Annotated in this window: 92 protein-coding genes (1 of these 92 cut by a window edge); 41 read left to right on the plus strand and 51 right to left on the minus strand. The window is 69.5% G+C overall.

The window, feature by feature from the left end; translation table 11 throughout:
* Positions 1 to 1,210, minus strand: partial view of an MATE family efflux transporter gene (locus RI211_RS16515; RefSeq protein ID WP_259952644.1) — the 5' portion only. The gene continues 263 nt to the left of window position 1, outside the view; 1,210 of the gene's 1,473 nt are visible here — the first part of the coding sequence; its start codon is at positions 1,208 to 1,210; the stop codon falls past the left edge of the window.
* A 176-nt stretch (positions 1,211 to 1,386) separates the two neighbouring features.
* Here RI211_RS16515 and cycA point away from each other — a divergent pair, with 176 nt between their 5' ends.
* The gene (gene cycA / locus RI211_RS16520) at positions 1,387 to 2,850 is read left to right on the plus strand and encodes a D-serine/D-alanine/glycine transporter (RefSeq protein WP_259952645.1); all 1,464 of its coding nucleotides are present in this window, start codon (positions 1,387 to 1,389) and stop codon (positions 2,848 to 2,850) included.
* A gap of 4 nt (positions 2,851 to 2,854) precedes the next feature.
* Here cycA and RI211_RS16525 read toward each other — a convergent pair whose 3' ends face one another.
* From RI211_RS16525 to RI211_RS16535, 3 genes are all read right to left on the minus strand, one after another.
* The gene (locus tag RI211_RS16525) at positions 2,855 to 3,307 is read right to left on the minus strand and encodes a DUF2871 domain-containing protein (protein ID WP_187662717.1); all 453 of its coding nucleotides are present in this window, start codon (positions 3,305 to 3,307) and stop codon (positions 2,855 to 2,857) included.
* A gap of 78 nt (positions 3,308 to 3,385) precedes the next feature.
* Positions 3,386 to 4,009: a response regulator gene (locus RI211_RS16530; protein WP_315636717.1), complete on the minus strand. Its 624-nt coding sequence runs from the start codon at positions 4,007 to 4,009 to the stop codon at positions 3,386 to 3,388.
* On the minus strand, positions 4,006 to 5,250 hold the full coding sequence (locus RI211_RS16535; protein ID WP_315636718.1) for a sensor histidine kinase: 1,245 nt from the start codon (positions 5,248 to 5,250) through the stop codon (positions 4,006 to 4,008). The genes RI211_RS16530 and RI211_RS16535 overlap by 4 nt, the downstream gene beginning before the upstream one ends.
* Before the next feature lie 133 nt (positions 5,251 to 5,383).
* On the opposite strand from RI211_RS16535, the gene RI211_RS16540 reads away from it, so the two are divergent.
* The 5 genes from RI211_RS16540 to RI211_RS16560 all read left to right on the plus strand — a co-directional run bounded on the left by RI211_RS16540 (position 5,384) and on the right by RI211_RS16560 (position 9,959).
* The gene (locus tag RI211_RS16540; RefSeq protein WP_315636719.1) at positions 5,384 to 6,037 is read left to right on the plus strand and encodes an IMPACT family protein; all 654 of its coding nucleotides are present in this window, start codon (positions 5,384 to 5,386) and stop codon (positions 6,035 to 6,037) included.
* A 64-nt stretch (positions 6,038 to 6,101) separates the two neighbouring features.
* Positions 6,102 to 7,019, plus strand: a complete 918-nt coding sequence (locus RI211_RS16545) for a J domain-containing protein (protein WP_315636720.1) — start codon at positions 6,102 to 6,104, stop codon at positions 7,017 to 7,019.
* Positions 7,020 to 7,088: 69 nt separating this feature from the next.
* Positions 7,089 to 7,508 carry a Fur family transcriptional regulator gene (locus tag RI211_RS16550; RefSeq protein ID WP_187662721.1) on the plus strand — a complete coding sequence of 140 codons (420 nt, stop codon included), beginning with the start codon at positions 7,089 to 7,091 and terminating at the stop codon, positions 7,506 to 7,508.
* Positions 7,509 to 7,572: 64 nt separating this feature from the next.
* Positions 7,573 to 9,042: a catalase gene (locus RI211_RS16555; protein WP_315636721.1), complete on the plus strand. Its 1,470-nt coding sequence runs from the start codon at positions 7,573 to 7,575 to the stop codon at positions 9,040 to 9,042.
* 116 nt (positions 9,043 to 9,158) lie between these two features.
* Positions 9,159 to 9,959: an alpha/beta fold hydrolase gene (locus RI211_RS16560; RefSeq protein ID WP_315636722.1), complete on the plus strand. Its 801-nt coding sequence runs from the start codon at positions 9,159 to 9,161 to the stop codon at positions 9,957 to 9,959.
* Positions 9,960 to 10,046: 87 nt separating this feature from the next.
* Here the strand turns inward: RI211_RS16560 and msrA are convergent, their stop codons facing one another.
* Positions 10,047 to 10,589, minus strand: a complete 543-nt coding sequence (gene msrA / locus RI211_RS16565; RefSeq protein ID WP_315636723.1) for a peptide-methionine (S)-S-oxide reductase MsrA — start codon at positions 10,587 to 10,589, stop codon at positions 10,047 to 10,049.
* Positions 10,586 to 11,053, minus strand: coding sequence for a peptide-methionine (R)-S-oxide reductase MsrB (gene msrB, locus RI211_RS16570; RefSeq protein WP_102209798.1), 468 nt, complete (start codon positions 11,051 to 11,053; stop codon positions 10,586 to 10,588). Before msrB ends, msrA begins: the two co-directional genes overlap by 4 nt.
* A gap of 152 nt (positions 11,054 to 11,205) precedes the next feature.
* Here msrB and RI211_RS16575 point away from each other — a divergent pair, with 152 nt between their 5' ends.
* The 4 genes from RI211_RS16575 to RI211_RS16590 all read left to right on the plus strand — a co-directional run bounded on the left by RI211_RS16575 (position 11,206) and on the right by RI211_RS16590 (position 14,801).
* A complete protein-coding gene (locus RI211_RS16575) occupies positions 11,206 to 12,123 on the plus strand; it encodes a DUF808 domain-containing protein (protein ID WP_315636724.1) in 918 nt (305 codons plus the stop codon).
* 2 nt (positions 12,124 to 12,125) lie between these two features.
* Positions 12,126 to 12,653, plus strand: coding sequence for a GNAT family N-acetyltransferase (locus tag RI211_RS16580; RefSeq protein WP_268776902.1), 528 nt, complete (start codon positions 12,126 to 12,128; stop codon positions 12,651 to 12,653).
* 2 nt (positions 12,654 to 12,655) lie between these two features.
* Positions 12,656 to 13,363, plus strand: a complete 708-nt coding sequence (gene pnuC, locus RI211_RS16585; protein ID WP_315636725.1) for a nicotinamide riboside transporter PnuC — start codon at positions 12,656 to 12,658, stop codon at positions 13,361 to 13,363.
* 73 nt (positions 13,364 to 13,436) lie between these two features.
* Positions 13,437 to 14,801, plus strand: coding sequence for an LLM class flavin-dependent oxidoreductase (locus RI211_RS16590; RefSeq protein WP_280567700.1), 1,365 nt, complete (start codon positions 13,437 to 13,439; stop codon positions 14,799 to 14,801).
* Positions 14,802 to 14,867: 66 nt separating this feature from the next.
* On the opposite strand, the gene RI211_RS16595 is transcribed toward RI211_RS16590, so the two are convergent.
* Both RI211_RS16595 and RI211_RS16600 read right to left on the minus strand, forming a co-directional pair.
* Positions 14,868 to 15,044, minus strand: coding sequence for a hypothetical protein (locus RI211_RS16595; RefSeq protein ID WP_025102796.1), 177 nt, complete (start codon positions 15,042 to 15,044; stop codon positions 14,868 to 14,870).
* 9 nt (positions 15,045 to 15,053) lie between these two features.
* On the minus strand, positions 15,054 to 15,419 hold the full coding sequence (locus RI211_RS16600; RefSeq protein WP_259952669.1) for a DUF4406 domain-containing protein: 366 nt from the start codon (positions 15,417 to 15,419) through the stop codon (positions 15,054 to 15,056).
* 54 nt (positions 15,420 to 15,473) lie between these two features.
* Between RI211_RS16600 and RI211_RS16605 the strand changes: the two genes are divergently transcribed.
* Positions 15,474 to 16,223, plus strand: coding sequence for a DeoR/GlpR family DNA-binding transcription regulator (locus RI211_RS16605; RefSeq protein ID WP_292795795.1), 750 nt, complete (start codon positions 15,474 to 15,476; stop codon positions 16,221 to 16,223).
* On the opposite strand, the gene RI211_RS16610 is transcribed toward RI211_RS16605, so the two are convergent.
* Positions 16,156 to 16,953: a MerR family transcriptional regulator gene (locus RI211_RS16610; protein WP_259952672.1), complete on the minus strand. Its 798-nt coding sequence runs from the start codon at positions 16,951 to 16,953 to the stop codon at positions 16,156 to 16,158. The two genes, RI211_RS16605 and RI211_RS16610, sit on opposite strands and share 68 nt — an antisense overlap.
* A gap of 61 nt (positions 16,954 to 17,014) precedes the next feature.
* Here RI211_RS16610 and RI211_RS16615 point away from each other — a divergent pair, with 61 nt between their 5' ends.
* From RI211_RS16615 to RI211_RS16640, 6 genes are all read left to right on the plus strand, one after another.
* Positions 17,015 to 17,473: a DUF6194 family protein gene (locus RI211_RS16615; RefSeq protein WP_315636727.1), complete on the plus strand. Its 459-nt coding sequence runs from the start codon at positions 17,015 to 17,017 to the stop codon at positions 17,471 to 17,473.
* Between the two features lie 23 nt (positions 17,474 to 17,496).
* Positions 17,497 to 18,021, plus strand: coding sequence for a putative immunity protein (locus tag RI211_RS16620; protein ID WP_259952676.1), 525 nt, complete (start codon positions 17,497 to 17,499; stop codon positions 18,019 to 18,021).
* A gap of 119 nt (positions 18,022 to 18,140) precedes the next feature.
* Positions 18,141 to 18,818: a response regulator transcription factor gene (locus RI211_RS16625; protein WP_259952678.1), complete on the plus strand. Its 678-nt coding sequence runs from the start codon at positions 18,141 to 18,143 to the stop codon at positions 18,816 to 18,818.
* The gene (locus RI211_RS16630) at positions 18,811 to 20,136 is read left to right on the plus strand and encodes a sensor histidine kinase (protein WP_315636729.1); all 1,326 of its coding nucleotides are present in this window, start codon (positions 18,811 to 18,813) and stop codon (positions 20,134 to 20,136) included. Before RI211_RS16625 ends, RI211_RS16630 begins: the two co-directional genes overlap by 8 nt.
* 167 nt (positions 20,137 to 20,303) lie before the next feature.
* Positions 20,304 to 21,203 (plus strand): hypothetical protein, encoded by a 900-nt coding sequence (locus RI211_RS16635; RefSeq protein ID WP_315636730.1) that lies wholly within the window; start codon positions 20,304 to 20,306, stop codon positions 21,201 to 21,203.
* A gap of 28 nt (positions 21,204 to 21,231) precedes the next feature.
* On the plus strand, positions 21,232 to 21,459 hold the full coding sequence (locus tag RI211_RS16640; protein ID WP_187662734.1) for an RNA-binding S4 domain-containing protein: 228 nt from the start codon (positions 21,232 to 21,234) through the stop codon (positions 21,457 to 21,459).
* Here RI211_RS16640 and RI211_RS16645 read toward each other — a convergent pair.
* Complete coding sequence (locus tag RI211_RS16645; RefSeq protein ID WP_315636732.1) at positions 21,399 to 22,391, minus strand: DMT family transporter; 993 nt, start codon at positions 22,389 to 22,391, stop codon at positions 21,399 to 21,401. The genes RI211_RS16640 and RI211_RS16645 overlap by 61 nt on opposite strands.
* Positions 22,392 to 22,423: 32 nt before the next feature.
* On the opposite strand from RI211_RS16645, the gene RI211_RS16650 reads away from it, so the two are divergent.
* Positions 22,424 to 23,029 (plus strand): TetR/AcrR family transcriptional regulator, encoded by a 606-nt coding sequence (locus tag RI211_RS16650; protein ID WP_315636733.1) that lies wholly within the window; start codon positions 22,424 to 22,426, stop codon positions 23,027 to 23,029.
* On the opposite strand, the gene RI211_RS16655 is transcribed toward RI211_RS16650, so the two are convergent.
* Positions 23,026 to 23,502 carry a hypothetical protein gene (locus RI211_RS16655; RefSeq protein WP_315636734.1) on the minus strand — a complete coding sequence of 159 codons (477 nt, stop codon included), beginning with the start codon at positions 23,500 to 23,502 and terminating at the stop codon, positions 23,026 to 23,028. The genes RI211_RS16650 and RI211_RS16655 overlap by 4 nt on opposite strands.
* 91 nt (positions 23,503 to 23,593) lie before the next feature.
* Between RI211_RS16655 and RI211_RS16660 the strand changes: the two genes are divergently transcribed.
* On the plus strand, positions 23,594 to 24,226 hold the full coding sequence (locus RI211_RS16660; RefSeq protein ID WP_315636735.1) for a winged helix-turn-helix transcriptional regulator: 633 nt from the start codon (positions 23,594 to 23,596) through the stop codon (positions 24,224 to 24,226).
* Between the two features lie 9 nt (positions 24,227 to 24,235).
* Here RI211_RS16660 and dnaB read toward each other — a convergent pair whose 3' ends face one another.
* Positions 24,236 to 25,609, minus strand: a complete 1,374-nt coding sequence (gene dnaB / locus RI211_RS16665; protein WP_315636736.1) for a replicative DNA helicase — start codon at positions 25,607 to 25,609, stop codon at positions 24,236 to 24,238.
* A 517-nt stretch (positions 25,610 to 26,126) separates the two neighbouring features.
* On the opposite strand from dnaB, the gene RI211_RS16670 reads away from it, so the two are divergent.
* The 4 genes from RI211_RS16670 (at position 26,127) to RI211_RS16685 (ending at position 32,856) form a co-directional block, all read left to right on the plus strand.
* Positions 26,127 to 27,191 (plus strand): hypothetical protein, encoded by a 1,065-nt coding sequence (locus RI211_RS16670; RefSeq protein WP_315636737.1) that lies wholly within the window; start codon positions 26,127 to 26,129, stop codon positions 27,189 to 27,191.
* 102 nt (positions 27,192 to 27,293) lie between these two features.
* Complete coding sequence (locus RI211_RS16675) at positions 27,294 to 29,153, plus strand: beta strand repeat-containing protein (RefSeq protein ID WP_315714426.1); 1,860 nt, start codon at positions 27,294 to 27,296, stop codon at positions 29,151 to 29,153.
* Between the two features lie 716 nt (positions 29,154 to 29,869).
* Positions 29,870 to 32,530, plus strand: coding sequence for a hypothetical protein (locus RI211_RS16680; protein ID WP_315636739.1), 2,661 nt, complete (start codon positions 29,870 to 29,872; stop codon positions 32,528 to 32,530).
* Positions 32,531 to 32,556: 26 nt separating this feature from the next.
* Positions 32,557 to 32,856, plus strand: coding sequence for an immunity protein CdiI family protein (locus tag RI211_RS16685; protein ID WP_144881674.1), 300 nt, complete (start codon positions 32,557 to 32,559; stop codon positions 32,854 to 32,856).
* 349 nt (positions 32,857 to 33,205) lie between these two features.
* Here the strand turns inward: RI211_RS16685 and RI211_RS16690 are convergent, their stop codons facing one another.
* Together RI211_RS16690 and RI211_RS16695 are read right to left on the minus strand one after the other, a co-directional pair.
* The gene (locus RI211_RS16690; RefSeq protein ID WP_217583550.1) at positions 33,206 to 33,571 is read right to left on the minus strand and encodes a cupin domain-containing protein; all 366 of its coding nucleotides are present in this window, start codon (positions 33,569 to 33,571) and stop codon (positions 33,206 to 33,208) included.
* Positions 33,572 to 33,587: 16 nt separating this feature from the next.
* Entirely contained in the window at positions 33,588 to 35,714 is a 2,127-nt protein-coding gene (locus RI211_RS16695) for a CapA family protein (RefSeq protein ID WP_315636740.1), read from the minus strand.
* Between the two features lie 87 nt (positions 35,715 to 35,801).
* Here RI211_RS16695 and RI211_RS16700 point away from each other — a divergent pair, with 87 nt between their 5' ends.
* A complete protein-coding gene (locus RI211_RS16700; RefSeq protein WP_315636741.1) occupies positions 35,802 to 37,487 on the plus strand; it encodes a trypsin-like serine protease in 1,686 nt (561 codons plus the stop codon).
* A gap of 80 nt (positions 37,488 to 37,567) precedes the next feature.
* Here RI211_RS16700 and rplI read toward each other — a convergent pair whose 3' ends face one another.
* From rplI to rpsF, 4 genes are all read right to left on the minus strand, one after another.
* Positions 37,568 to 38,020 (minus strand): 50S ribosomal protein L9, encoded by a 453-nt coding sequence (gene rplI, locus RI211_RS16705; RefSeq protein ID WP_187662744.1) that lies wholly within the window; start codon positions 38,018 to 38,020, stop codon positions 37,568 to 37,570.
* An 11-nt stretch (positions 38,021 to 38,031) separates the two neighbouring features.
* Positions 38,032 to 38,286 (minus strand): 30S ribosomal protein S18, encoded by a 255-nt coding sequence (rpsR, locus tag RI211_RS16710; protein ID WP_017829850.1) that lies wholly within the window; start codon positions 38,284 to 38,286, stop codon positions 38,032 to 38,034.
* A gap of 71 nt (positions 38,287 to 38,357) precedes the next feature.
* Entirely contained in the window at positions 38,358 to 38,861 is a 504-nt protein-coding gene (locus tag RI211_RS16715; protein WP_025102815.1) for a single-stranded DNA-binding protein, read from the minus strand.
* A 5-nt stretch (positions 38,862 to 38,866) separates the two neighbouring features.
* On the minus strand, positions 38,867 to 39,235 hold the full coding sequence (rpsF, locus tag RI211_RS16720; protein WP_021201450.1) for a 30S ribosomal protein S6: 369 nt from the start codon (positions 39,233 to 39,235) through the stop codon (positions 38,867 to 38,869).
* A gap of 226 nt (positions 39,236 to 39,461) precedes the next feature.
* Here rpsF and RI211_RS16725 point away from each other — a divergent pair, with 226 nt between their 5' ends.
* Together RI211_RS16725 and RI211_RS16730 are read left to right on the plus strand one after the other, a co-directional pair.
* Positions 39,462 to 40,166 carry a hypothetical protein gene (locus RI211_RS16725; RefSeq protein ID WP_315636742.1) on the plus strand — a complete coding sequence of 235 codons (705 nt, stop codon included), beginning with the start codon at positions 39,462 to 39,464 and terminating at the stop codon, positions 40,164 to 40,166.
* Positions 40,167 to 40,255: 89 nt separating this feature from the next.
* A complete protein-coding gene (locus RI211_RS16730; RefSeq protein ID WP_315636743.1) occupies positions 40,256 to 40,504 on the plus strand; it encodes a DUF2283 domain-containing protein in 249 nt (82 codons plus the stop codon).
* A gap of 22 nt (positions 40,505 to 40,526) precedes the next feature.
* On the opposite strand, the gene RI211_RS16735 is transcribed toward RI211_RS16730, so the two are convergent.
* The 5 genes from RI211_RS16735 to RI211_RS16755 are packed head-to-tail and all read right to left on the minus strand — an operon-like array spanning position 40,527 to position 45,735.
* Complete coding sequence (locus RI211_RS16735; RefSeq protein ID WP_259952709.1) at positions 40,527 to 41,366, minus strand: ABC transporter ATP-binding protein; 840 nt, start codon at positions 41,364 to 41,366, stop codon at positions 40,527 to 40,529.
* Positions 41,359 to 42,174: an ABC transporter ATP-binding protein gene (locus RI211_RS16740; protein WP_187662748.1), complete on the minus strand. Its 816-nt coding sequence runs from the start codon at positions 42,172 to 42,174 to the stop codon at positions 41,359 to 41,361. The genes RI211_RS16735 and RI211_RS16740 overlap by 8 nt, the downstream gene beginning before the upstream one ends.
* Entirely contained in the window at positions 42,171 to 43,082 is a 912-nt protein-coding gene (locus RI211_RS16745; protein ID WP_187662749.1) for an ABC transporter permease, read from the minus strand. The genes RI211_RS16740 and RI211_RS16745 overlap by 4 nt, the downstream gene beginning before the upstream one ends.
* On the minus strand, positions 43,079 to 44,140 hold the full coding sequence (locus RI211_RS16750) for an ABC transporter permease (protein ID WP_187662750.1): 1,062 nt from the start codon (positions 44,138 to 44,140) through the stop codon (positions 43,079 to 43,081). Before RI211_RS16750 ends, RI211_RS16745 begins: the two co-directional genes overlap by 4 nt.
* A gap of 11 nt (positions 44,141 to 44,151) precedes the next feature.
* Entirely contained in the window at positions 44,152 to 45,735 is a 1,584-nt protein-coding gene (locus RI211_RS16755) for an ABC transporter substrate-binding protein (RefSeq protein WP_259953775.1), read from the minus strand.
* Positions 45,736 to 45,886: 151 nt separating this feature from the next.
* On the opposite strand from RI211_RS16755, the gene RI211_RS16760 reads away from it, so the two are divergent.
* A complete protein-coding gene (locus RI211_RS16760; RefSeq protein WP_315636744.1) occupies positions 45,887 to 46,474 on the plus strand; it encodes an Lrp/AsnC family transcriptional regulator in 588 nt (195 codons plus the stop codon).
* A gap of 2 nt (positions 46,475 to 46,476) precedes the next feature.
* Here the strand turns inward: RI211_RS16760 and RI211_RS16765 are convergent, their stop codons facing one another.
* Positions 46,477 to 46,836 carry an avidin-fold protein gene (locus RI211_RS16765; protein ID WP_231729533.1) on the minus strand — a complete coding sequence of 120 codons (360 nt, stop codon included), beginning with the start codon at positions 46,834 to 46,836 and terminating at the stop codon, positions 46,477 to 46,479.
* A 65-nt stretch (positions 46,837 to 46,901) separates the two neighbouring features.
* Between RI211_RS16765 and RI211_RS16770 the strand changes: the two genes are divergently transcribed.
* Both RI211_RS16770 and RI211_RS16775 read left to right on the plus strand, forming a co-directional pair.
* The gene (locus tag RI211_RS16770; RefSeq protein ID WP_315636745.1) at positions 46,902 to 47,807 is read left to right on the plus strand and encodes a hypothetical protein; all 906 of its coding nucleotides are present in this window, start codon (positions 46,902 to 46,904) and stop codon (positions 47,805 to 47,807) included.
* Positions 47,804 to 48,892 carry a hypothetical protein gene (locus RI211_RS16775; RefSeq protein WP_315636746.1) on the plus strand — a complete coding sequence of 363 codons (1,089 nt, stop codon included), beginning with the start codon at positions 47,804 to 47,806 and terminating at the stop codon, positions 48,890 to 48,892. Before RI211_RS16770 ends, RI211_RS16775 begins: the two co-directional genes overlap by 4 nt.
* 224 nt (positions 48,893 to 49,116) lie before the next feature.
* Here RI211_RS16775 and RI211_RS16780 read toward each other — a convergent pair whose 3' ends face one another.
* Positions 49,117 to 50,427 carry a glycosyltransferase gene (locus RI211_RS16780; RefSeq protein ID WP_315636747.1) on the minus strand — a complete coding sequence of 437 codons (1,311 nt, stop codon included), beginning with the start codon at positions 50,425 to 50,427 and terminating at the stop codon, positions 49,117 to 49,119.
* 63 nt (positions 50,428 to 50,490) lie between these two features.
* Between RI211_RS16780 and RI211_RS16785 the strand changes: the two genes are divergently transcribed.
* Entirely contained in the window at positions 50,491 to 51,129 is a 639-nt protein-coding gene (locus tag RI211_RS16785; RefSeq protein ID WP_315636748.1) for a TetR/AcrR family transcriptional regulator, read from the plus strand.
* 61 nt (positions 51,130 to 51,190) lie between these two features.
* On the plus strand, positions 51,191 to 51,613 hold the full coding sequence (locus RI211_RS16790; protein ID WP_315636749.1) for a hypothetical protein: 423 nt from the start codon (positions 51,191 to 51,193) through the stop codon (positions 51,611 to 51,613).
* A gap of 31 nt (positions 51,614 to 51,644) precedes the next feature.
* On the opposite strand, the gene RI211_RS16795 is transcribed toward RI211_RS16790, so the two are convergent.
* From RI211_RS16795 to RI211_RS16835, 9 genes are all read right to left on the minus strand, one after another.
* The gene (locus RI211_RS16795) at positions 51,645 to 52,049 is read right to left on the minus strand and encodes an arsenate reductase ArsC (RefSeq protein WP_315636750.1); all 405 of its coding nucleotides are present in this window, start codon (positions 52,047 to 52,049) and stop codon (positions 51,645 to 51,647) included.
* An 89-nt stretch (positions 52,050 to 52,138) separates the two neighbouring features.
* On the minus strand, positions 52,139 to 52,888 hold the full coding sequence (locus RI211_RS16800) for a hypothetical protein (RefSeq protein WP_315636751.1): 750 nt from the start codon (positions 52,886 to 52,888) through the stop codon (positions 52,139 to 52,141).
* A gap of 9 nt (positions 52,889 to 52,897) precedes the next feature.
* Positions 52,898 to 53,674, minus strand: coding sequence for a hypothetical protein (locus RI211_RS16805; protein WP_315636752.1), 777 nt, complete (start codon positions 53,672 to 53,674; stop codon positions 52,898 to 52,900).
* A 43-nt stretch (positions 53,675 to 53,717) separates the two neighbouring features.
* Positions 53,718 to 54,029, minus strand: coding sequence for a hypothetical protein (locus tag RI211_RS16810; protein ID WP_315636753.1), 312 nt, complete (start codon positions 54,027 to 54,029; stop codon positions 53,718 to 53,720).
* Positions 54,030 to 54,067: 38 nt separating this feature from the next.
* Positions 54,068 to 54,721: a hypothetical protein gene (locus RI211_RS16815; RefSeq protein WP_315636754.1), complete on the minus strand. Its 654-nt coding sequence runs from the start codon at positions 54,719 to 54,721 to the stop codon at positions 54,068 to 54,070.
* Positions 54,721 to 55,044: a WXG100 family type VII secretion target gene (locus tag RI211_RS16820; RefSeq protein WP_315714435.1), complete on the minus strand. Its 324-nt coding sequence runs from the start codon at positions 55,042 to 55,044 to the stop codon at positions 54,721 to 54,723. The genes RI211_RS16815 and RI211_RS16820 overlap by 1 nt, the downstream gene beginning before the upstream one ends.
* A 96-nt stretch (positions 55,045 to 55,140) precedes the next feature.
* Entirely contained in the window at positions 55,141 to 55,530 is a 390-nt protein-coding gene (locus tag RI211_RS16825; protein ID WP_315636756.1) for a DUF779 domain-containing protein, read from the minus strand.
* A 72-nt stretch (positions 55,531 to 55,602) separates the two neighbouring features.
* Positions 55,603 to 57,153 (minus strand): acetaldehyde dehydrogenase ExaC, encoded by a 1,551-nt coding sequence (gene exaC / locus RI211_RS16830; protein ID WP_315636757.1) that lies wholly within the window; start codon positions 57,151 to 57,153, stop codon positions 55,603 to 55,605.
* Between the two features lie 170 nt (positions 57,154 to 57,323).
* A complete protein-coding gene (locus tag RI211_RS16835) occupies positions 57,324 to 58,646 on the minus strand; it encodes a GAF domain-containing protein (RefSeq protein WP_259953759.1) in 1,323 nt (440 codons plus the stop codon).
* A gap of 206 nt (positions 58,647 to 58,852) precedes the next feature.
* On the opposite strand from RI211_RS16835, the gene RI211_RS16840 reads away from it, so the two are divergent.
* Genes RI211_RS16840 through treZ form a run of 4 tightly spaced genes read left to right on the plus strand, consistent with a single transcriptional unit; the run spans position 58,853 to position 65,398 of the window.
* Positions 58,853 to 59,137 carry a hypothetical protein gene (locus RI211_RS16840; RefSeq protein WP_060922071.1) on the plus strand — a complete coding sequence of 95 codons (285 nt, stop codon included), beginning with the start codon at positions 58,853 to 58,855 and terminating at the stop codon, positions 59,135 to 59,137.
* Positions 59,134 to 61,314: a glycogen debranching protein GlgX gene (glgX, locus tag RI211_RS16845; RefSeq protein ID WP_315636758.1), complete on the plus strand. Its 2,181-nt coding sequence runs from the start codon at positions 59,134 to 59,136 to the stop codon at positions 61,312 to 61,314. Before RI211_RS16840 ends, glgX begins: the two co-directional genes overlap by 4 nt.
* The gene (treY, locus tag RI211_RS16850) at positions 61,311 to 63,659 is read left to right on the plus strand and encodes a malto-oligosyltrehalose synthase (RefSeq protein ID WP_315636760.1); all 2,349 of its coding nucleotides are present in this window, start codon (positions 61,311 to 61,313) and stop codon (positions 63,657 to 63,659) included. The genes glgX and treY overlap by 4 nt, the downstream gene beginning before the upstream one ends.
* Positions 63,656 to 65,398: a malto-oligosyltrehalose trehalohydrolase gene (treZ, locus tag RI211_RS16855; protein ID WP_315636761.1), complete on the plus strand. Its 1,743-nt coding sequence runs from the start codon at positions 63,656 to 63,658 to the stop codon at positions 65,396 to 65,398. The genes treY and treZ overlap by 4 nt, the downstream gene beginning before the upstream one ends.
* Positions 65,399 to 65,486: 88 nt before the next feature.
* Here the strand turns inward: treZ and RI211_RS16860 are convergent, their stop codons facing one another.
* Entirely contained in the window at positions 65,487 to 66,914 is a 1,428-nt protein-coding gene (locus tag RI211_RS16860; RefSeq protein WP_315636762.1) for a CCA tRNA nucleotidyltransferase, read from the minus strand.
* A gap of 142 nt (positions 66,915 to 67,056) precedes the next feature.
* On the opposite strand from RI211_RS16860, the gene RI211_RS16865 reads away from it, so the two are divergent.
* Together RI211_RS16865 and RI211_RS16870 are read left to right on the plus strand one after the other, a co-directional pair.
* A complete protein-coding gene (locus RI211_RS16865; RefSeq protein WP_315636763.1) occupies positions 67,057 to 69,618 on the plus strand; it encodes a fibronectin type III domain-containing protein in 2,562 nt (853 codons plus the stop codon).
* 125 nt (positions 69,619 to 69,743) lie between these two features.
* Positions 69,744 to 70,400: a hypothetical protein gene (locus tag RI211_RS16870; protein ID WP_315636765.1), complete on the plus strand. Its 657-nt coding sequence runs from the start codon at positions 69,744 to 69,746 to the stop codon at positions 70,398 to 70,400.
* A 129-nt stretch (positions 70,401 to 70,529) separates the two neighbouring features.
* Here the strand turns inward: RI211_RS16870 and RI211_RS16875 are convergent, their stop codons facing one another.
* The 5 genes from RI211_RS16875 to RI211_RS16895 all read right to left on the minus strand — a co-directional run bounded on the left by RI211_RS16875 (position 70,530) and on the right by RI211_RS16895 (position 75,362).
* Positions 70,530 to 71,378 carry a PrsW family glutamic-type intramembrane protease gene (locus RI211_RS16875; RefSeq protein WP_315636766.1) on the minus strand — a complete coding sequence of 283 codons (849 nt, stop codon included), beginning with the start codon at positions 71,376 to 71,378 and terminating at the stop codon, positions 70,530 to 70,532.
* A 124-nt stretch (positions 71,379 to 71,502) separates the two neighbouring features.
* The gene (locus tag RI211_RS16880; protein ID WP_315636767.1) at positions 71,503 to 72,153 is read right to left on the minus strand and encodes a dihydrofolate reductase family protein; all 651 of its coding nucleotides are present in this window, start codon (positions 72,151 to 72,153) and stop codon (positions 71,503 to 71,505) included.
* 107 nt (positions 72,154 to 72,260) lie between these two features.
* Positions 72,261 to 72,731: a GNAT family N-acetyltransferase gene (locus tag RI211_RS16885; RefSeq protein ID WP_315636768.1), complete on the minus strand. Its 471-nt coding sequence runs from the start codon at positions 72,729 to 72,731 to the stop codon at positions 72,261 to 72,263.
* Positions 72,732 to 72,766: 35 nt separating this feature from the next.
* Positions 72,767 to 73,825 carry an LLM class flavin-dependent oxidoreductase gene (locus tag RI211_RS16890; RefSeq protein WP_315636769.1) on the minus strand — a complete coding sequence of 353 codons (1,059 nt, stop codon included), beginning with the start codon at positions 73,823 to 73,825 and terminating at the stop codon, positions 72,767 to 72,769.
* A 28-nt stretch (positions 73,826 to 73,853) separates the two neighbouring features.
* Positions 73,854 to 75,362 carry a DUF7059 domain-containing protein gene (locus tag RI211_RS16895; RefSeq protein ID WP_396654921.1) on the minus strand — a complete coding sequence of 503 codons (1,509 nt, stop codon included), beginning with the start codon at positions 75,360 to 75,362 and terminating at the stop codon, positions 73,854 to 73,856.
* Between the two features lie 96 nt (positions 75,363 to 75,458).
* Between RI211_RS16895 and RI211_RS16900 the strand changes: the two genes are divergently transcribed.
* The 4 genes from RI211_RS16900 to trxA all read left to right on the plus strand — a co-directional run bounded on the left by RI211_RS16900 (position 75,459) and on the right by trxA (position 80,709).
* Positions 75,459 to 77,654, plus strand: a complete 2,196-nt coding sequence (locus RI211_RS16900) for a DUF6049 family protein (RefSeq protein WP_315636771.1) — start codon at positions 75,459 to 75,461, stop codon at positions 77,652 to 77,654.
* Complete coding sequence (gene murJ, locus RI211_RS16905) at positions 77,647 to 79,263, plus strand: murein biosynthesis integral membrane protein MurJ (protein ID WP_315636772.1); 1,617 nt, start codon at positions 77,647 to 77,649, stop codon at positions 79,261 to 79,263. Before RI211_RS16900 ends, murJ begins: the two co-directional genes overlap by 8 nt.
* Positions 79,264 to 79,342: 79 nt before the next feature.
* Positions 79,343 to 80,317: a thioredoxin-disulfide reductase gene (trxB, locus tag RI211_RS16910; protein ID WP_187662777.1), complete on the plus strand. Its 975-nt coding sequence runs from the start codon at positions 79,343 to 79,345 to the stop codon at positions 80,315 to 80,317.
* Between the two features lie 68 nt (positions 80,318 to 80,385).
* Entirely contained in the window at positions 80,386 to 80,709 is a 324-nt protein-coding gene (trxA, locus tag RI211_RS16915; protein WP_025102859.1) for a thioredoxin, read from the plus strand.
* A 72-nt stretch (positions 80,710 to 80,781) separates the two neighbouring features.
* On the opposite strand, the gene RI211_RS16920 is transcribed toward trxA, so the two are convergent.
* From RI211_RS16920 to rpmH, 11 genes are all read right to left on the minus strand, one after another.
* Complete coding sequence (locus RI211_RS16920) at positions 80,782 to 81,306, minus strand: GrpB family protein (RefSeq protein ID WP_315636774.1); 525 nt, start codon at positions 81,304 to 81,306, stop codon at positions 80,782 to 80,784.
* Between the two features lie 6 nt (positions 81,307 to 81,312).
* The gene (locus RI211_RS16925) at positions 81,313 to 81,648 is read right to left on the minus strand and encodes a hypothetical protein (RefSeq protein ID WP_025102860.1); all 336 of its coding nucleotides are present in this window, start codon (positions 81,646 to 81,648) and stop codon (positions 81,313 to 81,315) included.
* Positions 81,649 to 81,657: 9 nt separating this feature from the next.
* Positions 81,658 to 83,106: a sugar porter family MFS transporter gene (locus tag RI211_RS16930; RefSeq protein WP_187662780.1), complete on the minus strand. Its 1,449-nt coding sequence runs from the start codon at positions 83,104 to 83,106 to the stop codon at positions 81,658 to 81,660.
* Between the two features lie 61 nt (positions 83,107 to 83,167).
* Entirely contained in the window at positions 83,168 to 84,142 is a 975-nt protein-coding gene (locus tag RI211_RS16935) for a ParB/RepB/Spo0J family partition protein (protein ID WP_187662781.1), read from the minus strand.
* Positions 84,142 to 85,014, minus strand: a complete 873-nt coding sequence (locus tag RI211_RS16940) for a ParA family protein (protein ID WP_315636775.1) — start codon at positions 85,012 to 85,014, stop codon at positions 84,142 to 84,144. Before RI211_RS16940 ends, RI211_RS16935 begins: the two co-directional genes overlap by 1 nt.
* Positions 85,015 to 88,222: 3,208 nt before the next feature.
* Positions 88,223 to 88,870 carry a 16S rRNA (guanine(527)-N(7))-methyltransferase RsmG gene (gene rsmG, locus RI211_RS16945; RefSeq protein ID WP_315636776.1) on the minus strand — a complete coding sequence of 216 codons (648 nt, stop codon included), beginning with the start codon at positions 88,868 to 88,870 and terminating at the stop codon, positions 88,223 to 88,225.
* 24 nt (positions 88,871 to 88,894) lie between these two features.
* The gene (locus tag RI211_RS16950; RefSeq protein ID WP_187662783.1) at positions 88,895 to 89,386 is read right to left on the minus strand and encodes a Jag family protein; all 492 of its coding nucleotides are present in this window, start codon (positions 89,384 to 89,386) and stop codon (positions 88,895 to 88,897) included.
* A complete protein-coding gene (yidC, locus tag RI211_RS16955; RefSeq protein WP_315636777.1) occupies positions 89,383 to 90,453 on the minus strand; it encodes a membrane protein insertase YidC in 1,071 nt (356 codons plus the stop codon). Before yidC ends, RI211_RS16950 begins: the two co-directional genes overlap by 4 nt.
* A gap of 3 nt (positions 90,454 to 90,456) precedes the next feature.
* Complete coding sequence (gene yidD / locus RI211_RS16960) at positions 90,457 to 90,807, minus strand: membrane protein insertion efficiency factor YidD (RefSeq protein ID WP_187662785.1); 351 nt, start codon at positions 90,805 to 90,807, stop codon at positions 90,457 to 90,459.
* Entirely contained in the window at positions 90,804 to 91,154 is a 351-nt protein-coding gene (gene rnpA / locus RI211_RS16965; RefSeq protein ID WP_187662786.1) for a ribonuclease P protein component, read from the minus strand. The genes yidD and rnpA overlap by 4 nt, the downstream gene beginning before the upstream one ends.
* 6 nt (positions 91,155 to 91,160) lie before the next feature.
* Positions 91,161 to 91,298, minus strand: a complete 138-nt coding sequence (rpmH, locus tag RI211_RS16970) for a 50S ribosomal protein L34 (RefSeq protein WP_022879826.1) — start codon at positions 91,296 to 91,298, stop codon at positions 91,161 to 91,163.
* Positions 91,299 to 91,612: the final 314 nt, after the last annotated feature.

The raw sequence follows: 91,612 nt of genomic DNA on the forward strand, positions 1-91,612 counted from the left end.
CCACTGCGGCGACGACGCGCATCACGAGCTCGATCACGCCGGTGACGGTCGGCACCAGCGTGTGGCCGAGCCCCTGGAGTGCGCCGCGGAGCACGAAGAGCATGCCGAGCGCCCAGTAGCCGCAGCCGTTGATGATGAGCATGCGGTGCGCCATGGCGACGACGTCGTCCGAACCGTCACCGACGAACAGCCGGACCATCGGCGCGCCGAACGCGATGAGCAGCCCGCCGAGGACGATCGCCGCGGCGACCGCCATCCAGGTGGCCTCGACCACGCCGCGCCGGATGCGGTCGGGGCGACGGCCGCCGTGGTTCTGCGCCGCGTACATCGACACGGCGAGCCCGAGCGAGGAGAGCAGGGCGACCGCCAGGCTGTCGACCCGCGACGCCGTCGTGTACGCGGCGACGGCGTCAGCTCCGAGCGTGTTGAGGGCGACCTGCACCGTGAGGGTCCCGATCGCGATGATCGAGGCCTGGAAGCCCATGGGGAGGCCGAGGCGCAGGTGGTCGGCGATGTCCGTGCGGGAGATGCGCCAGTCCGAACGACGCAGGTGCAGCATGGGCAGCCGCCGGCGCACGAACTCCAGGCAGAGGATCACCGACACGGCCTGTGCGACGACGGTCGCGAGCGCGGCCCCGGCGACGCCCCACTCCAGCGGACCGACCATGAGCACGACGAGGCCGACGTTGAGCGCGCAGGAGACCGTGAGGAACACCAGCGGGGTCTTCGAGTCGCCGATGGCGCGGATGATGGCGGAGAGGTAGTTGAAGAACATCGTCGCGCCCGCGCCGAGGAAGCTGATCTGCGTGAACACCGTCGCCTCGGCCATGAGCTCGGGCGGCGTCTGCAGCAGCGTCAGGATCGGCCCCGCGATGAGCGGCGCGACCACCGTGAGGACCACGCTCGTGATGCCGCTGAGGAGCACACCCGTCGCGACCGAGCGGCGCACGGCGGCGTCGTCGCGCGCACCGAAGGCCTGGGCGATGGGGATCGCGAAACCGCTCGTCAGACCCCAGGCGAAGCCGAGGAGGAGGAAGAGCAGGCTGCCCGTCGCGCCGACGGCGGCGAGCGACTGGACGCCGAGGTGTCGTCCGACGACGATCGCGTCGGCGAACTGATAGAGCTGCTGCACGACGTTGCCGAGCAGGAGCGGGATCGAGAAGGCGAGGATGACGCGCCACGGACGGCCCGTGGTGAGGGTGGTGGCCATGAAGGAAGGGGCTCGCAGGGAAGGAGGGATGGATCGGGGGTGCGCTTAGTTTATCGAATCGTTTCGGGCGAAGGGAACACGCGAATGCCGAAATGCCGGTCCACGCCCGTCGATTTCGGCCTGGCACATCCCGGTGGTTACTCTGCATCAGTCGACGACGACCGGAGGAGAAGAGCGTGACGAAGCAAGACACGGGGGCCATCCGCCAGGGGCAGACCGGAGCCGGAGGCGAGGAGCACCTGCGGCGCGCGCTCAGCAATCGGCATATCCAGCTGCTCGCGATCGGCGGGGCGATCGGCACGGGCCTGTTCATGGGCAGCGGCAAGACGATCTCGGTCGCCGGCCCCTCCGTGATCTTCGTCTACATGATCATCGGGTTCATGCTGTTCTTCGTCATGCGGGCGATGGGCGAGCTGCTGCTGTCGAACCTCAAGTACAAGTCGTTCAGCGACTTCGCGAGCGACCTCCTCGGCCCCTGGGCGGGCTTCTTCACCGGCTGGACGTACTGGTTCTGCTGGGTGGTCACGGGCGTGGCCGACGTGATCGCGATCGCCGGGTACACCGACGCCCTGATCCCCGGCGTCCCGCTGTGGATCCCGGGTCTCCTCGTGGTCGTGATCCTCCTGGCGCTCAATCTGCCCACCGTCGCCGCCTTCGGCGAGATGGAGTTCTGGTTCGCACTCATCAAGATCGTCGCGATCGTGGCGCTCATCGTCACCGGTCTCGTCATGATCCTCACCGGCTTCTCCCACGACGCCGGCACCGCGAGCTTCTCGAACCTGTGGGAGCACGGCGGCATGTTCCCGCACGGCTTCCTCGGATTCGTCGCCGGCTTCCAGATCGCGGTGTTCGCGTTCGTCGGGATCGAGCTCGTCGGCACCGCCGCCGCGGAGACCAAGGACCCGGAGCGCAACCTCCCGAAGGCCATCAACGCCATCCCGATCCGGGTCCTGCTGTTCTACGTGGGCGCGCTCATCATCCTCATGGCCGTCACGCCGTGGACCGAGTACGTCGCCGGTGAGAGCCCCTTCATCGCGATGTTCGCCCTCGCCGGACTCGGCATCGCCGCCACCGTCGTCAACCTCGTGGTGCTCACCTCGGCGATGTCCAGCGCGAACTCCGGCATCTACTCCACGTCGCGCATGGTGTTCGGCCTGGCGCAGGACGGCGACGCCCCCCGGTTCTTCGGCCGGCTCTCCAAGCGCCGCGTGCCGCAGAACGCGCTGTTCCTGTCCTGCATCCTGCTGCTGTCCGGCGTCGTGCTGCTCTACGCGGGCAAGGACATCGGCACGGCGTTCGAGATGGTCACCACCGTGTCGGCCGTGTGCTTCATGTTCGTGTGGACGATCTTCCTCTGCAGCTACCTCGTGTACCGGCGCCGGCGTCCGGAGAAGGCGGCGACCTCGGCGTTCAAGATGCCGGGCGGCGTGTTCATGGTGTTCGTCGTGCTCGCGTTCTTCCTGTTCATCCTCTGGGCGCTGACCACCCAGCCGGACACCCTGATCGCGCTGCTCGTGACGCCGATCTGGTTCGCGATCCTCATCGTGGCGTGGCTGTTCGTCCGGAAGTCGCCGCACCACCTGGAGCGTCACGCCGCGCACATCGCCTACCTGCGCGACGACACGATCCCGGCCGACTGAGGCGTCAGGCCACCGACTCGAGGGTCGCGGGCCCGGTGGCCGCGACCTTCGGCGCGAAGACACGAGGGCGGAGCGCGAGGAACAGCAGCACCATGCCGGCGGCGAGCAGCATGTGCCCGACGCCCGCGATGCCGGCGATCATCTTCGTGGAGTCCTGCCCGAGCACCGTGAGGCAGCCGTGCCAGACGAGCATCGCGGAGGTCAGCACGAGACCGGCGGTGTAGGTCCAGAAGAACCAGCCGAACAGGCGGCTCTCGGAGAGCGCGAATGCCTTCTCCAAGAGCATCACCACGAGGAAGACGACGAAGCCCAGCACGAGCAGATGCGTGTGCACGAGTCCGAGCTGCGTCGGCGCCCCCTCGGGGAAGCCGTTGATCTTGGTGAACTCGCGGTAGAAGAGTCCGGAGGCGACGCCCACCAGCATGGAGGCGAACGCGGCGGTGAAGAGCCTGCGCATGGGAGTCCTTTCTGTCTGCCTCCAGCCTCGCCGGGGAGCCGTCGCCGCGGATCCATCGAACGGTGGAGACCGCGGGCGTCAGAGCAGACCGGACTCCCTGGCGATCGCGACGGCCTTCGCGCGGCTGTCGGCCCCGAGCTTCTCGAAGACGTGGACGAGGTGGGTCTTCACCGTCGCCTCCGTGACGAACAGCGCCTTCGAGATCTCCCGGTTGGAGGCCCCGGTGTCGAGCAGCCGCAGCACGTCGAGCTCGCGCCCCGTGAGCTGCACCCGCGGGGCGCGGAGGGCGCGGCCGACGCGCGCCGTGAGCTCCGGCGTCAGCGCCTGCCCGCCCGACGCGGCCTGTCGCACGGCACGGACGATGTCCTCCGGGTCGATGTCCTTGAGCAGATACCCCGCCGCCCCCGCCTCGATCGCGCCGAGGATCTGGGCGTCGCGGTCGAACGTCGTGAGGATGAGCACCGCCGGCGCCGGGTCGAGCGCCCGGAGCGCCGCCGTCGTCTGCACGCCGTCCATCCCCGCCCCCAGACGCAGATCGCAGAGCACGACGTCGGGACGGAGGTGCCGGGCGAGCATGACCGCCTCCTCCCCCGACGCCGCCTCACCCACGACCTCGGCGTCGTCGCGGCGGTCGAACAGCGAACGCACGCCGGCCCGCACGATCGGGTGGTCGTCGACGAGGAGGATCCGCACCGGGGTCACGACCGTCCTCCGAGCGGCAGGTGGGCGGAGAGCGCGGTGCCGTCGCCGGGGGCGCTCTCCACGTCGAGACCGCCGCCGAGCTCGCGCAGTCGGGCGCGCATCGCCCGCAGACCGTAGCCGCCGCCGGGCCCCGCCGACTCCAGCCGGGACGGATCGAAGCCGCGGCCGTCGTCGACCACGTCCAGCCGCACGGCGTCGCCGGCGTCCGCGAGGGTCACCACCACCCGGGTCGCGGCGGCATGGCTGCGCACGTTGGCGAGTGCGGACTGCGCCGTCCGCAGCAGGGCGACCTCGGCGTCGAGGCCGAGTGCGGGGAGTTCCTCGTCGGCGTGGAGGGTGGCCGCGATCCCGGTCTCGGCGCTCAGGCGCTCGAGCATCCGGGCGAGGGCGTCGCTCAACGCGGAACCGTCGAGCTCGGCGGGCATGAGGTCGTCCACGATGCGCCGGGCGTCGGCGAGCCCTTCCGCGGCGAGCGCCCCGATCTGCCCGAGCGCCTGCTCCCGACCGTCCTCGTGCTCGGCCGCCGACCGCGCCAGCAGGACGATGGACGACAGGCTCTGGGCGACCGTGTCGTGGATGTCGCGGGACACCCTGGTGCGCTCGGCGGCGGCGCCGGACTCCCGCTGGGTCCGGGCGAGCTCGTCCTGGAGGGCCGCCATCTCCTGCTGCGTCGCGACGAGGGAGGCGATGAGCCGCCGCCGCTCGCGCCCGTCGCGGACCAGTTCCAGGTAGCCGCGGGAGATCCCGAGGGCGAAGATGCCGCCCACGAGCGGTCCGATGACGTTCGCGTACGTGGTCGTTCCGGTGTGCAGCAGCGGCGCGACGACGACCACGGCGAGGATGAGGATGCTGAGCGGTACGGCCCATCGCAGCCGGAGCAGGAAGCCGGCGAGCAGCCACAGCGAGAACGCGAGCCAGACGAATTCCGGCGACAGCGCCACCGCCCCCAGCCAGATGGCCGTGAGCCCCAGCAGCCAGCCGGCGGCGAGCGCGCGGTCGTCCGTGCGGGAGGAGAGCAGGAGTCCGCCGCCGTACCAGCCGAGGAAGGCGAGGGCGGTCGCGAGCAGCCACGGCACCGGGATCCCGTCGGCGAGGGAGCGCACGACGCCGACGACGGTGAGCACGACCGTGATGACGGCCTGCCCGATGCGCAGCGACGTGACCAGGCGTCCCCAGGAGCGCGTGCGTGCTCCCGTCCGCCCTCCGGGGAGGTCGGGCTCGGCGGTGTCTCCGGTCGGCATGCTGACATTCTCGTCCGCCGGGCCGCGGTCCGCCTCCATCGTTCGGTCGAGCCGCTTCGAATCGCCCGATTGGCGGCATCCGGCCCCGATCTGGGACCAATCGGGCGATTCGAACGGAGGTATCGTGGGGCCGATGTCGACACCGCACCCGTTCCCGGCGACGATCGCGGCGGCCGTCGACCACGAGCTCGTCATCCGGAAGTCGCGCTTCCTCACGCACGTCGCACCGGTGTCGACGGTGGCTGAGGCGGAGGCCGTCATCGCGGCGATCCGGAAGCGCGCCTGGGACGCGAACCACAACTGCACCGCGATGGTGACCGGCCTGCACGGGGATCAGGCGCGCTCCTCGGATGACGGCGAGCCTTCCGGCACAGCCGGCGTCCCGATGCTCGAGGTCCTCCGGCGGCGCGGCCTCACGGACGTCGTGGCGGTGGTGACCCGGTACTTCGGCGGGGTGAAGCTCGGGGCGGGCGGCCTCATCCGCGCCTACTCCACGGCCGTGTCCGAGACGCTCGATCGTGCTTCGCTCGTCCGTCGCGAGGCGCTCACCCAGGCGACCGTCGAGGTCCCGCACGCCGAGGCCGGCCGCTACGACAACCTGCTCCGCGACTGGGCGGCGTCCCACGGGGCCACGCTCGGCACGCCGACCTACGGGGCCTCCGCGCAGCTCGAGCTGTGGGTGCCCGCCCCCGCGCTTCCGCGCCTGACCGCCGACCTCGCCGCCGCGTCCGGGGGCGCCGTGGCCCCGGTCGCCGGGATCGAGCGGATCGTCGACGTCGCGGACTGAGGCTCCCGGCGGCCGCACACCGTCCGCCGGATATCCTGGACGCCGCGGTCGCGGAAGGAGAGCGATGTTCGACAGTCCGCTCTCGGCCTCGCCGTACGAGATCCTCGGCGTGGATCCGGCCGTCGACGACGCCGAGCTCCGGCGGGCGTATCGGCTGCGGCTGCGGCAGACCCACCCCGACACCGGCGGCGACGCGGCCGTGTTCATCCAGGTCCAGCGCGCCTGGGAGCTCATCGGCACTGCGGAGGACCGTGCCGCGTACGACCGCCGCGCGGGCCTGACCGACGACGGCGGCGAGTGGAGCGGCTGGCGCCCCCAGACCGTGCGCACCGACACCCGGCCGCGCGCCCGCTCCTACGGACACCCCGGGGGCTGGCGGCGAGAGCGCTACCTCTCCCTCATCCGCGAGTGGGCGGGGCACGGGGTCGAGGTCCCCGATCCGTATGCCCCGGCTCTGGTCCGTGCCGCCCCGCGCGAACTCCGGCGGCTGCTCGCCGATGCGCTCGCGGAGGAGGCCACGGCCCGCACGGTCTCCGACCTCGGCATGGGCTTCACGGTCTGGCACGACGTCGCCGCCGGGCAGACCCCGGAGGACAAGCTCGACCACGTCGTGCTCAGCCCCTCCGGCCTCTACGGCATCATGTCCGAGGACTTCGGCGGGGTCGTGGGCTTCCGCCGCGGGGAGATCACCGGTCCGAGCCTCGGCACCCGCGCGCCCGTCACAGCCGCCCTCGCCCGGATGCGCGCGGTGGCGAAGGCCGCGAAGGTGAAGTTCGGCGGCGCGATCGTGGTGCTCCCCGACGACGACCTCGCCCAGGCCGTCACGCCGCTCGGCAGCAGTCGCGGCGTCCCGGTCGTGGTGGTCCGACGCAGCGCGCTGGCGATGGTGCTGCGGCAGGGCGTCCCCGGGGCGCGGGCCATCGGGGGCAACGAGCTGTTCGATGTCCGCACCCGTCTCCAGCAGACGGTCCGCTTCGTCTGAAGGCCGCGACGCGCCCGGCATCCCGGCATGCTCTTTTGAATCACTCAAAACACGTGTAGAGTCGGAGGCATGGAGACGGAACTCGACTCGGCGTTGCGCGACGCCGGGCTGCGTGCGACTGCGGGCCGCGTCGCCGTCCTCGAGGCTCTCGGCTCCATGGCCCACACGGATGCGGAGCGGGTCTACCGCGCCGTGTCCGACGTGCTTCCGACCACGTCGATCCAGTCGGTGCACAACATCCTCGCGGACCTGACGACGGCGGGCCTCATCCGCCGGATCGAACCGGCAGGATCCGCGGCGCTGTACGAACGGCGCATCGACGACAACCACCACCACATCGTCTGCACCTCCTGCGGTGCGGTCGGCGATGTGGACTGCGTCGTCGGCGAGGCGCCGTGTCTCACCCCGTCCTCGACGGGGGGCTTCACCGTGCAGACAGCTGAAGTCACCTTCTGGGGCCTCTGCCCCAGCTGCCAGAACGCCGCGTAGGCGCATCCACCGATCCCCTCCCCGAGGGTCCGTTCGGCATGTCCGCGCGGAGAAGGAGAAGACCATGACCAACCCCACCGATGCGGGCCGTCCGGCCACGACGACGCAGGCCGGAGCGCCGATCGCGAGCGACACCCATTCGCTGACCGTGGGCCCCGACGGCCCCACCGCGCTGCACGACCACTACCTGGTCGAGAAGCTCGCCTCCTTCAACCGCGAGCGCGTGCCGGAGCGCAACCCGCACGCCAAGGGCGGCGGCGCGTTCGGCGAGTTCGTCGTCACCGAGGACGTCTCGAAGTACACCCGTGCGGCCGTGTTCCAGCCGGGCGCCACCTCGGAGACCCTCCTCCGCTTCTCCTCCGTCGCCGGTGAGCAGGGCTCGCCCGACACCTGGCGCGACGTGCGCGGGTTCTCGCTGCGCTTCTACACGACCGAGGGCAACCTCGACATCGTCGGCAACAACACCCCGACGTTCTTCCTCCGCGACGCCATCAAGTTCCCGGACTTCATCCACTCGCAGAAGCGCCTCGGCGACTCTGGTCTGCGCGACGCGGACATGCAGTGGGACTTCTGGACCCTCTCGCCCGAGAGCGCGCACCAGGTCACCTACCTCATGGGCGAGCGCGGACTCCCCCGCAGCTGGCGTCACATGAACGGCTACGGCTCGCACACCTACTCCTGGATCAACGCCGAGGGCGAGGTGTTCTGGGTCAAGTACCACTTCATCTCCCACCAGGGCGTCGAGGCGATGAGCCCGGAGGAGGCCGAGCAGCTGGCCGGTTCCGACGCGGACCACTACCGTCGCGACCTGTTCCAGTCGATCGACGGCGGCGACTTCCCGAAGTGGGACCTGTACGTGCAGATCATGCCGTACGACGAGGCGAAGGACTACCGCTTCAACCCGTTCGACCTCACCAAGACGATCTCGAAGAAGGACTACCCGCGCATCAAGGTCGGCACGCTGACCCTGAACCGCAACCCGGAGAACTTCTTCGCGCAGATCGAGCAGGCCGGCTTCGCGCCCGGGAACCAGGTGCCCGGTACCGGCATCTCCCCCGACAAGATGCTCATGGGCCGGATGTTCGCCTACCCGGACGCCCAGCGTCACCGCATCGGCGCGAACTACAACCAGCTGCCGGTGAACCAGCCGCACGCCGCCGAGACCCGCAACTACCAGCACGAGGGCTCGATGCGGTACCAGTACAACGACGCCGCGCACCGCACGTACCAGCCGAACTCCTTCGGGACCCCCGGTGGCCCCGAGGCCGACCCGGCCAAGGGCATCGAGGTGAACTGGTCGGCGGACGGCGACCTCACCCGCTCCGCCGCGACGCTGCACGCCGAGGACGACGACTTCGGTCAGGCCGGCACGCTGTACCGCGAGGTCTTCGACGGCCCGCAGCGCGCCCGCTTCCTGGAGGTGCTGACCGGTCAGGGCCGTTCGATCACGGTCGACGCCATCCGCGAGCGCTTCTTCCAGTACTGGACGAACGTCGACGCCGAGCTCGGCGCCGCTCTCCGCGACCGCGTCTGACCCGAGACCCCGGGTTCTCCTCGAAACCCCCTCCCCGCGACACTGCGGGGAGGGGGTTTCGGCGTGTAACCGGGGTCTCGGCGTCACGGAAGGGGGAGTGGGGGGAGGATGGTGGGGTGGCTGTTTCCCTCTCCGACCTCACCGAGATGCCCGCCCCGCAGCATGTCTACGCGGCGGACGGCACACGACTGGCGACGTACACGTGGGGGGAGCTCGACGCCCCCGTCGTGGTGACCGTGCACGGCTTCGCCTCCGGCGCCCGCGACAACTGGGTGCTCACGGGCTGGGTGCGCGAGCTGACCAGGGCCGGGTACCGCGTGCTCGCACTCGACCAGCGCGGCCACGGGCAGAGCGACAAGCCGCATGAGTCCGACGCCTACGCCATCCGCAACCTCGTGACCGACGTCGAGACCGTCATGGACACATACCTCGTCGACGACGCGTTCTACCTCGGCTACTCGCTCGGCGCGCGGGTGGGGTGGGAAGTGGCCCGTGAGCTCCCGCATCGGATCGGCCGGGCGGTCCTGGGCGGTGTTCCCGACGGCATCCCCCTCGCCCGCCTCGACCTCGATCAGGTGCGCGCGTACATCGCGGACGGCACCCCGGTGGAGGACCGCACGACGCAGAACTACATCGCCCTGACCGAGCGCGTGCCGGGGAACGATCTGCGTGCGCTCGTCGCGCTGGCCGAGGGGCTGCGGGGCTCCGGCACGATCGACCCCGATCCCGCGGACGCCCCGGTCGTGCCGCTGCTGTTCGCGACGGGATCGAAGGACGCGATCATCGAGGGCTCCCGGGCACTGGCCGCGGCGGCTCCCGATGCCCGTTTCGTCGAGCTCCCGAACCGCCACCACTTCAACGCCCCCGGCTCCCGCGACTTCAAGGAGGCCGCGCTCGCGTTCTTCGCCGAGTCCTGAGCCCGCCGAGACCCCGTCTTCGCGCCGAGACCCCCTCCCGCACGCGTGTGCAGGAGGGGGTCTCGGCGCGAGCGCGGGGTCTCGGGATCAGGCGGTGGCGTCCTCGCGCTTCGGGAGGACCCAGCCGGCGCGGGGGAAGTGGCACGTGTAGCCGTTCGGGTACTTGATCAGGTAGTCCTGGTGCTCGGGCTCGGCCTCCCAGAACGGACCGGCGGGCTCGATCGTCGTGACGGCCTTCGCCGGCCACAGGCCGGAGGCGTCGACATCGGCGATCGTGTCCCGGGCGACCTGCTCCTGCTCGGGGGTGAGCGGGAAGATCGCCGACCGGTAGCTCGACCCGATGTCGTTGCCCTGACGGTTCAACGTCGACGGGTCGTGGATCTGGAAGAAGAACGCCAGGATGTCGCGATAGGTCGTCACACTCGGGTCGAACACGATCTCCACGGCCTCCGCGTGACCGGGGTGGTTCCGATAGGTCGCGTGGTCGTTCTCCCCGCCCGTGTAACCCACACGAGTGTCGATGACACCGGGCTGGCGGCGGATGAGGTCTTCCATGCCCCAGAAGCAGCCGCCCGCGAGGACGGCCGTCTCGGTCCCGGGGGTGCGGGTGATGGTTCCGGTGTCGGTCATGACTGCTCCTCAGAGGTGTGGGTGGTGAAGAGGGGGCTGTAGCGACCGTACCCCTCCTTCTCGAGATCCTCCGCCGGGATGAAGCGGAGGGCCGCCGAGTTCATGCAGTAGCGGAGGCCGCCCTCGGCGCGGGGTCCGTCGTCGAAGACGTGTCCCAGGTGGCTGTCGGCTCCGGAGGACCGCGCCTCGGTGCGGGTCATCCACAGCGTGCGGTCGGTCTTCGTGGTCACGGCGTCGGCGTCGATCGGGCGCGTGAAGCTCGGCCAGCCGGTGCCGCTGTCGTACTTGTCCCGCGAGGAGAACAGCGGCTGGCCGGAGACGACGTCGACGTAGATGCCGTCGTCGTGGGTGTTCCAGTAGGCGTTGCGGAAGGGCGGCTCGGTGGCGTCCTGCTGCGTGACCTCGTACTGCAGGTTCGTGAGACCGCTGACGGCCTCGGGGGTCCTGCCGTAGTCGTTCGACATGAGTGGCTCCTTGTCCGACGCCGCTGGCTGCGGCGTCATAGAGGAGAACCACGCGGGCGCGGCTTTTGGTCCCGCGGGGCTGGGAGCGGGCTGGGAGTTTTCCCACTCGATAGAGTTGCCTCCGCACCACACACCACCCGAGGGGAACTGCCATGTCCGTTGGACTGCTCGCCGTCGTCGACGACATCCTGAGCGCCGCGATGAAGGCGTCGGCGAAGGCTGCGGGAGTCGTCATCGACGACGCCGCCGTGACGCCGCAGTACGTGCAGGGCATCACGCCGGCCCGCGAACTCCCCGTGGTCGGCAAGATCGCCCTCGGGTCGCTGGTGAACAAGTTCGTCATCATCATCCCCATCGCACTGCTGCTCACCGCCTTCGCGCCATGGGTACTGCCCTATCTGCTGATCCTCGGCGGCTCGTACCTGTGCTTCGAGGGGGCGGAGAAGGTGCTCGAGTGGTTCGGGGTGCAGCACGGTCACGCGGACGAGGGCGCCCGCGACGAGAGGAAGCTCGTGCTCGGCGCCGTCCGCACCGACCTCATCCTCTCGACCGAGATCATGCTCATCTCCCTCGCCAGCCTCGACAAGGGACTCGGCATCTGGTCCACCCTGGCGATCCTCGCGGTGATCGCGCTGGTCATGACCGTCGCGGTGTACGGCGCCGTGGCGCTCCTGGTGAAGATCGACGACATCGGCCTGAAGATGGCGAAGAACCCCGTGCAGCGCGTGCGGCACGCCGGCACGCGTATCGTCCGGTCGATGCCCGCGGTCTTCCGCTTCATCAGCGTGCTCGGCACCGTCGCGATGCTCTGGGTCGGCGGGCACCTCGTCCTCATCAACCTCGGCGAGGTCGGGCTGCACGCGCCGGCCGACGTGCTCCATGCGGTCGAGCACGCGCTGGAGCCCCTCGGCGGCTTCGTGGTCTGGGTGGTCGACACCATCATCTCCGCCATCGCCGGTCTCATCTGGGGTCTCGTGATCGTCGGCGCCGTCCTCGGCATCGCGAAGGTCTTCGGCAAGAAGCCGAGCTTCCACGAGGGCGAGGCCTCCCCCGCCGACATCCACGTCTGACGATGACCGCCGTGCACCTCAGGGCCGCCGAGAGCGACGACCTCGACACGATCACCGAGATCCACAACCACGCCGTCGTGCACACGACCGCGATCTGGAACGAGGTGGCGGTGGATCGCGCCGACCGGGAAGCCTGGCTCGCCGACCGGACCGCGCGCGGCTACCCCGTGATCGTCGCCGCCGACGACAGCGGGGTCGTGGGCTATGCGTCCTACGCCCAGTGGCGCCCGCACAGCGGCTACCGCCTGACCGTCGAGCACTCCGTCTACGTGCGCGGCGATCAGCGCGGGCGCGGCATCGGCACGCTCCTCATGACTGAGCTCATCGCCCGGGCTCGGGCAGCCGGGATGCACGTGATGATCGGCGGGGTGGAGAGCGGCAACACCGCCTCCATCGCCCTGCACGAGCGCCTCGGGTTCCGGGAGGTGGGCCGCATGCCGCAGGTCGGTGCGAAGTTCGGCCGCTGGCTCGACCTCAGCATGCTGCAGCTCGTGCTCGACGACCGCCCCACCCCCGACGCGGCGCTCTAGCGATGGGCTTCCTGCAGTGGCTCGTCGACGCCTTCTCCTCGTCCTGGGTGCTGCCGGGAGGCCAGACCCTCCTGGTGCGTGAGGTCGTCGGGAACGCGTTCGGACTCGCGAGCGCCCTCGGGGGCATGCGGCGCAAGGTCTGGGCGTGGCCGGTCGGCATCGTCGGCAACGTCCTGCTGCTGACGGTGTTCCTCGGTTCCGCGCTGAGCCCCGACCCGTCGCTCCCGCATCTCCTCGGTCAGGCCGGGCGGCAGATCATGTTCATCGCCGTCGCGATCTACGGCTGGATCCGCTGGCGGAATGCCGACGGCGGTCGCATCGTGCCGCGGTGGGCGCCGACCGGTGCCCGCGTCGGTCTGGTCGTGGTCCTCGTCTTCGGAACCGTGGCGCTCACCCCCCTGTTCCGCGCCCTCGGTTCGTGGGAACCGGTCTGGGCCGACGCCTGGACCTTCGTCGGGTCACTGCTCGCGACGTACGGCATGGCCAAGGGCTGGACCGAGTTCTGGCTCATCTGGATCGCCGTGGACGTGGTGGGGGTGCCGCTGCTGTTCAGCTCCGGCTACTACGCGACCGGCCTCATGTACGTGTTCTACGGCGTCTTCACCGCGATCGGGTTCGTGATCTGGTGGCGGGCGCAACGGCAGGCTGCCCGTCCGATCGAGATCCTCCCGCCCGACCCGAGCCCCCGCCGTCCGGACGACGAGGCCTGACCGGCGTCGCGATTGTTTCGGTGCGTGTCGCCGTCGCTCGCCCCGATGCCGCCCGGTCCCGTTTCATGGGGGCATGACCCGGCAGATCCGTTTCAACGCCTTCGACATGAACTGCGTCGCCCATCAGTCGTCCGGCCTGTGGCGGCATCCCGACGACCGGTCGCGCCAGTACAACACGATCTCGTACTGGACCGACCTGGCGAAGCTGCTGGAGAGCGCGACCTTCGACGGCATCTTCATCGCCGACGTCCTGGGCACCTACGACGTCTACGGCGGCACGAACGAGGCCGCCATCCGCAACGGCGCCCAGGTGCCGGTGAACGACCCGATCCTCCTGGTCAGCGCGATGGCCGCGGTGACCGAGCATCTGGGATTCGGCGTCACCGCCGGCACGGCCTTCGAGCACCCCTACCCGTTCGCGCGGCGTCTGAGCACTCTGGACCACCTCACCCAGGGCCGCGTCGGCTGGAACGTCGTGACCGGCTATCTGCCCAGCGCCGCCCGGAACATGGGGCAGGAGGACCAGCTCGCGCATGACGACCGCTACGACCACGCGGACGAGTACGTCGAGGTGCTCTACAAGCTCTGGGAGGGGTCGTGGGAGGACGACGCCGTGGTGGAGGACCGCGAGCGCGGCATCTTCACAGACCCGTCGAAGGTGCACCCGATCCGGCACGAGGGGAAGCACTTCTCCGTGCCCGGCATCCACATCTCGGAGCCGTCGCCGCAGCGCACTCCGGTGATCTACCAGGCCGGAGCCAGCCCGCGCGGAGTGCGGTTCGCGGCGGAGAACGCCGAGGCCATCTTCGTCGCGGCGCCGTCGAAGGAGGTGCTCGCCGGCACCGTGAAGCGGATCCGCGACGCTCTCGAGGCGGCGGGGCGTGACCGGTACGACGCCCGGATCTACACCCTGCTCACTGTCATCACCGCCGCGACGAGCGAGGAGGCGGCCGCGAAGCACGCCGAGTATCTCTCCTACGCGAGCCCGGAGGGGGCGCTCACCTTCATGTCGGGGTGGATGGGCGTCGACCTGTCGCAGTACGCCGAGGACGAGCCGGTGGGGAACGTCGAGTCGAACGCGATCCAGTCGGTGCTGCAGCACCTGAAGGAGGAGGCCGACCTCGGGCGCGAGTGGACGGTGGGCGACTTCGGTCGCCACAACGCGATCGGCGGGCTCGGCCCGACGATCGTCGGCTCCGGGGTCGAGATCGCCGACGAGCTGCAGTCGTGGGTCGAGGAGACCGACATCGACGGCTTCAATCTCGCGTACGCCGTCACCCCCGGCACCTGGCAGGACGTCATCGAGCACGTCATCCCGGTGCTGCGCGAGCGCGGCGCGTACCCCGAGGAGTACGTGCCCGGCACGCTCCGCCACAAGCTGCACGGCCGCGGCGACCGGGTCCAGCCCACGCACCGCGCCGCCCAGTACCGCCTCTGACCCCGTTCGAATCGCCCGCTGTGCTGCAAATCCGGTTTGGCGCAAAGTGGGCGATTCGAAGGCAGGTCAGTCGGCGTCGCGGGTGAAGAGGCTCCGCAGCACGAGGAAGACCACCACGGCGACGACCGCGACGATGGCGAGCTTCGCGATGAACCAGAGCACCGAGAACAGCGCGCTGACGATCCACCACGCGATCACGACGGCGAGGATGACGCCGAGGACGGTCCAGATGTTCTTGGTCATGCCTCCAGCCTACGGAGTCGCGGCGGCCGGGATCTCCTCCAGCGACCGGTAGACGGGCAGTCCGCGCTCGTGGGCGATGGCGACATCCTGGTCCGCGCCCGTCGAAGCCCCCGGAAGGCGCAGCACCGCATCGCAGTGCTGGAGGAGGCGGTGCGCGGTCTCGTACATCACGTCACCGGTCTCCACTTCGGCCGCGTCGAGGGTGCGGAGGATGGGCAGAGCGGCCCACTCCCCGATCATCGGCACATGGCCGAGGCGGAAGATCGGACCGGACGCCTCCTCCAGACGCGCGAGATTGCGGGCGATCAGGGTGGGGTCGCCGTTGGTGCCGGAACGGTAGGGGCCGGCGATCAGGATCAGGAGTGGCTTCATCATGGAGATGACTGTAGTCTGAATCATGCATAAACGTGCAACTTCGTGAGGAAACGTATGCTCGCTGCTCAGCGCAAAGACCACCTGCTCGCCGTGCTCGCCCGTGAGGGACGGGTCGTGGCGAAGGCTGCGGCCGATGACCTCGGAGTATCGGAAGACGCCATCCGCCGCGACCTCCGCGAGCTCGCCGAGGAGGGCAGGCTCCAGCGCGTGTACGGCGGCGCGCTGCCCATCGCCGCGGCCGATCGCCCGGTGCGCGAGCGCCATGACCTGGCGACCGAGAGCAAGGAGCGGGTCGCCCGCCAGGCCGTCACGACCATCCGGCCCGGATCGACGATCGTGCTGGATGCCGGAACCACCACGCTCGCGATGGCGCGACTGCTGCCCTCCGGCACCGGCGTCACGGTCATCACCCCGAGTCCCGCCATCGCCCTGGCCGTCGCCGAGCACTCGGATGCGCGCGTGATCATGATCGGCGGCGAGCTCGCCCGGCACTCTCTCGTCGCCGGAGGGGGACTCGCGATGGAGGCGATCCAGCACCTCGCTGCCGACGTGTTCTTCGTCGGGGTCACGGGTGTCGACCCGCGTCACGGCCTCACGACGGGCGAGCTCGACGATGCCGTCACCAAGCGGGCGATCGCCTCCCGATGTGCCGCGACGATCGTGCTCGCGAGCGACGAGAAGATCGGCGCCGCCTCGCGCTACCCGGTGCTGCCGTTCGAGGCGGTCGCCGCGGTCATCACCGACCCCCTCGACGAGAATCCGCTGATCCCCGAGGTCCTGGCGCAGATCCCGGCGGGGGCGTGAGCGAGGATCCCTCCTCCGCGAGGCGTTCCGCGAGCAGGGCGTGCAGGTGACCTGCCGCCGCGAGGAGCGCCACGCTACGGCGCGTGAGGTCAGCCAGCCGCTCCGCGAGGATGCGCTGCACGTCTTCGGTGTCACCATGCGCGCGCACCTCGTCGATGATCCGGGATACCGCGGGGATGCCGTAGCCGCCCGAGCGCAGGGCGGCGGCGATCCGCGCCTCGGTGATCGCCAGGGAGTCATAGGAGCGGACCGATCCCGCGCGACGAAGGGGGCGCACGAGCCCTTCTCGCTCCCAGTGCCGAAGTGCGGAGGAACGGACGCCGAGCGCCTGGGCGAGTTCGCCGATGGCCATCGCATCGTCCTCGACGAACGGATCGTCGGCCTCCGCCACGGCGTCCTCGAGTCCGCGCAGGGCCGCGCGCACCCGTGAGCGATCGAGGGCGACGTCCGCGTGCAGGGCGTCGATCCGCTCCGCCGCGTGCTCGACCGATCCGCCGATGAGAGCGGGCATCAGTCGACGCGCGGGCACCGGACCGAGCGCCGCCGCCAACGCGCGATAGGCACGCAGCGCCAGGGCATGCGGCGTCCGATACCGCCGGTACCCGTTCGCGCCGCGCTCCGCGGCGGGGAGGACGCCGAGGCGCTCGAGGTCGCGCACCTGCTGCGTCGAGTAGTCGACCAGCCGGCCGAGCGCCGCCGTCGTCATCACCTGCTCTTGAGGGTTCTGCACACTCCTCCTCGTCTTTCCGGTCCTTGAGTCCACATAAGCACGTCAGCCTCAGCATTGAAGGATGGAAATGCAGGAGATCATCGCAGAGATCCGTTCGTTCGACGGCGTGCTCGTCATCGCCCCGGAGGCGGGCAGCGACTTCCCCGAACTGTCATGGGGAGACGCGTACTTCTACCACGCGCCCGACGGCCGCATGCCCGAGCGCACTCAGCCGTACGGGACGATCATCACGAAGGACTATCCCGACGACACGTCCTCCGCGCTGGACGCTCCAGGGCGCTTCCGGGTGAACATCCACGTCGGACGCGAGCGCGCGGAGTCGATCATCGCGGCGGCGTCTCTCACAGGCGACGACACCGACCCGACGGCGGTCGACGTCTTCCGCCCTCACCCCCTGTACGGCACCGCCGGCTGGGTGTGCGTCATCGACCCCGCAGAGGCGACGGAGGGTGCCGTGCTCGCCCTTCTCCGCGAGGCGCACGAGGCGGCACGTGCGCGCACCGGACGACGGGCGCGATGAGTCCCGTGTCGACTCCTCAGGGCATGACCGAGTCCGACCGTCGGATCGTCGCGGTGTGGGCGGCCGACTGCGCCGACCGCGTGCTGCCGCTGTTCGAGAGGGAGGCCCCGGACGACGTACGTGCGCGTGATGCCATCGCCAGGACGCGCGCCTTCGCCCGTGGCGAGCTCGCGGCTGCGGGCGAGATCCGTCGTCGCTTCGTCGCGGGCAGGGCTGCCCGCAGCGCCGTGACACCTGCCGGCACCGCGGCCGCTCGCTCCGCGGCACAGGCCGCCGGGGTCGCGCACATGGGTGCGCATGCTCTCGGGGCAGCCGCCTACGCCGCGCGAGCTGTCGAGCTGGCACACCCGGACGCCCCCGACGTCCGCGTCGCAGAGGTGCGCTGGCAACTCGCGCACCTCTCCCCCGAGGCCGCTGCGGCCCTGCGCACCCTCCCGCCCCTGGGCACCGACCCCGCCGGCCCGCTCGGCCCCGGGCTCCTCTCCTCCGGCCCCCTCGGCGAGGTGATCCGCGACCTGCAGGCACACCTCTCGTCCGCCGTCGATTGAGTCCCTCTTCGAATCGCGCAACTGGCTGTATCTGAGCCGCAGATGGAACCAGTTGCGCGATTCGAAAGCGGCCCGACGGCTTCAGCCCCGATTCAGCGTCGACCCGCCACACTGGGGGGATGCGGATCCTGGTGGTGGACGACGAGGTGCGTCTGGCCGAAGGCGTGCGCCGCGGACTCGAGGCGGAGGGCTTCGCGGTCGACGTCGCCCACAACGGCGTCGACGGCCTGTGGCGGGCCCGCGAGACCCGGTACGACGCCATCGTGCTCGACCTGATGATGCCCGGCATGAGCGGGTGGAAGGTCTGCGAGGCCCTGCGCGCCGAGGAGAACTGGACCCCCGTGCTGATGCTCACCGCCAAGGACGGCGAGTGGGATCAGGTGGAGGCGCTGGAGAGCGGCGCCGACGACTACGTCACCAAGCCCTTCTCGTTCGCGATCCTCGTGGCCCGACTTCGGGCACTCCTGCGCCGCGGCGCCGTGGCGCGACCGACGATCCTCGAGGCCGGCGACCTGCGACTGGATCCCGCGGGACACCACGTCTGGCGCGGCGAGACCCCGATCACCCTGACGGCCCGCGAGTTCGCTGTGCTCGAGCACCTGATGCGGCACCGGGGGCAGGTGCTGTCGAAGCGCGACCTGCTGGCCGGCGTCTGGGACGACGACTTCGACGGCGACCCGAACATCGTCGAGGTCTACGTCGGCCACCTCCGCCGCAAAGTCGACAAGCCGTTCGGGCGCGAGGCGATCGAGACCATCCGCGGTGCGGGCTACCGGCTGGCGGCGAACGGTGGCTAGGCGGCTCTGGCGGTCGGTCCGCGGCCGGACGACGCTCGGCGCCACCCTGGTCGTCGCGGTCGCGCTGCTCCTCGGTGCCTTCTCCTTCTACGGGGTGCTGAGCGCGAGCATCCACGGCAGCACCGAACGCGCGGCGGAGCAGCGGCTGGAGGAGCTCGTCAGCCGGTTCGACGGTCCGGGCCGACGCGGCCCCGACCAGCTCGACGACGACCTCGTGCAGCTGCTCGGACGAGACGGGTCGGTGCGGGCGTCCAGCGAGGAGGCTGCCGATGCGCTCGGCGCCACCCCGCTGCCCGTGGACGACGATCCGCAGGTGGTCCGCATCGACGGGGAACCCATGCTCGTGGTGTCCGACGACGTGGAGGGCGACCAGACCCTCGTGCTCGCGGTGCCGATGGACGAGGACGCGGAGACCCTGGCCACCGTGGCGACGCTGCTCGTGATCGCCGTCCCCGCGCTGCTGTTGCTCGTGGCCGTCACGACCTGGCTCGTCACGGGGCGCGCGCTGCGCCCGGTCACCCGCATCCGCCAGGAGGTCGAGGGCATCACCGCCGAGCGCCTCGATCACCGGGTGCCGGTTCCCGACACGGCGGATGAGATCCACTCCCTCGCCGTGACGATGAACGGGATGCTCGACCGGCTCGACGCGGCGGCGACCGCGCAGCGCCGCTTCGTCTCCGACGCCTCGCACGAACTGCGGTCTCCCCTGGCGACGATCCGTCAGCACGCGGAGCTCGCCCAGGCGCACCCGGAGGTGACGAGCATCGACGAGCTCGCCGAGGTGGTGGCCGAGGAGGGGCTGCGGCTGCAGGGCATCGTGGAGTCGCTGCTGCTCCTCGCCCGCCTCGACGAGGGTGTCACCGGGAGCACCGAACCGGTCGACCTGGACGACCTGGCCCTCGCGGAGGTGCGTCGGCTGCGGGCTGCCGGGCTCGACGTCGACGGGTCCGGCATCCGCGCGGCCCGCACTGCCGGCGATCCCCGCCTGCTGGGCCAGCTGCTGCGGAACCTCGCGGACAACGCCGCCCGGCACAGCAACGGCCGCGTGGCGATCGGGGTGGAGTCACGGCCGCCGCACGTCGTCCTCACGGTCGAAGATGACGGCGCCGGCATCCCGCCGGAGGAGCGGGACCGCATCTTCGAGCGCTTCGTCCGGCTCGACGAGGCCCGCAGCCGCGACGCGGGAGGCAGCGGGCTCGGTCTCGCGATCGCCCAGGGCATCGCCACCGCCGCCCACGGCGCGATCGCGGTGGACGCCTCCCGGTGGGGCGGCGCCCGCTTCACCGTCACCCTCCCCTCGGCCGGCCCTCTCTCCTGACCCCGCCCCCGGGCACAGCTTCGGAGATCCCCCACGACACCCCGGCCATGCCCCCCCGAGCGGCGTGTCGTCGCCGAGCTCCGAAATCGTGCCCGGGATATCGGTTCCTGAACGGGGCTTCAGGAGGCTTCAGGGTGGCTTCAGCGGCGTCGGGAGACCATCGAGACATGAACGACAAGACTCCTGCTTCCGACCAGAACCCCACGCCGGACGAGAACCGCGCCTCCGGACCGGACTCGGCATCCGCCGTCCCGAACGCGGGCCAGGACCACACCGCCGGACAGGGCTCCCCCGCCGGCCCCGGCACGAACGCGAACGCCGACGACCCGACGGTGCCGGTCGCGCCGACCAGCGATCCTGCCGCGACGCCGAACGGCGCGCCGGAGGCACCGGCCGCCGCAGCGACCCCCGCCACGCCCGGACGCAAGCGTGCACTCCTGATCGGCGGCGGGATCGCGGCCGCGGTGCTGCTCGCCGGCGGAGGCGTGGCAGTGGGTGCCGCGATCGGCGACGAGTTCGGTGACGACGACGACCGTCCCGCTATGGAGGGCCCCCGACACGAGGGCGACCACGGCCCGCGCGGAGACCACCGCGGCGACGACGACGCGCGCCCGAGCGGAGACCGGGGCGACCGCGGCCCGGTGACCGGCATCGGCACCGACGACGTCGACGAGCTCCTCGCGATCGCCGCCGCCGCCCAGGACGCCGCGGAGGGCGAGGTCACCTCGATCGACGCGAAGCGCGACGGGACGTGGGAGGTGCAGCTCACCACGTCCGCTGGGGACGAGACCGAGGTGCGCGTCGACGACGAGCTCGCCGCGACCGTGGTGTCGACAGACGCTGCGGACGGCGACGACCAGGGTCCGACTCTCACGCTCGACGAGGAGACCATCCGCACGCTCGTCGATGCCGCTCTCGCCGAGGCCGAGGGGATGATCACCGACCTCGACGTGGACTCCGACGACGTGAGCCCCTACGACGCCTCCGTCCTGACGACGGACAACCGCTCGATCGACATCTCCTTCGATGCCTCGTTCGCGGTCGTGGGCACCGACGTCGACGAGTGACGGTCGGCCCGACGGCTAGCATGCAAGGATGACGAACTCCGATCCGATCGACGAGGTCTCCATCGGCGGCGAGGTCATCCGCCTCGGGCAGTTCCTCAAGTTCGCGGGCCTGCTCGATTCGGGCGGCGACGCGAAAGAGGTCATCATCGACGGCTACGTCACCGTGAACGGCGACGTGGACCGGCGCCGCGGGCGTCAGCTCCGCGATGGCGATGTGGTGACCTTCGAGGGCCGGGCGGTCCGCGTCCGGCCCTGACCCGGCGTCGCGGAGCCTTCCGCCGCCTCCGGGCCGCGGTTCCGTGCCTCGCTCACGAGCACCATGGTCACCCCGGCGCCGCACAGCGCGAACCCGCCGACCGTGATCGCCGTGAGGGGTTCACCGAGCAGCAGCGCCCCGCCGATCGCGGTCGCCGGGGCGACGAGGAAGAGCAGCGCCTGCAGTGCGGTGATGCCGACCCGGCGCAGCAGCCACCAGTAGAGGCCATAGGCGCCGAGCGTGGGGAAGACCGCGGTCAGGACCACGGCGATCCAGAACGACGGTCGCGCCGGCGGCACGAGTGCCCCGGCGAGCGCGGCGATGACGAGGAGCAGCACGGCGGTCACGCTCACGTGGATGGTCAGGGTCAGCAGAACCCCCGTGCGCACGGCCGTCCGCCGCTGCACCAGCGTGCCGATCACGAGGCAGACCATCGCCGCCGCCGGAAGCAGGTAGGCGACGAGCGGCGCGGAGCCGGCACCGAACTGCGACTGCACGACGAGCAGCACCCCCACCGCCCCGATCACCAGCCCCGCCACCTGGGCGCCGCGCACGCGGAGGCCCAGCACCGGCCCGACCAGCACGGCGACGAGCAGCGGCTGGACCGCGTCGATCAGCGCGACGGTGCCGGTGGCGATCCCCGTCGCGACGGCGGCGTACACAGCAGCGCAATATCCGAACTGGGCGAGCGCGCCGATGACCGCCTGGATGCCGAATTCCCGCGCGGTCATCCCCTTCGTCGCTCCGGACATCGCGGCGAGGACCACGAGCAGGACGGCGAGCGGCGTGAACCGCCAGACCAGGAGCGTCAGCGGGTCGACGTCCGCGGTGGCGACCGCGGGGATGAGGAATCCCGAGCTCCACGTGAGGACGAAGGCCACCGCCGCACCCACGGTCACGACCCGAGAGAGTATACCGATCTGTTTACTCATTCCCTCACTATACAGGTTGGTATACTCGCCGCATGTCGACAACCGTGCCGGAGCTCCCGCCGCTGACCCCCGGGGCGCGCCGCGTGCTCGACGCCGCCTCCGACCTCTTCTACGAACGCGGCATCCACGCCGTCGGGGTCGACACCATCGCCGCCGCCGCCGGGGTGACGAAGAAGACTCTCTACGACCGCTTCGGATCGAAGGAAGCGCTCGTCGTGTCCTACCTGCAGCACCGGGACGCCCGCTGGCGCGATCACGTCGCGGTTCACCTCACACGGGTCCCGGAGCCGGGGCCCGCCCGCGTGCTCGCGATCTTCGATGCGGCCATCTCCTGGGTGCCGGACCACAGCACCAAGGGATGCAGCGCCATCAACGCGCGCGCCGAGATCGACGGCCCCGGGGACGCCCCACTGGTGCTCGCCGAGGCCCGTCGCGAGAAGGAGTGGCTGCTCGCGGTCTTCGCGGAGCTCTGCGGTGAGGCCGGGTTCCACGACCCGGACCGGCTCGCCGAGACGCTCATGCTCCTCTATGAAGGCGCGATCGTCACCGTCGGCATGGGGACGTTCGCGGAGCCGTTCGCGACCGCTCGGGACAGCGCGCGCCGACTGCTGGAGTCCGCTGCGTCCGACGCGTCCTAGACGTCGGTCGTCGAAGAGGACGCGCGCGGCGGGAGCACCGCCCGCACCGTGACCACGAGGAACGCCACGAGCAGCACCACCATCGTCACGTCCGCGACGATGTAGGCGTAGTGCGCGCCATCGGTTCCCGGCACCTCCCGCCCTGCGATCACTAGGTCGCTCCGCCGGTTGAGGATCGGGCGGATGACGACCACCTCGACGAGGAACACCAGCCACAGCCCGCCGAGCAGCAGAGCCGAGGAACGCCCGGCACGGGCACGGACGCTGACCGCCGTCAGCACGAGGAGCACCGCTCCCGCGAGGACGTTGAGGGCGGTGAACACGAGACGACCGATGCCGAGCCCTAGGGGGATCGTGATTCCGGGAGCCAGGAACTTCAGCGGCGCCTCCAGGAACGAGATCGCGACGATCGCCCCGAGCAGGAAAGCCGGCAGCAGCAGGCGCAGCGCCGTCACCGTGCGTCCACCCGTCATGGCCTCAGGCTAACCGGCCGGTCCGCACCCCCAGCGGCGGGTGACCGTGGAAATCAGCGCCTCACTCCGCGTTCAGGGGATAATGGGTAACATGCCACGTCCCACCGACGCCTATCGCGGGCTCATGCAGAGCAGTCGGCTGCGGGTCCTCGCCGCCTTGATGGACACTCCGGGAATCGGCCTCGCCGAGCTCTCCCTCCGCATGGGCCTCCACGTGAACACGCTGCGCGACCACCTGCGCGTGCTCGAGGGTGAGGGTCTCGCCCGGTCCGAGGTCGAGCACACCGGTCGGCGCGGAAGACCGCGGCTGCGCTTCTCCCCCGTGCTGCCCAGCGAGCCGAACGAGATCGAGGAACGGCGGGTCCAGGAGGCGATCCGTCACGGCGACCTCATGCGCGCGGTGCTCCCGGCGACGCGATCCGGGCTCCCGGAGGCCGCGACGCATCAGCTCGACGCGCTGTTCCACCACCTCGACGACGTGGGCCTGCAGCCGGACATCGACGAGAAGGCGATGACCGTCGACCTCTCCCCCTGCCGCTTCCACACACTGCTGACCGATGACCAGACGGTGGTCTGCCGGGTGCACGAGGAACTCATGAAGTCGGTGCTGGCGAGAGCGGGCGGCCCCGTGGAGATCGAACGCGTGATCCCGTTCACCAGTGCGCACTCCTGCCACGTCCGGCTCAGCCTCCGCGAGGAGTCGGTGTCCGACGCGGGACGATGACGCCGGACTTCAGTTGAAGTCGCCACCCGGCGCCATGTCGGCGAACCGGGAGTAGTGCCCCTGGAAGGCGACGGTGATCGTCGCGGTCGGACCGTTACGGTGCTTGGCCACGATGAGGTCGGCCTCGCCGGGACGGACGTCCTTGTCGTAGACCGAGTCGCGGTGCAGGAGGATGACCATGTCGGCGTCCTGCTCGATCGATCCGGACTCTCGCAGGTCACTGATGGCGGGCTTCTTGTCCTGTCGCTGCTCGGGACCACGGTTCAGCTGCGACAGCGCGATGACCGGCACCTGCAGCTCCTTGGCGATGAGCTTGAGGCTTCGCGAGAACTCCGAGACCTCCTGCTGACGGGACTCGACGCGCTTGCCGGAGGTCATGAGCTGGAGGTAGTCGATGATGACCATCCGCAGACCGGCGCGCTGCTTCAGCCGCCGGCACTTCGCCCGGATCTCGACGAGCGTCATGTTCGGGCTGTCGTCGATGTAGAGCGGGGCGTCGTTGATGCGGCCGCGGGTGGCGGCGACCGTCGTCCAGTCCCGCGGGTCGAGCGTTCCCTTGCGCATGTTCTGCAGCGGGATCGCCCCCTCCGCGCTGAGCAGACGCATCGCGATCTCGCTCTTTCCCATCTCGAGGGAGAAGAAGATCGAGGGGAAGTCGTGCCCGATCGAAGCCGCACGGGCGAAGTCGAGGGCGAGCGTGGACTTACCCATCGCGGGTCGCGCGGCGACGACGATCATCTGGCCGCCGTGCAGGCCGTTGGTGAGCTCGTCGAGTTCGCGGAAGCCGGTGGGGATGCCGGTCATGGAGCCGTCGCGGCCGTTGGCGGCCTCGATCTCCTCGACGGCGGCGTCGACCGCGACCGTGAGCGGCACGTAGTCCTCGGCCGTCTCCGAGCCGGTGACCGAGTAGATCTCCGCCTGCGCGTTGTTGACGATGTCGGCCGCGTCGCCCTGGCCGTCGTAGCCGAGCTGGACGATGCGCGTCCCGGCGTCGACGAGGCGGCGGAGGATCGCTCGCTCGGAGACGATGCCCGCGTAGTAGCCGGCGTTGGCCGCGGTCGGGACGATCGACGTAAGGGTGTGCAGGTAGTCCGCGCCGCCCGCCTTGTTCAGCTCACCGGTCTTGATGAGCTCGTCGGTGACAGCGACGACGTCGGTCGGCTCACCGTGGGAGTAGAGGGAGAGGATGGCCTCGAAGATGAGCTCGTGCTTCGGGATGTAGAAGTCGGCGCCCTTGAGCGTCTCGATCACATCGGCGACGGCGTCCTTCGACAGGAGCATGCCGCCCAGGGCGCTCTGCTCGGCGAGGAGGTCGTGCGGAGGGGTGCGCTCGGGCGGACGCTGCCCTCCCAGGCGCTCCGCGGAGATGTCGGCGATCGACACTGTGTTCCCTTCGATGCGACGGTTCTGAGGCGGGCCCCGCGCTCGCATCCGCGGATGCCGGCGCGGGGGACCGCGGCCGCGCGGCGGCCATCCCCAGACAAGCAGGTGCCCCCGACATTCGGTCGCTCGACCACGCTATGAGCGGTCTCCACACGGTGCAACACGGCCTGTGGATAACCATGTGGACAGCGTGCGGACAATCTCGGAGTGTCTGTGCAGAACGGGTGTGGATAACCCGGTGGACGGTGTGAAAAGCGAAGTTTTTTCTGCCAGCCGACCAGGCATAAATCGTTTCCCCAGCCTGTGGATGAAAACGAGTTTAAATTGCGCGTTGAAGGTTTCCCCTCCGGAGGGGGCATGTGTAGAACCTGGGGAAAGTCAAGCCGGAAATCCGCCGGGCGCGTCACGATCTGACACGAGACGAATCGGATGTAAACGCCCCTGGACAGAGAGGGGGTGCGCGAGTATTCTCCCTCCCATCGACACACCCGTAGACCTTTCGGAGGGGGAGGACCACGTGGACGCTCGGACCACCCGACGCGGCGTACCCCACGCCGTCCTCTGGGGTGGCGTCGGCGTGCTCGCCTGGGCGGCCCTGACCGTCCTCACCGGTGGGGGCTCCGCGCATGCGGCCGAGGAGCCGAAGGGTCCGCTCGACGGCCTCACCTCCGTCGTGTCGGAGACGGTCACCGCCGTGACGAAGCCGGTCGTGAACAACGTCGTGGCTCCGGTGGTGAAGCAGGTGGCGACGCCGGTGGTCCAGGAGGTCGTGGCCCCCGTCGTGCACGAGGTCGTCGCTCCCGTCGTGACCCACACCGTCGCTCCTGTGCAGGAGGCGGCTCCCGCCATCGTCGAGACGGTGACCGAGACGGTAACGCAGGTCCCCGTCGTCGGAGACACCGCGGCCCCGGTGCTCGAGGCGGTCGCCGAGACCACCGAGACGGTCGTCGAGCCCGTGACCGACGTGCTCGGCTCTGCACCGGTCTCGCAGATCACCGCGCCCGTGCTCGACCTCGTCGGCGGCCTTCCGCTGGTCGGCGGCATCGTCGTGGACTCCGGCGCCATCGACCTGGTCGAGAACGTCGTCGGTGTCGTCGACGGCACGACCAGCCTGATCGGCGGCGTCGTCGAAGAGACCGTTCCGCCGGTCGTCGAGGTGCTCACGCCACATGAGCCGGCTGCACCGCAGACCCCGGAGGGCTCCGTCCCCATGGGCGTCCCCCCTGTGCGCGAGGACATCGCCGCGCTTCCCGAGCCTGCTCCCGCACCGTCGGCCTCGCCGAGCACGGGCCAGGACTCTGTGCTCCGCACCGTGGCTTCCTTCGCAGGTCCGGTCTCCGCACCCGACTCCTCGGACGCCGGTGCCGGTGACACCGCTCCGGTGCCGTTCGGTGCTCCTCCGGCCGCTCCGACCGCCCCCGCCTCTTCCTCCGCCACCTCGGCCGGAGGTTCCGCCAGCGCCCCCGCTCGCCTCAGCGAGATCGGCGCAACCCCGCTCCGTGCCTGGGAGCGGGCCGCCGGCGCACGGGACGACGCCCTTCCGGGCGCACCCGTCGCCGACACCGACGTCTCGCCTGACTGACGGACTGTCGCGTCATCCCACCGGGATGACAGATGCCGTGCTGCGCGCGCACTTCCTCGCGCGCATCCCATCAGACAGACCAGTCACGTCAGGAGAACCATCATGCGTACCTACGCGAAGCGCGTCCTCTGGGGCACGCTCATCGCCGGCGGGATCACCCTGCTCGGCGCGACGGCCGCCAATGCGGCCGAGACATCCGGAGACGACGGCTTCCTCTCCGGCACCCAGGCAGTAGCGCCCATCACCGCCCCGATCACGGTCGTCGACAACGCGATCTCCGTGCTCGGCGACGCGGCATCCACCGCGCCGGCTCCGGCCCCGGCTCCCGCCCCTGCTCCGGCTCCCGCACCGGCGTCCGCCCCCGCTCCGCAGACGAGCGGCGAGGAGGGCACCGCATCCGGCACCCAAGCCGTGGTGACCGTGAACCTCCCCGTCACGGTGACGGACAACGCGATCAGCCTCACCGAAGACTCCACGACCAGCACCCCGGCCGCCGCTCCTCCCCAGAGCGCGGCTCCCCAGGCCCCTGACGCGGCCGGGGTGCTCTCCCTCGACACGGACGGCCTGGATGGCGTGCTCTCGGGCACGCAGGCTCTGGTGGCGGTCAACGCCCCGGTGACCGTGTCCGACAACGCCATCTCGCTGCTCGGTGACTCCGAGTCGGCCGCTGAGGGAGAGAGCGCCGCAGCACCGGCGCCTGCCCCGGCGACCGGGTCGAGCACCTCGGGCGAGGACGGCACCGCGAGCGGCACCCAGGTCGTCGCCCCGGTGACGGCCCCCGTCACGGTGAGCGGCAACGCCATCTCGCTCCTCGGCGACAGCGAGGCCACCGGCACCTCCGGCGGCACCGCGGCCCCGACCGCACCCGCGGCCGGCGGGAGCACCACCGGCGGTGACGACAGCATCCTCGGGGGCACGCAGGCCGTGGCACCCGTGACGGCGCCTGTCACCGTCGGCGGCAACGCCATCTCGCTCCTCGGCGACAGCGAGGCCACCGGCACCTCCGGCGGCACCAGCCCGGCACCGGCTGCGCCCGCGGCCGGGTCGAGCACCTCGGGCGAGGACGGCACCGCGAGCGGCACCCAGGTCGTCGCCCCGGTGACGGCCCCCGTCACCGTCGGCGGCAACGCCATCTCGCTCCTCGGCGACAGCGAGGCCACCGGCACCACCGGCGGCGCCACGGCCCCGACCGCACCCGCGACCGGAGGCAGCACCACCGGCGGTGACGACAGCATCCTCGGCGGCACCCAGATGGTCGCGCCCGTGACCGCCCCCATCGGCGTCACCGGCAACGCCATCTCCGTCACCGACGACGCCACCGTCACCGGCACCACCGGCGGCGCCACGTCCCCGACCGCACCCGCGACCGGAGGAAGCACCACCGGCGGCGACGACAGCACCCTCGGCGGCACCCAGGTGGTCGCACCCGTGACCGCCCCCATCGGCGTCACCGGCAACGCCATCTCCGTCACCGACGACGCCACCGTCACCGGCACCACCGGCGGCACTACGTCCCCGAACGCACCCGCGACCGGAGGCAGCACCACCGGCGGCGACGACAGCATCCTCGGCGGGACTCAGCTGGAGCTCCCGGTGACGCTTCCCATCACGATCGGCGGGAACGCGATCTCCGTCGTCGGCGAGAGCACGGTGACCGATCCCGGCACGAACCCCGGAACGGACCCGGGCACGGATCCGGGCACCGATCCCGGAACGGACCCCGGCACCGACCCCGGCACCGACCCGGGCACCGACCCCGGAACCGACCCCGGAGCGAACCCGGGGACGACGCCGAGCACCGGAGCCGGCATGACCAGCATGCCGTGGGCTGCGGGTGCCGCCGCGACGGGTGAGGCCACCGGCCTCGCGATGACCGGTGGCGCCTCGGCCCCGTGGCTGTGGGCCCTCGCCGCTCTCCTGCTGCTGGGAGGTGCGGGCCTGCTGCGCCGTCACGCGGCGTAGGCGCTGAGCCCCGGCGGTGGCGATGTCCTCGGGGGAGGAGACTCGCCCCCGCCGGTGCGCGGCAGCGTCCGCCCGTGCGGTGCAGCCCTCGCTGCGCTTCCTCTGCCGAGCGTGACCGCCGCGCAAACGGCGGATGCCCCGTGGTCCCCCCACCGCGGGGCATCCGTGCGCCCGTTCGACGAGGCGCAGCTTCGTCAGGTCGTCCTCGATGAAACGCCGATAGCAGCCGCTATCCGCCCGGCACCTACGTCCGTCTAGTCCGGCTTCTCCTCCACGAGTCGATACTCGATACCCAGGACGTCATCCGGGTCATGGAAACGGATGGCGCCAGAGCGGAACGGAACGACGATCCCGCTCGGCTCGACACTCCACTCCCCATCCGAGGCTTCTTCAAAATCGAGGTGGGTTCTTCAAGCTCTTCCTAGGAGAGCCCCGATGACGCGCGGGTCCTCGGAGTCCCATCCATTACTGAGAACCTTGTATACCCCGCAGCGACTGTCGACGCCGTCAACAGGCTGACGGCCGTTGAACGTTCGACGCCGTCTATTGCGTTGCTCGTTGGCGCCTCGATAGCATTCGGTAGCCCGGCGGGTGTCGCCGGTCTCATCGTCTGATGAGTCCGCGAACCGTTTCGCAGACCCCTGTCTGTCGAAGGAGCTCTGGTGAGTTCTACGCGTGTAATCGTGTCCTCCCTAGTTCTCTCGAGCGTTCTCCTGGTGAGTGCGATCGTTCCGTTCGAGTCGGCGGCTGCTCAGGTGCCCGCGGACAGCACGAGCACTCCCGCACCCGAGGATCCGCCGGTACCTGCGGTCGAGAATGTTGACCGCAATGACCTTGATGTGGTGTCACGTTCGGAGTTCGAGACCCGCTATGTCGATAGCGCTGGGAGTGAGGTGGCTCAGTTCTCCGTCGACCCTCTCAACGTGCGCGTCGACGGAAAGTGGGTTGATGTGGACCCGAGCTTGTCTGGGGATAACGATGGGTGGACTGTCGAACAGCACCCGCTTGCCCCCGAGTTCGCTCCCACAGCCGACGGCCAGAACACGGTCACCGTGACACGTGACGGCCACGAGGTCGCCATGTCTCTCGTCGGAGCAGACGAGGGTTCCCCCGAGGCGCCGGTGTGGCCGTCGGACGACTTCAGCTCCCTCGCTTATCGTGATGTGCTTCCCTATGCTGACCTTGAGTACACAATCACTCCCGGGTCCGTGAAAGAAGCACTGGTGCTCCACGCCGCGCCCGCTGCAGGTAAGCACTCGTGGACCTGGCGCATCGACCCAGGAAACTTGACGCCCGCACTGACCGAAGAGGATGTTCTCGAGTTCGTGGACGCTGATGGGGCGGTCGTGATGTCCAGCCCGACGCCCATCGCCTGGGACTCCGCCTCCGACGGCACTGCAACCCCTCGCGAGGAAGTCGTCTTGGATGCCGCGCTGCTGCGCAGCTCGAACGAGAACTGGTTCTACCGCGTCTCCATCGAGGAGTCCTGGATACAGGATGCCGACCGGGTGTTCCCCGTCTACATCGATCCCGAAGTGGTGGGCACGATCGCGAACCAGAACTCGTACAAGTCCGACGGCGGTCAGTATCTCGGCCAGCAGCACATCGGAAACACAAAACAGCCTGAGGGCGACCGCTACTGGCGTGCCGTCGTCAACTTCGCAGGCGGCGCCTCCGTCGGAAAGTTCATCGAAGCATCAGACCTCGGCATCACCTACGCCGGAGTTGGGTCTACCGCCACCCACTCCGGCAATGTGCGCGTTGGCACAGCGTGGGAGTATGGCGGGTACAGCACCCTGCTCGATTCCTATTCCCTGGGCGCCGGGACGACACAGACCAACGGAACTACGTTTCCCACCTACATCGCCAGCCGCTTCGGCAAGGTGTCAGCCACCAACGTGGCCTTCATGATCAGCGGCGCCGAGGGCACCGTCTATAGTCACAAACGCGTCACCACCGACCTCTGGGTCAAGTATCACGCCCACGTCAACCCCACATTCGTGACCGGCACAGGCGGGTCGCCCACAAACGGCGCCACCGGTGTGACGCTGACCCCCACCTTCAGATCCACAGCAACTGCCGTCACCGGTTCCAGCTTGCGATACTCCTACCGGATTTTCACCGACCCTAACGGAACACCCTTCTACACATCACCGGAAACGACCTCGGCTGTTCATCGGGTTCCCGATGGGACGCTGAAGCCCGGTACGAAGTACTACTGGCGCGCCTACGTGCGCGACGCGGGTTGGGATGGCCACCTCGGACAATCCACTCTCCGCTCCACCGGTGCGTGGAGCTTCACCACCACACCCATGCCGGCCATGGACGAGGGGCGAGAACTTCATGAGCAGGCTGGCGACCTCTACCCAGTGCCCGCGACCGTGATCTCCGCCGGGGAAGCCGTCACGGTTCCGGTTGAAGGGCTGTACGGGATGCCGTCGTTTGCGGACGGGCTCGATGCCGTGGTCGCCAACGTGAGCATCCGTAGCACCACCACACAAGGCGCTTCGATCCGCGCGTGGCCGAGCGATCTGGACGAACCCGACGCGACCATGCTCGAGAGCGCGTCAACCCACTGGAACTCCATGTTCACACCCATAATGGTCGGCAGCGACGGCACCATACAGGTCCGGAACCTTTCCGCCTCTCCCATGGAACTCAAGCTCTACATGCTCGGATACGCCACGGTGCCCTCACGCATACTCCCCGCTGATGAGACTGAGGAATCCGAGCACATCGAGCCCATCGACGACAGCCAAGACGAACTCCTGGAAGGAGATCCCGACGGAACCGAGCCGGAAGCACCCCCGGAAACCCTCGTCATCGAGAACGAGACGGGAGAGTTCCTCGTCACCACGGAAGAACTCACCCCCGCCGATGCACAAGAGGTGACAGAAGGCGGCGGGGGCATTACAACGTTCGGTTTCATCCCCCCGAAATCGCCCGCACCCACTAACTGGCGCGGCTGCGGCCTCTTCGACAAGAACGAGCAATACGTCAAAAGCTACGATCGCAAGCGACTGAGGAACAGTTTCTCTGGTTCCGTCGCGACCCTCCGGTGCGGAACGGCCAGGGACTATGGCTTTCGGCATGTTCAGGCGCGCCATCAAGGGGAGTGGACCAACGTTGGCGGACGGGTGGGGGTGCAGTGGCGCGACATGGCCGACTGGTCCATCGCCTGGATGCTCTACGACCCCGACCGAGTCGTCGCCAGCGGTCCCAACTTCTGTTACTCCCGGACAGTTTTCGTCTACAACAAGAAGACTGGGCAGAAGGTCTATCAGACTAATGTCCGGCTGTTCCTCGGAAAAACAGGTCAGAGAATCATCACCGCGAACCCTGGTCGACAGTGCTCAGGAATCAACTTGGTCCGCTAGTAGCCCGCCAACGAAAGGACACCAAGATGTCTCGACGCCTTCTGCGCCTATCGCCGGACTACGGAAACATCCTCCCCGTTTGGGAGGAGACACCAGGTCTCGAGGCAGGTGACCTCGATCCCGAAGATTCAGGGCTCTCGGATGGTCTCGTACAGGAGCTCCTCGCATGGAACACCCGTTGGGAAGAGTTTCTGTACTCGAGCATGCCAGAAGACGAGTTGGAGAAACACCGCGACGCATGGGAGAGAGAAGGCCGCAGCCTCGCCAAACGCATCGAACTCGAACTCGGCCGCGAGATCGACGTACACGTCACCTATAAGCCTTGAGCTCGCGATACTGCTCACGGGCGCGCGGCGGGGGTCGGTCCGCCTGGCCGCGCAACCCTGGATGCCATCAATCGCAACGTCCAAGGCGATCTGTTGCTGCAAGTCAGAGCCGCCGGGGCACCAACCGCGACCCTACCGATACTCGGGATCGCCGCCTGGTGGTCGAGGACTGACTCAATGGACGATCCTCGCCCCCGCCGGTGCGCGGCAGCGTCCGCCCGTGCGGTGCAGCCCTCGCTGCGCTTCCTCTGCCGAGCGTGACCGCCGCGCAAACGGCGGATGCCCCGTGGTCCCCCCACCGCGGGGCATCCGTGCGCCCGTTCTGCGGACGCACGGGACGTGATGGGGCTTAGCCGAGCTCCTGGAGATCCGCCGTCATGTCGCCGCCTGCGTCTCCGGTGTTGACCGTGCCCTTCGGCTCGAAGAGGATCGCATGCACCTCTTCCTCGGCTTTCGGGCAGTGCTCGACGCCCCGGGGCACCACGAACACGTCGTTCGGGTTCAGGATGACGTCGCGGTCGCGGAGCTGGATCGTCAGGCGTCCGCTCACCACGAAGAACAGCTCGTCGGTCTCGGGATGCGTGTGCCAGACGAACTCGCCCTGCAGCTTCACGACCTTGACGTCGTAGTCGTTGACGCTCGTCAGCCGGTGCGGCTGCCAATGCTCGTGGATGGTGGACAGGGCCTCGTGCACATTGCGAACGTCGTCCGTCATGGCCAGCAGCCTATCCTCACGGCACGACGATCGAGCCGTCGGCCTCGATGACGGCGGCAGTGCCGGGGAAGTCCCGCCTCCCCCGCTCGTCCATCAGCGCGGCCGCGCGACCGGTCGGATCGGGCGACGGGGCGCCACCTTCGGCCTCGAGGCGGATGGAGCGGACCTGTCCGCCGAGAAAGGTGCCGTCCGCACGGAGCTGGACCGACAGGTAGGCGCCGAAGCGGGTCTCCTCCTCGGCTCCGAAGACGCCCCCTCCCGCGAAGTTGCCCAGGCTGTACGCGATGAGCCGGCCCCGATAGAACTCCGCACCTCGGAGGACGTGCGGGCCGTGCCCGACCACCAGATCAGCTCCGGCGTCGACGGCCGCATGCGCGAACGCCTGCGGATCGCCCCGGTTCTCCCCGAAGCTGTGCTCGGTCCCCCCGGTGATCGCGTCGGCCTCCGGTCCCTCGGCACCCATGTGCGCGTGGACGACGACGAGATCGGCCTGCTCCGCCGCCGCGCGCACCACCTGACCGACGTGACGGAGGTCGGTGACCCGGTTGAATCCCCCGTACGGCGCGAAGCCGACCAGGGCCACGGTGGTCTCCCCCACCCTCGTCACGACGACCTCGTTCCGGTCCCCGACGGCGTCCATGCCCTCCGCGCGCAGAACGGCCCTCGTCTCGTCGACGCCCTCCCGGCCGAAGTCGTGACTGTGGTTGTTCGCCTGATTGAGCACGTCGAAGCCGCGCAGCGCCGCAGCGGCATCCGGCTCGCTGCGGAACGCGAGGCAGTGGTCGCTCCCGCCGCACTTGTCGACGCCGGTGTCCGCCGCGATCACCTGCTCCAGGTTGCCGGTGACGATGTCCTCGGTGAACCACGGGCGCACGGCGTCGAAGGTCGATCGTCCGCGATCCACCGGGATCCCGCGCGACGCGTCGTACAGCAGGATGTCGCCGACGGCGCCGATGCTGACCTCGCCCTCGTTGGTGGCGGCGCGGTCGGCGGTCGCGGCCCGCCGGGCGGGAATCGCCGCTGCCGCGCTGACGGCGAGGCCGACCCCCAGCAGTGCCAGCACCGCGACCGGGGTCCGCCAGGGGACTCTGCGAGGCGCGCCGTCGACCGCGGCCCGCCGACGAGGCAGATCCCACAGCCAGGCGAGTCCATCGCGAGCGGTGAGGCGATCGAGGCCGATGCACGCGGCGACGAGAGCTGCCGTCAGCACGACCGGGAGCAGGACGGCCGCGAGCAGCTGCACCGCCTGCCCCGCGTCGGACAGCACTCCCACGAGCGCGGCGTCGGCGAGCGCGAGCAGCGGCATGTGCAGGAGGTAGATCGGCAGGGTCCGGACGCCGAGCGCCTGCAGGCCCCGCCCGACCAGAGGGAGGCCCGCGAGGATCGGGGCGACGGCGAGTCCCATCGCCACCCCGAGGACGGACACCGCCGGCCACACCCCGGGAACGGTCTCCGTACCCGTCACGCGCATGACGGCGTAGGCGGCGAGGTACCCGACGGTCAGGGCCCCGGCGAGTGCGGGTCGCGGACGAGCGGTGAAGCGACGGATGCGCGGCGCGAGGTACGCACCTCCGAGGAAGAAGAAGAGGTTGTAGAGGAGCGATCCGCGGTTGCTCACCACATCGACCAACCCGGCGGCCACCGCCACCGAGAGGACTCCGGAACCCGCCAGCATCACGCCGCGCGGCAGTCGCTGCAGACCCTTGGCGACGACGAAGTACAGCGCGAGCGCGTAGAGGTACCAGGTGTTCGGCGGGCTGATCGTCACCCCCTCCACGAACGCGGAGACACTCCGCGGTATGAACGTCGGGAAGTCGGGGAGCGCCCACATCGCGGCGGCATGGATGAGGCTCCACAGCAGATAGAGGTAGAGGAAGCGGGCCACGCGCGGACGGAGCACGGCCGCCCACGGTCGAGCCAACGCTGCGGAGGCGAAATATCCGGACAGGAACAGGAACAGCGGCATGAGGAACGGCCAGATGAGGTCGCTCGCGAGACCCCAGGCTCCGGGAAGGGGGATGCCGAGCCGCCAGTCGACCTGCAGGTAGGTCTTCAGCACGACGTGCCAGAACACCACGAGGACGATCAGCAGCCCCTTCGCGGCATCGCCCCAGGGCGCGCGCGATGTCGTCGCTGCGGTCATGACACCAGCCCACCCCACCGGATGTTGCGAGAGCGTATGCGAATCCGCCGACACTTCCGAAACGGTCGTGTCCGTACGGTCCTTCGCATGACACGCATCAGATACCTCGTCGCCGGCGTCCTCGCCGCTCTCCTCGTCCTCGCCGGCGCCGCGCCCGCACTCGCGATCAGTGACGGCAGCGACGCGACGGAGAGCTATCCCTTCATGGGCGCCTACAAGCCGGGCTTCCCAACGCCGCCCGGCGCGGGAGGGAACGGCTGCGGCGTCACCCTCATCGATCCGCACTGGGGGCTCACCGCCTCGCACTGTCGCAAGAACAACTTCGCCCAGGTCGGCTTGCCGATCGGCTGGACGGTGCAGTTCGGCTCGGCCGACGTCACCCGCGGCGGAGAGGTGGCGACGGTCAGCCGGTTCTTCCAGCTCCCGAAGTCCCGGGAGGGCTTCTTCGGCAAGGACCTCATGCTCCTGCGGTTCGACGAGGCTGTGGACCAGACGCCGATCCCCGTCGCCGGAGCCTCCCCTGCGGTGGGGACGAACGGACGGATCCTCGGCTGGGGGAACACGGCGGCGACATCGCCCGCGGTCTACCCGTCGATGTTGCAGGAGGCCGACGTCGACGTCCTCGATCCGAAGACGTGCCCGAACGCCTCCGACGGGGAGCTCTGCGTGGGCGGCGGCGTGGCGAAGGCCGGCAATGCCGACTCCGGCGGCCCCCTCCTGGTCCGTGAAGGGGCGGGGTGGGCGCTGGCCGGCGTGCTCAGCGGACCGGAGCAGGACAACGACAAGGCGGCAGGGCTCTACACGGACGTCACTCGGCACGCGGAGTGGATCCGCACGATCATGCGGGACCACGCCACCATCCCGGACGACGAGGTCGACCTCGGACTGGGAGGCTACCCGGCGCTGGGCGAATGCGAGTCGTCGCTCGTGATGGCTGCGAACTCCCGCCGTGACGACCCGGCACTCCTGCTGACGAACGGTCACTGCATTCCGGCCGTGGAACAGACTCGGGATATCCCGCGGCGCGGCGAGTTCCTCCAGAACCGTCCGGCGGACGGCGAGGTGTCCTTCGCGGACGCGCAGGGGTACGGACTCACGACTGCGGGCCTCGACCGTCTCCTCTTCGGCACGATGACGGGCACCGATGCCGCCGTGTACCGCCTGGATGCCTCCTTCGCCGAGCTCGAAGCGCGCGGCGCGACCGTCCTCCGTCTCGCCGCGGCATCGCCCAGGGTCGGCGACAGCGTCCGCCTGATGACCACCGAACCCCTGACCTGCACCATCGAGGCCATCGTCCCCACCCTGCGCGAAGAGGGCTATGAACTGCACGATTCGCTGCGGATGGCGACGGAGAAGACGTGCGAGACGTACCCGGGAACGTCGGGTGCCGCGCTCGTCGCGGGCGACGGGAAGACGGTCGTCGGCATCAACAGCTCCCACAACGACGGCGGCGAGGCGTGCGCGGAGGACAACCCCTGCGAGGTCTCGGCGGACGGGACGACATCGGTCCGCCCCGGGCAGGCCTACGGGCAGCAGGTCACCGGTCTCAACGACTGCATCGCGGCCGGGTCGGTGTTCGACGCGGACGCCCCGGGATGCACCCTCACCGCCGCGGCCGACGACGCCGCGCCGCTGAACGTCCCACTCCTCGTCGGCGGCGCGGTGTTCACCCTGGGCATCGCCGCGTTCGTGTGGGCGCTCATCGCGCACCGGCGGCGGAGGAACCGGCTCACTGAGCCGGCGTCCGTGTCGGAGAGCGACGCCCTCGTCTGACCCGCGTCCGGATGCACGAACGCCCCCTGTCCCGGAGGACAGGGGGCGTTCTGTTCGACAGGCAGGGCCCGTCGGGTGCCTTACTTGGCGGCGACGACCTGCAGCGTGATGACGGCAGTGACGTCCTCGTGCAGACGCACGGTCGCCTCGTGCTCACCGGTCGCCTTGATGGGCGAGGTGATGTGCACCTTGCGCTTGTCGATCGAGCCGAGGCCCGCAGCCGTGACGGCCTCTGCGACGTCGGCGGTCTTCACCGAGCCGAACAGACGGCCTTCCTTGCCGGCCTTCACCGCGAGACGCACCTTGGTGCCCTCGAGGGTGTTCTTCAGGGCCACAGCCTCGTCGCGGTCGTGGATCGCGCGAGCCTGACGCGCGGCCTGGATCGATGCGACCTGCTTTTCGCCACCGCGGGTCCACGCCGTAGCGAAGCCCTGCGGGATGAGGAAGTTGCGGGCGTACCCGTTCTTGACCTCGACCACGTCACCGGCGCTACCGAGCCCGGCGACCTCGTTCGTGAGAATCAGCTTTGCCATCTCGATACCCCTTACCGGCCGGCGCCAGCGTAGGGCAGGAGCGCCATTTCGCGCGCGTTCTTGATCGCCGTGGCGATCAGACGCTGCTCCTGCACCGAGACACCGGTGATACGACGGGCGCGGATCTTGCCGCGCTCCGAGACGAACTTGCGAAGGGTGGCGACATCCTTGTAATCGATGACACCGACCCGGATGGACTTCGCGGGAGCGGTGGGCTTGCCACCCTTCCGCGGCTTGCGGCGGTCGCCGCTCGACTTTCCAGCCATAGTTTTTCCTTAGTGATGAGCGGGGTGCGGCCCTTCGACAAGCTCAGGGACCCACCCGTGAAGAAGTGTTTTCAGAAGGGGGTGTCGTCGCCGAAGCTGCCCGGAGTGCTCCAGGCGTCGGCGCTGGTCGACGAGCCGGGCGTGGACCACGGCTCCTCCGACACCTGCTGCTGCTGCGCGGGACGGGACTGTCCCCCGCCGCCACCGCCCGAGGCCGCACGGGTGACCTGCGCGGTCGCGTACCGCAGCGAGGGGCCGATCTCGTCGACCTCCAGCTCGATCGCGGTGCGCTGGTTGCCCTCGCGGTCCTGGTAGGAACGCTGGCGCAGGCGACCCTGCGCGATCACGCGCATGCCCTTGGTGAGCGAGCCCGCCACGTGCTCGGCGAACTCACGCCACACCGAGGCGCGGAGGAACAGCGCTTCGCCGTCCTTCCACTCGTTCGCGGCACGGTCGAAGTTGCGAGGCGTCGATGCGATGGTGAAGTTCGCCACCGGCAGCCCGTTCTGCGTGTAGCGCAGCTCGGGGTCGGCGGTGAGGTTGCCCACCACGGTGATGACGGTTTCGCCGGCCATGAGACTTAGGCCTTCGCAGCCTTGGCGGCCTTGCGGGCAGCCTTCTCTTCGGAGCGCTTGGCCTCGGAAGCGATCATCGCCTGAGCCTCTTCAGCGCGGAGCACCTTGGTGCGCATGATCTGCTCGTTCAGCTTGAGCTGACGATCGAGCTCCTGCGTGGCGGCGCTGGTCGCGGTGAAGTTGACGACGGCGTAGATGCCCTCGGTCTTCTTCTGGATCTCGTAGGCGAGACGGCGCTTGCCCCAGATGTCGACGTTCTCGATAGAGCCACCATCGTTGGTGATGACCTTCAGGAACTTGTCGAGCGTCGGGGCGACCTGGCGCTCGTCGATCTCGGGGGTCAGAATGACCATGAGTTCGTACTGGTGCGTCACTTACCCACCTCCTTCGGACTAGAACGGCTCTCGGGGCTTTCCCGGGAGCAGGAGGGTGTGTGCACGTGCCCGCCCGTGGAATCCCGAATGGACGCCGCAAGGCAGACAACCTCGACAGTCTAGCGGAGTTTCCTCGGAACCGCCTCCCGCACATCCGCTCGGTCCTTGGCATGCTGGAGGGCGTGCCTGGTGACGGTCATCGGCACGTGACCTGGAGGGGGGCGCCATGCGCGTCAACAAGTGGGGGGTCGGCGTCGTGCTCGCCGCCGCCGTCATGCTCACCGGATGCTCGGCGGGAGCGTCGGACAAGCCGGCCGAGTCGAAGCCGAGCGGGGCCGCGTCGCAGGAGGCCGAAGCGCCGTCCACCGACTGCCCCGAGCTCACCGACGGCGCCACCGTCGACGGCTCTGCCCTCGGCGCCTGCATCGCCGAGGCCATGACCGACACTGCCGGCTACGCCGCCAAGACCGTCGTGATGGGCATGGAGTCCACCACGCGCTTCAACCCGTCCGAGAAGGCGCTGGAGTCGCTCTCCCCGATGGGCTCGATCGTCGCGATCGGCGACGACGTCTGGGTGAAGTCGCCGTCGAGCGACTGGCAGACCGCCGACCCGTCGTCGAGCGACCCGATCATCGCGGGCCTCAGCACCACCGCGAAGGACGTCACCGCGATGGACCCCGCCGAGACGGCGAAGGCCATCACGGGTGACTTCACCGTGACCGGCACCGGCGAGCGCCTCGGCCAGAAGGTCTACCTCGTCAGCGGCACCGTCGAGCAGGCGGGCACGCCCGTCGAGGTCGTGTTCGAGGTCACCGAGGACTACGTCAACCTCGCCTCGACCAGCTCCGCGACCGTCCAGGGGCAGTCGGTCGACGTCGCGCTCGAGATCACCGAGTGGGACGTGAAGCAGGACATCGTCGCGCCGCTCTGATCGCACGAGACACGCGAAGGGCCGGGGTGCATGCTCCGGCCCTTCGCCGTCACCAGGACCGGTGGCGGAGGAACGAGCGGAGGCCGTTGATGCACCTCAGATATGACCCCGAAGCGGATGCTGCGTACCTCCCGGTCGGACGTGAGCTCCACGCGGGCGAATCCGCCGCGCAGGTACCGGAGATACGCAACCCGCGCGGCGCCGGGGAGATCATCCTCGATTTCGACGCCGACGGGCACCTTCTCGGCGTCGAGATCCTTCAGGCGTCGAAGCTCCTCCGGGCCGAAGACCTCGATCGGGCCCGACGCATCTCGAACGAGTCTCCTGACGGAGCATGACGGCAGCTCGCCGTGCCCGGCCTCAGTAGGCGACGGGAGGCACCTCGGCCCAGACCGCGCGGTCGTCGGCGGAGGGGGCATCGGGGATGCGGCCGGTGCCGTCGGGCTCCGGGATCGCGGCGAGCAGCGCCTGCGTGTAGGGGTGCCGCGGCGCCGCCCAGAGTTCAGCGGTCGGCCCTGATTCGAGCACCCTCCCGCCGAACATCACGAACGTGCGGTCGGCGATGCGGCGCACGACGGCGAGGTCGTGGGAGATGAAGAGCATCCCGGCGCCGGACTCGGCCACGAGGTCGCGCATGAGCCCCGCGACACTCGTCTGGGTGGACGCGTCGAGCGCGGAGATCGGCTCATCGGCGACGAGCAGCGAGGGCCGCGCGGCGAGCGCTCGGGCGATCGCGATGCGCTGCTTCTGGCCGCCGGAGAACTGATGCGGGAAGCGGGTGCGCACCTCAGCGGGCAGTCCGACCCGCTCCAGCCACTCCTCCACGGTGGAGCCGGCGGCACCGCGCGCGCGGGCGGTCGCGATGCCGTCGGAGATCTGGTCGCCGATCCGCCGGCGCGGGTTCAGCGAGGTCGCCGGGTCCTGGAAGACCATCTGGATGCCCGTGAGCGCCGTGTCACGACGACGGATCCCCAGCGGCGCGACGGGGGCTCCGCGGAACGACACCGTCCCGCCGGCGGTCTTCTCGATGCCGACGACAGCGCGGGCCAGGCTCGACTTGCCGCTGCCGGACTCGCCCACGAGGGCGACCGTCTCTCCCGCCGCGACACTCAGCGAGACGCCGTTCACCGCGATCACGGGCGGGGTGCCCGGATACCGCACCACCACGTCGCGCGCGTCGAGGACGCTGACCTCACTCATCCGCGGCCTCCTCCGGGCTCTCATCGATGCGCGACCCCGGCAGGGCCGCGAGCAGCATGCGCGTGTACTCGTGCTGCGGGGCGCGGAACAGCGTCTCCCGGTCGGCGAGCTCCACGATGCGACCGTCCTTCATGACGGCGACCGTGTCGGCGATCGCGCTCATCACGCCCAGGTCGTGGGTCACGAGCAGGACGGCGAGGTTCCGCTCGATCGCGAGGTCGCGCAGCAGCTTCAGGATGCCGGCCTGCACCGTCACGTCGAGGGCGGTCGTCGGCTCGTCCGCGAGCAGCACCTCCGGATCGCACGCGAGGGCGCACGCGATCGCGATGCGCTGCCGCTGCCCGCCGGAGAACTGGTGCGGATACCGCTTCAACGCCTCGGCCGGATTCGGCACCTGCACGGTCTGGAGCAGCTCCACCGCCCGCTCGCGCGCAGCGGCGCCCTTGAGCCCGAGATGCACGCGCATGTGATCGGTGAGCTGCCGACCGACCGGAAGCTGCGGGTGCAGCGAGGCCGACGGATCCTGGAAGACCATCGCGATGCGCTTCCCGCGGATGCGGTTGAGCCCCCGGCGGTTGCGACCGACGAGCTCCTCCCCCGCGAGCAGGATCGAGCCGCCGGTCTTCGCCTGTCGCGGCAGCAGGCCGAGCACGGCGAGGGAGGTGAGCGTCTTGCCGGAGCCGGACTCCCCCGCGAGGCCGTGGATGCGCCCCGGTTCGAGTTCCAGGGACACGCCCTTGACCAGCGGACGGCCGATGTCGATCGTGAGGTCGCGGATGCTCAGCGTCGCCGTGCTGTGCGCGGTCATGCGGGCACCCCCGTCGCGGAAGCCGTGTGCTCCGCCTGCTTCTCGTGGGCGATCTCGGCGGTCGGGTCGAGCACGTCGCGCATCGCGTCTCCGAGGAAGTTGAACGCGAGCACCACCGTGAGGATCGCGAGACCGGGGAAGACTCCGAGCCACCAGGCGTCGAAGTTCTGCATCGCACCGGAGATCATGGAGCCCCACTCCGCCGTCGGCGGCTGCGCCCCCAGGCCGAGGAAGGAGAGGCCGGAGAGCAGCAGGATCGCCGCGCCGATGTCGAGTGTCGCGAGCACCAGGACCGGGCCGGCGATGTTCGGGAGGATGTCGACGAACAGGGTGCGCACCGGCGAGTGTCCGAGCAGGCGGCCCGCGATCACGTAGTTCTGTCCGCGGAGACCGAGCACGATGCTGCGGGTGACGCGGGCGTACTGCGGCCACGAGACCACGATCGCGGCGATGACGGCGTTGAACAGCGAGGGGCCGAGCGAGGCCGCGACCACCATCGCGAGGATCACGGTCGGGAACGCCATGAAGAGGTCGGTGATGCGCATGAGCGTCTCGTCGACCGCGCGCCCGAAGTAGCCGGCGACCGCGCCCACGAGCGTCCCGATGATCAGGGCGGCGATCACGAGCATGAGCGCGAGCGGCAGGCTCACCGTCGCGCCCGTCATCAACCGGGAGAAGATGTCGCGGCCGTTGCCGTCGGTACCGAGGATCGTGTCGATGCCCGGCGCCTGCAGACGAGGGAGCACCTGCGCGTTCGGCGGATACGGCACCCACCACTGCGCGGTGAAGGCGACGATGATCCACGCCCCGGCGATGACGGTGCCGATGATGCCGAGCGGGGTGCGCCAGGCACGCGGCCAGCGGAAGCGGAAGCGTCCGGCGGGGGTCGCTGCGGCGATGCGGCTCATGCGATCCTCACTCTCGGGTCGAGCACGCCGTAGAGCAGGTCCACGATGAAGTTGATGAGGAGGTAGATGACACCGACCACAAGACCGACACCCATGATGCCGGGCAGGTCGAGATTGGCGGCGGAGTTGTAGGCGTACGTGCCCAGCCCCGGCCAGGCGAACACCGACTCGACGAGCACCGTTCCGGAGAGCAGGGCTCCGAAGGCCACGCCGACCACCGTCAGGATCGGCAGCGAGGCGCCCCGGAGCACGTAGTCGAGGATGACGCGCATGGCCGGCAGGCCCTTGGCACGGGCTGCGCGCACGTAGTCGCTGCCGAGGACCTCGAGCACCGAGGTGCGGATGAAGCGGGTCAGCAGACCGATGGTCACGAGCGAGAGCACCATGACCGGCAGCGCGAGGTGCGCGAGGGCGTCGAAGAAGCCCACCGCGTCGCCGTTGAGGAGGTAGTCGACCGTGTAGAGCCCGGTCACGCGCGGCGGCGGGGTGATCGACGGCGAGATGCGTCCGGAGCCCGGCGCGATGCGCAGCTCCAGGAAGAACACGTAGAAGCTGACCAGCGCGAGCCAGAAGGTCGGGACGCTGAGCCCGACGAGCGTGACGACGCGGATGACCTGGTCGGTGACGAGTCCGCGACGGTAGGCCGCGAGCGTGCCGAGCACGATGCTGACCGCGAGGCTGACGATGATCGCGCTGATCGCGATCTCGATCGTCGCGGGCACGGCGGTGGCGAGGTCGCTGGTGACCGGGCGTCCGGTCACCAGCGACGTGCCGAGGTCCCCGCGGAGCAGGTTCCCCATATAGATGAAGTACTGCACGAACAGTGGCTGGTCGAGACCGTTCGCCGTGATGAACGCCTCGCGCGTCGCGGGGTTCTGCGACGCGCCCTCGCCGAGCGCGGCCGAGACCGGGTCTCCCGGCACCAGGTTGGTGAGCGCGAACGTGACGATGGTCACGCCCACCAACAGGAGCAGGGAGGTCCCGGCCCGCCGCAGCAGGTACCCGACGAGAGGCGAGCGGCGCCGCTGCGCCTGCCTCTGCACGGCCACTGTCGTCATGAGTCGTCCGATCAGCCGGCGGGCGTGATCTCGGCGATGTCCATCTCCCACACGGAGTTGTAGACGGCGCCGGACACGCTGGAGGCGGAGGAGATGTTGCGACCGGGGACGATCAGCGGCACGAACGGGCCCTCGGCCTGCATGGCCTCGGCGAACTCCGTGAAGGCCTCGGTGCGCTGCTCGGCGTCGGTCGCGGCGGCCGCACCGGCGGCGATGCCCGCGATCTCCGGGTTCGCCTCGGCCGCCCAGCCGGCGCGGAGGCCGACCTTCAGACCGGGCGCGAAGGGCAGGAAGTTCGCGGAGTCGGCGTAGTCCGGACCCCAGAACCAGAGGCCGAAGCCCTCGGTGCCGTTGACGTACGCGTCGAGCTCGGTCGCGAACGGTGCAGGAGCGAGGTCGACGGCGATGCCGGCGTCCTCGAGCTGCGCCTGGATGCGCTCTGCGAGCGGCGTGAACTCCACGCCGCCGACCGGGTAGTCGTTCGGGAACTGGAGCTTGAGGGTCTGACCGGTGTAGCCGGCCTCCTCCAGCGCGGCCTTCGCCTTGTCGAGGTCCTGCTCCACGCCGCTGTCGAGGGCACCCTCGAACCCGGGCGGGATGACGCCGGTCGCCTGCACGGCACCCGCGCCCGCGAGCTCGAGCAGCGCGTCGTAGTCGAGCGCGTAGCGGATGGCCTCCGCGATCTTCACGTTCGCGAGGTCACCGCCGGCCTCGCCCTGGTTGAGCAGCAGGAAGATGGTCTGACCGGAAGGGACCGAGTCGACGCTGATGTCGTCGCCGAGGCCCGCGACCTGGTCGCCGTTGAGGTCCATCGCGACCATCGAGTCGCCGCCCTTGAGGTTGGCGAGCTGGGTCGCGCTCTCCGAGACGTTGCGCACGACGACGCGGCTGTAGGCCGACTCCTCGTCGCCGTTGTACTCGTCGTTGCGGGTGAGGACGACCTGCGAGCTGAGGTCGAGCGTGTCCAGCACGAAGGGGCCGGATCCGGCGGACTCGCCGTCGAGGAAGCCCTGGGCGCTGTCGGAGCCGTCGGTGGTCCCGCCGTTCTCCATGACGACGTCGGCGTTGACGATGCCGAGCGCGGGGTTCGCGAGGATCGCGGGGAGCTGCAGCAGCGGGGTCTCCGAGGTGAACCGGATGGTCTTGTCGTCGACCTCCTCGATCGTGAGGCCGCCGAGCAGGAAGTTGGGCTTGGCGTCTGCCATCCCCTGGATGCGCTGCAGCGAGAACACGACGTCCTTCGCCTCGATGGGCGAGCCGTCGGAGAACACGCGGTCGCCGTCGAGCGTGAAGGTGAACTCGGTCGCCTCGTCGTTCTGCTCCCACGACGCGAGGCCGGGGACCGGAGTGGAGACGTCGGAGCCCTCGAAGTCGACGAGGGTCTCGTACAGCGCCTTCGCGATCATGTTGCCGGTCGGGTCGTAGGTGTGACCGGGGTCGGTCGTCTCGATCGAGAACGCGGTGTCGATGACGAGGGAGTCGGAGCCCTGGGACGACTCGGAGTTGTTCGCCGAGTTCCCTCCCGAGCAACCTGCGAGCGCCAGGAGCGCGACGGCTCCGAGCGCGATGACCGGCGTGATACGGCGTGACGACATCAGGGCCTCCAAGGGCGAGGAGTACATTCGGGTCCGGTCGCCACCGATGTGGACGACCGGGGATCAGATTCGCATCATATGCGACGATGTGTCCAGCAAGTGCGCGTCACACAGGCACGCATTGTCGAGAACCTCGGATGTGGGGAGCAATATGTCCAGCAAGGACGCGGATCCGTCGAAGCAATCTGGACGAAGTGCCGCCCCTTTGGATGAGACGGCGTACAGAATCCTCGATGTGCTGCGCGATAACGGTCGCGTCTCGATCGCCGCGCTGGCCGAGAAGGTCGGCATCTCGCGGGCCAGTGCGTACACGCGGGTCGAGTCGCTCGTGCACGACGGCGTCATCACGGGGTTCAGCGCGCGCGTGGATCAGGCGAAGGCCGGGCTGTCGATCGGGGCGCTCGTCTTCGTCACGGTGATGCCGCAGGCCTGGACCTCGTTCCGGGAGCGCATCATCGAGATGCCGGACGTGGAATGGTGCGCGATCACGACCGGGGAGCACGACGCGATGCTGCTCATCCGCGCCGTCGACGTGAGCGGCGTGCACGAGTTCTCGACGGGGGTCATCGCGCAGCTTCCGGAGGTGCGGACCGTGGTCAGCGTCGTCGTGCTCGACGAGGTGATCCGGCGGCCCTACCTGCTGCCCGGCGACCTGCCGGAGCGGCAGACCGAGGTCCCGTTGGGGATGACCCGGTGGACGCCGGCCTCCCCCGGTCGGGATGCGCTCCCGCCGCGCTGAGGTCAGGCGGCCGGGATCTCCTCGACGACACTGAGCTGCGGGAGTCCGTGCATCTCGTAGTGCTCGACCAGACGGATGCGGCCGTCGTCGGTGAGCTCCAGCTCGCTCTCGCCGTCCCCGGTGACGACGGTGCCGTCGGCCTTGAGCACGTGGACGAACGAGACCCAGATCGTGTCGCCGGTACGCGTGCCCACGAACTTCCCGAAGGTGACCGTGTCGCCCTCGTAGCCGCCCCAGATCGCGCCGTCGCGTTCGAAGTACTCGAAGACGCTGGGGGCGTCGGGGTCGACGGCGGAGGTCGTGGACGAGACCATGCGGAAGCGTCGGCCGTCGAGGGAAGGGAGGGTCGCGGTGGCAGTCACCCCTCGATTATGGGGGATCCACGGCCGCGGCTCGCGTCGTCGGACACGGCCGGTACCGTGGTCGCATGGAGTGGATCGCAGACCCCGGCGTCGGCGCGTGGCTGCGCGAGACCCTCGACGACGGCCTCGGCAGCATGCACACGGTGGCCCCCCGCGGCTTCCCGGCATACGCCCGGATCTTCCATCCCGCCACCGCGCGGGAGACTCCCACGGCGGTCGACTCGGACGTGCGCGTCAGCTGGACGCAGACCGCCGCCGCCTTCGGCACGACGATGCACGCGGAGGCGCAGTGGCACCGGATCGTGCGGACTCCCGTCGACGCCGATTGGCGGACCCGCATCGCTCCGGACGGCCGCGAGTTCACGGCGCCGCTGGAGGGTGCGCTCGACAGCGACCTCGTGTCGATCCTGGCCGGGCACCTCGCCGCCCACACCGCTACCCCGGACGACGGGGTCGTCGCGCTCTGGGACGGGTTCGGCGCCCTCGTCGGGTTCTTCGGCGACGGCCCGTCCCGCGCGTTCCTCACGTTCAGCGACGACCCGAACCATCAGGCGATGCTCGACCAGAGCATCCACGACCCGTTCAACAACGTCTTCCGGAAGCCCACCTGGCAGGACGGCATCCTCTCGCGGGAGATCTCCGAAGGGCCGCGGCTGCAGCTCCCCGGGCGCGACTACGTGCTGTTCTCCGGCGGCGCCAGGGACTTCATCGATCCGGCCTGGGTGCTCGGCGCGCCGTGGCGCGATCGTGTCGGCGAGGAACACGGCTTCCCGCCCGCCGCCCAGAGCCCGAATATCCTCTGGCCCGCCGATCACGCGTGGGTGATGGTCTCGGAGATCGACTACGACTCCACGATCGTCGCGGGCTCGCCCGACCTCGTCCGCGCGATCTGCACGGACGAACGTCTGGAGGCGAAGGCGCTTCGCGAGGGCGCCGACCTCACCTGGGACGCCGACGAGGTCAACCGATGACGTCTCCGCAGGCGTCGGCGTCGTTCGACGCGCGTCCCCTCACCGATCCGGTCGACCCGGCCGCCGTCCGCGCCTTCACGGCGGAGCTCCGGTCCCGGCGGACGACCGGCATGGCGGTGTCGTCGATCATCGCCGTCGTAGCCGTGGCGATCGCCGGAGTCGTGCTGCTCCCGATCCTCGCCTCCGTGGTGGTGGCGCTGGCAGCGGGCAGTCAGTCCCCCGCCTCCGCGGCGATCCCGCTCGTCCTCCTGCTCCTGGTGGCGGCGGGGGTGGGTGTGCTCATCTGGATGGGCGTCCGCAACGCGCGGACCGCCCGGTACCGCCTGCACCGGTTCGCCCAGGCCAACGGCATGACGTACGAGCCCCGCGTGGACGATCCGCCGCTGCCCGGAATGATCTTCCACCTCGGCCGTTCGCGCCTGGCCACCGACCTCGTCCGCGGAACCCACCCGCGGTTCGTGGAGTTCGGCAACTACCAGTACACGGTGCAGTCCGGGAAGAACTCGACGACGTATCGCTGGGGCTACGTCGCCGTGAAGCTGGACGTGCCCCTGCCGAACATCGTGCTCGACGCGAAGGGCAACAACGGCTTCGGTTCCAACCTGCCGGCATCGTTCCAGCGGGCGCAGCGTCTGTCGCTCGAGGGCGACTTCGATCAGCACTTCACCCTCTACTGCCCCGAAGGCTACGAGCAGGACGCGCTCTACCTCTTCACGCCCGACATCATGGCGCGCTTCATCGACAACGCCGCGCAGCTCGACGTCGAGATCGTCGACGACTGGCTGTTCCTCTACACGCCCCGCCGGGCCTCCACACTCGATCCGGAGACGTGGGCCTGGCTGTTCGGAACGGTGGGCGCGTTGCTGACCAAGCTCGACCAGTGGGCGCGGTGGCGCGACGACCGCCTCGCTGCCGCGGCGGCGCCCGGGGGCCACGCTCTCCCGTTCGCTCCGCCGGCCGGGATGATCACCCCACCGCCGGGGGTCGCGCCGCAGGGTCGGCGCCTCAAGCGCACGGGCACGTGGGTGCCGATCCTCGTGGTGATCGGCTTCGCAGTCTTCTGGATGCTCAGCCGCTGGAACTGACGACGAGTCCGATGTGGGGGTGGGTGTCGTTCTGGGGAACCGACGCCCACCCCATCCCCCCTCGGGATCGAAAGGAATTCGACGTTCCCTCCGCATTGACGGTTCGACCGTCCCGCCCGTGGTCAGCTGGGGACTGACGCTGCGTGGCGATACCCGGATGGTATACCGGCGGACGTTGCACCCGGTTGCGTTCATGCGCGGGAATGCACTTTCCCGCGCGGCAGTCAGCGGTGCATCGCGCTGTCTGGTGCGGCCCGAGTGGCCTCCCCCGCCAGGACCGCGTCGAGCGTCTGCCAGGCGTCCGCAGCGCGCATCGCCTCTCCGACCTGCCGTGCGCGGTCCCGGAAAGTCGGCTCGACGAGCACCCTGCGCACAGCTTCGGCCACCTGTCCCGGCTTCGGCGCGTTCGTCCGGAGGTTGATGCCCACGCCGGTCCACCCGACTCGGGCGGAGACCTCGACCTTGTCCTCCGTCTGACCCGCGACCACCAGCGGGACGCCCTGGGCCAGGGCCTGCTGCACCCCGCCGAAGCCGCCGTTGGTGACGAACACGTCGATCTCCGGCAGCAGCCGGTCGTAGGGCAAGTACTCGGCGACCCGGACGTTCGCCGGCAGCTCCGCCGGGAGCGCGTCGACAGGACGGCCGCCGGTGGATACCACCACGAGGGCGTCGGTCGCGGCGAGCCCGGCGATCGTGGGAAGCACGAGCTGACCGAAGTCCGCGTTGGCGATGGTGCCCTGACTGACGTGGATCACGGGCCGCCGACCGTCCAGGTCGGACCACCAGTCCGGCAGCGGTGCCGTCGACGGCGCGGCCGGAAGGGGCCCGGCGAAATGCACGGACGCCGGGAGGTCGGACCGTGGGTATTCGAACGCGGAAACCGAGAACTGCACGTACGCGTCGGCGCGGCCCGCCCAGTCGAGCACGAATCCGCCGAGATCGCGGCCGACGGCCTCGCGCGCCATGGCATCGGCCTCCTTCTGCACGCCCCCGAAGATCACGCGCTCCGCCACCAGACGCAGGAAGGCGTTGCGCACGCGTCCGAACGGCCCGCGCATCGGCGTGACTCCGAGCCCGAACGGGGCCGTGTCGACGCTGCGGGCGCCGAGCGGGAAGATCCCGAGGACCACGACCGGGGGCCGCTCGGCCTTCGGCAACCGCTGCAGCAGCGCCGCACCGACGAACAGCGGTTCGGCGAGGACCGCGTCGATGCGGTTCCGCGCCAGCTCGACGCGCACGGCCTCGAGCTGAGCCCGACCCGGGCGGATGAAGAGAGTGCTCATATCGAAACGGAGCGCGGCCGCCCCGGTGAGACCTTCGCGCTCGGGGAACGCGCCGTTCGCGTCGTCGAGATCGACGTCGGCCTCCGCGGGCAGCGGGCGGAACAGCGCACCGGCCGCTGTCACCCGCTCCTCGTAGCGGCTGCTCGTGAGGAAGAGGACCTCGTGCCCGCCCGCGGCCAGGTGCCTGGCGACCTGCAGCAGCGGGAGCACGTGCCCGTGAGCGGGAGTGCAGGTGAGGAGGTAACGGGACATGGCGGCTCTCTCGATAGGGTTGGTTGTACCGTTGAAGTATTCATCACCCTTTGAGGAAAGTCAATGACGTCGAGTGTACGCCCCTACCGCTCCGCCCTGCGGACCCGCCAGGCCGAGGAGACCCGTGCGCGCATCGTCGCGGCGGCCGCCCGCCTGTTCGCCGCGCAGGGATACCAGGCGACGACGATCTCCGCGATCGCCAAGGAGGCCGGGGTGTCCGCGGAGACGGTGAAGACCACGGCGGCGAAGGCGGAACTGCTCATCGCCGCCTTCGAGGTCACCTTCTCCGGCTCGGAAGCCGCCGAGACCCTCGCCGACACCGAGGCCGGTTCGGGACTGACGGCCCTGCCCGACGACGTCTTCCTGGACGCCGTCATCACACGGATCGGCGCCGCGAACGAGCGCGGGCATGCGCTCTGGACGGTCCTCCTGGGCGCGGCGCTCTCCGATCCGGTCGTCGACGCCGCCCTCCAACGCATCCTCGCGAACCGGGCGGCGGACTACCGGGGGTTCGCGGCGGAACTCCAGCGCCGGGGCATCGTCGCCTCGGACCGCGACGGCGACACCCTCGCCGACGTGCTGTCGTTCCTGCTCTCACCGGAGAGCCACCAGCAGCTCGTCGTGCAGTCCGGGTGGTCGCCGGATCGCTACCGCTCCTGGCTGCGGAGCGCTGTGCTCGCCGCGGCCTCTCCGACGGCGTGACGACGAGGTCGGCGAGGAGATTCGTAGACCGATTCCTCAACCAACGTGTAACGTGCTACCCATGCGCATCAAGACACCGACCGCCAAGGTCGGGTATCTGCTCATCGTCATCGTCGGGATCATGCTCACCGTCGTACCGCTCACGGTCCTCAGGTTCGAACTCGGATTCGTGTGGGCGACCGTGGTTATCGTGGCGGCCGTCGTCGTGGCGGCACGAACGTTCCGTGGCCCCGGAGAGTCGGACGCCCCACGCCCCTGGATGACCAGCACACGAGGGAGCGGAATCCTCCTCAGCGCAATGTTCTTGATCCAAGGGATCATGGCCTCCTTCGGAGCATTCGCTTCACCGAGTCCGGTGCTGGCCGTGATCGGTGGTCTGGTGGCGCTCGCCGTGGCAGCTCTCTACCTGAACTCCGCAGTCCGGGTCCAGAGCACTCGGGTGCCGTCGCTGCCAGAGAGCTCCAGGCCGAAGCTCTCCCCCTGACAGCTGCTCGACGGGGTCGGCTGAGCGCCGGTCAGAGCAGCTCGGCCACGAGGGTCTCGATGCGGCCGCGGATGTCGTCGCGGATCGGCCGGACGGCGTCGATCCCCTGGCCGGCGGGGTCGTCGAGCTCCCAGTCCTCGTAGCGCGTGCCGGGGAAGAACGGGCACGCGTCACCGCAGCCCATCGTGATCACGACGTCCGACGCCTGCACGGCCTCGGTCGTGAGCACCTTCGGCTGCTCGGCCGTGATGTCGATGCCGAGCTCCCCCATCGCCGCCACCGCGACGGGGTTGATCTCCGCGGCGGGCATCGACCCGGCGGAGCGCACCTCGATGCGGTCACCGGCGAGGTGCCGGAGGAAGCCGGCGGCCATCTGCGAGCGCCCGGCGTTGTGCACGCAGACGAAGAGGACAGAGGGTCGGTGTGGTGCGTTCACGATGGGGCCAGCGTATCCCGTTCAAGTCGCGTGAATGGCTGCATCTCCGGCTGAAATGGGACCAATCGGGCGATTCGAAGGCCGTGGGGTCAGTACCCGTGGGCGGCGGCGAAGTCGCGCAGGACACCGTCGGTGCCGTCGCCGCCGAGGAAGGTCGAGGTCTGCAGGGTCACCGTGTCGGTGAAGCCGTCGGGGCCGGGCACGGTGATCTCCAGCGGGTATGTGCCGCCGAACGCCGGGATCCGCGGCACCTCGCCACCCTCCGCGAGTGCTCGCGCCTCGAGGAACGCCGCACTGACGTCGACCCCGAGGATGCGGTACACCGTGTCGGCCGGAAGCAGTTCGACCCCGGTCGCGTCCAGGCCGAAGTCGTCGGAGGTCACGATGGCGTAGTCGTCCGCGCCCCCCTCGCCCTGGCTGGTCCGTCGGAGCTCGACCGTGTCGGTGTGCTCGGTACCCGCCATCTCGTAGGTGACGGTCGCGGTGCCTGTCTCCCCGGCGTCCGACACCGTGATGTCGTCGACGGAGAGGATCTTCGGCCGATCCTCGATCTGGTTGTAGACGCCGCTGGGGGTGAGCAGCAGTGCCAGCGGCTGCGCGAGGTCCACGGTGGGAGAGAGCTCCTCGGCCGCACCCTTCTCGTCCCCCGCGGCGAGGAGCGCGAAGAAGGACTGCACCGAGGACCGGACACCGTCCTCCGCAGAGAAGAGCTCGGAATCGGTCGACGACGGAGACGGGGACGGCGGGGACGCGGCCGTGCAACCACCCAGCACGAGGGCGAGCCCGAGGGCCGGGGCGAGGGCGATCGGGAGGCGTCTCCGCAGAGACCGTGGTGACATCATGGCGCCTCAGATCGTGGCGGTGGGCCAGGCGCCACTCGGGAACCCGGTCAGGTTGCCCATGTCCTGCTTGAGCTGGTCGGAGAGATCCTTCGATGCCGTGAAGTTCTTTCCCAGCTGCTCACCCAGGTCGACGGCGACCCTGGCCAGGTTGGTGCAGACGGTGGTGATCTTGGGAACCGCGTCGAGCCACTCCAGGGGGTCGGCGGTGACGAAGTTCGACGCCGCATCCACCTGATCGAGCAGATAGGTGAGCAGTCGGGCCCCGAATTCAATCCAGGCATCCAGGATCTTCTTCGCGTAGTCGGCGAGGAAGTTCATCATCGAGTCCGTGTAGCCGGCGAGGGTGTCGATGGCCATCAGCTGGCGGGCCGCGAGGTCCGAGTAGCCGTCGCCCGTGGATCCCTTCCACGAGGTATCGGCCTTGAGATAGCTGTCGGTGATCGTGGTCTTGGACGACGTCACCTTCCGCTTGACCTCGAGCCAGTCATCGCGCTTGGCGTACATGGCGAACGGGTTGCCGGGGCTCAGATACTCCGCCATGGTCTCCATGAACGCGGTGAACTGCTCGACCGCCTCGTTGAGCTTCTTGACGACCTCCTCCATGGCCCTTTTGAAGAAGTCCATGAACCTGTCCCAGAGGTTCATGTCGTCTTTCCGGGAGTTGTAGGCGTTCGCACAGTCGTTGAGCCCGACCCTCGCCTCTTCGATACCGTCCCTGATGTTCGTGACCAGGGTCGTGAACGATCCCTCGTCGGTCGGCGTGGCGAATGCTCCTACCATCATCGTGTCCTCTCCGGTATGTCGCCGGCAGTTGTGAGCGTCGGGGTCAGCCCTGGTCCAGCAGCCACTGCGAGTAGCCGTCGGCTTCCTCGTAGCGCCTCTTGGTGTCGAGCAGCTTGTCCGAGATCTCGGTGAAGACCGTCGGCGCGCGATCGGCAAGACCCTGGATGGTCGCGTGGGCCTCGTTGTAGTTGTCCTCGGCGCCGAGCATGTGGCCGACGCCGTCCATCTGATACCTGGCCAGACGGCACCCCGCGACGAGGGTCTTCGCCGCGGTGAACGTCTCGGCGAGGTCGCTCCATGCCAACGCGTCGGCGCGCAGATCCTCCAGCGCGGCTTCGTAGTCTTCGTAGCTCATCGTGCAGCTCTCCGTCTTTCGCTGTGTTCCGTGGGCGATCAGCGGGCGGCGCGTACCGAGCGCACGACCCCGGCGAGATCGGGAAGGTCCCTGAGAACGGATGCTCTCCGCTCACCCAACCAGCCCCTCGCTCGCGTGAACAGCTCGATGATCTCCTCGGCCATGGCGTGCTCGGAGACCAGCTGCACGTTGGTCGGATCGATCGCGAGCGCCCTCGGCGCGCCGCCGACGAGCTCCATGCTCACGTTCCCTGACGGACTGCGCAGCACCGTGGACTCGGTCGTCGCGGACCTCACGGCCTCCCGGTACAGCTTGAGCTCGGAGAATGCCGAGAGCAGGTTGCCGAGCTCCGCTCGCAGGGACGACATGTCGAGGGAATCCGCGTCCGGTGAAGGGATCGGCGACACAGGGGGCTCATCGGGTGCCGTGAGGACGAGACCCTCGTGCTCGAGCTCGGCGATCGTATTCTGCCTGGCGGCCGCGCTGGCCTGACGGAGACGGAGGACGACCGGACCCAACTCCGGCGGGGAGATCCGGCGCCACCACGCCGGAGCGAGACGGAGCGTGCGAAGCACTCCCTCCGCATCGACGGATGCGCTGACGGTGTCGCTGTCGTCGGACACCAGCCAGATGCTCGGATCCTCTTCGACGAGAGCGGCCAGACGCCCCTGCACGGTCTCCTGTTCGGGCATCACTCGCTCCACATCCGGCGCACCGACTGCTCGGCGCTCGTGAACGTCTCGTTGGAGAGCTGGGTGTTGTCGCGTACGCGCCGGAGCTCGGCGCGCATCTCCTCCATGCTGCGGTTCCAGTCGGTCTGCGCACGGAAATATGCGCGCTGGGCTTCACCGCTCCACTGTCCGGACAGCACGTCGAGCGACGCGGTCAGCTCCGACAGGATCCGCTCGATCTCGTTCACCCCGCGGGTCATCCCGCTCACGGCGACGTCGATCTGCGTCCCGCCGATCTTGATGTCTCCGCCCATCGCCCGCTTCCCCCTCAGCGTCGTTGCCACCCCCCTCCGGGGCACGACCCCGACTCTACGGGAGGGCGTCGGCGTAGTTCAAACATCACACGCAGATCTCTGCGGTGAACCGTCGGCACCGCAGCCTCACCGCAGGCCGAGACGCGTCAGCTCCCTCTCGTCGAGCATCCGTGAACGGATGAGGAAGCGCATCCCGGTGGGACCCTCGACGCTGAACCCGGCCCCGCGTCCCGGCACGACATCGATCGTGAGGTGCGTGAACTTCCAGTACTCGAACTGCGCCGACGACATGAAGACCTCGACGGGGTCGTCGAGCCCGACGTCGAGGGAGCCGAGGAGGACGTCGCCGGGGCCGGTGAGGAACATCCCGACCGGATAGCACATGGGCGCGGAGCCGTCGCAGCATCCGCCGGACTGGTGGAACATGAGCCGGCCGTGCTCCGCCGTGAGCTCGCGGACGAGGGCGGCCGCGGCGGAGGTCACGGCGACGCGGGCGGGGGTGGTCGAGTCGGCCATGAGGGTCCTTCCGGGGCAACGGGTGTCGCGCGAAGAAGAGAGCTCTCCGCGCGACACCCGTGAGGGTGCGGATCAGAAGAAGCCCATCGGGCCCTCCGCGTACGAGACGAGGAGGTTCTTCGTCTGCTGGTAGTGGTCGAGCATCATCTTGTGGTTCTCGCGGCCCACCCCCGACTGCTTGTACCCGCCGAACGCGGCATGCGCCGGGTACTGGTGGTAGGTGTTCGTCCACACGCGACCCGCCTCGATCGCCCGGCCCGCGCGGTACGCGGTGTCGCCGCTGCGGCTCCAGACACCGGCCCCCAACCCGTACAGGGTGTCGTTCGCGATCGAGATCGCGTCGTCGAAGTCGTCGAACGAGGTGACCGAGAGCACCGGACCGAAGATCTCCTCCTGGAAGATCCGCATGTCGTTCGTCCCCTCGAACACGGTCGGCTGCACGTAGAAGCCCTCGCTGAGGTCGCCGCCGAGGTCGGCACGCTCGCCTCCCGTGAGCAGTCGGGCCCCGCCCTGCTTCCCGATGTCGATGTAGCTGAGGATCTTCTCCAGCTGATCGTTCGAGGCCTGCGCGCCGATCATGGTCGCGGGGTCGAGCGGATCGCCCTGCACGACCTTCTCCACACGCTCGAGGCCGTCGGCGAGGAAGCCGTCGTAGATCGAGCGCTGGATGAGGGCGCGCGACGGGCAGGTGCAGACCTCGCCCTGGTTGAGCGCGAACATCGTGAAGCCTTCGAGCGCCTTGTCGTAGAACGGGTCGCTCGTGGAGCGGGCGACGTCCTCGAAGAAGACGTTCGGGCTCTTGCCGCCGAGCTCCAGGGTGACCGGGATGAGGTTCTGCGAGGCGTACTGCATGATGAGGCGGCCGGTCGTGGTCTCGCCGGTGAAGGCGACCTTGCGGATGCGCTTGTGCTGCGCGAGCGGCGCGCCGGCCTCGATCCCGAAGCCGTTCACGATGTTCACGACCCCGGCCGGCAGCAGGTCGCCGATGATGTCGAACAGGAACAGGATCGACGCGGGGGTCTGCTCCGCGGGCTTGATGACGATGCAGTTGCCCGCGGCGAGCGCCGGCGCCAGCTTCCACACGGCCATGAGGATCGGGAAGTTCCAGGGGATGATCTGCCCGACCACGCCGAGCGGCTCATGGAAGTGGTACGCGACGGTGTTCTCGTCGAGCTGGCTGATGCCGCCCTCCTGCGCGCGGAGCACCCCCGCGAAGTAGCGGAAGTGGTCGATCGCGAGCGGGATGTCGGCGGCGAGGGTCTCCCGCACGGGCTTGCCGTTCTCCCACGTCTCCGCGACCGCGATCTCCTCGAGGTGCTGCTCCATCCGGTCGGCGATGCGGTTCAGGATCACGGAGCGCTCCGCGGGGCTGGTCTTGCCCCAGGCGCCGAAGGCCTTCCAGGCGACGTCGACGGCGCGGTCGATGTCCTCGACGGTGCCGCGGCCGACCTCGGTGAAGGGCTTGCCGTTGACGGGACTGATGTTCTCGAAGTACTGGCCCTTGGCGGGCTCGACGAACTCGCCGCCGATGTAGTGACCGTAGCGGGGCCGGTAGTTCGCGACCGCTCCGGGCTGTCCTGGGGCGGCGTAGGCGAGGGACACGTCTTCTTCGACGATGGTCATGGGGTCTCCTTCGACGGGGGCGCCGCGGCGTCGATGCCGCGGTGTTGCCTCGACGCTAGGCCGCTCCCCGTTGCACTCCCGGTGCGCAACGTTGCACGCGGTTGCACCCCGTTCGAATCGCCCACCTGGCTGCATCCGCGGCCGAAATGGCACCAATCGGGCGATTCGAATCAGCCGAGGCGCTCGATCCGCGTCACGAGACCGGCACGACGCGGCGAGCGCGCCGGCAGCATCTCCAACGCGAGCCGCAGCACCTCCGCGTCCTCGCTCCCCTCGGGGGTGTCCGCATAGGCGAGCAGCACGTCCAGACTCGCCCCCGACAGCATCACCTCCCGCAGCGCCGCACGGACCGAATCGCGGAACTCCTCGACGCCGGGCGAAGTCGAATCCGGCAGCACCGGCCCACGGTAGGCCGTCAGCGCGACCCGGTGGGCGCCGCGATCCAGGAGGGATAGCACGTCCTGAGCATCGGTCTCCAGCGGCACCGGAAGGCGATAGGGGCGGGACTCCGGCACGAGATCCGGGGCCGCCCGCTCCAGGACCTTGCGCAGGCGCACCATCTCCGGCCGCAGGGTGTCCGGCGAGACCCCGGGACCGTAGACGAGCTCCGCGAGCCGGTCGGCGGAGAGGCCCTGGCGGTGCACGGCCAGCATCAGGAGGATGGCCGCGTGCCGCGCGCTGAGTTCGGTGACGGCCTCCTCGTGTGCCGATGCGGTCTCCAACCGGGCACGGTCGCGTCCGAGCACCTGCAGTCGCGCGCGAGCGAGGGGTTCCGGCGGGGTCCTGCCCGGCAGTCGTCGAGCCGGAGGCTCCGCTCGTCGCTGCAGCCGCGCCACGAGGAGCTCGGACTCGACCGCCCGCGCCGTCGCGTCGACGAGCAGTCGCGCCTGCGGGGTCACCACTTCGGGTCCGCCGGTGATGTCGATCACGCCGAGGACCCGCTGCGTCTCCGGGTCGCGCACGGGCGCCGCACTGCACGACCACGGGTGCACCAGGCGGTTGTAGTGCTCGGCCCCACGGATCTGCACCGACCGCTCCAGGGCGAGCGCCGTGCCCGGGGCGCTCGTGCCGACGGCGTCCTCCGCCCAGTTCGCGCCGGCCACGAACCCCATGCCCTCGGTGAGGGACCGGAGCTGCGCATCGCCCTCGATCCACAGCAGGCGCCCTGCCTGATCTCCGACGGCGATCACGACCCCCGAGTCCTCGGAGTCGCCGGGAAGCAGCAGCGCGCGGATCATCTCCATCGCGGAGGCGAGCGGGTGAGTCAGACGATAGGCGTCGAGCTCGTCCTCGAACAGGTCGAGCGGTGGCAGCGCCTCCGGGCCGACACGGCGGCGCCAGGACCGCTCCCACGACTCCCGCACGAGCGGCCGCACCTCGCGGAGGCGGTGGTCGTCGAGATTGCCGGCGATGAGCTCCTCGTGCGCACGCTCGACGAGGAGGCGAGACGCCGTCGGCGACGCCTCCCGCGGATCGTGCCACGTCGCAGACACGCGTTCTCCGTTTCTGGAGTCGAGAGCGTGCCCTCAGTGTACGAGCAGGATCGACCGGGCGGAACAGCGGCCGCGGCAGTGGTCAGGGCAACAGGGAGTGATCCCGCCGTCATCGGGTGCGTAGCCGGTCGAGGCCCGGATGGCAATACCGTTCTCGAATCCGTTCCCGGTTCCTATCGTGGTCCCATCACGAGTCAGGAGGCGCCATGAACGTCCACACCCCCACCAGCACTGGCTCCTCGCAGCGCGCCGACGCGGCCCACCCCGCCGCGACCGAGCCGGCCTGCGAGCGGATCGACTTCGACCGGTACGTCGTCGCGCACGACGCCCCCGTCGGATACATCGAGGTCGTACCGCCGCTCTACGTCTGCTACCTCGGACACCCGTATCCTCGGGCTGTGGAGATCGCTCAGGTGTACGACTACGACCATGCCGTCAGCATCGTCAGTGCCATGGCCGCGGGTTCGCGCGACCACGCCCTCGCCGGATGAGCGGCGAGGTCTGGCCCGGGTCCGCGTACCCGCTGGGGGCCACCTTCGACGGTCAGGGTACCAACTTCGCCCTCTTCAGCGAGGGCGCGGAGCGCGTGGAACTCTGCCTCTTCGACGCGGACGGCACGGAGACACGAGTGCCGCTCACCGAGGTCGACGCGTTCGTCTGGCACGGCTACCTGCCCACGGTGCAGCCGGGGCAACGCTATGGCTACCGTGTGCACGGTCCGTACGATCCCGCGCAGGGACAGCGCTTCAACCCGAACAAGCTGCTCCTCGACCCGTACGCGAAGGCCGTCGCCGGTGAGATCGACTGGGGCCAGTCCCTCTTCGGCTACGACTTCGGCGACCCCGACTCCCGCAACGACGACGACTCCGCAAGCGCGATGGCGAAGGGCGTGGTCGTCAGCCCGTTCTTCGAGTGGGGCGGCGACCGTCCGCTGAAGACCCCGTATGCGGAGACGGTCATCTACGAGGCCCATGTGAAGGGGCTCACCCAGCGGCACCCCGAGGTCCCGGAGGAGCTGCGCGGCACCTACGCCGGCATCGCGCATCCGGCGGTCATCGAGCATCTCCAGCGCCTCGGCGTCACGGCCCTGGAGCTGATGCCGGTGCATCAATTCGTCAACGACTCGGTGCTGCAGGACAAGGGCCTGTCGAACTACTGGGGCTACAACACCCTCGGATTCTTCGCCCCGCACAACGCCTATGCCGCCGGCGGCCAGGACGGCCAGCAGGTGCAGGAGTTCCGCGCCATGGTGCGCGCCCTCCACGAGGCCGGCATCGAGGTCATCCTCGACGTCGTCTACAACCACACCGCTGAGGGCAACCACCTCGGGCCGACGCTCTCCATGCGCGGGATCGACAACGAGGCGTACTACCGGCTCGAAGAGGACAAGCGGTACTACACGGACTACACCGGCACGGGCAACAGCCTGAACGCGGGCAACCCGCACGCGCTCCAGTTGCTCATGGACTCGCTGCGCTACTGGGTGACCGAGATGCACGTCGACGGTTTCCGCTTCGACCTCGCGGCGACCCTCGCCCGCGAGTTCTACGACGTCGACCGCCTCGCAGCCTTCTTCGAGCTCGTGCAGCAGGATCCGATCGTCTCGCAGGTGAAGCTCATCGCCGAGCCGTGGGATATCGGCCCCGGCGGCTATCAGGTCGGGAACTTCCCGCCGCAGTGGACGGAGTGGAACGGCAAGTACCGCGACACCGTGCGGGACTTCTGGCGCGGTGAGCCGCAGGCGCTCGGCGAGTTCGCCTCCCGCCTCACCGGGTCCGCCGACCTGTACGAGCACTCCGGCCGACGTCCGGTCGCCTCCATCAACTTCGTCACCGCCCACGACGGCTTCACGCTGCGGGACCTCGTGTCGTACAACGAGAAGCACAACGAGGACAACGGCGAGGACAACAACGACGGCGAATCCCACAACCGCTCCGACAACATGGGCGCCGAGGGGCCGACCGACGACATCGACATCAACCGGCGGCGCGCGCGTCAGCAGCGGAACTTCCTGGCGACGCTGCTGCTCTCGCAGGGCGTGCCGATGATCTCCCACGGCGACGAACTCGGTCGCACGCAGCACGGCAACAACAACGGCTACGCGCAGGACAACGAGCTCACGTGGATCGACTGGGAGGCGGCCGACCTACCGCTCGTGGAGTTCACGGCGGCGATCGCGCGGCTCCGGCACGAGCACCCGACCTTCCGCCGCAGCCGCTTCTTCGACGGACGCCCGGTCGCAGACGAGGACGAGGACGGCGAGCGCATCCCCGACGTCGTGTGGCTGCGCCCGGACGGTGCCCGCATGACGCCGGAGGACTGGGACTCGGGCTTCGGACGCTCCGTGGGCATGTTCCTGAACGGCCGCGGCATCCGCGAGAACGACCGCCGCGGACGCCCCGTGGAGGACGTGAACTTCCTCGTCTACTTCAACAGCGGCGACGAGCCCGTCGACCTCGCCCTGCCGGACGACCGGCACGGCGCGGAATGGCTCGTCTCCGTGGACACCGCCGGCGAACTCGGTGACCGGAAGCTCCGGGCGCGGGACAGCGTGCCGCTCGAGGGCAAGGCCATGCTCGTGCTGCAGGAACTCGACGGCGAGCCCGTCGACACGGATGACTCCGTCGATGCCTCGCTCCGCGCGCAGAGCGAGCAGGCTGCGTCATGACCGACAGACCGGTCTCGACGTATCGCCTGCAGATCAGCGAGGAGTTCCCCCTGGACGCGGCCGCGGGGGTGACCGGATACGTCGCCGAGCTCGGCGCCTCGTGGGCCTACCTGTCACCGTTGCTGGCGGCGACCCGCGGCTCGAACCACGGCTACGACGTCGTGGACCACGGCCGCATCGATCCCGACCGCGGCGGCGCGGAGGGGCTCGTCCGCTTCGCGGCGGCCGCCCGGGCGGCAGGCCTCGGCATCCTCGTCGACATCGTGCCCAACCACGTGGGGGTGGCCGTGCCGCGGCAGAACCCGTGGTGGTGGGAGGTGCTGCGGCTGGGCCGGAAGACCCGTCATGCGGCGGCGTTCGACATCGACTGGGCAGCGGGCGGCGGGCGTCTCCTGCTGCCGCTGCTGGGCGCGAGCCCGGACGAGGTCGTCGCGAACGGCGAGCTCGTGGTCGACACCACGCCGGCCGCCGACGCGCCGGACGGCGTTCTGCGCTACTTCGAGCATGAGCTGCCCCTCGCCCCCGGCACCGCGGCACTGGCGGACGATCTCCCGGCGCTCCTGGGCGCCCAGAACTACGAGCTGCGGTTCTGGCAGGACCAGAACACCGACCTCACCTACCGCCGGTTCTTCGCCGTCTCCGAACTCGCCGGCATCCGGGTCGAACGGCCCGAGGTGTTCGCCGAGTCGCACCGGGAGATCCTGCGCTGGATCCGGGAGGGTCTCGCGGACGGTCTGCGGGTGGATCACCCGGACGGCCTCGTCGACCCCGGCGCGTACCTGGAGCAGCTCGCCGACGCGACCGGACGCGCGTACACGCTCGTCGAGAAGATCCTGGAGCCGGGCGAGGCCCTGCCGGCCTGGTGGCGGACCGACGGCACCACCGGATACGACGCGCTGGCCGAGCTCGACCGCCTGTTCGTCGACGCGGAGGGCGTCGCGGCGCTCGACCGGCTGGATGCCAGGCTCCGCGCGGAGACCGGACTCCCGGACGCGCTCCCCTGGCACGACCTCATCCACGACACGAAGCGGATGATCGCGGACACTCTCCTGGCCGCCGAGGTGCGCCGACTGGTGCGTACGCTCCCCCACGGGATCGTGCACGCCGACGACGCGCTGGCCGAGCTCCTCGCCTGCTTCCCCGTGTATCGTTCCTACCTCCCGGAGGGCCGCGAGCACCTGCGCGCCGCCTTCGCGGAGGCACGGCGGCGACGTCCCGACCTCGCGACCGCGTTCACAGCGCTGGAGCCGCTGCTGAACGATCCGCGCCTCGAGGTCGCGCAGCGATTCCCCCAGGTGAGCGGCGCCGTGATGGCGAAGGGTGTGGAGGACACCGCGTTCTACCGGTTCACCCGCCTCGGAACACTGACCGAGGTCGGCGCCGACCCGTCGATCCCCGCCCTGTCGGTCGAGGAGTTCCACGACGCGCAGCGGGCACGACTGGCGGCGTGGCCGCACTCGATGACGACGCTCTCCACGCACGACACGAAGCGCTCGGAGGACGTGCGCGCGCGCCTGTCGGTGCTCTCGGAGATCCCGGAGCGCTGGGCCGAGGTGCTGGCCGAGCTGCGCGCCGTGGCGACCACCGGGCACGGCCCGCTCGACGCGCTGATCTGGCAGGCCGCGGTCGGCGCCTGGCCGCTGCCCTCCGACCGGCTGCTCGCCTACGCCACCAAGGCCGCGCGTGAGGCCGCGGAGGGGACGACCTGGCAGCATCCGGATGCGGAGTTCGAAGAGGGCCTGGCCGCGATCGCCCGATCCGTCGAGGGGGAGGCCGCCCCGATCCTCGACCGTTTCGTGGCCGAGATCCTCGACGCGGGTCGCTCCAACTCCCTCTCCGCCAAGCTGCTGCAGCTCACCGGCCCCGGCGTTCCTGACGTCTACCAGGGCACCGAGCTGTGGGACCTCTCGCTCGTCGACCCCGACAACCGTCGACCCATCGACTTCACTCTGCGCGCCCGGATGCTGCGGGAGCTCGACGCGGACCACGCCCGCGGTGTGGTCCCCCCGATCGACGACTCCGGTGCCGCGAAGCTGCTGGTGACCTCGCGGGCACTGCGACTGCGGCGGGACAATCCGGAGCTGTTCCGCTTCTACCGGCCGGCCGTCGTCGAAGGTGAGGCCGCAGACCACGCGATCGCCGTGCACCGCGGCGGCGCGACCGCCGTGGCCACACGGCTGCCGGTCGCGCTGGCGCGCCGCGGGGGCTGGGGCGACACGGTCATGATGCGCCCCGAGCTGCCGGGGACCGACCTCCTCACCGGCCGGCGGATCCCGCCCGGGCCCGTGCGACTGGCGGAACTCCTCGACACCTACCCGGTCGCGCTGATCGAGTTGGCTCGATGATCGAGGTGTGGGCGCCGCGGGCGTCGCGCGTGCGGGTACGACGCCTCGACGACGCGGGCACCACCGTGGAGGAGCGCGCACTCACGGCGGGGGCAGAGGGGCGCTGGACCACCGATCTGGTCCTCGCGGACGGGGAGCGCTACGGCTTCCTGCTGGACGACGGCGACGACCTCCGCCCTGACCCTCGCTCGCGGCGGCAGCCGGACGGCGTGCACGGGGCCTCGGCGGCGTTCGACCCCGCAGCCTTCGCCTGGACCGACGCCTCCTGGACCGGACGGCAGCTCGCGGGCGGGCTGATCTACGAGCTGCACCTCGGCACGTTCACGCCGGAGGGCACTCTCGACGCGGCGAGCGGTCGCCTGGCGCATCTCGTCGACCTCGGCGTCACGCATGTCGAGCTGCTGCCCGTGAACGGCTTCAACGGCCGCTGGAACTGGGGATACGACGGCGTGCTCTGGTACGTGGTGCAGGAGGAGTACGGCGGCCCCGCGGCCTATCAGCGCTTCGTCGACGCCGCCCACGCGCACGGGCTCGCGGTCGTGCAGGACGTCGTCTACAACCACCTCGGCCCGAGCGGCAACTACCTCCCCCTCTTCGGCCCGTACCTGCGCGAGGGCGAGAGCACCACCTGGGGCGACTCGGTGAACCTCGACGAGGACGCCGTGCGGGAGTACATCCTCGACAACGCCCTGATGTGGCTGCGCGACTTCCACGTCGACGGACTCCGGCTCGATGCCGTGCACGCCCTCCACGACCGGCGGCCGGTGCACCTGCTGCGGGAGCTCGCCGAACGCGTGGACGCCCTCTCCGCGCAGCAGAACCGGCCGCTGAGCCTCATCGCGGAGTCAGACCTCAACGATCCGACGCTCATCCTGCCGCGGGAAGCCGGGGGCTACGGGCTCACGGCGCAGTGGTCCGACGACTGGCACCACGCCGTGCACGTCGCGCTCACCGGAGAGACCGCCGGGTACTACACGGACTTCGCCGCAGACGAGGCGGTGGCCAAGGTGACGGAGGGCGGCTTCTTCCACGACGGCACCTTCTCGTCCTTCCGCGACCGTCCGCACGGCGCCTCGATCCCGGCCGAGGTGCCGAGCTGGCGGCTGGTGACCTTCGCGCAGGACCACGATCAGATCGGCAACCGCGCCGGCGGAGATCGGCTCTCTGCCACGCTCTCCCCCGACCGGCTCGCGGTGGCCGCCGTGCTCACCCTGACGGCGCCGGGTACCCCGATGCTCTTCATGGGCGAGGAGTGGGGGGCGACGACCCCGTGGCAGTTCTTCACCTCCCACCCCGAACCCGAGCTCGGCCGCGCGGTCGCCGAGGGCCGCACGGCGGAGTTCGCCCGCATGGGATGGGATCCGGATGCGGTGCCCGACCCGCAGGACCCCGAGACCTTCCACCGCTCGCACCTCGACTGGGCGGAGGCCGAGGCCCCGGAGCACTCCCGGCTCCTGTCGCTGTACCGCGACCTGGCACGACTGCGGCGAGCGCGACCGGAGCTCACCGACCCGGACTCCGCGCACACGACGGTCGAGGTCCGGGAGACGGACGGCCGCCCCGAGCACCGCGTCTACCGCATCGACCGAGGAGGAGTGTCGGTGCTCGTGAACCTCTCCCCCACCCCCGCGACGTTCAGTGTCCCCGCTACGGCCGACCTCCTCCTCGCCACCGCCGCCCTGACGCGCTCCTCCACGTCCCTGACACTCCCTCCGGACGCTGCCGCCATCGTCAATTGAGGTCGACCCACCCCTCTCCGGTCCTCCCGGCCCCCTGCGTGCGGCCGTAAGGGGCCGGGACGCACGGAAGGGGGTGGGCCGGCAAGAGTCAACCGCGCGACGCCCACCACTCCCGGAGACGCTGCTCCGCGACGGCCTCGCCCAGCACACCCTCGTCGAGGCGCAGATCGAGGAGGAACCGGTACGCCTCGCCGACCTCCCGGCCCGGCTTGATGCCGAGGACCTCCTGGATGCGGTTGCCGTCGAGCTCCGGACGGATCGCGTCGAGCTCCTCCTGCTCCCGGAGCGCCGCGATCCGTGACTCGATGTCGTCGTAGGCGGCGGCGAGCCGGGCGGCCTTGCGCTTGTTCCGCGTGGTGACGTCGGCGCGCGTGAGGATGTGCAGCCGCTCCAGCAGGTCCCCGGCATCGCGGACGTAGCGGCGCACGGCGGCATCCGTCCACGCCCCCTCCGCATAGCCGAAGAACCGAAGATGCAGCTCGATCAGGGTCGCGACGGCATCGGTGGTCGCCGAGTCGAAGCGCAGCGCCTGCAGCCGCTTGCGGGCCATGCGCGCGCCGACCACGTCGTGGTGGTGGAACGTCACCGCACCGCCCGACTCGAGCTTGCGCGTGCGGGGTTTGCCGATGTCGTGGAGCAGAGCCGCGATCCGCAGCGGCACGTCCGGCGCCGCCCCGGGGTTCCGGGCATGCTCGAGCGCGATGGCCTGGCTGAGCACCGTGAGGGAGTGCTCGTAGACGTCCTTGTGGTGGTGGTGCTCGTCGACCTCGAGCTTGAGGGCGCTCACCTCGGGGAGGAACTCGTCGATGAGCCCGGTCTCCACCAGCACCCGGATGCCGCGGACGGGGTCGTCGGTCTGCATGAGGCGCACGAGCTCGGACTGCACGCGCTCGGGGCTCACGATCTTCAGGGTGTCGCGGAGCTCGGTGATCGCCCGCTCCGTGTCCTCCTCCACCGTGAAGCCGAGCTGCGCGCTGAACCGGGCGGCCCGCAGCATCCGGAGCGGGTCGTCGCCGAACGACACCCGAGGATCCGTCGGCGTCCGCAGTACCCCCGCCACGAGGTCCTCGACCCCGCCGGTCGGATCGACGAGCTTCACCGCGGGCACCTGGAGGGCCATCGCGTTGACCGTGAAGTCGCGGCGGACGAGGTCGCCATCGATCGAGTCGCCGAACTCCACCGTCGGCTTACGGGTCACGCCGTCGTAGCTGTCCGCCCGGTAGGTCGTGATCTCGACCTGCTCGCCGCGCACCCGGGCGCCGATGGTCCCGAAGGCGCGACCGATGTCCCAGTGCGCGGAGGCCACCGGCTTCACGATCGCGAGGATCTCGTCCGGCGACGCACTCGTCGTGAAGTCGAGGTCGTGCGTCTCCCGGCCGAGCAGCGCATCGCGCACCGGACCGCCCACGACGGCGAGCTCGAAACCGGCGGCGTCGAAGGCCTCCGCGAGGGTACGGACGACGGGATTCTCGGCGAGCGCGCCGAGACGGGCGAGGCCGTCGGCCATGTTGAGCATGGGTTCCAGCGTACCGGCCGCCCCCTGACGCGCCCGCGTTCACCTCCCCGTCGTCTTGATGTCAGACCCCGGTCATCCGGCTCCGCTGGGCTGTGGGCGCCCCGTGCGGCTGAGCACGGACACCCACCCACGAAGGACAGACATGACCTCCCCCACCCCTGCGGTGCGGTGGCGGCGTCGCGGACTGACGTCCGTCGCGCTGCTCGCCGTGCTCGGCGGCGCCGTCGTCGCCCCCGCGGCCCTCGCCGCGCCCGACCCGGAAGTGCCGACCGGCTCGCTCCTCACCGGCGACACCCCCTGGCACTACCTCGACGACGGCTCCGACCCGTCGCCCGCCCCGGCCGCGCTGCGCGACTGGACCCTGCCCGCGTACGACGACAGCGCCTGGAAGACCGCACCGGGCAGCTTCGGTGCCAAGAACGGCGCCCTCGCGCCGGTGGGACCGCAGACCCCGAAGACACTCCTCAACCACTACCTCGACGGGGTGAAGGCACCGACGGTGCCGACGTACTTCTTCCGCACGACCTTCGAGCTGGAGGCCGGCGTCGCCGAGCAGGTCGCCGCCCTGCAGAGCACCGTCACCTTCGACGACGCGATCATCGTGTGGATCAACGGCGAAGAGGTGGCCCGCTACGTCGACGGCCGCATCACCGACACCACCAACGTCGAGTACGCCGGAGACTCCAACGGCGACCCCCTGACCAGCACGTTCAGCGCCGAGGGCGACCTGCTCCGCGACGGCACGAACACCATCGCCGTGTCGCTGTTCCAGGACCGGGCCTCGAGCTCCGACATCTACTTCGACATGTCGTCGCTGACCCTCGTGAAGGCCTCCGACCCCGGCACTCCCGTCGTCGCCCCGCCGACCCGCGTCATCCTCACCCCGACCGAGAAGCCGGAGGTGTCGCAGTCGTTCTCCTGGCTCGCCGGCGACGCGTCGCACACGGCAGGTCAGGTCGAGATCGGCCCCGCAGCAGGTGGCGCCACCAGGACGGTCGACGCCTATGACGCCGGAGTGGTGAACGGCAACCCGAACAAGCACTTCTCGGCCACCGTCACGGACCTCACCCCCGCCACCGCGTACCGTTACCGCGTCGGCCTCCCCGGCAGCTGGAGCGACTGGCACGAGTTCCGCACCGCGGACCCGAAGGCGAGCGACTTCCAGTTCATCTACTACGGCGACGCCCAGATCGGTCTCGACACCACCTGGCCGAGCGTGGTGAAGCAGGCAGAGGCCCACGCCCCGCGATCGATCGGCTCCGTGCACGCCGGAGACCTCATCAACACGTCCAGCAACGAGAACGAGTGGCTGAACTGGTTCAAGGGCATGGAGGATTCCGCCGTGCGCACCAACGTCATGGCCGCCCCCGGCAACCACGAGTACTCGGGGGACAAGCTCCTCACCGCCTGGAAGGCCGCGTTCGAGTACCCGCACAACAACCCGTCCACGAGCTCGATCGGGGAGCTCGCGAACCTCGCGAAGGGCGACTCCGAGGTCGCACAGCAGTATCGTGCGTTCTTCGACCACTGGAGCTCGTTCGCCGCAGAGACCGCGTACTACACCGACTACCAGGGCGTCCGTTTCATCACCCTGAACGCGACCCGCGACACGACCTTCCTCACGCCGGCCGGGCTCCCCTCCTGCACGGGCGCGGAATGCCCGTCGTCGCAGATCGGCACGCTGTGGACGCGCTTCCAGGCGGCGTGGCTCGACCTGCTGCTGCAGAACAGCCCGTCGAAGTGGAATGTCGTCACGTTCCACCAACCGGTGTTCTCCGCGTCGGCCGGTCGTGACGAGCCGGTGCTCCGTGCCGAGTGGCTGCCCGTCTTCCAGCGCAACGACATCGACCTCGTGCTCATGGGCCACGACCACACGTATGCCCGCGGTTTCGTGAACACGGATGCCACGGACACTCCCGGTCTGACCACGGGTCCTGTGTACGTCGTGTCGAACTCCGGCGCCAAGCACTATGACCTGGAGACGCCCGAGAAGAACGTCTGGACCAACAACGGCGCGACCCAGGTGCTGCGCGGCCAGGGCGTGACGACCTACCAGGTGATCGATGTCTCGAAGAACCAGCTCGTCTACCGGTCGTACCTCGCCGAGAAGCAGCCGGACGCCACGACCGACCTCCCCGTGGGCGCGGTCTACGACACGTTCACCGTGACCAAGTCCGACGCGGGCGAGAAGTGGGTGACCGAGGCCGGCGTCACCCCACCGGTCACGGAGGAGCCGGAGCCCGAGAAGCCCGCGACCGTCGAGCTGGGCGCGTCCTCGGTCACCGCCGGCGGCACGCTCGCCGTGTCGGGCAGCGGCTTCGCGGAGGGCGCCGAGCTCGCGCTCGAGCTGCGGTCCGACCCGGTCTCGCTCGGTACGGTCACGGTCGCGGCGGACGGCACGTTCGCGCGCACCGTCACCATCCCGGCGGGCACCCCGGCGGGTGCGCACACCCTCGCCGTGATCCTCCCCGACGGCTCAGAGGTGACGGCCTCCCTGACCGTGGCCGCGGCGGCCGGTGGCGGAGCGATCGTCCCCGGTGAGAGCGACTCGGGTGGCGCGACCGACGGCGACCTCGCGACGACCGGTGCCGACAGCACGCCGTTCGTCATCGGCGCGGTCGTGCTGCTCGCCGCCGGCCTCGGTCTGTTCGCGCTGCGTCGCCGCCGCCGGGATGCCACGGTGGAGACGATCGAAACGGCGTAGCCCGTCAGCGGGCGTCGTCCGGGGTGGTCCCCGGGCGGCGCCCACTCTTCGCGCACGGATCCCCCACCGATAACGGTTCAGCCTCCGTCCGCCGGTCGATCCCGCGTTCACTCTAGGCTCAAGCCATGCCCCACCCCTCTCGGCTCGTGATCGCTTCCACCGCAGCTGCACTCCTGGGCTTCGCCCTCACCGCCTGCGCGCCCGAGAGCACGGAGGGCGGTGGACCAGTGCCGTCGCCGTCGCCGTCGCCGTCGCCGTCGATCATCGCCTCTCCCCCCGCGACGCCCGCGGACCGTGTCGTCGAGATCTCGGTTGACGGCCTTTCGATCGATGACGGCCCGGTCCTCGCATACGACGACGCCGACGGCGCCCTCGCGGCCCTCACCGATGCGTTCGGAGCGGCGCCGACGGAGGCACCCGTGGAGGGTCCATACGGCGCCGTGTACGCCGGCTACGACTGGCCGGGAACGAAGGCCACGGTCCGCGACACCCGCATCGACCTCGTCGTGTCGGCAGACGCGCCGGGAGTGATCGTCCGGACTCCGGAGGGTATCGGCATCGGCTCGACGCGCGCTGAGGCGATGGCCGCAGGGGCCGTGGACGGGTGGGATGAGGACGGCGATGGCGTCGCCGACTACCTGAGCATCGGCGTGCGGGAAGTACCCGGCACCTCCTCGCTCGTGAACCCCGGCGAGGTCGGTGTGGAGTACGTCGACCTCCAGATGACCGGCGACATCGTGAGCCGCCTCAGCACCGGTGGCAACGACTTCAGCGACATCTGAAGCACCCGCGAGGCCGCCGCCCGTCCGGGCACAGCTTCGGAGCCGGGGCTCGACTCGCCGTCGTTCAGCCCCCCCCACGTCGGCGTGTCGGTCGAGATCTCCGAAGCTGTGCACGCGATCCGCGAGGGCTCAGGCTCCGCGGCGGGTCAGCACGAGGCGGAGGGTCACCGCGAAGACCGTCGACACCGCTATCCAGCCGAAGGCTGTGCCCACGGCTGTGAAGAACGAGGCCTGATCGGTGGCGCCGGCGAGGTTCCCGTAGTTGATGGCGGCGTGGGCTCCGATGGCCACCGTGAGTCCGGCGAGCGCGACGAGCGGGCGGGACCAGGCGCGACGGGCGTCCAGCGCGAGGCCGAGTGCCGCCCCGGTCCAGATGGTGAGGGCGGCATGCGTGGGGAAGGTCAGCGTGCGGACGATCCACGTCACCACGCCGTAGCCCACATCGTTCGCCGCGATGTCAGCCGCGATGGCGGAGGCATCCTCCACCGCCGCGAAGCCCACGCCGACCAGCGCCCCGGCCATCGCGCCGAAGAGCACGCCGCGGCGCCCGACGCGCCGGGCGAGCACGAGGATGAGCAGCACCCCGAGACCCTTCCCGAGCTCCTCCACGATGGGCGTCAGCACCCACGTCGAGGGGATCGCCTCGCGCAGGATGCCCTGATCGTCGACGTACAGCGCCTGCTCGGAAGACCACGCGCCGAGCCCGGTGGCGATGAGCACCGCGGCACCGGCGCCCCAGGCCGGCGCCAGCAGGGAAGACGTCCAGGAGCGCGAGACCCGCGGAGCGACCCAGCGCGCGGCGAACATCGTCACCGCCGCCGCGGGGAGGACGGCCACGAGACACACGAGGAAGACGGGGCCGGATTCGACGGTGAACAGCAGGAGCGCCAGAGCCAGCGGGATGAGGAACACCGAGAGCACCACGGAGCGGCGCCCCCGGAACGGGACGGTTTCGGAGGGAGCGAGCGCGGAATGCACGCCCCGATCCTTCCAGACCCCTGCCGCGACTTTCCTGGGCACAACCGCACTTCCGCACGAGGTCGCAGGTTCTCCCGGCAATCCGTGCGACCTCGGTGCGAATCTGCGACCGCGCGCCGGGGCCTCAGGCCTCGCGGGAGAACGTGATGTGGGTCACGCCGGACTCCGCGACCTCGGAGGTCACGCGATAGCCGGCCTCGAGGCCGCGCAGGTCGTCCCACAGACGGATCCCGCTGCCGGTGAGGATCGGGGTGATGCCCACGTGCAGGTCGTCGACGAGCCCCGCGCGCAGGAACTCCCGGACCGTGGTCGCCCCGCCGCCGACACGGACGTCACGCCCTCCGGCCACCGCCACGGCCTCCCGCAGCGCCTCCTCGGGGGTCGCGGTCAGGAAGCGGAAGCTCGTGCCGTTCGCGAACTCGATCGGCGGGCGCGGGGTGTGGGTGAGGACGAACACCGGAACCTCGAACGGCGGCTCCTCGCCCCACCAGCCGCGCCACTCCGGGTCGTCCGGGTTCGCGTGGAGGCCGAACATCCCGGCGCCCATGATCTCGGCACCGATGCCCTGGAAGTACTGTGCCGCGTACTTCTCGTCCACCCCGGTCGTGCCGGCGCCGCTGGTGTCGTGGAAGACGCGCTCCTGGAAGGTGCGGGTCGCGGTGTAGGCGGCGGTGAGTCGTCCCCAGTCCTCGCCGAACGGGTTCTCCGGGGTCTGATCGGTCGTCGTGGCGAAGCCGTCGAGAGTGATGTTGAGGTCGACGCGCACGCGGGTCATGGTGCCTCCGAAGCGGTGGGGACGGGCACCGGTCGGCGCGCCGTCCCCAGCGTCGGGCGTTCCGCGGCCGGTGTCAAGAGCGGGCCGCCGTACCGGACACCCGCGGATCAGGCCTTGGGGTCGTCCGAAAGCGCCATGTGGATGATCGGATAGGGACGACCGTCACCGTCGAGCGCGCTCCGGCCCACCTCCACGAAGCCTCGGCTGCGGTAGAACCCGCGCGCGCCCGGGTTGTCCTCGTTCACATCGACCCTGGCCACGCCCTGGTGGACGACGACCTCGGTGAGCAGGGCAGAGCCCACACCGCGTCCGCGAACGGCATAGGAGACGAACAGCATCTCCAGCCCGTCGTCGTGGACGCCGGCGAACCCGACCGGAACCCCGTCCTGCTCGGCGACGGTGAGGGTCACCGCGGGGAAGTAGTCGGACGCGAGGTGCGATTCGATCCGGGCGAAGTCGGTCTCCTCCAGGAAGTCATGGGTGGCGCGAACGGCGCTGCGCCAGATCTCGACGAGTTCCGCGTACTCCTCTTCCCCCCGGCACGGCCGGATGGTGAGGGGGGAACTGCCTGCGGACATGCCTCCGACACTATCGGTCGGACCGCCGTACCGGATCAGACCACGGGGTCGCCCTGGACCGGACCCTCCGTGTTGGGCTTCCACCCGAGGGCCGGCGCCACGTGCTCCGCGAACGCCTCGAGCACGTGGAGGTTGTACTCCGGCCCGAGCTGGTTCGGGATCGTCAGCATGAGGGTGTCCGCGGCCATGACGGCCTCGTCCCGACGGAGCTGCTCGATGAGGACATCGGGCTCCGCGGCGTAGGTCTTGCCGAACGTGGAGCGGAACCCGTCGATGATGCCGATCTGGTCGCCGTTCTCCTCGCTCCGCAGCCCGAAGTAGGCGCGGTCCATGTCCGACACGAGCGGGAACACGCTGCGGCTGACCGACACGCGAGGCGTCCCGGTGTGGCCGGCCTCACGGTAGGCGGAGCGGAAGAGCTCGATCTGCTCGCGCTGCAGCTCGTGGAAGGGCTGACCGGTGGCCTCCGTCACGAGCGTCGAGCTCATCATGTTGAGTCCCTTGCGGCCGGTCTCCTCGGCCGTCGCGCGCGAACCCGAGCCCCACCAGATGTGGTCGCGCAGCGTGGGGGACTGCGGCTCGATCGCGAGGTACTGTCCCGCACCCACCATCCGGGGGTCGCCGGGAGCGAGTCGCTCGCCGTCGATGGCGCGGAGGAAGATCTCGAACTTCTCCCGTGCGAGCACGCTGCCGCGCTCCGGGTCCTCCTCGTCGCGGAAGCCGAAGGTCTCGTAGCCGCGCAGCGCCGTCTCGGGTGACCCGCGGCTCACGCCGAGCGCGATACGGCCGTCCGCGATGAGGTCGAGTGCGGCCGCCTCCTCGGCGAACTGGAACGGGTTCTCGTACCGCATGTCGATCACGCCGGTGCCGACCTCGATGCGCTCGGTGCGCGCGGCCATGGCCGTCAGCAGCGGCATCGGGGACGCCGCCTGGCGTGCCCAGTGGTGCACGCGGACGTAGGCGCCGTTGACGCCGAGCTCGTCGGCGCCCTCCGCGATCTCGATGGTCTGCTTCAGCATGTCGCCCGCCGTGCGGGTGGCCGAGCCGGGCACGTCGGCGTAGTGACCGAACGAGAGGAATCCGAAAGCCTTCATGGTGTATTCGAACGCATGGAAGCCGGGACTATTCCCCCGGGAGCAGGAAGCCGTCGAGGACGAGCCCGCGGATGCGCGGCTCGAGCTCCGCCCACAGCTGCGCGAACGGCACCTCGAAGAGGTCCGCGAGGGCGGGGGCGATCTGCAGCACCTGGAGCTCGCCGTCGCACGCGCCGACGAAGCCGGCCAGCGCGGGGTCCACCGCGACGGTGCGTGCGAACCCGCCGCCCTGACGCAGCTCGATCACGCTCGGGTCGTCGTTACCGGGGAGAAGGTGGCGCGCCTCGGTGACGTCCGGAGCCACGACGAGGGTGTCGGGCAGCCCTGCGGCGAGCGCATCGTGGGCCGCGAGCCCGAGGCCGAGCGCCGCGCCCACGTTCGCCACGGGCTGCGTCACCCGCTCCGATCGCCGCAGCAGCTCCCCCTGCCCCCGGCGGAGCAGCACGTAGCCGAAGCCGATCGCGGTCACGCCGCGCGCCGCGAAGTCGTCGAGCCACGCGGTCAGCAGCGGAGTGAAGGCGGCATCGCGCGGTGTGATCCCGCCGTCCCTGATCCACAGCTCGGCATAGGCGAGAGGGGACAGCTCCTCCCGCTCCACGACCCACAGGTCGAGGTCGGCGGGCACCCACGCGTCCAGCCGCGCGAGGCCGGTGATGCCCGTCCGCGACTCCCAGTTGCCCAGCAGCTGCGCGATGCCGCCCGGGGTGAGGTGCGCCGGTGCCGTGCGCACGAACTGCTCGACCAGTGCGTCGCCGACCAGACCGCCGTCGCGATACTCGTAGGCGGGCACCCCCGCCGTGCGCGGGGTGATCACGAACGGCGGGTTCGAGACGATGAGGTCGAACGCCTCCCCGGCGACCGGCTCGAACATGCTCCCGTGACGGAACTCGATGTTCGTGACCCCGTTCAGTTGTGCGTTCAGCGCGGCGTAAGCGAGGGCGCGGCGGGAGACGTCGGTGGCCACGACCCGGCCGGCGCGTCGTGCCACGAGGAGCGCCTGGATGCCGCAGCCCGTGCCGAGGTCGAGGGCACGATCCACCGCGAGCGGGACGACCGTCTCAGCGAGCGTGCGGGAGGCGCCGCCCACACCGAGGACGTGGTCGGCGGGCAGTGGGCCGTCGAGGGCGACCTCGTCCAGGTCGCTGGCGATCCACCATTCCCCGACTCCGTCCTCGTCGACGAACGACTGCGGGCGCAGCAGCGCGCTCGGCGTCACGGTGTCGGCGTCGGTCGTCGCCATCCCCAGAGCCTCCAGCCCGTCCACGCCGAGCGTCGGCAGTGCGCGCTCCACGGCCGCGCGCGGCTGGGGAAGGCCGAGCACCAGGAGGCGTCCGAGGGTCGCGAGGACCCCCTCATCCTCGGCGATCGCCCGAAGGATGGGCTCGCGCAGACCACGGGCGAGTGCATCATCCGCCTCCTCGCCCCAGAGACGTCGCAGCGGCTCGGATCGGAGATCGGCGGCATCGAGATCCGCGGCGAACGCAGCGCTGTGGAGCGGGTCGGGGCGGGGGGTGGGGGTGTCGGACACGGCCGTCACTCTACGCGTCTTCAGGGTTCTCCTCCGTCCGGCCTCCTAGAATCGCAGGGTCAGTACTCACGATCCGCCTTTCCCCGGCGTTCGAGGAAGACCTTCATGACCGCGATCACTCCCCCGACGGGCCTCCGCGCGCGTGCGCGCCGGCTCGCGGCGTTCGTGGTCGCCGCCGGCGTCTGCGCGGTGGGTGTCGCCGGTCCCGCGATGGCGGCCGACCAGCCCGCCGCGGACGACGACCACCGTGTCGAACTGCACGTCACGGCGGGTCTACGCGGCACCGTCGCGCCGGGGACGTCGACGTCGGCCGTGGTCACGATCGAGAACGAGACCGAGGCGGAGCTCTCCGCGGGTCGCGTCGAGATCGAGCTCGGCAGCACCCCACTGACCGACGACGATGCCGTGACCGAATGGCTGGACGAGGGTCAGGCCGCCGGTTCCTTCCTTCCCCTCGGCGAAGAGGCCACCAAGCCGGCGGAGGCGGGCGGATCCGCCACCACCACCGTGTTCGTGCCGCAGGAGACGCTGAAGCCGTTGAAACCGGGGGTGTACCCGCTGCGGGCCTCCCTGAGCGATGCCGGTACGGAGGACGCCGAGGGGGAGCGCACCACCACCTGGGACACCAGCGCGACGAGCGTCCTCGTGGTCAGCTCCAGCCCGACCAGTCCGGTCGGCGTCCTCGTGCCCATCACCGCCACCCCGGCCGGCGGTGCCCTCCTGAGCGCTGACGAGCTCACGGAGCTGACCGCCCCGGACGGCGACCTCACCGCGCAGCTCGACGGCGTCGCCGGGACGACGGCTGTGCTCGCGGTCGATCCCGCCATCCTCACCTCGATCCGCGCACTGGGCACCGCGGCTCCCTCCACGGCGAGCGACTGGCTGCAGAGGCTCGACGAACTCCCCAACGCCCGCTTCGCCCTGCAGTTCGGCGATGCCGACCTCACGGTGCAGGCGCAGGCCGGTCTGCCCGAGGCGCTGGCGCCGCTGCCGCTGACCTCGCTGCTCGATCCCGCGGCCTTCCCGCAGCAGCGCGCCGTGACACCGACGAACACCCCCGCCGCCACCGCCGACCCCTCGGCGACGCCGACCGACGGGCCCGCGCTTCCCACCGACGACGAGCTCACGGAGATCGACGGCGCGGTCCCGGGAATCGTCTGGCCGGAGAGCGACCTCACGCAGGCTGACCTCGCGTCGTTCACCGGCTACCTGGGGGGCACCGCCACGACGGTCGTGTCGTCCGAGACGGTCGGCGGTCAGAGTGCGGCTCATGCGACGGCGGGCGGACAGGACCTGCTCGTCACCGACGCGGCCACGTCGGCGGCCCTCTCCGCAGCGGCGACCGAATCCGCCTCGGCTCCCCGCCAGGGGCTGCTGGCAGAGGCGGCAGCCCGGCTCTTCCTCGCCGGTGCCCGGGCGCCTGGCGCTCCGCTCCTCATCGGCCTGGAGCGCGACGAGAGTCGTCCCGCAGAGGCCCTTCGTGACGCGATCTCCACCGCGGACTCCATCGGCTTCGAGCTCTCGGCGGTGCGGGCGGCCCCTGCCGTCGCGGTGACACTGCCGGAGACGGCCGCGGCGACCCGGGCGTCCGACCTCACGAACCTCCTCGCCGATGAGCGCTCCCTCACCGCTTTCGCGACCATCCTCAGTGACCCCCTCGTGCTGCTGAGCCCGGAGCGGATCCGGATCCTGCGCACCATCGCGGTCGGTTCCTCCGCGGAAGCCTTCATCGAGAAGGTCGCGGCCCATCGCGCGCGCACCACCGAGACGCTCGGCGCCGTCAGCATCCCCGACTCCAGCACCATCCAGCTCCTCACGGCCAACGCCGACCTCCCCATCGCCGTGCGCAACGACCTCCCGTGGCCGGTGACGGTGCGGTTGTACGCGTCCCCCACTGATCCGCGCCTCGAAGTGACACCCGTGATCGACGTCGCCGTGCAGGCGAGTTCGACCACGAGGGCGAAGGTGCCGGTGTCGGCCCGGGTCGGCAGCGGCGAGCTCGACCTGCGCCTCAGCCTCACCAGCCCAACCGGAGTGCCGATCCAGTCCGAGCAGACCATCCGTGTCGCGGTGCGCGCGGAATGGGAGACCATCGGCCTCATCGTCTTCGGCGGCCTCGCCGTGCTCCTCATCGCCCTCGGGGTGGTGCGCACGGTGCGCCGGAAGCGTCGGGAGGCCATCGAGGAGCAGGCCGTAGAGGCCGCCGTCGAGGAACTGATCGAGGAGAAGGAAGCGGAAGCCGCGGTGCAGGAGCGCCCCGACGGCCCGGATGCCCCTCCCACAAAGGAGTCGCGTGACTAGTCTCGGGCGCGCCAGCGCCATCATCGGCGCCGGCACCATGGTGTCCCGCGTGACCGGGCTGCTGCGCAGTATCGTCCTCGTGGCGGTGATCGGCTCGTTCAAGTCGGGCCCGGCCGACGCCTTCGCCGCGGCGAACACGCTCCCGAACAGCGTCTTCTCCCTCATCTCCGTCGGCATCCTCACCGCGGTGATCGTGCCGCAGATCGTCAAGGCCACCGCCGACGCCGACGGGGGCAACGCGTTCATCTCGAAGCTCTTCACCCTCGGGACGGTCGTGCTCGTCGCCGTCACGGCTCTCGCCACAATCGCAGCGCCCTGGCTCGTGCAGATCGTGGCAGGCGGGCTCTCCTCGACGACCCAGGCGCTCGCGACCGCGCTCGCGTACTGGTGTCTCCCGCAGATCCTCTTCTACGGTCTGTACGCCCTGTTGGGCGAAGCCCTGAACGCGCGGCGCATCTTCGGTCCGTTCACCTGGGCGCCGGTCGTCAACAACATCGTCTCGATCATCGGATTCCTGATCCTGGGATGGGCGTTCTCGCCGGTGTCCCGCGACTCCGCCGACTGGACGCCGGAGATGATCGCCCTGCTCGGGGGCACGGCGACCCTCGGCATCGCCGTGCAGGCGCTCGTCCTGCTGCTTTTCTGGCGTCGGACGGGCCTCTCGCTCCGCCCCGATTTCCAGTGGCGGGGCGTCGGCCTCGGCAACGTGGGAAAGCTCGCGGGATGGACCTTCCTGATGGCGTTCGCCTCACTGTCCGCCGGCGTGCTGCAGGGCAACATCGTCAGCAACGCCTCGGAGTCGGGCGCCTCGCTCGCCGTGACCACGAACGCCTGGCTCATCTTCATGCTCCCCTACTCGGTCATCGTGCTGTCGATCGGGACCCCGTACTTCACGCAGATCAGCGAGCACGCCGCCGCCGGGCGGCACGACGAGGTCCGCGGAGACATCTCGCGCAGCATCCGCACGCTGCTGTTCTTCATCGTCGCCGCCGTCGCCGCGGTGGCCGCCGCGGCGATCCCCGCCTCCCGTGTCTTCACCGAGAGTCCTTCCGACGCCGAGGGGGCGGCCGTCGTCCTCCTCTGCTACCTGGTCAGCCTGATCCCGCTCACGATCCTGTTCATCGTGCAGCGCACGTTCTACGCGTACGACGACACGCGCACGCCCTTCTGGTTCACGATCTTCCAGTGCGCGCTGATCGTCGTGACCGCGCTGGGAGCCGTCGCCCTGCTGTCGGCGGAGGTCATCGACCTCACGCAGCTGGCCGCCGCCGTGGCTCTGGGGCAGTCCATCGCCAGCACGCTGCAGACGATCGTCGCCACCTGGCTGCTGCATCGCAAGATCGGCGGCATCGGAATCCTGTCCTGGCTGCGTGCTCTCGCGCTGTTCGCGGTCGCCGCGATCCCGGCGGGGCTCGCCGGATGGGGAACGTTCCTCCTGATCGGGGGGACGACCGGATGGGCCACGTCCGGAGTCATCCCCGGCGCCCTGGCGACCGCCGTCGTCGGCCTCGTCGTCGTGATCGTCTACGTCGCGATCCTCGCGGTCTTCCGCGCCCCGGAGCTGAAGGCCGCCGGCGGGCTCGTCCGCCGCTTCCTGCCCGGCCGCTGACGCGGGAATGCCCCGCGGTTACCATGGGTTGAAGCAGTCGGACGTCTTTCGACGGCACCGCCTTTCTAACGGAGATCACATGCGTCAGGTCATCATCATCGGCTCCGGCCCCGCCGGATTCACGGCTGCCATCTACGCGGCGCGCGCGAACCTGGAGCCGCTCCTCATCGCGAGCTCCGTCGAGGTCGGCGGCGAGCTCATGAACACGACCGAGGTGGAGAACTACCCCGGCTTCCCGGAGGGCATCCAGGGCCCTGAGCTCATGGCGAAGTTCCAGGAGCAGGCCGAGAAGTTCGGCACCGAGGTGCTCTACGACGACGTCACGGAGCTCGATGTCGCCGGTCCCGTCAAGAAGGTCACCCTCGGTTCGGGTGCCACCCACGAGGCCAAGACGATCATCTACGCCACCGGTTCGGCCTACCGCAAGCTCGGGATCGCGGGCGAGGAGCGTCTCTCCGGTTTCGGCGTCTCCTGGTGCGCCACCTGCGACGGCTTCTTCTTCCGTCAGAAGACCATCGCGGTCGTCGGCGGCGGCGACTCGGCGATGGAGGAGGCCACCTTCCTCACGCGTTTCGCGGACAAGGTGTACGTCATCCACCGCAAGGACTCCCTCCGCGCCTCGAAGATCATGCAGGAGCGCGCCTTCGCGAACGAGAAGATCGAGTTCGTCTGGAACAGCGAGGTCGTGGAGATCCTCGGCGACACCGCCGTCTCCGGCGTGCAGCTGCGTTCCACGGAGGACGGGTCGCTGCGCGACCTCCCTCTCGACGGCCTGTTCATCGCGATCGGCAACGACCCGCGCACGCACCTCGTGCACGAGAAGCTCGAGCTCACGCCCGAAGGGACGATCTGGGTCGACGGACGCTCCTCGCGGACGTCGGTCCCCGGTGTCTTCGCCGCCGGTGACGTGATCGACCCCACCTACCGCCAGGCCATCACCGCCGCCGGGACGGGCACGATCGCGGCTCTCGACGCCGAGCACTTCCTCGCCGATCTCGAGGACGCGTCCGTCGAGGTCCCCGCAGCCGAGGCCGCCGAGGTCATCACGGCCTGACCAGGGCCGGGAACACTTTCCCCCCGCCCGTTGTTGCAACAGGCGAACCTCGAACAAGGAGAACTCTGATGAGTGCAAAGGCAACGAGCCAGGCGACCTGGGAGCAGGACGTGCTGCAGGCCGATGGTCCCGTGCTGGTGGACTTCTGGGCCGAGTGGTGCGGTCCGTGTCGTATGGTCGCGCCGGTGCTGGACGAGATCCAGTCCGACAACCCCGACAAGATCACCATCCTCAAGCTCAACGTGGACGAGAACCCGGAGCTGGCCATGAAGTACCAGATCACGTCGATCCCGGCGATGAAGGTCTTCCAGGGCGGAGAGGTCAAGACGACGATCATCGGCGCCAAGCCGAAGTTCGCCCTCGAGCAGGATCTCGCCGCTTTCCTCGGCTGATCCCCCACGACCACGAGAAGGGCCGCGCCTCCGGGCGCGGCCCTTCTCGCATGCTCGGCCAGCCTAGGGTGATCAGCGCTTGTCGTACACGTCCACCGGCTCGAGCCCCCGTGCTGCCCGCGCCCTGTCGACGATCTCCTGGATGACAGCGGTCTTCGCTGCGTTGTAGGAGGAGTTCCGCTCCTCCGCCGCCCGCGCTGCGTCGTGCTTGACGCGTTCGTATCGCTCCGCATCGTCCGGGTGCGCGCACAACCAGTCCCGCAGCAGGCGCTGAGGCGCGGTATCCCATTCGGCTGCCGTGAAGAAGTGTGCGATGGCGAGGCGCTCCCCGGCCGCCTCCATGATCATCACCGGATGAGTGCGGATTCCGCTGCCGGTGCGCCATCCCACCGCCTCCAACGCGGACCGGTACGCGTCGAACTCTTCTCCTGTCTGCACCCGCACCGCGAGGTCGATGACCGGCTTCGCGCTCATCCCAGGGATCGCCGTCGAACCGATGTGCTCGACGATCCAGCCGTCCGCCCTGGCAGCGCGGATCGATGCCGCGAACTCCTCGAATCGCTGCGGCCACGACGGGTCGTAGGGAACGAGGAGCATCGGTCGTCAGGAGGCGTCGGCGATGCGAGGGTCCCAGCGACGATGGCGCTGCTTCTCGTCCAGGAGTCCCCAGACGGCTGGTGTGAGCTCCGGGTACTCCAGGGCGATCTGGCGCAGCACGCGGTAATGCCGCGCGGCGTTGGGACGTACCCCGTCGTTCGCGGCGATGTTGTCGGCGCGCAGCAGGTAGACGACGAGTTCGTCGACACTGGGCAGCTCCTCCATGAACTCCCAGGGGTCCTCACCGCCGAGCAGGCGCTCCTGGACGAGGACGGCGAGTTCGTCCGACGCCTCGGCGCGCAGCACTTCCAGGCTGGCGCGACGGGGGACGGACTCGGTCATCCCTCCAGCCTACGCGCGTGCGCGACGGGGTCGGCGCTCCACCTTCGCATCCTCGCTCATGTCCTCGAGCTCGCGGCCCTTGGTCTCCGGCACCTTGAAGAACACGAAGAAGAACGACAGCAGCGCGAAGAAGGCGTAGAAGCCGTACGCGAAGGTGAGGCCGATCTCCGCGAACGCGGGGAACGTCGTCGAGATGAAGAAGTTCGCCACCCACTGCGCCGCGGCAGCCACGGCCAGAGCGCCCGCACGGATCGAGTTGGGGAAGATCTCGCCCAGGAGCACCCACACGAGCGGCCCCCAGCTCGCACCGAAGAACACCACGAAGCCGTTGGCGCAGACGAGGGCGACGGTCGCCCACGGGTCGGGAAGCGTCGCGGTGCCCGAGGCATCCAGCGTGCCGAACGAGAAGGCGAGCGCCATGAGTCCGAGGGTCACCGTCATGCCGACGGAGCCGACGAGCAGCATGATCCGGCGACCGATCCGGTCGACGAGCAGGATCGCGACGATCGTGACGACGATGTTGGTCACAGAGGTGATGACGGAGGTCAGGAGAGCGCTGGACTCGTCGAATCCGACCGACTGCCACAGTGTCGTGGAGTAGTAGAAGATCACGTTGATGCCGACGAACTGCTGGAACACCGACAGCAGGATGCCGACCCAGACGATCGGCTTGAGGCCGAGACGGCTGCCTCGCAGGTCTCGCAGCGACTCGGAGCGCTCCGTGTCGATCGTGCCCGTGATCTCCTTGATCTTCGCCTCGGTGTCGATCGTCCCCGTGACGGTCTGGAGCACTTCCGCGGCACGCTTCACTTCGCCCTTGCGCACCAGGTAGCGCGGGGATTCCGGCAGCCGGAGCGACATCAACCCGTAGACGAGCGCGGGGATGGCCGCGACCATGAACATCCATCGCCAGGCGGTCAGGCCCCAGAGCGGCTGGTCGGCCTCCCCCGCGATGCCGGCGAGGAGGGCGTCCGACAGCAGGGCGGCGAAGATGCCGAGGACGATGGCGAGCTGCTGCAGCGATCCCAGACGACCGCGGATCGCGGCGGGAGACACCTCCGCGATATAGGCGGGGGCGATCACCGAAGCCGCGCCGACGCCGAGTCCGCCGATCACACGCCAGACGATGAGGTCGACTACGCTGAACGCGAGTCCGGAGCCGATCGCCGAGACGAAGAACATCGCCGCGGCGACAACCATCACCGGGATGCGTCCGAACTTGTTCGACACCGGGCCGGCGAACCAGGCGCCGACCGCACAGCCGATCAGGGCGGAGGAGACAGCGAAGCCCTTGAGACCCGTGCCGAGGTCGAACCCTGAGACATCTCCCGCCAGGGCATCGACAGCACCGTTGATCACCGCGGTGTCGAATCCGAAGAGGAATCCGCCCAGAGCCGCCGCAATACTGACGGCGATCACGCGACGCTTGATACTCGCTGGATCAGCTGGTCTGGACATGACATCCCCCTCGCATCGACAAGATGACGCGAGTCTATGTCACCCCCGACCAGGGGCGGGGTCAGCGCGCGGAGCCGTACCCTTCTTCGCCGAGCTCCTCGAGAATACGGTTCAGGTCCTGGATCGATGCGAAATCTATCGTGACCTGGCCTTTCCGAGCTCCCAGTGCGATCCGGACGCGGGTGTTGAGCCGGTCCCCCAGCTTGCCGGCGACCTCATCCAGGTACGCCCGGCGTGCCCCGGGCGTGGGCTTTGGAGTCTTCCCTGCGGAGGGCTGCGACTTGGCCGCCTCTTCCGTGGCACGGACGGAGAGGTCCTCGTTGACGACCTTGTCCGCCAGGCGCTGCATGGCCTCCGGCGAGTCCACGCTCAGGATCGCGCGCGCGTGTCCGGCGGTCAGGACACCAGCGGCCACCCGCTGCTGCACGGGGACAGGAAGCTTGAGCAGGCGGATGGTGTTGCTGATCTGCGGACGGGAACGCCCGATGCGCGTCGCGAGCTCCTCCTGCGTGATGCCGAAATCGTCGAGGAGCTGCTGGTAGGCCGATGCCTCCTCCAACGGGTTCAGCTCCGAGCGGTGGAGGTTCTCCAGGAGCGCGTCCCGCAGCAGGTCCTCATCGGCGGTATCCCGGACGATGGCCGGGATCGACTCGAGTCCGGCCTCGCGGGCTGCCCGCGTGCGCCGCTCCCCCATGATGAGTTCGTACTCGCCGTCGCTGTTCTTCCGGACCACCACCGGCTGCAGCACGCCGAACTCGCGGACGCTGTGCACGAGCTCCGCGAGGTCCTCCGGGTTGAAGTGCGTGCGCGGCTGGCGGGGGTTGGGGACGATCGCCTGCGGGTCGACCTGGATCAGGTGGATCCCGGGCACCGCCTCGAGCTCAGCCTCGGGTGCCGCGTCGGCGTTCGCGGAGGGAGCCTCGGGTGCCGGAGCGATCTTCGCGCCCGGGAAGAACACGTCGACAGGACGTTCGGCCTGGTCCGCCGTCGGGATGAGGGCGCCGATGCCGCGGCCGAGTCCAGTGCGCTTCGCCATTATTTCTCCTTGCTCTGCGTCTGTCGCGACGCGATCTCGACGGCGGCCTCACGGTAGGCGATCGCTCCGGCGGACTGACCGTCGTAGGCGATGACCGTCTGGCCGAAACTGGGGGCTTCCGATACGCGTACGGACCGCGGAATCACGGTGTCCAACACCTGTGACGGGAAGTGCGAGCGCACTTCCTCCGCAACCTGCTGCGCCAGACGCGTCCGCCCGTCGAACATCGTCAGGAGGATCGTCGAGAGATGGAGGCTCGGATTCAGGTGCTTCTGGATCATCTGGATGCTGCCGAGCAGCTGGCTCAGGCCTTCCAGGGCGTAGTACTCGCACTGGATCGGGATGAAGACCTCGTTCGCCGCGGTGAACGCGTTGATCGTGAGGAGTCCGAGCGATGGGGGACAATCGATGATGACGAAGTCGACAGGGTTGTCGACGAGGTAGTCCTCCAGAGCACGGCGAAGTCGGTGCTCCCGGGCGACCTGTGCGACGAGTTCGATCTCGGCACCCGCGAGGTGGATGGTGCTCGGTGCACAGAAGAGATTGGGGCTCTCCGGACTGGGCTGCACGATCTCCGCGAGCGGGAACTCGTCGATGAGGACGTCATAGACGCTCGGTGTGTCGGCATTATGCGGCACCCCGAGCGCCGTGGAGGCGTTCCCCTGGGGGTCCAGGTCGATGACGAGCACCTTCGCACCCAGACCAGCCAATGCCGAAGCGATGTTGACGGCGCTCGTGGTCTTACCCACGCCACCCTTCTGGTTCGACACCGTCAGGATTCGCGTGTCTCCCCCGAACTCCACGGTGACTGCTTCGAGCGCGCGGCGACGAACGGAGAGATCCGCGATTTCTCGCGCGAGGGGGGTGTCCATCCCGAACGATTCGTTCGACGATGCCTTCTCGGACTGTTTCACGTGAAACATCCACTCCTTTCGGGGCCGCGTTCCACTCTAATCGCAGCGACCGACGTCGGATCACAGGCGCGACCGGGCGGCGGAGATGCTCCCGTCCGCGCACTTCCACATATACGCGGACTGGGAGCTCCAGTGACGTTCGTTTCACGTGAAACGACGGCTTCAGCCACGGCCGGCTGAACGCGGCTTTCGTCACCGGTGGCTTCGCGCAACTCGATGCCGACGAAGCGCCAAGAGACGCCCCCAGCGCTGGTACCGGCTGGCCCTGCTGAGACGGGTGGGTGAGTCACGCGACTGGGGACCTGACCTCTCCACCGAAGCATGCTCGCGAGCCGACCTCCTGCCCCTCCTCGACGAGAGCGCCTGGCGGTCCGGCCTAGCTTCTCCGCGTCGTCCGGTTCGACCCCACATTTCTCGAGGCCCAGTCCCGCGCTCGCAAACCTCCGCCTCCCCACCTCACTCGGGTACCTTGTCGCAGCTTCCACGGGGGTGCCTGCCGCGGTCAGGCGAATCCGCGACCGCGTCCTTCTGGATAACCCCTGCCTACACCCGCGAGCCACCGCTCTGCCGGGCACCTCCCCCGCAGAGCACGCGGATCCTTCACGCGTGCACCCTCGGCCGGGAGGACGCCAGCGTCACGCGGCACCGATCCGGTCCGCTCGCGCCCCGTGCTCCGTATGCCAGCGCAACAGGCGCGTCGCGTCGTTCTGGCCCCTCCATGATCTGCCTGCCCGCACAACTCGCGGAGCATCACACGGCTGCCTCCGCCAGCGTCCGAGCCGGCAGGTGGACGAAGGATCGCGCCGCATGGGGGCACCGACCCCCAATGTGGCCCGTCCCTTCGCCCTTTGCGACGGCTCGTCTCCCATGAATCCGCCGCCCGATCGCGGTCTGTTTCACGTGAAACACAACCCCTCCTGACCTGTTCACATCCGTTCACCATCTCGGGCACGCACAGCAGCACGTGTTCCCAGCCGCTGCTCGGGTCGCCCCGCGACGACGGAGCACACCTGGGAGCAGTCCTGGCGCGGAGGGATTTCCCTTCACGGCGACGCCCATCGAACGACGTGGCGTCGCCCATCCACGCACACCACTCGGCATGCGCGCCCGAAGTGTGTGGAACGACCGTCGCTCAAGAGCCATCTGCGTCACGCGAGCGATAGCCCCACGGTGGCGGCAGGGCACGTTCATACCCGACCTCGCGCGAACGCCACACACAGCTCCCACTCCCCTTCCTGTGCACACCGTCCATAGCGAGGATCAGAGCTCGCAGCAGGTCCGCCGCGGACCGCTATAGAGAGGAGGCACCGCGGCACGTCTGCCACAGCGGCGCCCGGTCACACCGTTGCCCACTCCTCCGCGGGAAGGCCGATCACCGGGGCCGGCCCGCTCTTCGAGGGACACCGTTGAGGGATCAAGGCCAGCCCCGGTTGTCCGGAGTCATTCCCCGGACGAAACACGAGACGAGGCATGAGCGCCTCTGCCGCAGCGGCCAAAAGCTCCAAAGCCCAGTCCCGCGTCAAGGCTCTCACCGGCCCCCTCCACACATGGACACACGCCATCCAACGCCAGGCCTGCACCGGTTACACCCCGTCTCCCCCCGACGACACTCGAGACGAGGCACGAGGGATCCGATAGCGCCGCAGAGAGGTTCAGAGGCCACTCCTCCGAAGAGGGCCACTCACCGGGTGCCTTTACACGTCGACACACCATCGAATGCCAGGGCCCGGCCCGGTTGCCCCGAGTCATCATTGACCAGGCACGGGACGAAGTATCGCGCCGCCTCCCCCGCCGCAGAACCCGGCGACACCGTCACACTTTCCCACGAGAATGCCGCCCGCCGGCTCCAGTCCAGGCTTCGAGGCACACCCCGAACGTCACTGACAGGACTGGTGGCACCATGTGCGTCTCAGACGGCAGAGGAAACGAGGCACCGAGGCACCCCCTGCGGTAGCTTCGCCGAGCGGATGACCTTCTTGCCTGTCGACACCCCCGCGGGGAACCTCCACTGCCGCAGCGACCTGCAGGAGCTAGCGGCACGCCCCAGCCGACTCTGACGAGGGCTCCCCCCGACGACCGATGAGCATAGGTACGCACCCGATGCAGAGGGACATGACACGTTCGCCCCGTGCCGCACTCACCGTCACTACACTCTGCGCACGCGCTGAAGATCGGTGACCCTCAGCGGGAGGACGGCACTCGGGCACCGTGGGAGCCACCCCCGAGAAACCGACTGTTTCACGTGAAACACTCATTCAAGATCGCTACGACTGAGGGATACCTCCTCCACTACCGAATGCGCCATGGCAAACGCTCGGAGATGGTCAGCGGACGACGTAGGCGCGTGCGATAACTCGTCGAAGCGAATCGCGCGACGTTTCACGTGAAACGGTTGTGTGTCTGATGTGGCCACGCCGACCACGATCCCACCTCCTGCGTCTGACTCACGGGAGGTTCTGCGATCCGCAGCCCACCACGCCGCACCGTGAAGACAGCACCCCCGCCCGCTGACCCACCAGCACGGGCAGGTGCCGGTGTCGAGCAGAAGGGCACTCAACGAGCAGTGCGTCCAATGACCTCGCAGGAGAACATCACTTTTGACCTACGAACTGCCCGGGGCAGCGCCCCCCGCTCCTTGGCTCGATCGGTGGGTGCCCCACCGGTCTCCCCACGCGCTTTCCGAAAAGACTCGGAGACCTTGATGAGTACGCCCGTCCACAGCTCCGATGCCAAGGAGTTGCGTGGCGGCGCCTACCGATTCCCTCCTCCGAGGCCGGCCTCCGGAGACGTGATACTCGCCTCTGACCGCCTCGGCGAAGATGCTCCCGCGATGGATGAACCTTCACGCCGCCGAACCCAGCGCTCCCGACAACCGTGTCAGACAGAGGTCGGTCGCCGATTCAGGTTCACCGTAACTGGAGCAACCAGACACCGACGTCGCCGATGCACCCAGTGAACGCGATTCCCGACTCAGCGCCTTCGGAGCCGAGAGTAGCGTCCTACCGCACTGCTCCGACACTCGTTGTTGTTTCACGTGAAACATGGCCTGTCCGGGCGGACCCCATGCGTGAGGGGGCACAACCTTTTCGGATCAGTCGATCAAGAGGTAGTGCCCACCAGAGAGAGCCGCTCTGACGGCAGTGTTTCACGTGAAACGACAATGTCCTCAGCGCACGTGGGCACGGACGACCCGGGTCGTCTCGGGAAGCAGTCCCTCGCCCAGAACCTCGACGCGAACGTCGGAGAGTGTGAACTTCGCGATCTGCTTCCGCGCCGCCTCGATCTCGTTCGCGGCGTTCATGCCCTTCAAGAGGGTGAGTTCACCACCATCGCGCACCAGCGGAGCCGTCAGTGGAATCAATGTACGCAGCGCGCTCACCGCGCGAGCCGTTACGACGTCGAAGGCACCCTTCGCACGGACGTCCTCCGCACGCGCACGGAGGATGGTGACGTTCGAGAGCTCGAGATCGTTCACCTGCTCCATCAACCAGTTGATTCGACGCTCCATCGGCTCAACCAGTGTCCACGACACATCGGGGCGGGCGATGGCGAGCACCAGACCGGGCAGCCCGGCCCCAGACCCGATGTCCGCCACGGAACCGTGAAAGAGCGGTGCGGCGATCGCGCTGTTCAGGATGTGACGCGTCCACAGGCGGGGCAGTTCGAGCGGTCCGATCAGACCCCGCTCCTCCCCCTCACGGGCGAGGGAGTCCGTGAACCGCCGAGCGATCTCCAGGCGGTCTCCGAAAAGATCGGCAGCGACAGTCGGCTCCTGCTCGACGGTCTTCTCGCCGGAATCGCTCGTCTCAGACACCCGCCCGTACTCGCCTTCGGTACGTCAGTGACGACGCAGGACCGTGTGACGGTCCGCGCCCTCGCCGTACGACTCGGAGACGAGCCCTCGCTCGGCAGCGATGTCGTGGACCAGCTTGCGCTCGTAGCTCGACATCGCCGGCAGCGACGCCTGCGACGAGCCCTCATCGAGCTTGGCGGCCGCCGCCTCGACCAGGGTCACGAGCTGCCGGCGGCGCGTGTCGCGGGATCCTCCGATGTCGAGGATGAGACGCGAGAACGAGCCGGTCTTGTTCTGCACGGCGAGACGCGTGAGCTCCTGCAGCGCCTGCACCGTGTCCGGAGCGGAGAGCAGCGCGAGGCCGTCACCCTCGGCCTCGACCGAGACGTAGGCACGCCCCTGCCGGACATCGAGGTTCAGGTCGCCGTCGATGTCGGCGATGTCGAGCAGCTCCTCGAGGTAATCCGCGGCGACATCGCCTTCGTTCTCGAGCTGCGCCACAGTGGGCTCGGTGCTCCCGGTGACGACCTCACTCATGACGCGTTTCCCTTCTTCTTCGCGCGCTTCTTCCCTACCGGCTGCTGTCGCTTCGGTGCCTCAGCCTTCGCCTTCTCCGCCTGCTCCAGCAGACGCTGCTGCTCTGCCTCGTACACCGACATCGGCACGACCTTGCCCGAGGAATCGATGGCCTTGCCCTTACGCGCCAGACGCTCTTCGCGCGCCTTCGCCGCCTCAGAGCCCGGGGTGGGCATCTCACGGATGACGAGGAACTGCTGGCCCATGGTCCAGAGGTTCGAGATGAACCAGTACACGACGACACCGAGCGGGAAGAAGACACCGGAGAAGATGAAGCCCAGCGGCAGCACGTAGAGCATGATCTTCTGCATCTGGTACGCCTGGCCGGTCTTGGCTTCCGGCGACAGGTTCTTCGAGATGATCTGCAGCTGGGTGAAGAACTGCGACGCGATCATCAGGACGACCAGCGTCACCAGGATGATGATCGCGGTGACGTTCTGGGCCTCGATCGCATTGCCGAGGTTCTCGTGCAGCGACGCGACGCCGAAGAGCTTGGCGTCGTAGAACTCCTGCGTGAGCTCCGCATTCAGCAGTCCGACACCGCCGATGCCCTGCGTCGCGTGCTTGCTGACGTCGCTCAGCACGCTGTAGAGCGAGAAGAAGATCGGCATCTGCACGAGCAGCGGCAGACAGCTCGACATCGGCGTCGTGCCGTGCTTCTTGTACAGCGCCATCGTCTCGCGGCTCATCGCCTCACGAGAGAGCTGATCCTTCTTGCCGCGGTACTTCTCCTGAACTTTCCGCAGTTCAGGAGCGATTTCCATCATCTTGCGCTGGCTCTTGATCTGCTTCACGAACAGCGGGATGAGCGCTGCACGGACCACGATCACGAGGCCGACGATCGAGAGGACCCAGGTGATGCCCGAGGCCGCAGGAAGACCGACGGCGGTCAGCAGCCAATGCCAGGCGACGAGGATGAGCTCGACGACCCACTTCAGCGGCCACAGGATCGTGCCGAGCAGGTCGAATCCGCCGGATGCCGGCTCCGGGCTGGGGGTGGCACTGGCGAACAGAAGGTCAAGACCCACCGATCAGTCCTTTCGGGAGGGGACGACGAAACCGTGTGCGGTCAGGTCGTAGCGGAAGTGTCGGTGCGGTGTGACGTCGTCGACGCCTCCGCGAGACCAGGGATTGCAGCGGAGGATGCGCCACGCCGAGAGCAGAGCCCCCCGCACGGCGCCGTGCTGCTGCACCGCACCTACAGCGTAGGCGGAACAGGAGGGGTAGTACGCACACACGTCCCCGTACATCGGCGAGACCACCCTGCGGTACCCCGCCAGGAAGGCGAGCACGGCGTTGCGCGGCAGGAGCGGGATGCTGCGAAGCACGTCGCGCCCGTGCATCTCCCCCGTCCCCACCGACGAGGCCGGCAACGCGGTCATGAGGCGGCCTCGGCCGGTGCGAGCCGCGCCAGGCAACGATGCACATCGCTGCGAAGCTCCGCGTAGGAGGCGGTCGCGGACGCAGGAAGGGCACGGATGACGACATCCGTGCCCTGAGGAACACGCGGGAGCGCCTCCGCACAGACGGCTTTGAGTCGCCGACGGACGGTGTTGCGCACCACGGCCGTGCCCACCTGCTTGCTGATGATGAAGCCGAACCGCGCGGCCCTGCTCTCGCCCGTCGCCAGCATGGAGGTGAGGACGCGGGCCCCGCCACAACGCGATCCGCGTCGAACGACCAGTCGGTAGTCGCTCCCGCGGGTCAAACGGAACGGGCGGGCGAGCACAGCTGCTTACGCGGAGAGCTCGGTACGGCCCTTCGCGCGGCGTGCCGAGAGGATGGCACGGCCGGCGCGGGTACGCATGCGGGCACGGAAGCCGTGCTTCTTGGCGCGACGACGGTTGTTGGGCTGGAAGGTGCGCTTGCTCATGAGATCACTCCGGGAATGCTGTCACCGGATTCACTTCGACCGGAGACATAGGGAACTGCCAAACAGGCATAAGTCAACCGACTAAGGGTACGTCTTGGCGGCGGACAGGGCAAATCTGCGACCTGTACCGCTTGTCATTCCATGCGTACCGCACAGCCATTATCCACAAGCCGGACGCATCCGCCACATCCAACACGCCCGCGTGTTTTCAAGGGCAGGTTGCCGTTCGGAGCCGGTGTGACTACCGTGGCATCCGAAGTTATCCACAGGGGAACGGCACGTCGACCCCGACCCGATCCGTCGTCCGGAGCACC

It is taken from the genome of Microbacterium meiriae, assembly GCF_032364335.1.
GTDB classification, from domain to species: domain Bacteria; phylum Actinomycetota; class Actinomycetes; order Actinomycetales; family Microbacteriaceae; genus Microbacterium; species Microbacterium meiriae.

Coding starts and splice junctions, on each gene's coding strand:
- RI211_RS16650 (WP_315636733.1), top strand. CDS start 22,424: ATGTCGACAACCGTGCCGGAGCTCCCGCCGCTGACCCCCGGGGCGCGC.
- RI211_RS16870 (WP_315636765.1), top strand. CDS start 69,744: ATGCCCCACCCCTCTCGGCTCGTGATCGCTTCCACCGCAGCTGCACTC.
- RI211_RS16545 (WP_315636720.1), top strand. CDS start 6,102: ATGTTCGACAGTCCGCTCTCGGCCTCGCCGTACGAGATCCTCGGCGTG.
- RI211_RS16575 (WP_315636724.1), top strand. CDS start 11,206: ATGTCCGTTGGACTGCTCGCCGTCGTCGACGACATCCTGAGCGCCGCG.
- RI211_RS16950 (WP_187662783.1), bottom strand. CDS start 89,386: ATGAGTGAGGTCGTCACCGGGAGCACCGAGCCCACTGTGGCGCAGCTC.
- RI211_RS16685 (WP_144881674.1), top strand. CDS start 32,557: ATGTCTCGACGCCTTCTGCGCCTATCGCCGGACTACGGAAACATCCTC.
- RI211_RS16790 (WP_315636749.1), top strand. CDS start 51,191: ATGCGCATCAAGACACCGACCGCCAAGGTCGGGTATCTGCTCATCGTC.
- RI211_RS16755 (WP_259953775.1), bottom strand. CDS start 45,735: ATGTCGTCACGCCGTATCACGCCGGTCATCGCGCTCGGAGCCGTCGCG.
- RI211_RS16925 (WP_025102860.1), bottom strand. CDS start 81,648: ATGACCGAGTCCGTCCCCCGTCGCGCCAGCCTGGAAGTGCTGCGCGCC.
- RI211_RS16700 (WP_315636741.1), top strand. CDS start 35,802: ATGACACGCATCAGATACCTCGTCGCCGGCGTCCTCGCCGCTCTCCTC.
- RI211_RS16690 (WP_217583550.1), bottom strand. CDS start 33,571: ATGACGGACGACGTTCGCAATGTGCACGAGGCCCTGTCCACCATCCAC.
- RI211_RS16595 (WP_025102796.1), bottom strand. CDS start 15,044: ATGACCAAGAACATCTGGACCGTCCTCGGCGTCATCCTCGCCGTCGTG.
- RI211_RS16780 (WP_315636747.1), bottom strand. CDS start 50,427: ATGTCCCGTTACCTCCTCACCTGCACTCCCGCTCACGGGCACGTGCTC.
- RI211_RS16920 (WP_315636774.1), bottom strand. CDS start 81,306: ATGCTCCTCGTTCCCTACGACCCGTCGTGGCCGCAGCGATTCGAGGAG.
- RI211_RS16600 (WP_259952669.1), bottom strand. CDS start 15,419: ATGATGAAGCCACTCCTGATCCTGATCGCCGGCCCCTACCGTTCCGGC.
- treY (WP_315636760.1), top strand. CDS start 61,311: ATGACCGACAGACCGGTCTCGACGTATCGCCTGCAGATCAGCGAGGAG.
- RI211_RS16775 (WP_315636746.1), top strand. CDS start 47,804: ATGACGTCTCCGCAGGCGTCGGCGTCGTTCGACGCGCGTCCCCTCACC.
- RI211_RS16735 (WP_259952709.1), bottom strand. CDS start 41,366: ATGAGTGAGGTCAGCGTCCTCGACGCGCGCGACGTGGTGGTGCGGTAT.
- RI211_RS16555 (WP_315636721.1), top strand. CDS start 7,573: ATGACCAACCCCACCGATGCGGGCCGTCCGGCCACGACGACGCAGGCC.
- RI211_RS16535 (WP_315636718.1), bottom strand. CDS start 5,250: ATGCCGACCGGAGACACCGCCGAGCCCGACCTCCCCGGAGGGCGGACG.
- RI211_RS16525 (WP_187662717.1), bottom strand. CDS start 3,307: ATGCGCAGGCTCTTCACCGCCGCGTTCGCCTCCATGCTGGTGGGCGTC.
- RI211_RS16590 (WP_280567700.1), top strand. CDS start 13,437: ATGACCCGGCAGATCCGTTTCAACGCCTTCGACATGAACTGCGTCGCC.
- RI211_RS16605 (WP_292795795.1), top strand. CDS start 15,474: ATGCTCGCTGCTCAGCGCAAAGACCACCTGCTCGCCGTGCTCGCCCGT.
- RI211_RS16760 (WP_315636744.1), top strand. CDS start 45,887: ATGTCCAGCAAGGACGCGGATCCGTCGAAGCAATCTGGACGAAGTGCC.
- RI211_RS16730 (WP_315636743.1), top strand. CDS start 40,256: ATGCACCTCAGATATGACCCCGAAGCGGATGCTGCGTACCTCCCGGTC.
- rpmH (WP_022879826.1), bottom strand. CDS start 91,298: ATGAGCAAGCGCACCTTCCAGCCCAACAACCGTCGTCGCGCCAAGAAG.
- RI211_RS16635 (WP_315636730.1), top strand. CDS start 20,304: ATGAACGACAAGACTCCTGCTTCCGACCAGAACCCCACGCCGGACGAG.
- RI211_RS16860 (WP_315636762.1), bottom strand. CDS start 66,914: ATGCTCAACATGGCCGACGGCCTCGCCCGTCTCGGCGCGCTCGCCGAG.
- RI211_RS16770 (WP_315636745.1), top strand. CDS start 46,902: ATGGAGTGGATCGCAGACCCCGGCGTCGGCGCGTGGCTGCGCGAGACC.
- RI211_RS16645 (WP_315636732.1), bottom strand. CDS start 22,391: ATGAGTAAACAGATCGGTATACTCTCTCGGGTCGTGACCGTGGGTGCG.
- RI211_RS16715 (WP_025102815.1), bottom strand. CDS start 38,861: ATGGCCGGCGAAACCGTCATCACCGTGGTGGGCAACCTCACCGCCGAC.
- RI211_RS16785 (WP_315636748.1), top strand. CDS start 50,491: ATGACGTCGAGTGTACGCCCCTACCGCTCCGCCCTGCGGACCCGCCAG.
- rpsR (WP_017829850.1), bottom strand. CDS start 38,286: ATGGCTGGAAAGTCGAGCGGCGACCGCCGCAAGCCGCGGAAGGGTGGC.
- glgX (WP_315636758.1), top strand. CDS start 59,134: ATGAGCGGCGAGGTCTGGCCCGGGTCCGCGTACCCGCTGGGGGCCACC.
- trxA (WP_025102859.1), top strand. CDS start 80,386: ATGAGTGCAAAGGCAACGAGCCAGGCGACCTGGGAGCAGGACGTGCTG.
- RI211_RS16865 (WP_315636763.1), top strand. CDS start 67,057: ATGACCTCCCCCACCCCTGCGGTGCGGTGGCGGCGTCGCGGACTGACG.
- RI211_RS16810 (WP_315636753.1), bottom strand. CDS start 54,029: ATGAGCTACGAAGACTACGAAGCCGCGCTGGAGGATCTGCGCGCCGAC.
- RI211_RS16655 (WP_315636734.1), bottom strand. CDS start 23,502: ATGACGGGTGGACGCACGGTGACGGCGCTGCGCCTGCTGCTGCCGGCT.
- RI211_RS16740 (WP_187662748.1), bottom strand. CDS start 42,174: ATGACCGCGCACAGCACGGCGACGCTGAGCATCCGCGACCTCACGATC.
- exaC (WP_315636757.1), bottom strand. CDS start 57,153: ATGACCATCGTCGAAGAAGACGTGTCCCTCGCCTACGCCGCCCCAGGA.
- RI211_RS16745 (WP_187662749.1), bottom strand. CDS start 43,082: ATGAGCCGCATCGCCGCAGCGACCCCCGCCGGACGCTTCCGCTTCCGC.
- RI211_RS16660 (WP_315636735.1), top strand. CDS start 23,594: ATGCCACGTCCCACCGACGCCTATCGCGGGCTCATGCAGAGCAGTCGG.
- RI211_RS16840 (WP_060922071.1), top strand. CDS start 58,853: ATGAACGTCCACACCCCCACCAGCACTGGCTCCTCGCAGCGCGCCGAC.
- RI211_RS16890 (WP_315636769.1), bottom strand. CDS start 73,825: ATGAAGGCTTTCGGATTCCTCTCGTTCGGTCACTACGCCGACGTGCCC.
- RI211_RS16695 (WP_315636740.1), bottom strand. CDS start 35,714: ATGACCGCAGCGACGACATCGCGCGCGCCCTGGGGCGATGCCGCGAAG.
- RI211_RS16580 (WP_268776902.1), top strand. CDS start 12,126: ATGACCGCCGTGCACCTCAGGGCCGCCGAGAGCGACGACCTCGACACG.
- RI211_RS16815 (WP_315636754.1), bottom strand. CDS start 54,721: ATGCCCGAACAGGAGACCGTGCAGGGGCGTCTGGCCGCTCTCGTCGAA.
- msrB (WP_102209798.1), bottom strand. CDS start 11,053: ATGTCGAACGACTACGGCAGGACCCCCGAGGCCGTCAGCGGTCTCACG.
- RI211_RS16825 (WP_315636756.1), bottom strand. CDS start 55,530: ATGGCCGACTCGACCACCCCCGCCCGCGTCGCCGTGACCTCCGCCGCG.
- RI211_RS16805 (WP_315636752.1), bottom strand. CDS start 53,674: ATGATGGTAGGAGCATTCGCCACGCCGACCGACGAGGGATCGTTCACG.
- RI211_RS16675 (WP_315714426.1), top strand. CDS start 27,294: ATGCGTACCTACGCGAAGCGCGTCCTCTGGGGCACGCTCATCGCCGGC.
- yidD (WP_187662785.1), bottom strand. CDS start 90,807: ATGACCGCGTTGCCGGCCTCGTCGGTGGGGACGGGGGAGATGCACGGG.
- msrA (WP_315636723.1), bottom strand. CDS start 10,589: ATGACCGACACCGGAACCATCACCCGCACCCCCGGGACCGAGACGGCC.
- RI211_RS16540 (WP_315636719.1), top strand. CDS start 5,384: ATGTCGACACCGCACCCGTTCCCGGCGACGATCGCGGCGGCCGTCGAC.
- RI211_RS16930 (WP_187662780.1), bottom strand. CDS start 83,106: ATGTCCAGACCAGCTGATCCAGCGAGTATCAAGCGTCGCGTGATCGCC.
- RI211_RS16880 (WP_315636767.1), bottom strand. CDS start 72,153: ATGACCCGCGTGCGCGTCGACCTCAACATCACTCTCGACGGCTTCGCC.
- RI211_RS16725 (WP_315636742.1), top strand. CDS start 39,462: ATGCGCGTCAACAAGTGGGGGGTCGGCGTCGTGCTCGCCGCCGCCGTC.
- RI211_RS16750 (WP_187662750.1), bottom strand. CDS start 44,140: ATGACGACAGTGGCCGTGCAGAGGCAGGCGCAGCGGCGCCGCTCGCCT.
- RI211_RS16550 (WP_187662721.1), top strand. CDS start 7,089: ATGGAGACGGAACTCGACTCGGCGTTGCGCGACGCCGGGCTGCGTGCG.
- treZ (WP_315636761.1), top strand. CDS start 63,656: ATGATCGAGGTGTGGGCGCCGCGGGCGTCGCGCGTGCGGGTACGACGC.
- RI211_RS16800 (WP_315636751.1), bottom strand. CDS start 52,888: ATGTCACCACGGTCTCTGCGGAGACGCCTCCCGATCGCCCTCGCCCCG.
- rplI (WP_187662744.1), bottom strand. CDS start 38,020: ATGGCAAAGCTGATTCTCACGAACGAGGTCGCCGGGCTCGGTAGCGCC.
- RI211_RS16620 (WP_259952676.1), top strand. CDS start 17,497: ATGACCGAGTCCGACCGTCGGATCGTCGCGGTGTGGGCGGCCGACTGC.
- RI211_RS16615 (WP_315636727.1), top strand. CDS start 17,015: ATGGAAATGCAGGAGATCATCGCAGAGATCCGTTCGTTCGACGGCGTG.
- RI211_RS16935 (WP_187662781.1), bottom strand. CDS start 84,142: ATGGCGAAGCGCACTGGACTCGGCCGCGGCATCGGCGCCCTCATCCCG.
- pnuC (WP_315636725.1), top strand. CDS start 12,656: ATGGGCTTCCTGCAGTGGCTCGTCGACGCCTTCTCCTCGTCCTGGGTG.
- RI211_RS16625 (WP_259952678.1), top strand. CDS start 18,141: ATGCGGATCCTGGTGGTGGACGACGAGGTGCGTCTGGCCGAAGGCGTG.
- RI211_RS16640 (WP_187662734.1), top strand. CDS start 21,232: ATGACGAACTCCGATCCGATCGACGAGGTCTCCATCGGCGGCGAGGTC.
- RI211_RS16900 (WP_315636771.1), top strand. CDS start 75,459: ATGACCGCGATCACTCCCCCGACGGGCCTCCGCGCGCGTGCGCGCCGG.
- trxB (WP_187662777.1), top strand. CDS start 79,343: ATGCGTCAGGTCATCATCATCGGCTCCGGCCCCGCCGGATTCACGGCT.
- RI211_RS16885 (WP_315636768.1), bottom strand. CDS start 72,731: ATGTCCGCAGGCAGTTCCCCCCTCACCATCCGGCCGTGCCGGGGGGAA.
- RI211_RS16940 (WP_315636775.1), bottom strand. CDS start 85,014: ATGGACACCCCCCTCGCGCGAGAAATCGCGGATCTCTCCGTTCGTCGC.